85 protein-coding genes and 1 pseudogene (1 of these 86 cut by a window edge) are annotated in these 115,343 nt (G+C 62.5%); 43 read left to right on the plus strand and 43 right to left on the minus strand.

Going from position 1 to position 115,343, the window contains the following annotated elements:
• On the minus strand, positions 1–958 hold the 5' portion of the coding sequence (gene dcm / locus FIV42_RS15495) for a DNA (cytosine-5-)-methyltransferase (protein ID WP_141198573.1). The gene continues 236 nt to the left of window position 1, outside the view; 958 of the gene's 1,194 nt are visible here — the first part of the coding sequence; the start codon lies at positions 956–958; its stop codon lies beyond the left edge, outside the window.
• 100 nt (positions 959–1,058) lie between these two features.
• On the opposite strand from dcm, the gene FIV42_RS15500 reads away from it, so the two are divergent.
• Positions 1,059–1,742 carry an HhH-GPD family protein gene (locus FIV42_RS15500; protein WP_141198574.1) on the plus strand — a complete coding sequence of 228 codons (684 nt, stop codon included), beginning with the start codon at positions 1,059–1,061 and terminating at the stop codon, positions 1,740–1,742.
• Between the two features lie 215 nt (positions 1,743–1,957).
• On the opposite strand, the gene FIV42_RS30725 is transcribed toward FIV42_RS15500, so the two are convergent.
• The 8 genes from FIV42_RS30725 to FIV42_RS15540 form a co-directional block, all read right to left on the minus strand.
• On the minus strand, positions 1,958–2,575 hold the full coding sequence (locus FIV42_RS30725) for an SEC-C metal-binding domain-containing protein (RefSeq protein ID WP_222615243.1): 618 nt from the start codon (positions 2,573–2,575) through the stop codon (positions 1,958–1,960).
• Positions 2,576–3,470: 895 nt separating this feature from the next.
• The gene (locus tag FIV42_RS15510) at positions 3,471–4,343 is read right to left on the minus strand and encodes a hypothetical protein (protein ID WP_141198575.1); all 873 of its coding nucleotides are present in this window, start codon (positions 4,341–4,343) and stop codon (positions 3,471–3,473) included.
• Positions 4,344–4,650: 307 nt separating this feature from the next.
• Complete coding sequence (locus FIV42_RS15515) at positions 4,651–8,562, minus strand: DEAD/DEAH box helicase family protein (protein WP_141198576.1); 3,912 nt, start codon at positions 8,560–8,562, stop codon at positions 4,651–4,653.
• Between the two features lie 17 nt (positions 8,563–8,579).
• A complete protein-coding gene (locus FIV42_RS15520) occupies positions 8,580–9,473 on the minus strand; it encodes a hypothetical protein (protein ID WP_146983775.1) in 894 nt (297 codons plus the stop codon).
• Positions 9,473–11,050 (minus strand): AAA family ATPase, encoded by a 1,578-nt coding sequence (locus FIV42_RS15525; RefSeq protein WP_168210681.1) that lies wholly within the window; start codon positions 11,048–11,050, stop codon positions 9,473–9,475. Before FIV42_RS15525 ends, FIV42_RS15520 begins: the two co-directional genes overlap by 1 nt.
• Positions 11,051–11,151: 101 nt before the next feature.
• The gene (locus tag FIV42_RS15530) at positions 11,152–11,652 is read right to left on the minus strand and encodes a hypothetical protein (protein ID WP_141198579.1); all 501 of its coding nucleotides are present in this window, start codon (positions 11,650–11,652) and stop codon (positions 11,152–11,154) included.
• Positions 11,649–12,584: a hypothetical protein gene (locus tag FIV42_RS15535; protein ID WP_141198580.1), complete on the minus strand. Its 936-nt coding sequence runs from the start codon at positions 12,582–12,584 to the stop codon at positions 11,649–11,651. The genes FIV42_RS15530 and FIV42_RS15535 overlap by 4 nt, the downstream gene beginning before the upstream one ends.
• A 99-nt stretch (positions 12,585–12,683) precedes the next feature.
• A complete protein-coding gene (locus FIV42_RS15540; RefSeq protein ID WP_141198581.1) occupies positions 12,684–13,751 on the minus strand; it encodes a helix-turn-helix transcriptional regulator in 1,068 nt (355 codons plus the stop codon).
• Between the two features lie 422 nt (positions 13,752–14,173).
• Between FIV42_RS15540 and FIV42_RS15545 the strand changes: the two genes are divergently transcribed.
• The 13 genes from FIV42_RS15545 to FIV42_RS15605 all read left to right on the plus strand — a co-directional run bounded on the left by FIV42_RS15545 (position 14,174) and on the right by FIV42_RS15605 (position 34,607).
• Entirely contained in the window at positions 14,174–15,625 is a 1,452-nt protein-coding gene (locus FIV42_RS15545; RefSeq protein ID WP_141198582.1) for a M20/M25/M40 family metallo-hydrolase, read from the plus strand.
• Positions 15,622–17,022, plus strand: a complete 1,401-nt coding sequence (locus tag FIV42_RS15550; RefSeq protein ID WP_141198583.1) for a hypothetical protein — start codon at positions 15,622–15,624, stop codon at positions 17,020–17,022. Before FIV42_RS15545 ends, FIV42_RS15550 begins: the two co-directional genes overlap by 4 nt.
• Positions 17,019–17,981 (plus strand): hypothetical protein, encoded by a 963-nt coding sequence (locus FIV42_RS15555; RefSeq protein WP_141198584.1) that lies wholly within the window; start codon positions 17,019–17,021, stop codon positions 17,979–17,981. Before FIV42_RS15550 ends, FIV42_RS15555 begins: the two co-directional genes overlap by 4 nt.
• A gap of 62 nt (positions 17,982–18,043) precedes the next feature.
• Positions 18,044–19,105 carry a hypothetical protein gene (locus tag FIV42_RS15560; RefSeq protein WP_141198585.1) on the plus strand — a complete coding sequence of 354 codons (1,062 nt, stop codon included), beginning with the start codon at positions 18,044–18,046 and terminating at the stop codon, positions 19,103–19,105.
• Positions 19,096–19,872, plus strand: a complete 777-nt coding sequence (locus tag FIV42_RS15565) for a glycosyltransferase family 2 protein (protein ID WP_141198586.1) — start codon at positions 19,096–19,098, stop codon at positions 19,870–19,872. The genes FIV42_RS15560 and FIV42_RS15565 overlap by 10 nt, the downstream gene beginning before the upstream one ends.
• The gene (locus tag FIV42_RS15570; protein ID WP_141198587.1) at positions 19,851–21,128 is read left to right on the plus strand and encodes a TIGR00725 family protein; all 1,278 of its coding nucleotides are present in this window, start codon (positions 19,851–19,853) and stop codon (positions 21,126–21,128) included. The genes FIV42_RS15565 and FIV42_RS15570 overlap by 22 nt, the downstream gene beginning before the upstream one ends.
• Positions 21,128–22,015 (plus strand): polysaccharide deacetylase family protein, encoded by an 888-nt coding sequence (locus FIV42_RS15575; protein ID WP_141198588.1) that lies wholly within the window; start codon positions 21,128–21,130, stop codon positions 22,013–22,015. Before FIV42_RS15570 ends, FIV42_RS15575 begins: the two co-directional genes overlap by 1 nt.
• 31 nt (positions 22,016–22,046) lie before the next feature.
• Positions 22,047–23,030, plus strand: a complete 984-nt coding sequence (locus tag FIV42_RS15580; RefSeq protein ID WP_141198589.1) for an SDR family oxidoreductase — start codon at positions 22,047–22,049, stop codon at positions 23,028–23,030.
• A 133-nt stretch (positions 23,031–23,163) separates the two neighbouring features.
• Positions 23,164–29,094, plus strand: a complete 5,931-nt coding sequence (locus FIV42_RS15585) for a DUF3320 domain-containing protein (protein WP_141198590.1) — start codon at positions 23,164–23,166, stop codon at positions 29,092–29,094.
• 99 nt (positions 29,095–29,193) lie between these two features.
• Positions 29,194–30,438, plus strand: a complete 1,245-nt coding sequence (locus tag FIV42_RS15590; protein WP_141198591.1) for a hypothetical protein — start codon at positions 29,194–29,196, stop codon at positions 30,436–30,438.
• Positions 30,435–30,980: a condensin complex protein MksE gene (locus tag FIV42_RS15595; protein ID WP_141198592.1), complete on the plus strand. Its 546-nt coding sequence runs from the start codon at positions 30,435–30,437 to the stop codon at positions 30,978–30,980. The genes FIV42_RS15590 and FIV42_RS15595 overlap by 4 nt, the downstream gene beginning before the upstream one ends.
• A complete protein-coding gene (locus FIV42_RS15600) occupies positions 30,977–33,745 on the plus strand; it encodes a coiled-coil domain-containing protein (protein ID WP_141198593.1) in 2,769 nt (922 codons plus the stop codon). The genes FIV42_RS15595 and FIV42_RS15600 overlap by 4 nt, the downstream gene beginning before the upstream one ends.
• Positions 33,735–34,607 (plus strand): hypothetical protein, encoded by an 873-nt coding sequence (locus tag FIV42_RS15605; RefSeq protein WP_141198594.1) that lies wholly within the window; start codon positions 33,735–33,737, stop codon positions 34,605–34,607. The genes FIV42_RS15600 and FIV42_RS15605 overlap by 11 nt, the downstream gene beginning before the upstream one ends.
• A 479-nt stretch (positions 34,608–35,086) precedes the next feature.
• On the opposite strand, the gene FIV42_RS15610 is transcribed toward FIV42_RS15605, so the two are convergent.
• The 6 genes from FIV42_RS15610 to FIV42_RS15630 form a co-directional block, all read right to left on the minus strand.
• A complete protein-coding gene (locus tag FIV42_RS15610) occupies positions 35,087–43,090 on the minus strand; it encodes a Tc toxin subunit A-related protein (protein WP_141198595.1) in 8,004 nt (2,667 codons plus the stop codon).
• A 302-nt stretch (positions 43,091–43,392) separates the two neighbouring features.
• A complete protein-coding gene (locus FIV42_RS15615; RefSeq protein ID WP_141198596.1) occupies positions 43,393–43,713 on the minus strand; it encodes a hypothetical protein in 321 nt (106 codons plus the stop codon).
• Positions 43,710–51,761 (minus strand): SpvB/TcaC N-terminal domain-containing protein, encoded by an 8,052-nt coding sequence (locus FIV42_RS15620; protein ID WP_141198597.1) that lies wholly within the window; start codon positions 51,759–51,761, stop codon positions 43,710–43,712. The genes FIV42_RS15615 and FIV42_RS15620 overlap by 4 nt, the downstream gene beginning before the upstream one ends.
• A 418-nt stretch (positions 51,762–52,179) precedes the next feature.
• Positions 52,180–52,674, minus strand: coding sequence for a hypothetical protein (locus tag FIV42_RS15625; protein ID WP_141198598.1), 495 nt, complete (start codon positions 52,672–52,674; stop codon positions 52,180–52,182).
• Positions 52,671–52,829: a hypothetical protein gene (locus FIV42_RS30160; protein ID WP_168210682.1), complete on the minus strand. Its 159-nt coding sequence runs from the start codon at positions 52,827–52,829 to the stop codon at positions 52,671–52,673. Before FIV42_RS30160 ends, FIV42_RS15625 begins: the two co-directional genes overlap by 4 nt.
• Before the next feature lie 27 nt (positions 52,830–52,856).
• Positions 52,857–53,099 (minus strand): excalibur calcium-binding domain-containing protein, encoded by a 243-nt coding sequence (locus tag FIV42_RS15630; protein ID WP_141198599.1) that lies wholly within the window; start codon positions 53,097–53,099, stop codon positions 52,857–52,859.
• Between the two features lie 120 nt (positions 53,100–53,219).
• Here FIV42_RS15630 and FIV42_RS15635 point away from each other — a divergent pair, with 120 nt between their 5' ends.
• Entirely contained in the window at positions 53,220–53,603 is a 384-nt protein-coding gene (locus tag FIV42_RS15635; RefSeq protein ID WP_168210683.1) for a UvrD-helicase domain-containing protein, read from the plus strand.
• On the opposite strand, the gene FIV42_RS15645 is transcribed toward FIV42_RS15635, so the two are convergent.
• A complete protein-coding gene (locus FIV42_RS15645; RefSeq protein ID WP_141198600.1) occupies positions 53,600–53,965 on the minus strand; it encodes a 5-methylcytosine restriction system specificity protein McrC in 366 nt (121 codons plus the stop codon). The genes FIV42_RS15635 and FIV42_RS15645 overlap by 4 nt on opposite strands.
• 176 nt (positions 53,966–54,141) lie before the next feature.
• On the opposite strand from FIV42_RS15645, the gene FIV42_RS15650 reads away from it, so the two are divergent.
• From FIV42_RS15650 to FIV42_RS15660, 3 genes are all read left to right on the plus strand, one after another.
• Positions 54,142–54,396, plus strand: a complete 255-nt coding sequence (locus FIV42_RS15650) for a hypothetical protein (protein WP_141198601.1) — start codon at positions 54,142–54,144, stop codon at positions 54,394–54,396.
• 104 nt (positions 54,397–54,500) lie between these two features.
• Positions 54,501–54,854, plus strand: coding sequence for a hypothetical protein (locus tag FIV42_RS15655; protein WP_141198602.1), 354 nt, complete (start codon positions 54,501–54,503; stop codon positions 54,852–54,854).
• A gap of 222 nt (positions 54,855–55,076) precedes the next feature.
• Complete coding sequence (locus FIV42_RS15660; protein ID WP_141198603.1) at positions 55,077–55,439, plus strand: hypothetical protein; 363 nt, start codon at positions 55,077–55,079, stop codon at positions 55,437–55,439.
• Here FIV42_RS15660 and FIV42_RS15665 read toward each other — a convergent pair.
• Both FIV42_RS15665 and FIV42_RS15670 read right to left on the minus strand, forming a co-directional pair.
• Entirely contained in the window at positions 55,420–56,415 is a 996-nt protein-coding gene (locus FIV42_RS15665; RefSeq protein WP_141196617.1) for an IS3 family transposase, read from the minus strand. The genes FIV42_RS15660 and FIV42_RS15665 overlap by 20 nt on opposite strands.
• On the minus strand, positions 56,412–56,942 hold the full coding sequence (locus tag FIV42_RS15670) for a transposase (protein ID WP_141196618.1): 531 nt from the start codon (positions 56,940–56,942) through the stop codon (positions 56,412–56,414). The genes FIV42_RS15665 and FIV42_RS15670 overlap by 4 nt, the downstream gene beginning before the upstream one ends.
• A 422-nt stretch (positions 56,943–57,364) precedes the next feature.
• Between FIV42_RS15670 and FIV42_RS15675 the strand changes: the two genes are divergently transcribed.
• The 3 genes from FIV42_RS15675 to FIV42_RS15685 all read left to right on the plus strand — a co-directional run bounded on the left by FIV42_RS15675 (position 57,365) and on the right by FIV42_RS15685 (position 62,302).
• On the plus strand, positions 57,365–58,285 hold the full coding sequence (locus FIV42_RS15675) for a HamA C-terminal domain-containing protein (protein ID WP_141198604.1): 921 nt from the start codon (positions 57,365–57,367) through the stop codon (positions 58,283–58,285).
• A 298-nt stretch (positions 58,286–58,583) separates the two neighbouring features.
• A complete protein-coding gene (locus FIV42_RS15680) occupies positions 58,584–60,848 on the plus strand; it encodes a DEAD/DEAH box helicase (RefSeq protein ID WP_168210684.1) in 2,265 nt (754 codons plus the stop codon).
• Between the two features lie 107 nt (positions 60,849–60,955).
• Positions 60,956–62,302 (plus strand): serine/threonine-protein kinase, encoded by a 1,347-nt coding sequence (locus tag FIV42_RS15685; protein WP_168210685.1) that lies wholly within the window; start codon positions 60,956–60,958, stop codon positions 62,300–62,302.
• A 1,023-nt stretch (positions 62,303–63,325) separates the two neighbouring features.
• Here FIV42_RS15685 and FIV42_RS15690 read toward each other — a convergent pair.
• On the minus strand, positions 63,326–64,192 hold the full coding sequence (locus FIV42_RS15690; RefSeq protein WP_141198607.1) for a hypothetical protein: 867 nt from the start codon (positions 64,190–64,192) through the stop codon (positions 63,326–63,328).
• Positions 64,193–64,492: 300 nt separating this feature from the next.
• The gene (locus FIV42_RS15695; RefSeq protein ID WP_141198608.1) at positions 64,493–66,199 is read right to left on the minus strand and encodes a class I SAM-dependent methyltransferase; all 1,707 of its coding nucleotides are present in this window, start codon (positions 66,197–66,199) and stop codon (positions 64,493–64,495) included.
• Positions 66,200–66,353: 154 nt separating this feature from the next.
• Here FIV42_RS15695 and FIV42_RS15700 point away from each other — a divergent pair, with 154 nt between their 5' ends.
• The 3 genes from FIV42_RS15700 to FIV42_RS15710 all read left to right on the plus strand — a co-directional run bounded on the left by FIV42_RS15700 (position 66,354) and on the right by FIV42_RS15710 (position 67,940).
• Complete coding sequence (locus FIV42_RS15700) at positions 66,354–66,554, plus strand: hypothetical protein (protein ID WP_141198609.1); 201 nt, start codon at positions 66,354–66,356, stop codon at positions 66,552–66,554.
• 181 nt (positions 66,555–66,735) lie between these two features.
• Positions 66,736–67,695 (plus strand): hypothetical protein, encoded by a 960-nt coding sequence (locus tag FIV42_RS15705; protein WP_141198610.1) that lies wholly within the window; start codon positions 66,736–66,738, stop codon positions 67,693–67,695.
• A gap of 11 nt (positions 67,696–67,706) precedes the next feature.
• Positions 67,707–67,940 carry a PGN_0703 family putative restriction endonuclease gene (locus tag FIV42_RS15710; RefSeq protein ID WP_141198611.1) on the plus strand — a complete coding sequence of 78 codons (234 nt, stop codon included), beginning with the start codon at positions 67,707–67,709 and terminating at the stop codon, positions 67,938–67,940.
• 432 nt (positions 67,941–68,372) lie between these two features.
• Here FIV42_RS15710 and FIV42_RS15715 read toward each other — a convergent pair whose 3' ends face one another.
• The gene (locus FIV42_RS15715) at positions 68,373–68,735 is read right to left on the minus strand and encodes a VOC family protein (protein ID WP_141198612.1); all 363 of its coding nucleotides are present in this window, start codon (positions 68,733–68,735) and stop codon (positions 68,373–68,375) included.
• 451 nt (positions 68,736–69,186) lie between these two features.
• On the opposite strand from FIV42_RS15715, the gene FIV42_RS15720 reads away from it, so the two are divergent.
• Entirely contained in the window at positions 69,187–71,475 is a 2,289-nt protein-coding gene (locus FIV42_RS15720; protein ID WP_168210686.1) for a polymorphic toxin-type HINT domain-containing protein, read from the plus strand.
• 33 nt (positions 71,476–71,508) lie between these two features.
• Positions 71,509–71,943, plus strand: coding sequence for an SMI1/KNR4 family protein (locus FIV42_RS15725; RefSeq protein WP_141198614.1), 435 nt, complete (start codon positions 71,509–71,511; stop codon positions 71,941–71,943).
• Between the two features lie 124 nt (positions 71,944–72,067).
• On the opposite strand, the gene FIV42_RS15730 is transcribed toward FIV42_RS15725, so the two are convergent.
• Positions 72,068–73,528, minus strand: coding sequence for an RCC1 domain-containing protein (locus FIV42_RS15730; RefSeq protein ID WP_141198615.1), 1,461 nt, complete (start codon positions 73,526–73,528; stop codon positions 72,068–72,070).
• Positions 73,529–73,975: 447 nt separating this feature from the next.
• A complete protein-coding gene (locus FIV42_RS15735; protein ID WP_141198616.1) occupies positions 73,976–74,461 on the minus strand; it encodes a helix-turn-helix domain-containing protein in 486 nt (161 codons plus the stop codon).
• Positions 74,462–74,604: 143 nt separating this feature from the next.
• Between FIV42_RS15735 and FIV42_RS15740 the strand changes: the two genes are divergently transcribed.
• Positions 74,605–74,793 carry a hypothetical protein gene (locus FIV42_RS15740; protein WP_141198617.1) on the plus strand — a complete coding sequence of 63 codons (189 nt, stop codon included), beginning with the start codon at positions 74,605–74,607 and terminating at the stop codon, positions 74,791–74,793.
• A gap of 62 nt (positions 74,794–74,855) precedes the next feature.
• Here FIV42_RS15740 and FIV42_RS15745 read toward each other — a convergent pair whose 3' ends face one another.
• The 12 genes from FIV42_RS15745 to FIV42_RS31440 form a co-directional block, all read right to left on the minus strand.
• Positions 74,856–75,518, minus strand: coding sequence for a hypothetical protein (locus tag FIV42_RS15745; RefSeq protein WP_141198618.1), 663 nt, complete (start codon positions 75,516–75,518; stop codon positions 74,856–74,858).
• Positions 75,515–76,597, minus strand: coding sequence for a DUF4419 domain-containing protein (locus FIV42_RS15750; RefSeq protein WP_141198619.1), 1,083 nt, complete (start codon positions 76,595–76,597; stop codon positions 75,515–75,517). Before FIV42_RS15750 ends, FIV42_RS15745 begins: the two co-directional genes overlap by 4 nt.
• A gap of 81 nt (positions 76,598–76,678) precedes the next feature.
• On the minus strand, positions 76,679–77,197 hold the full coding sequence (locus FIV42_RS15760) for a UPF0158 family protein (RefSeq protein ID WP_141198620.1): 519 nt from the start codon (positions 77,195–77,197) through the stop codon (positions 76,679–76,681).
• Between the two features lie 64 nt (positions 77,198–77,261).
• Positions 77,262–77,420 carry a hypothetical protein gene (locus tag FIV42_RS30165; protein WP_168210687.1) on the minus strand — a complete coding sequence of 53 codons (159 nt, stop codon included), beginning with the start codon at positions 77,418–77,420 and terminating at the stop codon, positions 77,262–77,264.
• A gap of 25 nt (positions 77,421–77,445) precedes the next feature.
• Positions 77,446–78,600, minus strand: coding sequence for a hypothetical protein (locus FIV42_RS15765; protein ID WP_141198621.1), 1,155 nt, complete (start codon positions 78,598–78,600; stop codon positions 77,446–77,448).
• A gap of 56 nt (positions 78,601–78,656) precedes the next feature.
• Positions 78,657–78,899 (minus strand): excalibur calcium-binding domain-containing protein, encoded by a 243-nt coding sequence (locus FIV42_RS15770; RefSeq protein WP_141198622.1) that lies wholly within the window; start codon positions 78,897–78,899, stop codon positions 78,657–78,659.
• 547 nt (positions 78,900–79,446) lie between these two features.
• Entirely contained in the window at positions 79,447–79,809 is a 363-nt protein-coding gene (locus tag FIV42_RS15775; protein WP_141198623.1) for a VOC family protein, read from the minus strand.
• Positions 79,810–79,990: 181 nt separating this feature from the next.
• Entirely contained in the window at positions 79,991–80,539 is a 549-nt protein-coding gene (locus FIV42_RS15780; protein ID WP_141198624.1) for a hypothetical protein, read from the minus strand.
• A gap of 211 nt (positions 80,540–80,750) precedes the next feature.
• Positions 80,751–81,470, minus strand: a complete 720-nt coding sequence (locus FIV42_RS15785) for a 5-formyltetrahydrofolate cyclo-ligase (RefSeq protein WP_141198625.1) — start codon at positions 81,468–81,470, stop codon at positions 80,751–80,753.
• Positions 81,471–81,556: 86 nt separating this feature from the next.
• Positions 81,557–82,447 (minus strand): endonuclease/exonuclease/phosphatase family protein, encoded by an 891-nt coding sequence (locus tag FIV42_RS15790; RefSeq protein WP_168210688.1) that lies wholly within the window; start codon positions 82,445–82,447, stop codon positions 81,557–81,559.
• 111 nt (positions 82,448–82,558) lie between these two features.
• Positions 82,559–82,783 (minus strand): hypothetical protein, encoded by a 225-nt coding sequence (locus FIV42_RS15795; protein WP_141198627.1) that lies wholly within the window; start codon positions 82,781–82,783, stop codon positions 82,559–82,561.
• 42 nt (positions 82,784–82,825) lie between these two features.
• Positions 82,826–83,089 carry an SEC-C metal-binding domain-containing protein gene (locus FIV42_RS31440; RefSeq protein WP_390618434.1) on the minus strand — a complete coding sequence of 88 codons (264 nt, stop codon included), beginning with the start codon at positions 83,087–83,089 and terminating at the stop codon, positions 82,826–82,828.
• On the opposite strand from FIV42_RS31440, the gene FIV42_RS15805 reads away from it, so the two are divergent.
• The 4 genes from FIV42_RS15805 to FIV42_RS15820 all read left to right on the plus strand — a co-directional run bounded on the left by FIV42_RS15805 (position 83,088) and on the right by FIV42_RS15820 (position 88,060).
• Positions 83,088–83,852 (plus strand): hypothetical protein, encoded by a 765-nt coding sequence (locus FIV42_RS15805; RefSeq protein ID WP_187027603.1) that lies wholly within the window; start codon positions 83,088–83,090, stop codon positions 83,850–83,852. The two genes, FIV42_RS31440 and FIV42_RS15805, sit on opposite strands and share 2 nt — an antisense overlap.
• A gap of 471 nt (positions 83,853–84,323) precedes the next feature.
• Positions 84,324–84,899 carry a class I SAM-dependent methyltransferase gene (locus tag FIV42_RS30170; protein WP_168210689.1) on the plus strand — a complete coding sequence of 192 codons (576 nt, stop codon included), beginning with the start codon at positions 84,324–84,326 and terminating at the stop codon, positions 84,897–84,899.
• On the plus strand, positions 84,869–85,390 hold the full coding sequence (locus FIV42_RS15815; RefSeq protein ID WP_141198631.1) for an AIM24 family protein: 522 nt from the start codon (positions 84,869–84,871) through the stop codon (positions 85,388–85,390). Before FIV42_RS30170 ends, FIV42_RS15815 begins: the two co-directional genes overlap by 31 nt.
• Before the next feature lie 51 nt (positions 85,391–85,441).
• Complete coding sequence (locus tag FIV42_RS15820) at positions 85,442–88,060, plus strand: plasmid pRiA4b ORF-3 family protein (protein ID WP_141198632.1); 2,619 nt, start codon at positions 85,442–85,444, stop codon at positions 88,058–88,060.
• Between the two features lie 896 nt (positions 88,061–88,956).
• Here the strand turns inward: FIV42_RS15820 and FIV42_RS15825 are convergent.
• Positions 88,957–90,018, minus strand: coding sequence for a hypothetical protein (locus FIV42_RS15825; RefSeq protein ID WP_141198633.1), 1,062 nt, complete (start codon positions 90,016–90,018; stop codon positions 88,957–88,959).
• A gap of 131 nt (positions 90,019–90,149) precedes the next feature.
• Between FIV42_RS15825 and FIV42_RS15830 the strand changes: the two genes are divergently transcribed.
• A complete protein-coding gene (locus tag FIV42_RS15830; protein WP_168210690.1) occupies positions 90,150–90,989 on the plus strand; it encodes a LysR family transcriptional regulator in 840 nt (279 codons plus the stop codon).
• 174 nt (positions 90,990–91,163) lie between these two features.
• Positions 91,164–93,221: a YecA family protein gene (locus FIV42_RS30730; RefSeq protein ID WP_222615244.1), complete on the plus strand. Its 2,058-nt coding sequence runs from the start codon at positions 91,164–91,166 to the stop codon at positions 93,219–93,221.
• Between the two features lie 134 nt (positions 93,222–93,355).
• Here FIV42_RS30730 and FIV42_RS15840 read toward each other — a convergent pair whose 3' ends face one another.
• On the minus strand, positions 93,356–93,568 hold the full coding sequence (locus FIV42_RS15840; RefSeq protein WP_141198635.1) for a cold-shock protein: 213 nt from the start codon (positions 93,566–93,568) through the stop codon (positions 93,356–93,358).
• Positions 93,569–94,029: 461 nt separating this feature from the next.
• Here FIV42_RS15840 and FIV42_RS15845 point away from each other — a divergent pair, with 461 nt between their 5' ends.
• The 10 genes from FIV42_RS15845 (at position 94,030) to FIV42_RS15890 (ending at position 110,869) form a co-directional block, all read left to right on the plus strand.
• A complete protein-coding gene (locus FIV42_RS15845) occupies positions 94,030–97,533 on the plus strand; it encodes a serine/threonine-protein kinase (RefSeq protein ID WP_141198636.1) in 3,504 nt (1,167 codons plus the stop codon).
• A gap of 138 nt (positions 97,534–97,671) precedes the next feature.
• Positions 97,672–100,716 (plus strand): DNA polymerase, encoded by a 3,045-nt coding sequence (locus tag FIV42_RS15850; protein ID WP_168210691.1) that lies wholly within the window; start codon positions 97,672–97,674, stop codon positions 100,714–100,716.
• A gap of 68 nt (positions 100,717–100,784) precedes the next feature.
• On the plus strand, positions 100,785–101,069 hold the full coding sequence (locus FIV42_RS15855; RefSeq protein WP_222615245.1) for a hypothetical protein: 285 nt from the start codon (positions 100,785–100,787) through the stop codon (positions 101,067–101,069).
• A gap of 35 nt (positions 101,070–101,104) precedes the next feature.
• A complete protein-coding gene (locus FIV42_RS15860) occupies positions 101,105–101,587 on the plus strand; it encodes a TetR/AcrR family transcriptional regulator (RefSeq protein WP_141198638.1) in 483 nt (160 codons plus the stop codon).
• Between the two features lie 234 nt (positions 101,588–101,821).
• Complete coding sequence (locus tag FIV42_RS15865; RefSeq protein WP_141198639.1) at positions 101,822–102,094, plus strand: BrnT family toxin; 273 nt, start codon at positions 101,822–101,824, stop codon at positions 102,092–102,094.
• On the plus strand, positions 102,078–102,416 hold the full coding sequence (locus tag FIV42_RS15870) for a BrnA antitoxin family protein (protein WP_222615246.1): 339 nt from the start codon (positions 102,078–102,080) through the stop codon (positions 102,414–102,416). Before FIV42_RS15865 ends, FIV42_RS15870 begins: the two co-directional genes overlap by 17 nt.
• 180 nt (positions 102,417–102,596) lie before the next feature.
• Positions 102,597–103,391 carry a DUF3800 domain-containing protein gene (locus tag FIV42_RS15875; protein WP_141198641.1) on the plus strand — a complete coding sequence of 265 codons (795 nt, stop codon included), beginning with the start codon at positions 102,597–102,599 and terminating at the stop codon, positions 103,389–103,391.
• A gap of 80 nt (positions 103,392–103,471) precedes the next feature.
• Entirely contained in the window at positions 103,472–104,197 is a 726-nt protein-coding gene (locus FIV42_RS30175) for a hypothetical protein (protein ID WP_168210692.1), read from the plus strand.
• A 3,906-nt stretch (positions 104,198–108,103) separates the two neighbouring features.
• Entirely contained in the window at positions 108,104–108,595 is a 492-nt protein-coding gene (locus tag FIV42_RS15885; protein ID WP_141198642.1) for a hypothetical protein, read from the plus strand.
• A 765-nt stretch (positions 108,596–109,360) separates the two neighbouring features.
• Positions 109,361–110,869, plus strand: a complete 1,509-nt coding sequence (locus FIV42_RS15890; protein ID WP_168210693.1) for a S41 family peptidase — start codon at positions 109,361–109,363, stop codon at positions 110,867–110,869.
• 33 nt (positions 110,870–110,902) lie between these two features.
• Here FIV42_RS15890 and FIV42_RS30915 read toward each other — a convergent pair.
• From FIV42_RS30915 to FIV42_RS15920, 6 genes and pseudogenes are all read right to left on the minus strand, one after another.
• Positions 110,903–111,049, minus strand: a pseudogene (locus tag FIV42_RS30915) (IS5/IS1182 family transposase); the annotation flags it as partial.
• 82 nt (positions 111,050–111,131) lie between these two features.
• Positions 111,132–112,664, minus strand: coding sequence for an IS66 family transposase (gene tnpC, locus FIV42_RS15900; RefSeq protein ID WP_168210434.1), 1,533 nt, complete (start codon positions 112,662–112,664; stop codon positions 111,132–111,134).
• A 40-nt stretch (positions 112,665–112,704) separates the two neighbouring features.
• Positions 112,705–113,070, minus strand: coding sequence for an IS66 family insertion sequence element accessory protein TnpB (tnpB, locus tag FIV42_RS15905; RefSeq protein ID WP_141196693.1), 366 nt, complete (start codon positions 113,068–113,070; stop codon positions 112,705–112,707).
• Positions 113,064–113,396 carry an IS66 family insertion sequence element accessory protein TnpA gene (tnpA, locus tag FIV42_RS15910; RefSeq protein ID WP_141196692.1) on the minus strand — a complete coding sequence of 111 codons (333 nt, stop codon included), beginning with the start codon at positions 113,394–113,396 and terminating at the stop codon, positions 113,064–113,066. Before tnpA ends, tnpB begins: the two co-directional genes overlap by 7 nt.
• 49 nt (positions 113,397–113,445) lie before the next feature.
• Positions 113,446–113,658 carry a hypothetical protein gene (locus FIV42_RS30180; protein WP_168210694.1) on the minus strand — a complete coding sequence of 71 codons (213 nt, stop codon included), beginning with the start codon at positions 113,656–113,658 and terminating at the stop codon, positions 113,446–113,448.
• Entirely contained in the window at positions 113,652–114,050 is a 399-nt protein-coding gene (locus FIV42_RS15920; RefSeq protein WP_141198644.1) for a transposase, read from the minus strand. The genes FIV42_RS30180 and FIV42_RS15920 overlap by 7 nt, the downstream gene beginning before the upstream one ends.
• Positions 114,051–115,343: the final 1,293 nt, after the last annotated feature.

Here is a 115,343-nt window from a genome sequence, read left to right on the forward strand (position 1 = left end):
GGAACTCCTTCGGAAAGCCCTGCAGGCGCGAGCACTCGAGCGGTGTCAGTCGTCGAGGTCGTACCTCCTCTCCCTGGTAGACGAGCGCTTCTGATCCGTCCTTGTAGTAGCGTGCACTGATGGTGCGCGTGTATGCCTCGTCGCCTTTGACCATTCCGTAGCCGAACCCGTTGCCTTTGGCGCGGTGTTTTCTGCGGTACTCCTGCAGATACTCCCACAGGCCCGGCGTCAACGTGTACTTGTCGGGCACGTCGGCGTGGTCCTCGAGTACATGTTTGACCAGCGGCCAGTCTTGGTCGGCGGAAACTTCGTACTCCTGTCGATAGGACTCGGCCCGGCGCTCGATCCCTTCTTCAACCGTTTGCCAGAACGAAGACCAGTCGAGGCGGCGCTCCCCGAGTCCGAAGGTCTCGCGATGAAACCCGACGATGAACACACGCTCTCGGTGCTGGGGAAGGACGTCGGCGGCATCGATGATCTTGTCGGTGAATGCGTAGCCCGCCTGGTGCAGCGAGTACGCGATTACCTTCCACGTATCGCCGCCGTCGTGCGAGCGGAGGTTTTTGACGTTCTCCAGAAGAAACGCCGAGGGCGTCTTCTCCATCAAGATCTTCTTGATATTGAAAAAGAGCGTCCCCTTCGTCGGATCGTCGAACCCGTGCGAGCGGCCGAGGGCGTTCTTTTTGGAGACACCGGCCAGCGAGAACGGCTGACACGGGAATCCACCGGCGAGCACGTCATGGTCGGGAACTTCGGCCGGCTCGATCGCCGTGATATCCTCGTTGAACAGATGATCGTCACCGTCGTTGAAATAGGCTTGGTAGGTCTTCCGTGCCCACTTGTCGATCTCGGAGGTCATCACGCAGTGGCCGCCCGCTTTCTCGAGTGCGATGCGGATTCCACCGATGCCCGCAAAGAGATCGATGAAGTCGAAGGAATGACTTTCGTTGTTGCCCATTATGGTGACTGGTGTCTGTAGCGCTGGTTGTTAGTCTCTGCCGGCGGGTTTCGCTGGCCGTACAGTTGTACTGGTTTCCTCCCCTTCCCCTCAAGCATCGATGTCGTATCCCGACGCACAAGAAACTCCCGAGGAAAAGTGGGCTTACCTCCGCAAGGGCATCATCGAGTGGTGGAGCCCCGAGGACCACGATTTCCCCTGGCGAAAACCAGACGACGAGTGGAAGCTCCTCGTCACCGAAATCCTCTTGCAGCGCACACGCGCGAGCGCCGTCGCCCAACTCTACGACGACTTCTTCGAACGCTTTCCCACCCCCGAATCCTTGGCCGAAGCATCGACGGAAGAGGTCGGTGATGCAATCTACTCGCTCGGCCTGGCCTGGCGAGCGAAATACATCAGCCAGCTCGGCGACCAACTTGCAGAGCTGACGGGTGAAGTTCCTGATACGAGGGACGGACTAAAGGAGTTGCCGGGCGTCGGTCCCTATGTATCGGGCGCGTTCCAGGTGCTTCACCGCAATCAGCCCGATTCGTTTGTCGACTCAAATGTCGTGCGTCTGCTCGGTCGCTATTTCGGCTTCGAATGGGACGGGGAGACGCGGCGCCGCAAGTGGTTCCTTCAGTTCGTGGATCGGCTGTTCGAGCATGAGTACGAGCCGAGCCGGTTTGGCTATGCGTTGCTCGATTTCACCCGAGAGGTGTGCGCGCCTTCGCCGAATTGTGAGGTGTGTCCGGTGAGGGAGAGGTGCCATTTTGCAGCTGAACACAAGCAAGCTCGTATTTGATATGCCCGGCGGCGCGTTTCTTCTGCCAACGCCTCAACGTGTTCCACGGGATGGCGAGCTTTTGGCTGTTCTGGTCTTGGGGGTGGCCGAGCTTCTCGAGTTCGTCGACCAACTCGAGGGCGACTATACTCCGCCGTGGAAAGCCTCTTCCTCGTCGCTCTTGTGGACGGAGGTAGAGTGGCTCCTCTCAATGCAAACGAACAAAGAGACATCTATTAAGACTGGTCCGACTTCAGATGACATCGCTTATACTTCCGGCCACTCCCACACCAACACGGGTCGTTGCGTCCGAGCTTCTCACTCGCCCCTTTTCGATACGGCTCGCCGGATAGCCCGATCTCCTCGCGAAGCCGCGCATTCTCGTGCCGGAGATCTTCAATCTCGCGCCGGAGCTCCTCGGCGGTCTTGCCCGCGTCGACATCCTCGTCGAACTCCAGTTCGTCGATCGCACGCTCCAGCTCGCGGATCGAGTCGTCGGCGAGCGGGTCGTTTGCGCCGGAGCGCACGCGGTCGAGAGTGCGCCGCACAGCCGGGAGTGTGTCGGGGTCGCCGTAAGTCGATAGGAACATCGTGGCGAGCATCGGGTGTGGGTCGAGGAGGTCGACGAGGTGGGAGCGGAGACGCTCGTCGTGGACGCCCAGGTCGGAGGCGGCGTCGAGCAGCGCGTGGCGTGTCGACTCATCCTCTAGCTGCTCGAGCGCTTCGAGAATCGGTTCGAGCGCGGCGGGCCCTTTGGCCCGCAGCGTGAAGATGAGTTCGCTGCGTCGCCCGTCAGTCAGGTCGCGTCCACCGTCGACGAGTGCGTCGATGAGTTGATCGATGGTGTGGTTCATGTATCTCCTGAACGTTCGCAGCCTCGGCGAGCTATCACTTTTCACTAAAACGGAGCCCCTCAACCCTGCCCTCGACGCAGCTGAGCGTACCGTCGAGGGATTCGTTCAAATGGGCGATGAAGGCCGGGGGTGATCGCGTCGCGGTCGGCCTGTCGAATCGCTTCGCGCAGATTCGGATCGAGTACCTCACCGCTTTGGCGCAACTCTTCGAGAAGTTCGTCGGCTGTCTGTGTCACGGGGTCTCCTGGTTGGGCGTCTCTCTCTCGTTTGTTTTAGGCACGTCGTGGGCATCCTGCAACACACTGGTGGCGTTGGGCGAGCTTGTGGTCGTTCGGGCCGCGAGTCGGGCCGCCTTCGATCGACCGCGCTCACCGTCGGCGCAACCCCTTCGACTCCGCGAACGACCGCGGTCGTGTCGCCCGGAACCCACCCTTTGGCCGGATCGAGCGCGGTCGTTGCGATTTTTAATGCACCCTCAGCACGAACGACCGCGGTCGTTCTTTCCAAGGGTCCCCCCTCGAGACATAACGACCGCGGTCGTTTGCACTCGAGGGTGGACCCTCAGCGCGAACGACCGCGGTCGTTATGTGCGAGGGACACTCCTCGACGGGGACGAGCGCGGTCGTTGGCGGCGAAGGTGGACCTTTGAGGGGGAACGAGCGCGGTCGTGGGCGGCGAAAGTGGACCGTCGAGGGGGAGCGAGCGTGGTCGATTGGGCTGGAGGGGGGCCGGCGGTGTGGGCGACCGCGGTCGTTGGCGGAGCGGGTGAGGTTGCTCGGCCGACGACCGCGGTCGATCTGGGGGGAGGGAGACCGGTGGGAGGAACGAGCGCGGTCGTAATGCGTGAAGGTGCAGGGGAGATTGCGACGACCGCGCTCGTTTGGGTTGAAAAGGATCAGGCCTCGACGGGGTCGTCCTCGGTCGACGGGTCGACCGGGTCGGCGTCTGTGTCGGTGTCGATGTCCGTGTCGGTGTCGGTGTCGACGACCGGCGGCTCGACCGGCTGGCCGCTGTCGGGGTCGAGGACCTCGCCGGTGTTCGGGTCGACGTTGGGGATGGTGCCGTTTCGCTTCATGTGCGCGGCGATGCGCTCTTGCTGGTCGACGACCTGGGCGAGCAGCGCCGAGCGGACCTCGGGCTGGGGGCGGTAGTCGGCCAGGATGGTGACCAGCACGTGGTCGAAGTCCTCGCGGGCGATGTGCTCGGCGGCGCGGACCTCGTCGAAGGTGACCTCGTCGCGCTGGCGCACGTCGAGGTCCTCGGCGAACTGCTCGACCAGGTCGCGCAGCTGGTCGATGAGCACGACCATGCCGCACTCGACGATGTGGTCGGCGAACTCGTCGTCGATGCGCTGGAGCATCACCTCGAGGGCGGCGAGCTGGTCCTCGTAGCTCAGGCCGCTCAGGGGGCGCACGCCGTTGGGGAAGAAGACGCTTTTGAGCTCGCGGGCCATCTGCTGGCGCCTGGGGCGCCGGCCGTTGCGGCTCAGCGCGCCCAGGTGTTTGTCGGTCGCGGTGAGCGTCTTGTCGATGGTGTTGTCGGTCTCGCTGGCGCCGCCGCGGCCCTTGGTGACCTGGCGCTCCTGCACGTTCCAGTTGAAGCGCATGCCGTTGGCCTTTTGGGCCGAGGCCAACGCCGTGTCGATACGCGCCTGCAGCGTCGGGTTGGGCTGCGGCAGGTTGGGCATCTGTCGGATGATATCCTTCAGGCAGAACACCATGCTGCCGATGGACATCTGGTACATTTCAGAAAAGGGCGCAATCTGCATCGTCGTCTCCTGGTGAAGGCCCCCAGGCTTGGAGCACCATAGGGGCACAGAGCAGTTGTACGTGGCACCAATGGATGAGATTGGCTGTCTCGTACAAACTCGCGCCCGCCCATTGGGCTAGACACGCACACACACCGAGAAGCAATCGGTCGCTGCTGCCGGGGGCCGCCACTGTGTCCCCCAGCGTCGTTTTAGATGTTGTGCGTCGCAGAATAGCAGAAGGGGGGAGGGGTGGGAAGAGGCGACAACTATCCTGACACCTGGGGTTCATGCGTCGACTGGCCGTCGCTGCTTCACAACCGGCGCGTCAGTCGCGTTGTGTTTGCTGCCAGATACGGTCGAGCAGTGCGCTGGAAAACGCCTCGTCGACCTCGTACTCCGCGACCATCCAATCACTCAGCAGGGCAATGAACTCGCTGCGGTCGGCGGCATCTTCGGCGAGCCTCCTCGCCTCCTCTTCGAGCGCGGCTGCGTAGGCCGGCTCGCGGGTGACGCCGTGGCGTTCGAGCTGTGCGGGCAACGCGGCGACAAACGCGTCCATATGCCGCGACGTCGCCTCGTGTCGGGGTGTGACACCCACGCACAACGCCACCACAACCGTCTCCTCCGACGCCTCAAGAGCCGGTACCCGCGGGTTATCCGACCGCAATTCGAACCCCTCTTCCGTCTCGACCACCCGCTTCAGGTAGTACGCCGGCGCTTCGTCCGACTCCCCGGCATGACGCACCAACGCCACGCGCCCTTCGACGGCCTCGAGCGGCTCGCCGCGCGCCCAGCGCATCAGCACCCAGTCGCCATTGCGAATTCTCTCGTCCGCTACATCGCCGCCGTCCATCGAATCGCCGTGTGCCTGCACGGCGAAGTCGGCCGACGGAGCGTCGGCGTCGGCGAGTCGCAATTGCGTCCACGTCGGCGTCTCGTCTTGCGGCAGGCGGTGTGCGCCGGCGGCGGCCTGCAGGTTCGGGAAGGCGATGACGTGGCCGGGGCGCGGGAACGGGATGACGTGCGCGCCCAGGGGCTCGATGCGCCAGCCGTCTTTGGTGGGGCGAAACTCGACCCGGAACTCCGTGCCTGGCTCGCCGGCCGCCGGGCCGAACCAGGTGCGCAGCAGGTCGGGCAGGCGGTTTTTGTTCGCGCCGACTGGGTGGGCGACGTTGACCGCGATTTTGACGAAGCGAAAGCGCCACTTCTGGCCGTCGGGCAGCGCGACGGTGGTCTCGCCGCGGGGGATGTCGGGGTGCTTCTTGCGCGACGGGAGCTTGAGGATCGGGTCGCGCTTGTTGCTGATGAGCTTGGCGCGAAAGGCGCCGGTCTCTTGGGCGGCCTCGTCGTAGCGCTCGCGGTATTTCGTCAGGCGGTACTCGACCAGTTCGCGGGTCATGGTCAGGAAGGCCTCGCGAGCGGCCGGCGCTGATGGGACGGGTACGTGGGAGGTGAAATAACGAGGCTCATTGCCGGACCGCGACGATGCCCCTCCTTGATCCTCCCCACTCGTTCCTCGCGGGGAGGTTATGGTCGGCTTATTGGTGGTCCTGGTGAACCAGGGGTTGTCGATCGTTCGGCGGTAGTCGCCCGACCAGACGCTCAACGGCATGGCGTCCCAGAAGTTTCGCCACTGCTCGGAGTCGGGATCGCGCGGGTCGTCGAGCTGGGTGAGCGAGGCGATGTCCTGGAAGAGCTCCGGCGAGCGCGCGAGGATGCGGTGGCAGCGGTCGGAGACGGCGTCGATGGGAAGGCCGGTGTCGAGCGCGTCGGCGTCGAGCAGCGCCTGGACGACGACCATCTTGTAGCTCTTGTTGAGCGTGGTCGTCTCGAGTTCGTGGAACCACGCTTCGCCGACACGCCAGGCCTCGAGCTCGGCGTCGGTCAGGTCGCCCTCGTCGGCGAGGAAGCCGAACCAGCCGCCGTGCTTTTTGAGTGTGCGCAGGTTGAACCCGAGTGTGTGCAGCTCGCTTGCGGTGGGGCGCTTGCCGCGCGCCTGGTGGAGCTCGCGATACTCGCGCACCAGCGAGCTTCGGCTCGACGTCGGAAGCAGATCTTTGAGCAGGTCGATCGCCTCGAGCTCGATGTTGATCTGGCAGCCCTTCGGAAGCTCGGGCTGCTCGCCTTTCTCCAAAAATTTTCGAAGTGAGAGGGGCTTCGGGCCGAGCGACAGGAGCGTGCGCACGCGGTCCAAAAACACGCGGTGGTTGCCGACGAAGTCGAGCACCGTCAGGTAGTCCTTGCCGTCGGCGGTGCGCAGCCCGCGGCCGAGCTGCTGCATGAAGACGACCGGCGACTCGGTCGGCCGCAGCATCACCACCCGATCGACACGCGGGATGTCGACGCCCTCGTTGAGGATGTCGACCGCGCACACCGCATCCAACTCGCCGTCTTTGAGGGCGCGAAGCGACGCGTCGCGGTCGGCGGAGTCGGGGCCCGAGAAGATCGCCGCCACCTGCATGTCACGCTCGGCGAGCCATTCGCTGACGAACCGCGCGTGGTCGATGCTCGAGCAGAAGATGATGGTGCTCTCGCCCGGATGCTCGGCGAGCGCCTCCCAGACCCTGGCCATGCGCTCGTGGGTGGCGACGGCCTTGGTGAGCGCCTCGGTCTGGAACTTGCCGTTTCGCCAGGGAATGGGCGCGTAGTCGGTGACGTCGGCGAGTCCGAAGTAGTGAAACGGGCTCAAGAATTCGAGTTCGATGCCTTCGCCGATACTCGCTCGATGGGCGACGAAGTCGTCGAATAGCGGCCGGATATCGGCCTCGTCGGCGCGGTCGGGCGTCGCCGTCAGCCCCAGGAGGAACGCCGGGTCGAGGTGCTCCAAGATACGCCGGTAACTGGGAGCGGCGGCGTGGTGGACCTCGTCGACGATGATGTAGTCGAAGGCGTCGGGTTTGAGGGCGGCGAGGTTGTCGCCGTAGGTGAGCTTCTGGACGGAGGCGAAGACGACGTCGCCGTGGGCCTGCGAGCGCGACCCGACATACCACCCGAAGGTCGCCTCGGGCAGAATCCTGCGAAAGGTGTCCGCGGCCTGCTGCAAGATCTCGGCGCGGTGGGCGACGAAGAGCACACGCGGCGAGGTGTGGAAGTAGTCGGCGAACGCCCGTACGTCGAACGCGGCGAGCCACGTTTTGCCGAGGCCCGTGGCGTGGACGACGAGGGCGCGCTCGCGACCGTTCTTGCGGGCCTTTTCGAGCGCCTCGAGCGCCTCGGCCTGCACGTCGTGCGGCGTCGGCACCTCGGCCGGCGCCTCCTCGTCCTCCTCGCCGGTTGGCAGCGGCTTTGGCTTTGCCCGGGCGCGAAGCTCGTAGCCCGACACCCAGTCGAGGGTGAGCGGCGTGGCCTCGTCCCACTGCGCGTCGAACGCGCGAACGACCTCCCCATAGCCCTGCGGGTCACTCTGACGGCGAACCCGCAGGTTCCACTCGCTGCCGACGGTGAGCGCGGTGTGCGAGATGTTGCTGCTCCCGACAAACGCCACGCCGAAGCTCGGCGACTCGAAGCGCCACGACTTCGGGTGGAACGATTTCGGCCACCCGTCACGCTTACCCACCTCGACGACCCGCACCTCGAGCGAGCCTTCGCGTGCGGCTTGCTCCCGCACGGCGGCCGCGCCATCCATCCAGTCGAGCAGCCGCTTGAGGGCCTCGACCTGCGTGATGTTGAAGTAGTCGCCAGTAAGCAGCCGCACGTCGACGCCGCGGTCGAGCGCCGAGCGCAGCGGGCTTTGCAAGAGCTGGAGTCCACTGTCCTGGACGAACGCCGCGACGATGGCGATGCGCTGTGCCCGAGCGAAGAGCGGACGCAGGTGGTCGACGAAGTGGTCGTCCGCGCCGCCCGTCGCCAGTGAGGGCGAGGATTCGGCGAGGTAGTTCCCCTTCCACGGAATCACATGACGCACCCCACCGCGCGGGTCGGGCATATCGCCCTTGTAGCGCGGGATGACGTGCACATGCAGGTGCATCACCGTCTGCCCAGCCGCCTCGCCGGCGTTGATGCCGATATTGTAGCCGTCGGGCTCGAAGCGCGCGTCGAGGACAGCTTTGACCTCGTCGACGAGCTGCATGATGGCCTGCTGCTCTTCGACGGTGGCGTCGAACCAGGTCGGAACGACGCGGTGTGGGACGATGAGTGTGTGGCCGTCGGTGACCGGGTAGCCGTCGAAGAAGGCGAAGGCGAGGTCGTTGCTGGCGAGCCAGGCGGATTGGGGGATTTGGGTGAAGGGTGAGGACATTTGGAGTACTGATTGAATTAGGAACGCTCTACGGCTGCAACCCTGCACTCATCAGCGAGATCGTACACACGGGCATCGTCGAAGCGGCCCTGCAATTCAGCCCAGGTTTCGCGTTCCAAGAGGCTGAAGGTCGTGGTCGAATCTCTCCCCTGTCCGTGGTCGAGGCCGTGTCCTATCTTGACGCCGCCGATGTCGGTCAGGATGAAGCGGTCGTGGAAGTCTTGCCCATCAGTGCGGGCCTGCCATCGAACCACTCGCACTCCGTGTGGAGAGCGGAGTCGTTCGCGGCATTGGCGCTCGAAATACGCGGCGCTCTGTCCGGGCTTCGTCGACGAGTGAATCTCGCAGCGGACATTCTTGCCCCGTAGCTTGCCGCATGCCTGCAAGAACGCGTTGAGATTGTCGGTGAATCTTCGCTTGTTGGGATTGAAATACGGGTCGACGAAACGCACACGTTGACTGTAGCCGAGCAGCACGCGCACGGCATCGACCATCGCTTCTGTGGTCCGCGGGACATTCAGGCTTCGCGTGGTGCGCCACTGCTCCGTGCCGTCGTGGAGGTCGTCGAGACGCAGCACTCCCGGCTTTGGTTCTGCCGATGTCGAGACGATGGCGTGAACCGAGCCATCGGCGTGGACCGACAGGGCGTTTTGCAACCATGGCTCGTTGCTATCGAAGGGAGTGTCGCGGCGTCTTACGAAGGCTTTGCGTCCGAGTTGACGCCTGAGCAGGTCGACCATCTGGCGCTTTCGCCAGCTTCCGCCGCAGGCTTCGTAGACTTTAGCTTTCCAGTTCGAGGGCAGCTCGAAAATGAGGCGACCGTGTTGCATACCGAAGTGACCGACGAAGAGGCCGAACATCTGTTCGAGCTCGGCGAAGACGTCGGGGTCGATGGCGTACTCGCGAAACATCAAAACAACTCCTCGGCGCGCTCGGCGAAGAAACCGGCGGGCCATCCTGCACGGAAGTCACCGTCTTCGTCGATGACGAGCCGTGATACTTCGGCGGTGCCGTCGCGCTGCTCGACGTAGTAGACCGCCACATCTTGTGAGCTGAGCGTGAGTTCCGGGCGTGGCAATTTCTGCTCGTATGTCTCACGGATGCGACGCATCAAGCGCAGCAAGAGATGTTCACTGTGGGTCTCCACCATGAATCGACGCGAAGTCTTGCCCCGTTGCACCACGAAGAGATCTCCCAGTGACGCTTGCACCGCCGGATGGACGTGCAACTCGGGCTGTTCGATGGCAACCAACGGCGAGTCGAAGGGATAGCTGACGTGGGCGGCGACTACGAGGGGGACGAGCTGTGAAACACCCGTGCCGTGGTCGCGGGCTTGGACGCCGATGCCGCGATTCCGATCTTCGATCTCGAAGTGCGAGACAGCAGGTGTGTTGGAGACGGCTTCCAAGAAGTTGTGTACGCCGATCTTATTCGGAGTCTGTTCGAGCGCACTAAGGGCTTCCAAGGGCACTTCGCGAGCCGTGTTCACGCGTAGTGAAAGGCCAAGTCCGAGGCGCTCCGGCGAGGCGAGCCACTCGTTGACGCGCTCGATGAGGGGGACCTTGTCATCGACACGCTGGTACACCGACGCGTGGTGCAGCGCATCCCAAGCGGCAGCGCCGGTGAACCAACGATATTGATCGTACATGTCGACGTCGCCCGCCGTTCTCTCTTCTCGCGGGGGACGCTCCCGAAGTGGTCCTACGTGGAGGAATTCGTAGAGTGACTCTCGGACGAGATGGAAAGGCGTAAGAAGTAGCGCCTTGACCGGTGGGCTCACTTCCACAGATGTATCGAGTGCGGAGTCGGCCGTGAAGGAGCGGCCGGGCGCCCAGCCTAACTCCACCCACCCGTCCTCCGCGGACGCGTCGCCAACTCCCGAGGACTCTACCCATTGGTTTACATGCTGTCGGATGGCAGCCGGTACCTGATCGGCATCCATCAACTCGAGCAGGCGCTGGGGATGGAGTTCGATAACCTGCCTGTCGAAACCTCGTGTGGAATTGCCGGCATAGGTACTGCGAACGAATTGCGCAGCCGGCACGCCCGCAGTTGTACGCATATGAGGTGTTTGCAGGTGATGGAAGGTGCGTTGGCCCACCTCGATGTCGACGGCCGCCGTCCCGAAGCTGTCCCAAAAGTCCCAGAAACTCGGCTCGCCGATATCCAAGTCGAATGTTGCTGCAGCTTCTTGAATTACTTGGTCGAAGCTGAGGTCCTCGAAGGGGCCAGAATAACAAGCCTCTACGCCGATTCGGATATCACGCTCGGTCGTTTGCCCATGCACACAGTCGACAAACTCGCCGAGCTCTTCACCAAATGTCTCGAAGCGCTCGACGCCGAGTTGCTGACCGGCAAAGTGCAGCGCCTTGATTACTGCGCTCTTGCCGACGCCGTTTGCTCCGAAAAGCAAGGTGATCGGGGCGATGTCGATGCGAATCGGCTCGCGGATAGCTCGAAAATTCTCGAGCGTAATGGCAGTGATCATCGAGTGACTCTCTTGGATGCGAAAAGCGCGCTTCCACCCCCGGAGTGGGTTTGTCAGCATATTTGTGGCGCCAGTGTAGCAGCGGCGGAAAAGTGATCAACCTATGTCTGTCGCGGCGGAGGTCCTTCTGGAAGAGCAATCGCGTTTCGAATGGTCGCATGGATTTCTTCAGGCCAGTACGCATCGAGCAAGCTCTTGGCCAGGTCGTAGCGCATCCACGGGTGCTGGATGAGCGCCTGCCACAACCGCTCTTCGCAGACGCCGACGACCTTCCCGTCGGCGTTGGGCTCGAGACGCCAGAATCCGTGCTCCTGGAACCGCCAGAATGGGTAGTTTGGGGCGGACTCACCGCCGATGGGCTTCGAGAACCGCTCGAGTACTGTTTGGAGTTGCGTCGCGTGCTCCTCAAAGCGCATGGAGCCGGGCTTGTATCGGCATGCCCGCGCAACAAGGAGCAAGACGAAGACCGCTTGAGCGGGGTCGTGAATCGGCTCGCCGATGTCGTCGCGTCCTGCGAGTTGCTCGGTCAGAGCTGCCCATCGCATGATCGGGTGCTTCTCGAAGAAAGACGAAGGGATGTTTCGGCGGTCATTGACGTTCATGATTCGAGCTCCATGTGGCGGTTGAGTATCTTCAGAAACCTGTCACCCCGGATCCAGTTCGACCGTTTCTTCTTTCCCTTGCCGTCGGTCGCCGAATCGAGCTTGTAAGAGCGCTCCAACAGGTACGCCTCGCTCGAAGATTTGAGCTTCGACACGCCCCCAGAGAAGCCCACCAAGAGCGCCTCCCCGTGCTCTTTGCAGAGGCGCATCGTCTCTGCGAACCCACAACGTTGGCTGTAGTTGATTCCTCCGCCCGTGCTGCCGACGCGAGATGCCCGATATCGCGCGTTGGCCGCAGCCAAGCGCTTCGAGATGTAGTGGTTTTCGCCGACCAGTCCCGCTGCAAACGTGTGGATGTCCTCCCACGAGATGATCAGGTCGCAGTCGTAATCGGCGAGCTCCAAATTCGTCTCGGGGCTCAAATAGGCGTGGCAGGTTTGCTCGATGTGCGGAGCGAGGTAGCGAACCATCAATTCGATCTCTTCCTTCTGCGAGCAAAGCTGCTGGTTAATCCTTGCGGGACTCTGATCGGAGACGAAGAACTTCCCTTCGATCACCAGGAGCGTATTGCCGGCCAAGATGACGACATCTGGCACGCTCTGGCCGTCGGTAACGTCGACCGTATCGTCACAATCGTTGACGTCGGCGATCAGTGTGGCGAGCTCATTCGGGTAGTAGCAGCTGAGCTCCCGCTTGATGTTGAACTCCGTAAGTACTTCGAGATGACCGGTGGTATCGATGCTCGCCGGGCGCACCAGTTTTCCGTCGTCGACACGCGCCACCTGTAGCTCCTTCTGCTCGATGAGCCACTGGAAGAACTCGTCGACCCCGCGCAGGTTGTCGTGAAACAGCAGGCCGGTCAGCAGCGCGGAGGTGAAGTAGCGTTCGGTGCGACACAAGTCGTCGAGACGTGTTTGGGGAGGGCGATGCATAGTGTGCTCATTTGTGAAGTGACAGTTCATTTTCAATCAGTAGTGCAGCGTATATTTTCGTTCCGCCAGCCAGAGCAACATAGCGGGTCCTGCGACAGACTATGTCGCAGCGCTGTCATCGGCTTCGTCGTCGTATCGGGCCAGCGCCTTCTCGAGCCGCTCACGCACTTTCATTCGGAGCGCCGGCGGCTCCAGCACTTCGACGTGCTCGCCCATGCCAAGAATCCAGTCGACAAGCTCCCAATACCCGCACACCTCGAGCGACATGATGATGCTTCCGTCAGGCTGGTGCTCGAAGTTTTGGCTCGAGTGCCAGCGCCGCTCGAGGACGTAGGGCGCGTACACCTCGTCGATGTGAAGCCGGATGTGCTCGAGCTCTCCGACGGTAGCAATCCCGAAGGCGTCGGCGAGGAAGTCGTCTGGGGCGAAGTCTTTGGGGTAGTCGAAGCTGGCGTCGGTGCGTCGGCATTCGGCGTGCTCGATGCGGTCGAGTGCGAGCAAGATGCGCCGGTCATCACCGTGCCAATCGCCACCTGCGACGTCGCAGATGAAGTAGACTCCGCCGCGGTGGAGCACCAAGCTCAGCGGCTGGATGCAGAGCTCGCGAGGGTCCTTGCCGCCTGCGGCGCGTCGGTGTGAGAGATATGAAACGTCGGCGGGCTTTTCGTAGAGGAGGCCGTCGGTCAGCTCGACCAAAACTTCCTGCAAGTCGGGGCGGGTTCGGTAGTCCTTATCGCCAAGCCGCACCGCATGGATTTTCTGCTCGATGCCGTACAGGCGATGACGCTGCCCAGGGTTGAGCGCACTGCGCAATTGGTCGAGCAGCGGTTCGAGCTCCGGGGCAAAGCGGCGGCCGGCGAGGAAGTCGGTGGTCTTTGCGCCCACGGCAACGGCGAGTACCTGCCACGATGACAGTTCCCACCTGCGCTTCTTGCCGACGAGTCGGTAGGCGACTTCGGGTGTTTCGACACGCTCGAGTTGTAGGACTTCGCGCAGTACGCTGATGTCCCGCTCGAGCGTGCGACGGCTCACGCCGAACTTCTCGGCGGTGTGTTTGGCGCGAAGGTGCGCGCCGTCGTTGAGCATGTCGTAGAGGATGAGGAGGCGGTGGGCCTGCGAGTAGGCTTTGGCCGGGCGGCCGGGCTTGGTGGTGTCGGTCGTTGTCACTGAGACCCCCGAGTGCTTGCGTCAGGTGAACGTCAGGATAGCCTACTAAGACGATTTGAAACAGCCTGGGCCCACACTATTGGCTCCCGGCCCACCACTTTTGCAGCGATGAGGTCGAGTCGATGGCGCGCGTTAATGCAGTGGATAGGTGCAGCGCTCTACTGCGAAATCACTTGCTGGACAGGACACATCACTCGCAGTTAGTATCAAGCCGAACTGAGCATTTTCTTGGGCATGGTGGGAGCGGAACATGCGACCAGCGGCGCTTGAGGCGTTTATTAGAGCGAATGCGGGTCGGTAGATATCAACCCCACTTTGTCCTAGTTACATCACGCCGCTCAACTTCCAGTAAATGAGTAGGGGGGACCGATCAAAAAGCGTCACGAGCCGCGTCTCCTGCAGTAAGTCGATACGGAGTATGTATGACGACATCGCCATACCTGGCATCTGTTCACGATCGCATAGGCGGCATTCCTGAAGTCATGGGGCCTTGGCAACTCGAGCTCCTGCTCGCCCATGGTCTCGACCAGAATTCGACCGTTGTCGACATCGGGTGTGGCACGCTGAGAGGCGGGCTCCATGTCATTCGACACTTGGAACCCGGCCGGTACGTCGGCGTTGACCCATTAGCAGAGCTCGTCGAGGAAGGACGCAAGCTCGTGCGGGAGGCTGGGCTGGCTGATAAGAACCCCGTGCTAGGCTGCCTATCGGACCTCTCGAACGTAACGTCTCGGTCGGCGGACTTTGTGCTCACTCAAAGCGTGTTGAACCATCTCGGCGCCGAGCAGGTCGAGGCTACGGTAGCACGCGTCGCCTCGGTACTCGCAGATGATGGCAAGTGGTTGTCGACGGGGCGGATCTCCGAGGCGGTCGAGCGCGTCGATGAAGGGCAACCGCACCCGAGGCGACCGAACGAACGGCTGGACAGCGTGATGGGGAGGGCGTGGTTCGAGAGGCTCCTGAGTGAGCATGGTCTCGTGATAGAGACCTTGACCGGACACCCTCATCCTCGCGGACTCGATGTGTTCTGCGTACAACGTCTAGATTCCACCATTTCTGCACGTATTGAGAGTACCCTCAGCCAACTTCTCGAGTGGGACACGTCGCCTGACGGAGCCGACTGCCAGGTGATGGCCGAGTGGCTGGAGAGCGCCGCCGGTGAACTTGGTTTTGACACGCACCGCTTTGGTGACGCGCAAGCCCCACTGCTGATCTTCCGACGTTCGGCGACCGGCGGTGGTCGGGGTCGCGTGGTGATGTACAACCACTACGATGTCGATCATATCGAAGATGGTTGGAACACTCCCCCACTCAACCTTACGCAAATCGACGAGCGCTGGTACGGCCTTGGCGTCGCCGACAACAAGGGAGTGTTAGCAGCACGTTTGGAGGCCCTGCGCGACCTCGATCGAGCTCCAGAGATATGGTGGCTGGTACAGGGCGAAGAGGAATCAGGTTCTCAGACGCTCAGACGGTATCTTGAAGAGCATGGTCTGCCGGACGCCGATTGGTTCCTCGATGAGAACGGTAAGACCGATGCGGAGGGGTCCCAGAGGTTGCTCACCTATCGCCAACTCGCCGACGGCAAGCGAGAGCCATTGACGCCAGAAGACCTGGAACTCGTACGTCGCGCCACGCGAGTGGCCGGTGAACATCGACACGTGGAGGTCCGGCCGCTCAATAAGGCGCTGGTACCCGGAGGGTGCGCCTTTCAAGCAGCGCTGCCTGCCGGCAGTCGATACGTGGGACTTGGCTCCAATGATGGTGAGACACGAATTCACGCACCGAATGAGTCGATTCCCATCGACGGAGCGGTCAAACACTGGATTCAGGTCCGGGCCCTCTTGGATAACATCGCAGCCAACGGTCAATGAAAGTCGTATCCGAAGAGCGTAGAGACGTCATCATTGGCGTGGTCGTCACCGATCGGGATGCTTGCCTAGGCCGATTATTGGCTTCTCTAAGGCCTGTTGATAGCGACCCGAGCGTCCATGTCGTCGTGCTGGATAATGGGACACAGCCGTCCAAGATCCCGCAGTTGCTCGAGCTTGCCGACAAACGTGCGAGAGGTCGGCGTCGCTGTGTGCGCAACAGTTCTTCTCGGGCGCCGCTACATAAAACACGCGTCCGACTCTCCCGTTGTATCGCAAACCTGACGAGACAATGGGCGATCGACGAGCCGATCGTGTGGATGGTCGATGATGACCTGGCATTCGAGCGGTTCCGGCTCGTCGACGGGCAGCTCGACTGCCAGAATATCGCCTCTCGACGCATCGAACAGATTCGCGATTTGGCCACACGCGACAAGTGTGACCTGCTGGTCTCCGGGTTTACTGGGGACGCTCCAGTTCGACCCAACTCGGTCATCTCCTGCCAACTCAGTGATTTGACCGCGGAACTGAAACGGCTTGCCGGCGCAGAACCGACCGAGCTTTACCAAGTGGCTCACGTCGACCCCACGCGATATCGAGGCGACTATTACTACTCACATAGTCAGGGCAGTTCAGCGCAGTGGAGGGAGCCGTACCCGTGGCTAACACGCTCCGGGGTGGGGCCAACCGTGGCAGAGCAGTTGGCCAAGATGTTGGACGACGCGCGAGGCATCGAATTCGGTCGTGGAGTGTTTCGTCCCCTGCTCGAGGAGCGTGACTCGAACGATGTGGAAATTGTCGACTCGATGGCTCCCAATCGGGGCGGCAACGCCGTTTTCTTTGGGGTGGAGCCGCTATTGGCTCATCGCTATCCGGCCTTTCCGGTCGGCGACGGACACTCCCGGCGCAGCGATATGATTGGGGCCACCATGCTCGCGCGCGAGCAAGGTTATCGTGTGGCAGAGGCCAACCTTTCACTACGTCACGACCGACGTGACCAGAGTGCAATCTCAGCGCATCCGCGAGAATGGAAGCGGGAGTTCGCAGGTGTGATGCTCGCCCGTATGGTCATGCATGGCATCCCGCCCGGTCTTTCTCCACACCAGTACTTGAGGCGTATTGCTGAAAGACGCGCCGAACGAATTCACAATGATGCAAAACATGTTACGGCTGAGGTCCAGGGGGCATTGGCGACGCTGGATCAACCGGCGGCTTGTTGGTGGAGAGACAGCAACTGTCGCCCATTGGCACACGCCCTAAGGGCTTCGCTCGTCCGAATCCGCCAGACATTCGAGCAAGCTCATCGCAGCCACGTATTCGAGGCGCTGGTCGCGGGCGATTTGCTTCGAGGTGTGCTCAGCGCCTATACGAGCCTTCATGCGTCACGGAGCGTCTTGTGAAGCAGTGGCTGGTGACCATGGGAGACTTCGATTCCTCAGATGGCATCCTCGTGAGGGTCGGCTGGACGGGAAAGCGGCTTCAGATTGTGTGGGGTCGTCGGTATGCGCTGCCGGCCGAACGACGATTGCACGGTAAGGGCTTTACCGGAGCTGACCTGCTCGCCGACGGCACATTGCTCGTCTGTGGGTTCAACGCCATCTATCGTCTCGAACCCCGTGAGAACAGCTTAGAGCCATGGCTTGTGCGTGATGACTTCAACGATCTTCATGATGTCGCGATCGCGGAGCGAGGACGTGAGCGGCGCGTGGTCGTTGCCAATACTGGGCACGATCAAATCGATGTCTTTGACGCCGGCGGCAAGCTGCTGACCCGCTGGCCGCTCGACCCTCTGACGCCGCAACTTCGACGAGCCGACAAGGACCCCTATTTCGACGAGTTTGCAGACCCTTCTAGGCCGCTCCACTTGCGCAAGCTACGTGATAACGTTCATCCGAACGCGGTGCTTGCACTGCCTGAGCAAATCTGGGTTTCGAGATTCACAGATCGCGCACTTGGTCCCGCCAATGGAGGCTCGGTCGCGATTCGCGTGCCTGGATGCCCGCACGACCTGGTGCCCTGGCGGGACAGGCTTTGGTTCACCACGACCGACGGGAGGGTCTGGTCGTTTCGACCATTCGAATCTGAGACCTCTCCGAGGTGTGAATTCGATTCGTTTTCATGTTCTGGACGCTCAGGGTGGGTTCGGGGGCTTGCGCTAACGGAAGAGCTTCTCGTACTCGGCTTCACGCGCATCTCCAGGATGCCCCGTGAGCGCTGGGCAGACCGACCGTTTGGTGACACGGCGACCGGCATACTCGTGGTCGACCGAGCCGACAATGCTGTGCTCGATTGGCTCTCGCTCGCCGAGCTCGGCCAGCATCCGAAAGTCTTTGGGATTTACCCGTGGAGGAACGCTTGAAGCCGCCCCGCTTACGATTGCTCTGCGACAGCAATCCGATGTGCTACGGGTCCAGTGCAGCCATGCTCGCTGTTCTCGAACACGTCGACGCTATCAGCACAGCGTTGGTTCGCGATGTCACCGCGGAATTGCTCGACCGCGACCGGGCCGTTGACCACGTAGTCCATGTCGACAACAAGTCGCCGGTTGCGGTCCGGGATGCAATTGATCCGGCACACTTCGACGCTGCTCTGGTCGTGAGCAACCAGAGCAACGTGGAGTTATACGCGGAACTCGGTTTGCCGATATTTTTTGTCGACGTGCTCTACTGGTGTGGGGCTCGCAAAGACCAGCCTGTGTGGAACCTCGCCGAGCGCACATTCGTCCAGCGTTTTCCGGGCGTGGCAGAGCGACTACAATCTCACGAGTATCGCGAAGAACCAATACAGGTGGGGCCGCTGATCCGCACAGCCGCGGTGCACCGAGGTGAACAGCGTGGCACGCTCATCCAAATCGGTGGTGCGCGTAGCCGTTGGGTTCGCCCCGGGGAAAACTCCGCCTTTCCGCGCATGGTCATCGACTGGATCTCTCACCATGACATCGACTGGCCGAAGCCGTGGACGCTGGCTGGCGGACGCGAAGCCGGCGAAGTCGCCCGGCAGCATCCATTGGCTGACCAGGTGGATATCGTTTCCTACCCCTACGACGAGTTCCTGAGCAGGCTAAACCAATCAGAGCTATACGTAACAACACCGGGGCAAGGCGCCATCTTTGAAGGGCTTCGCGCCGATGTCGACATGCTCGTGTTGCCGCCTCAGAATGCGACGCAGGTCCTACAGTTGCGAACCTATGAGCGAGAAGGACTTGTTGCACCAGGCCTCAATCTGCCAGCACTCGACCCGGCTTTTGACACGTCGCTGCTCGATTGCACGGAAGACCAACTCACGTCCGAGGTCCTGCGGTCGCTGCGTAGGATCGATTCTCAGGAGGTAGCGGATATTGTCGGCCGGCACCTTCAACGCCAGCACAAAGAACTCGATAAGGTACGCTTAGCCCGCCGAGAATTTACCGAGTTCCTCGGTCCTCGCGGCGGGCCTGTCGTTGCGGAGGCACTTTCCAGGTGGTGGGGCGAGCAATGGATGTAACCGCAGTCATTCCCACACGCGGGGACCGGCCGGTGATGCTCATCGAAGCGATTGAGTCGGTGGAACGGCAAATCGTCGAGGCTAGGAAGATCCTGGTTGTTGTCGACGCGAGTGACGAATCACGACAGCGCGTTTGCGAACTCATCGGAGAACGGCCGAACCTGGAGGTCGTAGCGACTGGAGGGGCCAAAGGCGTGTCAGTCGCGCGCAATACGGGTGCAGAACTGACCCAGAGCGAGTACATCGCGTTTCTGGACGATGATGACCTCTGGCGACCCGGTCACTTGGCCGCCTTTTTGGATGATGACTTTGATGTCGGCTTGTCTGCGTTTTGGAAGCAACGCCGAGACGTGTGCGTGCACGAGAAGACGCCGCCTGCGGTCTTGCACCCCCGACGCTTTTTCGCGACGAACGGCGGTTGCCGGGGCAGCAACCTGTTAGTGCGAAACGAATTTTTCCGATCTATCGGAGGATTTGACCCTCAGCTTCGCGCTTTCAATGACGTTGACTTCGCCATTCGTGCCTCGCTGGTCCCCGGCGTCAGATACCGACGAAATCGTAGTCGAGACGTGGTTTTTCGTTCCCATGTCGGCCGCCGTCTGTCCGGGGCCGGCTCTTCGGCGTATCGCGAAGGCGCGTTTTGTTTCTATGAGCGATATGCCGCGATGATGAGCTCGGTCGAGCGCGAGCGATTTAGAGTGTGGATTGCCAAGGTGGGACAGATTTCTTTAGCCGAGACGAAACGATGGGAACCATTGCATTCGTAGGAGGAATGGTCGGCGATACGCTCGACGGAGCCACGCACCAAGGATTGCGAGCGCTAAAGCGGGCAGAGCGCGTTATCTTTCCGGGAGACTGGATCGGCGAGGAACTCCGCGGGTACTTCGGCGAACGGCTCCGATATGGGCGTGAGTTGACTGCCGACCAAGTATTGGATGCCTTTGACGGCATTGAGGAAGGCGCTGTGCTCTACGCCGGTGAGCCACGGGTTTTTACTGGCCGCCCCGGCCAGTTCCCGTCTGCCGCAACGCTTGCAGCTCAGCTCGAGGCCGGCGGACACCGCGTGCAATGGTGCACCGGATGTTCACTAGCACAGCTCGCCATCGATGCCGCAGGCGTGTCGCTGGAGGTCGAGCGGGAGGACGCGCTCATCGTCACGCCGCCGCTCTATGGTGACGGACGTGGGCGTCACGAGCTCGCGCAGCACGCCTCAACTCGTGCGACATTGGTCATGCTGTGGGCGGAAGACGCCGGTGCGGAAGCTTGGAAGATACTTAGCGGTAGTCGATCCCGGAAGACGCGCGTTTCGATCGTATCCCGTCTCGGGATGACGGATGAGCATGTTCACCAAGGTGAGCTAGGTGAGCTCGAGGATCATTTTTCAGACCTCGCGATGCCTTCGTCCATTGTGGTGCAGCCATGCCCCGAGATGCGAAGGCAAAGAGCTCCGAGCGAGCTATCAGAGACGCGTCCGAACGGCCATCGAAGTTCCCGACGCGTTGCCGTCGCAGTGGTCGGTAGCGCTCGCGCGACCGCAACAGATTTGGCAAACGCGGAGACGCTCGGCCGCGAGCTCGTCGACCGAGGTTGCACCATCGTTACAGGCGGTCTTGGTGGAATCATGGAGGCTGCTTGTCGTGGGGCACGCTCCTCGTCGAGCTACGTTTACGGTGCGACCGTTGGTGTGCTGCCGACCTATGAGCCACATGACGCCAATGAGCACTGTGATATCGTCGTCGCCAGTGGCATGAACCACGCGCGGAACGTGATGGTAGCTGCCTCGGCAGATGTAGTCGCGGCTGTTGGAGGACGAGCTGGTACACTCAGCGAAATTGCCTTTGCTTGGACACTCGGGCGCCCCGTAGTCGCCGTGGCTGCGGAAGGATGGGCGAAGGAGCTGGCCGGGCGCGCCTTGGACGACAGGCGCGATGATGTAATCCACGGGCCCCTTTCGCCAGTTGAAGCAGCAGACTGCTGTGCGAGGCTTGGCAGAAATCGCAAGCCGGAGCGCAGAGAATTCTGATGGTTGAGTTGAGGATCGAGTGTTTTCACCGAGTGCTGCCGTCGGAGGCTCGAACGAGCCAATGGCCGTACTTCGCCCGCGGCTCGGCAATGACGGTAGAGGAGTTCGATGACCGACTTGCCTACCTGGCGCGTCACTACGAGATCGTCGACGAAGTTCAGGTTGCCAAGCTGCTAGACGGAGAGGCCGCTTCGAGCCGCGCGTGTTGGATCACGTTTGATGATGGGTACGCAGATGTCCTCGACCACGCAGCGCCTGTCGCCGCCAAGTATGGTTTTCGCCCCAGTATCTTCATGACCACACGGGCATTGAGCGGCGAGTGGTGGCCTCCCGTGGACCGCTGGTATTCGGTGCTGCGCCAGGCAGAACGGCAGCTATTTCGACTCTCACACGACAGAATTCACGAGTGCTGGGAGCTTCGCACTGAGTCAGGAAGAGAGCGAGCCGTCGTCGGTAAGCTCAAGTCGGCCTACTTGGACGCAACACCTGCTCGGCAGGCGGAGATGCTCGAGACGCTCGCCGACGAGTTCGACATAAGCGATGCATTGGCCCAGGTTCCTGCTTTCCTGAAAAGCAGTGATCTTGTCGAGCTGTCATCGATGGGATGGTACGTCGGGCCACACGGCCACCAACATCGATTGCTTCCGCTGTTAGCTCCAGAGCAACTCGAGGCGGAAGTCTTACATTCGGTCGAAACCCTCGAACTGCTTCCGTTGCGAAACCGGTCGAGTTGGTTCGCGTACAGCGATGGGCGGCACGACCCGCGTGTACGTCACCAAGTATCTAGGCTGCTTTCATCGCGTGGCTATCGAGGCGCGCTGACAATCGAAGGTCGCCCGGCAAGCGGTAAGAGCGACCTGTGGTCAACGCCTCGTTTCATTGCTTGATGTTCATTGTTATAGTTTAGGAGTTTTTGGGGTGCGTTATCTCGTCACCGGCATCGCAGGATTCATCGGAAGTCATATCGCTGAGGCCCTGGTCGAGCGAGGCCACGAGGTGCGCGGGCTCGATAACTTTGCCACCGGCTCGCGGCAAAACCTCGAACCCTTCATCGAGGAGATCGAGTTTGTCGAGGGAGACATTCGTGACCTCGATACCTGCCGGCAGGTTTGCCAGGGAGTCGATTACGTCATTCACCAAGCTGCGTTGGGCTCCGTTCCGCGCTCACTTCGTGATCCGCTGACATGTCACGAAGTGAACGCCACCGGAACACTTCACATGCTGATTTCAGCCCGTGATGCAGGAGTCGAAGCATTTGTCGCCGCGAGCAGCAGCTCTGTTTACGGCAACACCGACACGCTTCCCAAGCATGAGGGTATGAAGCGCCGGCCACTTAGCCCTTATGCCGCGAGCAAGGTCGCAGCCGAAAACCACCTAGAGATCTTTGCTAGTGCATACGGATTAGCGACGGTGGGTCTTCGCTACTTCAACATCTTCGGCCCACGACAATCTCCTGACGGACCCTACGCTGCTGTCATCCCCCGATTCATCCGGCAAATGCGGGCGGGTGACACGCCGACGATCTTTGGCGATGGAGAGCAAAGCCGCGACTTCACTTACGTAGCCAATGCTGTGCGGGCGAATCTCCTTGCGGTGGAGCGTGCTTCGCAAGTCGCAGGAACGGTCATCAATGTTGGTTGCGGCGAACGCATATCTCTCAATGTTCTCTACAGACGAATAGCGCGTCAGGTCGGTTTCGATAAGGGCGCGAGGCAGGGCGACCGGCGGCCTGGAGACGTGAAGCACAGTCTGGCGGACATTACTCGGGCGTGTGATTTGGTTGGCTACTCGGCTTCCATCGGCTTGGACGAAGGTCTTGCGCGTACAGTCGAGTGGTTCAATGGGGAGTGGCCAGACACTTCGCTCGCGCCGCCTCGTCGTCGGGAACATGTGACTACATGAGGGCGAGAGGCAGCGCCTTAGCATCTCACTTGTATCTTCTCAATCATTGCGAGTATCCTCACCCTCACAAAGCCGAAAGCCATCTTTCCAATTGCTCGTCTGAGCGCTCCCAAAGCACTGGTCAGGGGGGATTATGGACACGTCCCAATTTAACTGGAACGACGTCGAAGTCACCGTCGAATACGGTGGTGTCGTCAACTACGCCCTCCAACAAAACCGCATGCCCGTCGTTTCGGCGCTGAGCCTGGAGCACAAAGGCGGCGACGCGCTTCGCGACGTCCGAGTCGAGCTGGCCACGCGAGTCGACGGCAGCGAACCCTGGACCGCCCAACTCGCCAAGCTCGAGCCTGAGCATATCTGGAACAAGCGCCAGATTAACCTCGACTTTCCCTCCGACGAGCTCGCCGGGCTCGATGAAAGAAAGCGAACGGAGCTCGTGCTGAGGCTCGCGGCGAAGAATGTCGAGCCGGCCGAGTTCGAGCTTCCGATCGAGTGGCTCGCGTACAACGAATGGCATGGCGTGAGTGTGCTGCCGCAGATCTTGTCAGCCTTTGTGCTGCCGAACCATCCCGACGTTGTCCAAGTGGTCACGCGGATGCGCGACATCATGGAGCGTTGGACGGGCAACGGCTCGCTGCCGGGATACCAGACGGGCGACCCGGACCAGGTGCGCAAGATGGCGGCGAGCGCATATGGTGCGCTCCAAGAGCTCGGCTTCAGCTATGTTGACCCGCCGGCGAGCTTCGAGACGGCGGGGCAGAAGGTGCGTACGCCCGAGCAGATGCTCAACAGCCGGATGGGCACGTGCTTGGATGTCACCCTGCTCACGGCGGCGGCGCTCGAGCACATCGGCTTGCACCCCATTCTGGTGGTGATTCAGGGCCATGCGTTTGTCGGAGTGTGGCTCAGAGAAGAGACGTTTGCGGAGCCAATCGTCGACGACCCGACGCAGCTTCGAAAGCGCGCCAAGCTGTCCCACGCGCTATTCTTCGACCCGACGTTGGCCGTCTCCGGAGGCGGGCTTTCGTTCGAAAAGGCGGAGGCCAAGGCTCTGGCACATGTCGAGGATTTTCCAATCTTCGAGGTGGCGGTCGATGTGCGCGCCGCTCGTCTGACCGGCATTCGTCCGATGGCGTCTCGGGTCTTTGATGAGGATGGACGTGTGCGTCTGCTCGACCATTCGAATCGTGAGGACCGCGTCGAGGCCGCTGCGCCGTCGCTGCGTCCTGACGCTGCGGAGCTCGAGGGCCGCGCCCAGCAGCATTTGGCGCGCGTGGCTCAGCTCGATGAAGACGAGTTTGGCCGTCTGCAGCGTTGGCGTTCGAAGTTGCTGGATCTGTCGCTTAACAACCGCCTTCTCAACTTCAAGCACACTCTGTCGACTGCCATGCTGCTCCACCAAGACCTGGGGCGGCTCGAAGATGCGTTGGCCACAGGAAAGACGTTCAAGCTGCACCCGAAGCCTCAAATGATCGGCGCCTTGTCGCCGATGTCGGACGATGTGCAGCAGCTCTACGACGACCAGGACAAGCTTCGCGAACTTCTCGACAACGACCTCGATGCAAAACGGCTGCACTCGGCATATCCTCCGGCCGAGCATGCCAAACGACTCAAGAAGATCTATCGCGACGCGCGCCGCGAGATGCAGGAGTCGGGCGTCAACTTGCTGCACGTCGCTGTAGGCTTCTTGCGTTGGTTCGACCCGAACAGCCCACAGACGCCGCGGCTCGCCCCGCTGATCTTGCTTCCGGCCAAGCTCGAGCGAGTGTCGGCGACAGACAACTACAAGCTGTCGCTCACCGATGACGAAGCGCTCATCAACCACTCGCTTCTGGAGAAGCTCCGCCAGGAGTTCTCGCTCGAGGTCGAGGGGCTCTCTGTCTTGCCGGAAGACGCTTCCGGGCTCGACATCGACCTTATCTTCAAGCAGTTCCGAGAGGCGATCCTCGACGCCAAGGGCTGGGATATCCTCGAGTTTGCCTTCCTGGGGATTCTCTCCTTCGGCAAGTTCATGATGTGGCACGACTTGCGTGCCAATGAAGAGCGGCTGTTCGATAACCCGGTGGCGAAACGCGTTCTCAACCCGACGGAGAACGTCGTCGCCAGTGAGGAGGACTCCTCGACTCAGTCGACCGGAGACAAGGTCACCGATTTCTGCGTGATGGAGGCCGATTCGTCACAGCTCGAAGCCGTGCGAGCGGCTTCGAAACGCGAGTCCTTCGTGCTCCAGGGACCGCCGGGTACGGGAAAATCCCAGACCATCACCAATATCATTGCGCAATGCTTGGCAGATGGACGGAACATCCTCTTCGTCGCCGAGAAGAAGGCGGCGCTCGAGGTCGTCTACAAGCGCTTGAGCAACGTTGGGTTGGACGACTTCTGTCTGAGGCTTCACTCCGACAGCGCCAATAAACGGGCTGTGGCAAGCCAGCTCGGCAATGCGCTGAGGCAGGCAAAGAAACACACCCCAACCGAGTGGGACGCGCTGGTCAAAAAATTGGAGGCTAGCCGCAGGCCCATCAATGCATATGTGGAGACGCTCCATCGGCGCCGGAACATTGGGTTGAGTATCTTTGAAGCAGTCGCGCGTCTCACCGAGCTGGAGGACGTACAGCAGATTGAGGTCGAGCTCGAGACTTCTGCGGACGAGCTTGGTGCGGAGCAGTTCTCGGCGACAAAAGAAGCCGTGCAGAGCTTTGCCGATTTCGCACGAGAGGTCGCGCCGGTCTCAGAGCATCCGCTTGCGGCGATTCGAGCAGAAGTCCTCGACCCCGACCGCCAGCGAAGCCTCAAAGAACAGCTCGAAGAACTCGCCGGTGCGATTTCGGACGTGCGCAAGAAACTCGAGGAATTGCCCGACGCGGTGCCGGCGCCCGATGACCAGACGTTGTCGGCGCTCGAGGCGCACGCCGAAGCGATGGCTGCATTATCGAAGCGACCGACCGGTGGGCGTCTGCTCGCCGCGACGTCCGGCTGGGAGATGCTTGCCCCGAGGCTCCAAGAGTCTATCGAGACAGGACGAGAGCTCCAGCAGTCACGAGCAACGCTCGAGGAGCGATATACCGACGAGCTATTCGAGCTCGACCTCCGCGACGCGCGACGCAAATTTGGGCAGTGGGGCGACGCCTTTTTTCTCATCGCCTTCTTCATGCTGTGGAGCGTACGGCGACAGCTACGTGCGGCGACAAAGGATGGCAACCTCGCCGACAACAACCGCGTCACCGAGCACCTCGACGTCGCACTCGAAGTCGGCAAACTAGAGCAGAAGCTATCCGAGCAGTCTGTGCCGCCCGAACTCCAGGGCACCCTATGGCAGGGAGCGTCGACGGACTGGGCCATGCTCGACGAGGCGTCTCAGTGGAGAGAAGCATATCGGCAGCGTTTGTCCAGCCTCGCAGCACGCGAGTCGTGGTCGCAGTTGGCACAGGAAGAAGTCCTTCCCTGGCAAGGCGGGGGTGAGTTTGTCGATGCTTATCGAGCGGCGGTCGAGCGTCTATCGAAAGCCTACCAAGCCGTGGTCGAGGCGACCGAGTTCGATGAAGAGAGTATCTTGGCCGCGGAGACTTGGCTCGAAAACTTGGACGACATGGTAAGTGGCTGGCGTAGCTCGATGGGCGAGCTTCGCCCGTGGTCGCTGTACCTGCGAGCTCGTGCCAAAGTGAGCGACGTCGGCTTGCCGCCGATTGTCGATGGGCTGGAGCAGGGTGACGTCGAGGCCGAAGAGCTTCCGCTCATCTCTGAGAAGGCGGTGCTCTCCTGGTGGACCGAGCGCATGATCTCGGCTGACAAGCAGCTTGTCTCCTTCAGTGGGCTTAGCCACAGGCGAGCTATCGAGAAATTTCGCGAGCTCGACCGCAAGTCGTTCGAACTCGCACAAAAGGAGATTCGCGCTCGCCTCAGTGCACAGATCCCAGAGCCTCGTGCAACCTCGACGAGCTCGGAGATCGGCATCTTGCTGCGCGAGATTCAGAAGAAGTCTCGTCACATCCCCATCCGCGAACTGTTCGATCGCATCCCTAACCTTCTGCCTCGGGTTGCGCCGTGCATGCTGATGAGCCCGATGAGCGTGGCACAGTATTTGAGTGACGACCCGGTGGATTTCGACGTCGTCGTCTTTGACGAGGCTTCACAGATTCCGCCGTGGGATGCGCTGGGCGCAATTTCGCGTGCCGACCAGTGCATTGTCGTGGGCGATTCCAAACAGCTTCCACCGACGAGCTTCTTCAGCAAGACCTACGAAGACGAAGAGATCCAGGAGGTCGAAGATCTCGAGAGCATTCTCGACGAGTGCGTCGCCTCCGGTCTGCAGTCGCGCCGGCTGCGCTGGCACTACCGAAGCCGCGACGAATCGCTCATCGCGTTTTCGAATTTCCACTACTACGACAACGACCTGTTCACCTTCCCGAGCGCGATGGACGAACTCAGTTCGCTGGGTGTTTCCTATCGTCACATCGAGGAGGGCTACTACGACAAGGGACGCACGCGGACGAACGAGGCCGAGGCGCGCGCCATCGTCGCCGAGATTGTTCAGCGACTCAAGGACCCCGAGGACGCTCGACGCTCCATCGGCGTGGTCACCTTCAGCCAAGCGCAGCAAACGCTCATCGAGGACCTGCTCGACGAGGCGCGACGAGACAACCCCTCGATCGAGCCGTACTTTTCGGATGCGGTCGCCGAGCCGGTCTTCGTCAAGAACCTGGAGAATGTGCAGGGCGACGAGCGAGACATCATGATGTTCTCGATCTGCTATGCGCCCGATGAGAACGGCAAGCTCTCGATGAACTTCGGGCCGTTGAACCGAAAAGGCGGCGAGCGTCGACTCAACGTTGCCATCACCCGAGCACGCGAGCAATTGATTGTGTTCGCAAAGCTTCGTGCAGAGCAGATCGACCTGACGCGGACATCGGCACGCGCTGTCGAACACCTCAAGACGTTCCTCAAGTACGCCGAGATTGGCCCGCGAGCCATCGCCGAGGCGACGACACGCTCGTCTGATTCCGCGGCGCATTCGGCCATCCAACGACGTATCGAGGAGTTTCTCAAAGACGCCGGATACGACGTCCGCACGAACGTCGGCTGCTCCGGTTATCAGGTCGACGTGGCGGTACGTCATCCCGACTATCCGGATACGTTCCTGCTCGGCATCGAGCTCGACGGCGAAAGCTACCGCTTGGGAAGTACGGCGCGGGATCGCGAGCGCACGCGGCTCGCTGTTCTGAAGAGCCTGGGCTGGCGTATCCACCGCATCTGGACGGCCGACTGGTGGCACAACCGCGACCGCGAATTGGAGCGTCTCAAAGCCAGGCTCGAGGAGCTTCGGAAGGAAGAGCCTCCGGCGTTGACGACTGCGACCAATGAAGTCGTCGTCGCCGAGGCCGACGAAGAGGAGGACGACAAGGGATTCGAGGACGTCGACGACGAACAACGAGCCTGGGTCGATGAGCTCCTGGACGGCGGACAGATCAACTACCTCGAGTTGGAGCGGGCTGTTCCGTACCGTGCCGCCGAACTTCGTGAAGACGTGCGAACGCAGGACCAGTTCAACAACGACAACAACCTTCCGGGCATCGCCCATAGCGTGATGAAAATCGTCGACAAGGAGTCGCCGGTTCTCACCGCCAGCGTGTTGCGCCGCGTTGTAAAGCACTGGGGCTATTCGCGTCTTTCGGGGCGTATCGAGAAGCGCATTTTGGACTCGCTTGCGTCGCTACCCGCTGGAAAGCGACCTCGACAGAAGGGTGAATTTCTCTGGTCTGCCGCCGTGACGCCATCGTCGTACCGTATCTTCCGTCCGTCGAAAGACGGTGAGACGCCGAGAGAAGCTGATGAAATCGCGCCCGAAGAGGCAGCCAATGCAGCCTATGCCATTCTTGGCTACAACATGTCGTTGCCGCCCGATGACCTTTACCGAGAGACGGTGCGGGCGTTCGGATTCTCACAACTTGGCAGCAACCTTCGCGAGGTGGCCGAGGAGGCTGTGGAGCTGCTCGTAAAGCAGGGGCGGGCGACGGTGGATTCGGGAATGGTGAGTGTGGTGAAGAAGGAAGCGGCGATGGCCGAGTAGGAACGTATGTAAATTCCGGTGCACCGGAAATTTTCGTCCGCTCATTTCCGGTGGTAATGTTGACTTGGACCGGGTTCCTCGCGACTGGCAAGACCAAGAATGACTGTTTCTCCCGAAGACTTCTTCCGATTCGCCAGCAAGTATCCGAGGCTGCTGGTGGCGTTGTTCGAGCGCAGCCGCGCGATTGATGAGGTCGATCTGCGCGCGCTTATCGAGCGTCACGCGTCCCAGGCGGCACCGAGCCTGGAGACTATCTATACCCAGTTGTTCGACTACGGGTTTTTGCAGGAGGCACCGGGCGCCGATTTGATTTTCGAGCTCAGCGGGCCGGTGCGCAGCCTGCTTGCCTGGCTGCTCAAGCGCCAGCAGTTGGCTACCGCTGAGGTGGTCATGGGTTACGTGAAGCGTCTGGGGCAGCTGACCGCCGAGATCGATCAGGCCCTCGACAGCGGGCGCGCCCACGCGCTCTCCCAGCCAATAGAGGAAGCCGACCACACCCTCGACAGCATCCGGGACATGGCTGAGGCGAATTTCGAGGCCATAACCACCCAGGCCTCGAATCTTAGAAGCCAGCGCGACCAGATTCGGGCGCGCGAGCGCTTCGAGATCGTCAACCGCGTTTGGGAGCAGGTACTCGTGCCGCTGGGCCAGCTCATCGAGGTCGGCGGTGCCTTGGACGTGAGTCTCAACAAGCTGGCCGGCGTGTTGGCGCGTGCTCCGGAGCTAAGCGGCTTGCCTCGTCCGACCCGGCGCGCTCTGCAGCGCACCGGCGCCAGGCTCGTGCGCACCCGCCGCATCGCCGGGGACCGCCATCGCGAGGCGATCGCGGAGATTGCGCCGCTCTACAAGCGACTTCGCGCCGATAGCCGACTGCTCGACGGCGCCAGCGCATTACTTCGACGGCTGTGGGCACAAGGGGCGTCAGGGCTAGATGTTGACGAGCGTCTCGCCTTGGTCAGTTGGCGCCCTTACGGCCTTGTCAGTGATGACCGACTATTGGCGCGCTTCGTCAGCCTGCAGGGCTACGAGCCCGAAGAAGAAGTTGAGATCGCCGCAGCTCCGCCGCCGGTAGAGCACCGCTTCCTTCTACGTGAGGAGGTTGCCGATGCACTCGCCGCCTCCGGTACAATCGACGATGTGCTCGCCTTCATGAGCCGGCACTGGCCGGACCACGGGCTCGCCGAGCTCTTGCGTGCCTACGGATGGGTCTATCGGGGGGACTTCGGCTCCGTAGACGTTCCCGAGGATGCCGGCGAGCGCCAGTACCGGGTTGGAGATACCACGGTTACTGCCTGGCCGCTTCGCTACCAAGCTGAGCATCTACCCACAGGAGGGGCGGTATGAATGCGAGCGATGCTACCGATCTACCCCATCTGGCTGAGGTCTTCGACCTATTGCGTAAGGGGCGGCATGTTTGCGAGGAGGACCATCGAATCTACTTTGCACTTCGCCAGCGCTTCGAGGATTTTCGCCACCTCTTCGATGCTCTGGGCTTCGAGTTAGTGCGCCACGAGCGCAAGTTCTTCTACTTTCGGGGCACCGGCGAGCTAGGCACCGGTGCGAGCCAAATGGTTGTCTTCTTCTTGGTGCTCATCGAGGCGCTGGGAGATGACGGGCGTGACGTGCACGCCGCGATCTTTGACGAGGAACATCGCGTGGCCGACTTGCCTCATTTGCGCCAGGAGCGCCACCGACGCCTATGCGCCGAGGTAGGCATTCACGGGGAGGATGAGTTGGACACTCAACTGCAGCGCATGGAGCGCTACGGCTTCGCCGAAGTGAACGGTGATTCTTTTCGATTTCGCGCACCGGTCTGGCGATTTGTTGAGCTGTGTTATGAAGCCGCCGACGCCCTCGATGAGGCTAGTGATCAGGAGGGCGCATGACCGCGCAGCGCGGACCGCAACGCCTGATTCTCATTCGATCGGGAGTCTATGACTTTGCCGAGATCGAGCTGGACGAACCGTTACACCTGGTCGCCGCCAACAACACCGGTAAGACCACGCTCATCGCCGCGCTGCAGTTTTTGTATCTGGACAACTTCCAGCAGATGTACTTCGCCCACTCACGTGACGCGACCAAACGCTACTATTTTGCCCATCCCAATAGCTTCATCATGTTTGAGTGCATGACGCAGGTTGGCTTGCGCGTGGTGGGCGTGCGAGGGCTGGGACCCGGCCAGGGCTACGGCTTCCAGCGGTTTACCTACGAGGGGGCCTTCGAGCGCGAGGATTTTCTCGACGGTCGCGTCAGCCGAAGCTGGGAGGACGTGCGTACCAGGCTACTCGACCGCAGGCTTCAGAACCTAGAAGCCAAAGATCTGCACCGCGCGCTGGTAGGGAGTCACAGCGATGTCGTGCTGGGGCTGGTGCCGCTTCGAAGCGCGGCTACCTACGAAAGTTTCGGTTTTCTGTTTCGCAACCTTCTGCGCCTTTCCCACTTGCCGGCAAGCGAACTAATCAACCTGCTCATTAAGGTCAATCAGCACGAGCTGAGCCGTGTCGCCGTCGACCTGCGTCGTGATTTCGAGGATCAATACCGTACCGCCAAACAGCAGGCCGCCGAGGTTGAAGAGCTCGCGGCGGTCGAGCCCCATATCGAGACGGCGCTCTCTACTATCGAGAAGCGCGATAACGCCCAGGCTGCCTGTATAGTAACATGGCAACAGCTGCAGGTGGCCGCCCAGGCCGAACATAAACGGCTGACCGAGAATTTGCAGGCGGCAGTGGACGATGAGCAGCGACTCGCCGATGAGCTTTCTGACGTCGAGCAGAGGCGTACCGAGCTCGACTTCGCGATCGACGACCACAACCGACGCGCCGCGGTGACCCGTGCGGAGATAGCCCATCTAGACGAGTTGCGCGAGCGGTTCGCCCAGTTTGACGCCGATGTCCAAAGGCGGCGGCGCACAGATTTGCAGGCACAGTTCGAGGACCTTGTCGGTCGGCTGCATGGGCTTGCCGACGACGATTTGGCACGTGTCCAGCGCGAGCTCGACCGCGTGCGCAGTGGGCTGCAACGCAACCGCCAACTGCTCGCTAATTTGGCTGACGCTGCGGTGACTTATCTTCGCCAGCGCTCGCAGTTGAGCGATGAGGACCTCGAGCGTGTCTTCTCAATGATACACCCTGATTTACTGCGCGTGCGCATTGGCGCTGACGGCGCCGACGTGCGTGACGAGGCAGGACTCTTTGCGCGGCTTCGCACCATCGCTGCCAGCTTCGACAAGGATGGCTACTGCGACGATACTGTGCGGCTGCCGGCTTCGGTGCTGCCCGAACCGCCTGATCTGGCGGTGTTCTCGGAGCCCGAGCGCATCCAAGAAGAAGTCAGCCAACTTGAGCGGCGCGCGCACATTCTCGAGCAGAAACTCCAAGATATCCGACGCCGTGCCGAACTTGAAGAGCGCCGTGATCAGGCCGACCAGCAGATCAAACGACTCGACCGCGATTTGGCCAACTACGCCGACTGGCGTGAGGCCGAGGAGGGCCGAGCCGAGTTGGAAGAGGGACTGGTTGACATAGAACGGACGCTCGCTGAGCTCGTCGAGCAACGAGACGCAAACACTCAACTTCGCGACCGGTTCAAAGCCGATATCGCCGAGGCACAGCGGCGCCAGAAGAGACAACGTGAGCAAATACAGGAGTTGGGTCGCAAACTCGACGCACTTGAGCCGCCGCCCGACATGCTCGATTCGTCGTCGGCCTTAGACCCTTCTCAGTCCGAGCTCGCTGTGGGCGAACTGCCGCTTGACACACTTCTCGGGCGGTTTCACAAGATGACTTCCAAGTACGAGCGCTACTTCCAAGAAGCCCAGACACATCTTAAGGACATCGACCACAGGACGACGTCGCGCTATGCCGGCAAGGACGAAGCCTCTACGGTCGAGAACCTCATCGAGGCGCGCGAGGCTCTCGATGATCAGAGACAGGCGCTCTCGGAGCTGTGGCAGGGCATCGTGCGCGGGCTGCACCGAGAGCTTCAGGACCTTCGTAACAGCCTCGATAAGCTCAAGCAGCAGGTGAGCCGGCTGAACCGCTCGCTGGGAGCGCGTCAAATCTCCAACCTCGCCGGTTTGAGGTTGGTGGTCCGCGAAAACGAACGGTTGGTCGCCAAGATTGACACTGTACTCGAGTGGGAGCGCGCACCGCTCTTCGTCGGCGGGCGTGCTGCCCAAGAATCGCTGCAGTCCATCGCTAATCTGCTGGAGGACTACCCGCAGCTTCGCCTCGAACAGCTCTTCGAGTTGCGCTTCCAGATCGAGGATGCCTCCGGCGCCAAAAAGTCTTTCGAGGCGCTCGACCGCATCGAATCGCAGGGGACGACCACGACGATCAAGGTCATCATTCACTTGGAGTTGTTGCGCATGCTGCTCGAGGAGGACCGCGCGCGCATCCCGTTCTTCCTCGACGAGGTGTCCGTGCTCGACGACCAGAATCTGCGCGGCATCATCGAGCATGCACGGCAGATGAACTTCGTGCCCCTGGTTGCTAGCCCCGATGCGCGCGACTGTGTAGATACGCTGTACTTCTTGAGCGCTTCTGAGGGCCGCGTTGTGCTGGATTGCCGCTCGCGCATGCGCTTGGATCGCCAGGACGAAGACGAACACGATGCTCTGGCGCGCGACGGGGAGGTCGTCCATGAGCGTTGATGCACTGGCCGATCGACTCGCCAGACTGCTCGACGAGGGCTCGTGCCCCGCCTCGGCCTTGAGCCGGGCGATGCGTCGGCGTCTGCAGCCGCTGTTCAACCTAGGGGTGCTCGTCGAGCGGCGCGCGGGAGCGGGATTTCGTGTCCAGTTGACTAGCCCGGAGGCACTTCTTCGCTGGATTGCCCGGGAGTATCCCTACGGGCTCGATGGCACCGATAAGGAGCTGCCTTCGCGCGCGCGTGGAATGGCCAACTTCGCCGACTCCAAGCGCGGCAGGGGCGTCGACGCCAGTCTGTTACAGCTCCGCGGATTCGGTGATGCGGTGCTGCGTCATGCCGACGGTGACATGCCCGTCGCCGAACTGACCCGCCGGTTCGGCGTCGCCTCGCTCGTGCTCGAAGAGCCTTTCGAGTGGGCTTTTTCAGGCCGTCTGACGATCGTTGAGAACTTAGAGTTCTTTCTAAGTGTCGAGCACCTCATCACCGATGTTGAAGTTGCGCTGTGGAGCCGCGGCCGCACCAGCAGTCGCGTGCTCAATTGGCTGGCCTCCCCACCCATGGCCCAAGCTACGGTCATTCACGCTGGCGACTACGACCCGGTCGGCCTCGACGAGTACCTCAAGCTTGCGGATGCTCTGTCGCTCGTCGGGGAGAGCACCCGTGTCGAACTGTTCGTTCCCGACGACTTCGTCGAGCGGCTGCAGCGCTTTGGACGTGCCGAACTCCTGAGCGATTCGGCCGAGGTGTTAGAGCGTGTGCGCAGCCAAGCCGACGACGCCGTGCGCGGTGTGCTTGCCGAGATCGACCGAATTGGGAAGGGACTCGAACAGGAGGGATTGCTGATTTCGCTTGATGGCGCGTGAGGCAATGTGCTGAGCGCCGCGTGGTTGAGACGGAAATGACGCAGCGGTGCTGTCTTTCGACCAGTCCTAAGATGGCAAGTCCCACAGTCGATTGCTCGAGTCCATATTGCCAACTTCCTCCAAGTCCCACATCTCACCCACCAACTCCCACACAAAGTCCCACATCGCTGCGTGTCGGGTCCTGCTTCGCGTTATCGTAACGTGTCGCAAAATCGCGGCGCTGCGGGGCCCTTTGCGGGGTTTAGGCTTTTCGAAGAGAGTTCTGTGGAGATTCCCAAGCTAGTTGTCGCGAGTTCAAATCTCGTCGCCCGCTTTGCCGAGAACCCCCGCATTTGCAGGGGTTTCGGCGTTTCTTGGGTGTGCAAAAAGGGCGGGGGGGCCCAAGTTGGGCGAAAAGCCCCCAGGTTCTCACATACCGCTCGGGTTCACGTCGCCGGTTCAACTCTGTGGTTCCGGTGTGAATCCCCGTGGCTGTGGGCCTACAGCCCATAGTCGATCACCAACAGCACATCTTCGACCAAATCCGGATCTATGCGCGCAGCGTTACTGGTGCGGGCGAGTGCGCCGGGCGCAGCCAGCTCGAGCGTGTGGGTGTCTTTGAGGGGCATCGCGAGCGCCGTCTCGGCGGTCGGTAGCTCTCCAAGGGCGCTGTCGGCCACAAAGCCGCTGGCTTCGTTGCCGTCGAGGCGCAGGGCGAGGCTGGTCGGGTCGGCGTCGGGGGTGGGCACGACGACCAGGCGCACCTTGGTGGGCTGCAGGTCGCGGCCTTGTAGAAAGAGCGGGAAATGCTTCGACGAGATGTCGAAGTCGACGGCGGTGCCGGCGTCGGCGTGGGTCAGCCGGTGGAACGCGCTCGAGTACTCTTGGCGCATGCTGATCACGCGGGTCAGGCCGTTATCCGCCATGAAGTCGAGCAGCGCGCTTTCGGCTTGGGCGTTCTGGCCTTCGACCTCTTCGCGCAGCACGCCGTCGTCTTCGGCGGTGTAGCTGATGTTGAGGATGACGTCGTTGATCGTGTTGTAGTCGAAGGGCCGGAAGTTTCGCGGCAGCTCCAGGCGCCAGGTGCTCACCGCGCCGGCGCCCTCGAAAGGCATGTAGCGCTCGTCGCGGAAGTTGAGCTCGAAGACGCCGGCGTCGCCCTGGGCGGTGCTCGTGGCCACCGAGGTGGTCCGCGTGGCGGGCACGTCGACCAGCGCGTCGGCCTCGAGGCTTGCGTGGGTGCGCATCTGGCTGGAGACCAGCTCCAGGCGAGCGGAGACGTTGGTGTACGGCCCGGTGATGCAGGGGATCGACAGGCGCACCGCCTTGATGCGCCGCTTGTAGTGGCCCGGGTAGTACAGGTCGAAGAAGAACTCCGGGACGTGGAACTCGCAGCGTCCGTCCTGCTTGAGCCCGAGCAGCGCCTTGGGGTCGATCTGGGCCAGCGAGAAGCTCTGGTTGAGCTCGAGCGAGCGGTAGTCGGTCTCGATGAAGCGCTGCTCCATCTTGTCGAGCGCCAGCATCAACTCTTCGCCGGCGAGCAGGCCGGCGTGCGAGGCGTCCCAGGCGGCGCCGTCGACGAAAACAGTAGTGTCGTCGCGCTCGAAGTGGTACGCCGCCTCGGCCATGCGCACGAAGCTCAGCGCGGTGTTGTACGCCTCGCGGTACAGCGCCTGCAGCCGGCTCGACAGCCAGGTGTACAGCCCCAGATTGCTGAACTTCTCTTCGTAGAAGTCGATGACCTCGTCGAGTTGCTCTTGGGTGGTGCGGTGCAGCTCGAGGCCGGCCTGGGCGATTTGCTTTCGCAGCGTGGCCGACTCGACCTGGGCGCCGAGGGTGTCGAGCTCTTTTTGCGCCAGCTCCTTTTGGTGCTCCCAGCCCTGCTCGCGCCGTGTGTTCGAGGCGATGAGGCCTGCGCCGGCGCCAATGGCGTCGGTGACCCCGGCGGCCGCGCGCGTGACCTCGGCCCAGGTGGTGCCCGAGTCTGCGGCTTCCTTGCCGCCGTATTTCATCGCAAAGGGGGAGCCGAATTGGGGAACCAGGTAGGCGATGGCACCCACGGTCTCGAGCACGCCGGTGGTCCCCCGAAGCACCGCCGAGGTCATCTTGGCGCTGTGCTGGACGACCTCGCTGTCGAGCCGGCCCTCATCGATCAACGCTTCGTAGTGCTCCTTTCGGTAGGTCGCCGCGTCGATGCGCTTCTGCAGGGTGGCCAGGTTCTTGTCGGCGGCCTCGATCTCCTGCTCTTTGAGCGCCTCGGTCAGGTCGAGCACGTTTTTCTGGTGGGTGCGCCGGATGCGGGCGAGCTCCTCGGCGTCGCGTTTTTCGATGGCTTGCATCAAGGCAGCGCCGAAGCTCTGCACCCCGCCGACGTACTGGCGCGCCTTGGCGACCAGGTAGCGGAAGCGATACGCCGGAAGCTCGCCTGCGACGGCGTCGAGAGCGTCTTGCAGGCTCAAGCCCGCAGCGCGGGCGGCGACGAGCATCGCCGGGTCGATGGGCGGGGCGAAGAGCGCCGGCAGCTTCTTGACCCCGTCGATCGTCATGCAGTTTCGCAGCTTGTAGAGCCGGTCTTCGACCCGGTCCCAATAGCCCAAAAGCTTTTTGTTCTTGGGCACGCAGAAGACCGGGTTGACCTGGCGGGTCACCGACCAGCCGAACGAGGCCGTTTGGGACGACTTGTTCGTCTGGGTCTTGCCGCGGGGGCGGAACTGGATGTCGCGGGTCGGTGCCTTGGCCGTGTCGGCTTTGTGCGCGCTCTTTTTGCGAAGCGCGATTGTGTCGACGAAGTCGGCCTTCAAGGCTCGCTTGTCGTCGAACACGTCTTCGTCGACCGTGGCGTCGACGTACTTGGTGTACGCCTTTTCGGTCGCGCGGCGCGTGGCGGTGACGTCGACCATGGCAAAGCGCTGGTCAAACGTGCGCAGGCGTCGGCGGTATTTGTTGACCGTCCAGGTCTCGAGCTCGGCCAAAAAATCGCCCGTAAGATTGGGCGCGATCTCGTCGAAGGTGCGTCGGGAGGCGTCTTCGAGCTCGCCGCAATCGCCGAGCACCGGCGGCCGCTTGCCGAGCAACTCCTGGGCGGTCACGTACAGCAGGGTCGCCTCGTTGAGCGACTCCATGGTGAACCGCCCGAAATGCGAGTCGCCCCAGTCGAGCAGGTTGTCGACGTACTTCATCAAGATCGTCTTCTGATAGGCGCTCAGCCGCAGCCGGGCGATGGCGTGCGGGTTGAACGGGTCGCGCTCGTACAGGCCGATGGCGCCCTCGTCGGTCAACTGGGTGCGCAGCGAGTCGAGGCCGATCTCGCGGAACTCCCGGTAGCGCCATACTCGGTTGCGCTCGCGGCGCTCACGCTCCTGCTCGTCGAGGCCGGACAGCCCGCCGACCTTGTCGGACGCCGTCGGGTCGAAGATGTGGTGGTACCACGCCTGGGCCTCCTCGAATTGATTCTGGCTGTTGAGGTGGTTGGCGATGAGGAAGGGGATATGGAAGAAGACCTCGCGCAGGTACAAGCCCATGGGGCCGGTGTAGTCGAGCTCGCCGGCGTGGGTGGCGTCGACGACGTGGTCGCTCTCGATGCGAAACGGCAGCTCGTGCTCGCCCAGGTCGAGCTGGGTGTCGATGTCGAGCAGGGCGTCGACGCCGTCGTTGAAGAGCACGCGCGCCATGTCCTCGGCCACGCTCGTGCCGAGTCGGCGCAGGTGGTATTTGGCGTCGTCGCGCGCGCCCTCTTGCAGCAAGAAGAGTTCGCCGTCGCGGTCGATGATCACGTCGCTCGCCGAGCCCATCACCGGCGTCAGCTCCACCGAGCCGTTGATGCGCGCGATCTCGGGGCCGCTGAAGATACCGTCCAAGAGATCAGTGAGCCCATCGTCCCACTGCGGTCCGGCAGACTCGGCCGGATTCTTGGTGTACTGGTCGAGGCGCTCCTTTTCCACCACGAGCGTGGCCAGGGTATTCGGCTCGAAGAGGGGTAATTCGACCTCGCCCATATGCAACCTGCGCGACCCGCCGGCCCTCTCGGACCACACCAGCCGGCTCGACAAGTCGGCGCCGAATGCCAGCGCGATGAGTCCTGCGAGTGGATTGACGAAGGGGACGCCGAGGCCGCCATCGTCGAGAAAGGGCGGGCGCAGGTCGAGCTCGTAGGTGTCGATGCCCGAGATCATCTGGAAGTCGGCGCCGCGCAGCAGCAGATCGTCATTCGGAGTCCACGGGTAGACCCGCTCCCAGGCGAACCCATCGAGGGTGTAACCCTCGCGCGGCTCGCTGTGGTTCTCGTCGTCGTAGAACGGCGAGCGGAAGCTCGTGTCGCTGATGACCGGGTCGGAGATGACGCCGGGGCCATAGCCGCCGAAGGGCTTCTGGTTCAGCTTGACGCTCTGGGGCGAGGTCCACGTTCCGTCGAGTTTGCGCACGGTATATTCGAGCGACATCGTGTGGCGATAGCCGGTGAAGCGGGCGTCTCCGTCGGAGACGGTCGTCTGCGTTTTGGTGACGTATTTGACCCAGAAGACGTGCAGCCGGCCACGGTAGACCACCGGTGAGACCTTTCGGGTCGGAATTTGAACGTCGATCTTTCGCCACGGCGACCAGTGCACGGCGTGAGCATCGTCGGAGACCGACGCCTCGATATTCTCCACGCGCCGGTAGTAGTAGACCGGCGGGTCGGCCGAGGTGGCCCCGAATAGGTGCAGGACGTCGCCGTCTGCGGCCTTTTCGTGCCAGGCGCCGGCGATCTTGAGCTTGGAGACCTCTTCGAAACCCTTGAGGTAGCGCGCGTAGGCGTCACGCACCGTGTCGGCGTTGATCTCCTGGGCCAAAAGCTCCTCTTCGAGCTCCTCGAAGAGCGGCGATTTGTTGTCGCGAAGCTCGGGCTCGGCGTAGTTTTCGGGGTATAAGAAGACCTTTCGATTGGCCTCCCACACCCGATAGTTCTTGCGCCACGCCCACTCCTCGTCGGTGACGGTTTCGGGCGAGACCTCCACGGGTTGGGCTGCCCCGGCGGGGCTGCGCTCCAGGTTGAGCCGACAGCGCTGCACGTACAGTTGCAGGCTCGAGGTGGCGGCGACCAGCCGGGAGGTGCGCGCACAGCCGCCCAGCTCCACGTCGAGCAGGTAGTAGTGGTACAGGTCGTCGACCTCGTCGAATTGCGGGGCGCCCGTGTGCACCAGATAGTCGACCAGGGCGTCTCGCTTGCGGGCGAGCAGCTTGTCCTCGAGCGGTTGGACGGTGTCGTCCCAGTCCTTCTGGTCGTAGCGGGTGTGCATCGCGCCGGCCAAGGCGGCGGCCGCGCCGGACAAAACCTCGTAGTTGGTCGAGGCCATCGCTGCCAGCGCGTTTCCGGAGACGCCCAGCCGCTCGCACAATGCCAGGGCCGCCTCGAGGCGGCCGAGCGCGGCGATGGGGTCGGCGCCCAGCGCGACGTGATCGTGCAACGACTGAATCAGGTCGAGCTCGGTGTCGAAGCGCTCGGCCAAGAGCGATCGAGCGGCTTCGTCGAACCCGGTCGATTCGTCGTAGGCAGCGAGCGCGTCGAGAAGCGCTTCCCGGCGCTGCGCGTCGAGCGCGGCGAGGTGGTCGGCGAAGGTCTCGAATTGCATGAGCGTCTTGACATCCGGCGCGCCCCAGTCAGCGTCGGCGAATAGCTCGGGGTGGTTTTCCATGAACGCAACCGTCGCCTCGTCGAAGAGCGCGTCTGCCCACAAAACCTCGCGCGGGTCGTCTTCGGCGTCGGGGGCGATCAGGCTCGTGAGCGCGTCGAGCGTCCAGCCGCTCTCTTCCCACCAGCTCCAAAACGAGACCAAGTTCAGCAGGTCGTCGAGTCCGGCGACCCAGCCCTGTGAGAGGTTCGGGGCGAGGGCACAGAGCGCGAAGAGCTGCTCGGCCGACACGCCGAGGCAGCGGGTCAGCAGGGCGTGGCGATGCAACAAGCCGAGGTTGGTGGCGTCGAGCGCGAATCGGCGCGCAGCGACGTCGTCGGCGTTGGGGGTGACGCCCAGTGGTACGGCGAGCCCTCGCACCAGCACGCCCAGGCTCATCTCGTCGGTGCGAAGCCCGGCGGTCAGCCGACCGGTATTGGGGTCGGCATCGTCGTCGACATCGTCGTCGGAAGACGGTCGCAGCGACGGATGCAGATACGAAAGTCCGGCCTCGGGCCACTCACCGGCGGTACGAACGAAGAAGTTGGTGTTGAAGACCCGGTCGAAGAGTGGGGTGCCCTCCTCGTCGGCGGCACGTCGCGGCATCGACGAAAAGAGGGCCAGGGTCTGGTCGACGTCGAGATCGAGGGTGTTTCGAAGCTCGAGCATCGCGGCGAGCGCGTTGCAGGCATCGGTGGAGATATCGTCGGCGAGCCCCTCATCGTCGAGGCGCTCGAGGGCGAGGTCGACCTCCTCGATCGTCCAGCCGAGCGCGCGCCACAGCCGCGTGAACCGGTGCAGCCGGTCGAGCGAGCTCGGCTTCAAGCCGCGGATGCGCTCGATGTCGTTTTGGATGCTCTCGTTGCTCCGCTTCTCACCGCGAATGGTGATGGCGACGCTGCCGGCCTCCGAGACGTACCAAGAGTTCACCGCGCGGCCGAGTTCGTTGCGCGTCAGGCCGGTCGCCGCCACCAGGTCTTGGGCGTCGAACGCCGAGATGGTGTCGCCGTCGAGGTCGAAGTCGAGCCCGTACCAGCGTTCCAGCGCAGCCAAGTCGTCTTCAGGCGTGACCAAAACGTCATACGCATCGGGCGAGAGCCCCAGCGAGGCGCGAGCCATGGGGGCGCCAACTGCGTGGGCAGCGTCCGCCAAGGTTCGCTCGAAGTGCGCCAGGTAGATTTTCAGTTGTTCGACGGGCAGGTGGAAGGGCTGCTCGAAGCTGTCTCGGGGCTGGCCCGGGGTTCCGAGGAGCGCCTCGGCGTAGACCTCCTCGAAGACCGCCGGACGGTCGGCGAAGTCGCCGTCGAAGCCGCGGTCGCTCGCCACGGCGTTCTCCAAGATCTCGTTGATGATCTCGAGGTAGGGCACCAGCTCGTGGGTGTTCTCGCAGGTCAGCTCGAGCGTCCACAGGTCGGGGCGGCGCGACTTCAGCGCCAGCACGTGATCGGCGAGCGCGCCGGTGAAGTGCTCCTGGGAGATCTGCTCGTCGATGAACGTCATCAGGTCGACGAAGTAGGCCGCCGGTCCCAGAATCGAGTGGCAATCCTTGCAGTCGCAAAACGCCAGCGCGCCGAACAGATCGTCGAAGCCGGGGATTTCGGCCAGGTAGGAGTCGACCTCGGTGGAGATATTGCTCACCGCCGTGTCGTTAAACCCGCCGTGGAGCAGGTCGATGATGGTGCCGGTATAGCCGGTCACGGTGGTGGCGATCTTGCGCGACTTGTCCCAGTAGCGCTGCACGGCCTCGGCTTTCAGACCGGTATCTTGGGCGATGCGCTCGACCTTGGCGCCGGCCACCTGGACCGCGGAGACGTATCCGGCGTCGACGATCTTGTGGGTGTCGAGGACGTCGTCGGTCATCGCCCAGACGCGCTGGTAGCTCTTGGCGGTGTCGAGCCAGCGGGTGCGGGTGTCCGCGTCGACGCCGCCGAACTCGATGCTCTCGACGACCTCCGCAGACGCAAGGTCGAGGGTGAGGAGCTCGGTGTTGCGGTTGAGCTTCAAGAACTTGGCGAAGTCGCGGTCACTCTCGGCGCGCTCGAGTGTCGCGGCAAGGCCGGCGGTGGGGAAGAGGTTGAGCGTCTTGCGGTGCAGCCCCTCGGCCCACCCTTCGACGTCCATGCCCACCGGCGGCTCGAGCTCGCCCATACGAATGATCTTGGTGAAGCCGTCGGCGTCGAGCTCGACGAGCTTGGTGGCGTCGAGCTGCTCGGTGCGAAGCCGCTCTTTAGCGGCGGCGACCAGGTCGGGATTCTCGTCGAGCACCCGGTAGGCGTTCGCCGCGTCGGCGACCTGCTTGGCGGTGCGCTCGTCGAGCGCCTGTCCGGCCACCAGCCCCTCGAGCCGGGAGGCGTCGAGCTGGTTGAGGCGCACCTCGGCGTCGATGAGCGGCTCGACCGCTGCGTCGTCGAGCGCGAACGCGTCGGCGAATTTGAACAGTTTGGCCGCCTCGAGCTGGGGCCGAAACTCGGGGTGCATCGCGATGGGCGTATCCATGCCGACGAGTTCGTCGAGGGGCCGCTCGTCGTCGGTGGTGTCCAACACGGCGTCGAGGTCGACTTCGGCGGTCGTCTCAGCGCCGTCCCCATCGCCACGGCGCCTGCGAAGACGATCGGCGAGCCCGCGCATCACCGCGCCGAGCGGCCGGCCGCTGCGCAGGTCGTCGGGACGCACGCGCAGGTTGGCCGCCACGCGGCGCACCGGCGCACCGGCACCCTCGAAACGGCGCGCCAGAGTCTTGGTGGCCCGCTCGGTCAACTTTCGGTCGACGTGCTTGGCCAGGCGCGGGTCGCGCTCGGCCAGCTCGCGGGGGGTCAGGTGGGCGAGGGCATCGAGTTTCAGCAGGTCGTTGCGATTCACTTACACATCTCCAGTTTATAAATTTTTCAGACGCCGGGCCGGGGCGGAGCTACGAGCGAAAATCGGAGTTGTATCGGCCACAGTCGCATTCAGTTCTGCGCAGTTTTCCGTCGGGCCATCGCAGGACGCGAATCGGTGCGAGGCAAACTTCACAGCGCACCGGCGGAGCACCCTTCGCATCCGCCTCGATGGCAGCCATCACGCGTTCAATGCGTCGTTCGTTGTCTTGTTTCCTCATGACGTTGAAATGACCATGGTTCTTGGCCCCCACGGGTGGCTTCATCGGGAATAAGCAAGTCGTTTTAGAGGAGATCGAGGCCTGTCACGTCTCGAAGCGCGAGCAAGAAGGTCTGTTGAAGTCGTTCGAACTCTTGGTGGGTCTCCCACGTAGCATGGTGAGGTGAGATATCTCCTCCGGAGTCGATTTCATGGACGATCCACTCTGTTGAGCCCTCATTGAAATGTTCCTGTGGCCAATGCGTGATTTGGGCCAGTACCGAATCCGTCTCGATGACCAAGGATAGATCATCCAACTGTGCATCATTTATGACGTCATCATACTCGCTCACCTTGGCCAATAAGGCTTGGAGCGATGATTGAATGTGCTCGCGGCTCGGTTTCATTTGATGAGCTCTTCGATAAGATTTCGAAACTTCGGAAACTGCGGGACAGGCTCTCCTCGTCTTTTGGCCAGTCTGCCATGGATGCTGTTCGGGCCTGCAATCAAGCGCCAAGCGGAATCGCCAGCCGGTCGAAGTGTTTCGGCTGGGACATCATAAGTTGCGAAGACATCTCCCGTTGGGGCTGCCTTATAAGCATCAGGGTCAGCAGGGTACGCAACTCTGTGGACGCCGCCGCCACCTTCCTGAACTCGGCCTGTGGTTTTCATCTTTTCGAGTTCGTCTGGAGCCATCCATCTGCCCACTCTCGCCCAATCGCCATCCCCACCGCCAGCACCACCGGCACCGCCACCACCGCCGGCACCGCCACCACCGCCGGCACCGCCACCACCGCCGGCACCGCCACCACCGCCGGCACCGCCACCACCGCCGGCACCGCCACCAGCATTCCTTCTGCTGGCGTCCATCGTCACATCTGCCGCTTCGTCCCCATATCGACTCACCGCCCGGGTCGTATCGCCGAGCGCATCGGCGGCGTCGACCGCCTTGCGGCCGAATTTGCCGGCGGTGGCGCCCCAGCCGGCGAACGGGATCATCGCCGCGAAGCTCAACCCGGCTCCAACATAGTCACCGCGACCGAGCGAGATGAGTCCGTTGATGCCGTCGGCGATTTCGCCCAGACCGGGGACCAGGCCGACCACGTCGAGGCCAATCTGAAGCCCGTCGAGGGCGGGGTCGACCCAGGAGAGCCACTCGGGGAGCTCCTCGTCGCCCATGCCTCCTTTGAGCCCGCGTTTTCCGTGGGCGGGCCCGGAGCCATCGCCGTCGGGCGAGCCGCCGGGCGTCCCGGTTTGCCCGCCGCCTGCGCTGCCGTTGGGGTGGCCGCCCCCTTGGCCGCCCGGTCGTTGCCCGCTGCCGTCGTCGGCGCCGGGAGTGCCGCGTGGATCTACGTACGGGTTGCCGGCGCCTGCCCCCTCGCGGATCAGGTCGGGGTCGATGTCCGGCGAGTAGGGGATGCCTTGACTGCTCGTGGGTAAACCAGGGGGAACCGGCGGCAGATTCTGCGCGCCGTCGGGAGCGTTGCCGCTCGAGCTTCCTCCACCTGTAGTGCTGCCATCAGTGCTGCCTTCGGCCACCCCCTCGGTGGTGTCGCCGTTTCCGCTGACGCCGTCGTTGTCGCTCGCTGGGGCATTCGGGGCGCCGTTTTCGGCGCCCTTGTCGCTGCCTACGTTGCTGGAGTCGGCTGTGGCTTCGTCTTGGCCCGCGCCGCCTTCATCTTGGCCGTCACCGGTTGACTCGGATGAATTTGGGCCCGGATCGGCAGCGTCTGGGGCGTCCCCGTCGCCGGTCTCTCCTGCGGCATCGCCCTCGCCACCATCGCCCTCGCCACCATCGCCCTCTCCGGCATTGCCCTCGCCGGCATCGCCTTCGCCACCACCACCGCCGCCGGCCGAGTCGACCGCCTCGTCGAGGCGGCTGTCTCCGTTCATCTGGTCAGTGACCCGCGTCAGTGTGTAGAGGACGTCGCCGAGTTCCTCATCGCCCCCGACTCGGTCGATAATCTCCTGGCGGCGGCGACTGTCGTCGCGAGACTCCGTGATCAACCACGTGGTCTCGTTTATGCGCTCCATATCGGTGACGATGATCCCCAACTCGATGCCGCGCGAGCGGTTGAATTGGGCGATCGCCTCTTCTTCGCTGAGCCCGCCTTCGACGGCACCGACGATGTGGATGTCGTCACTCTGCAACCCATTCGGATCGACGAACCGAATCGGGTTATTGCGCACGAACCTGTATAGGTTGAGCCCGTCGACGGGCCCGGCCGGGTCGGGGCTGACCCAGTTGCCGATAAAGGGCGCGTAGTAGCGGTATTCGTAGTAGTACAGCCCGGTGGTGTCGTCGCGAAGCTTGCCGCTGTAGCGGTACTCCTTGAGCTTGACGTCGCGCGCCGAATCGCCGGCGATAAAACTGGTGCCGCCGTAGGCGAAATACTCCTCGTAGGAGATGACCTCGCCGTTGGCGTCGAGCTCCAGGCTCACCGAGCCCAGGTGGTTGTCGACCCGGTAGTGGATCTTTTTCTGGTCGAGGTCGTCGGTCTCGGCGCCCCGGTCGTCGACGTCCCACTGGTGCATCGTGGCGATGCGCGAGGAGCCGTCGCTCACATGACAGGTGCGCCGGCGAAGGCGTATCGCGCTGCCGCGGCGCACCTCGCGAATCTCGCAGTCGTCGAGATACACCACGTCGGTGACCTCGACTCCGCCTTGGACGACCCTCTCGGTCACTTTACGCGCCCGTCGGCCGTCGGCGCCGTAGACGTAATACTCGGCGTCGTCGGTCTGTTCGCCATCGCGCTCGATGACGACCGCGCGGGAGAGTCGATTCGCCCAGTCCCACTCGAGCCGGTCGAGGTGCGGCAGGCGCACCATGTTGCCGTTCTCGTCGAAGAACGACTCCGGGTCGGCGATCTCGACGCCGTCGACGTCGTGCTTGGCCACCGACCGGTTCGAGTCGGGGGCGGTCCACAAGTCGGTCGTCCAGCTACGCGAGGCAGCCTGGTGGCTGATCGACTCGAGGTTGCCGGCCAGATCGTAGGCGTAGGTGCGCGTGTAGCGCTCCATGGCCGCGCCGTTGTTCAGGCTCAGGTGCCGCGTGCCTTTGAGGCGCGCGCTTCCCGGAGCGCTGTGGCGATAATCGTGTTGTTGCAGCGCCCCGTGGACTCGCCCGGTCGCGCGCACCAGTTGGTAGTGCGCGTCGTAGGTGAACTCGCGCGCCGAGGTGACGCTGGCGCCCTGCACCAGGGCAGTCGCGCCGGCTGCGGGCTCTTGGCGGCGATCGACCCACCGGGTGATATTGCCCACCGGGTCGTAGGTGTAGGCGACGTCCATGTAGCGTCGCGTCGACGCCTCGCCGGGACGCTCGACGCGCAGTCGGCTCAGTCTGAACGATCGGTCGTCGAAGTCGTGGCGAAGCTCGACGCCGTTGCCGAGCCTTGCGAGCGTGCGCTGGCCGCGGGCGTTGTAGGCGGCGTCTTCGAGGAAGGTCTCGTCGCGCAGCACGCCGTCCTCGGTCGACACGGTGACACGGCGCACCTCGCCGAGTTGTCCATACTCGTAGCGGTGGGTCGTGCCGTCGGCGAGTTGCTTTTCGTAGGGGCGGCCGAGCGCGTCGTAGCCCGCCTGGGAGACGTGGCCTTCGGGGTGCAGGGCGACCGAGTCGACGTCGGTCCAATCGGCCGGCGCGTCGTAGTCGGCGCGCAGCCGGCGTCGCTTGGTCAGCGGCGAGCCTGTGTGGTCGTAGCGCTCGAAGGCGAGCGTGCCGGCGTCGTCGAAGACCTCGAAGACCCGCCCGCGCAAGTTGCGGGCGCGGAGTTCGGCGTCGGGCAGCGCGGCCTGCTCGCCGTAGACGTTTCGACGCACCACGCGCTTGCCGCTGGTCTCATGGATACTGGCCTCGCGCAGGCGGCCGAGTTCGTCGAAGTCTTGGTGGACGTGGGTGCCCCGTCCATCCCAGCGGTCGACGGTGCGCCCGGCGGCGTCCCTGAACAACCACTTGTCGCCGGCGTCGGCGCTCTTCTCGTACAAGAGTCGACCGAGCATGTCGTATCGGTACGACAGCGTGGTGACGCCGCGCGGGTCGACCACGTCGACGGGGAGGCCCCGCAGGTCGTGGGTCGTGTCGGTGACGCGATCTTCGCCGGCCTCCCCGCCCTCGCCGGTTTCGACGGTGCGCACCGTGCGCCCGGCGGCGTCGAAATGTGCGGAGGTGGGCGTGTCGGCGTGGGCGAGGGCGGCGTCGAGCGCCTTGCGGCGTGGGTCGTCGGCGTCGAGCGCGACGCGCTCGGCGGCCCAGTCGGAGCCGACGACGGCGTCGTTTCCGTCCCAACTGGTCACCGACCAGGCGGCGTACTCCACACGTGTGACCGTTCCGTCGGGCTTCTTTCGGCCTACCTCGCGGCCGCTGGCGTCATAGGAGAATTCGGTGGCGACGCCATGAGCTTCCAGGGCGGCGTCGGACTCGAAGTCGGGGCTCGTCGAGAAGAACGGCTCGTGCCGACGCAGTAAGAGCCCTTTGTCGTCGTAGACCGCGTGGCCGGAGGTGAGCCAGCGTCGCGCGGCCGGGCCGTGCTCGACCTGTCCGTCGACGACGAGCACCTCGCCGTGGGCGTCGCGGCGAATCGCCTCGCCCGGTCCGGCCTCGGTCTTGGTCTGCAGCACACGGCCGAAGCCGTCCAGGTAGGTGATCGTGGCGTCGAGGCGCGAGTCGCCTGCACCTGCGCCCTCGCCGTCGTTGATATGCTCCTCGCGCACGATGTTGAGCAGGCGCGGCGGGCCTTCGCCGCGCTCGAAGGCCCCGAGGTCGTAAAACGAGCAGCTCGTGGCGGAGCCCAAAAGGGCGGCGGGATCGCTGGCAAAGTCGGCGAAGGTCATTCCCGCCGGCGCTTCCCATTGCTCGAGCGGGGCGTCGCCGAAGGCGTGCTCGGCTCCGTCGGCGCCCATGCGCGTGCCGTGTCGTGAGCGCGCAACGATCATTCCCATCGGGTCGTAGCGCACCTCTTCGACGTTGTCGTTGGCGTCGGTGATGCGCCAGGCGGCCATCCGCTGGACGTCGAGCTCGGCGGCTATGCGGTTTCCGAGGCTGTCCTCGCTGGCGGTGACCACCAACCAATCGTCGTCGAACGAGACCTGCCGCTCCCCGCCGCCCGGCCGCTCTTCGCGGGCGAGGCGAAAGAAGCTGCTCGCGTCGCGGTAGTGATAGGTCGTCTGCGGCGTCCACCAGTAGCCGTCGCGCAGCTCGAGGCCGGCGTCGACGAGGCGCGCCTCGTCGACGCGCTCGCCGAAGATCTCGGCGACCAGCGTCTCGGGAAAGACCGCCCGGTCGACGTGATGGAGCAGTGTGAGCTCGCCGACATCACCCAAGGGGTTAGAGGTGTCGCGGGTATCGTCCCAAAAATGATTGCGCGTCCAGGCCAGCAGCCGGGCTTCGACATTCGCGTCGGTCGCCTCTGTGTCGAAGGGAAGAGGGGCGTCGTAGGGCAGCGGGTCGTCGAGCGCCACGTCGACCTGCGCGCGAAGGGCGTCGATATCGAGGCGAGCGCCGTCGAAGTCGAGGCCCGAAAGCTCGTAGCGCAGCCGCTCGACCTCGACGCCGAGCTCGTAGCGAGCCGGGTCGTCGAAGTTGACGTGGTTCGTGCAGGTGAGCTCGGCGTGCAGCCGCGCCTGTGCGTCGAGGCGTTCGGGGCCATCGCGGCGCGGGTAGGCCAGCGACAGCCGCCGGCTAACGTTGCCGTAAGCGTCGGCCTCGAGTTGCACCTGGTGGCTGACGCGCGGGTCGTCTGCCTGCGCCTCGTATTCGTGGACCAGTGTCTCGGTCTGGGCCGGCGCGAACACGGCTTCGTGCTCGCCGTCGCTCGGTTGGCGGCGCTCGATCTCGTAGGCGTACTCGACGACGCGCAGCGGCGCGTCGGCCGGTCCGTCGTCGCCGACCTCGTAGTACTCCTGGCGCCAGGTCGTACCTGCCACCGAGCGCAAGGCGTCTTCGTGCTCGGCGTTGGTCCACGCGCTGCCGGCGACGCAACGCGGCGGCTCCAGCCGCATCTGGGCGGGGTCGGCGTCGAAGAACTCGTCGGCGCGTGCATCAAAATCGTCGAAGGCACCCACGTGGTTCCACGTGCGCCACATCATCGGGGCGGTGGGCGCGTCGGCGGCGTCCGGGGCGAGGTCGAGGGCATCGACCTGGCCGAAGCCGCGGAACCGACGCTCCTCGGCGTCCCATCGGCCGTCGCGGTACCGGTAGATGGTCTGTCGGCGGGTTTCACCGATGTGGTCGATCGTCTCGAGTTCGCCGACCACCGCGCCGTGGCGCGGCAGCTTGGTACGCCAGCCGCGGCCGTCCTGTTTGTCGCGCAGGTAGTCGAGCGTCGAGCGCCGATAGACCAGTCGGGTCTGGCGACCGCAGGAGTTGTCGACCGACCTGAGCGTGCGCGCCGGGGTCTCGCCGCTCAGGCGCAGGTAGGAGATGGCCTGACCTTCGGCGGTCGGCAGCGGCGACGACCAGACCAGGCAGCGGCTGCCGTCGCCCAGAAAGTCGACGAGCTGCACCGCCGCGTGGCGGTCGATATAGGGCAGCCCGCCGACGGTGTGCCCGGCGTCGAAGCCGTTGCCGGCCAGGTTCTTCCACCAGCGAAGCTCGCCGCGGCCCAGGTACAACAAGTCGGCGGCGCCGCTTCGGTCGAGGTCGACGAAGTGCAGGCGGCTCGGCTCGAAGGCGTCGTCGGAGTCGAAACGCGGCGAGGCGCCCATGAGCACCGCCTCGCCGAACTGGCCGCGGCCCCGGTTGGGCCAGTACTGCACCCGGCCGTTGTCCACGCGCACCATGTCGGGCAGCCCGTCGCCGCTCATATCGGCGAAGAAGAAGCGCCGGCCGTCTCGGCGAAGCGTGGGCAGGCCCCCGTCGCCGGCGTCGGGCTTGGCGATCTCGACAGGATCGTCGAACTCCTCGCCGTCGCGCGAGGCATACCAGATAAAGCGGTCGTGCCGATCGATGATCAGGTCGGGATAACCGTCACCATTCAGATCGGCCCACTGCGGACGGGCGTTGGCGTAGTCGGCGCGCACCGACGAGGCGAAGGTCTTGTAGGGCTGCCAGCGATCCCGGTGGCGGTCGCGGGTATAGCGGCCGGCCTCGCGGCCGGCGAAGCTCACCAGATCCGGGTCGCCGTCGCCGTCGAAGTCCTGCAACTCGAGCGCCGCCGACAGGCGAGCGGGGAGCTCGTCGAGCTCGCGAAGCGGCCCGAAGCGCCCGCCGCCCAGGTTCTCCTTGTAGTACCAGGCGCCGCCGCGGCGCATCAGAAGCCCGGGGAGCCCCTCGCCGAACAGATCGAAGAAGCGATATCCGTGGCCGTCGACCCCGGCAGGCACGTTGACCGAGGTCTCTTCCGGCGCCGGCGCGAACGCCTCGTCGACGGCGGCCCGGGCGTAATCGAGGGCGAGCGCAGGCGTCTCGGCCTCTTCGAACGTGCCGTCGTCGGCGCGTCGATAGCCGCGGTGGAGCACGCGCTCGAGCATCGCGCCCGCCGGGTCGTCGTCGTGCTCGAGCACCGTCGAGCCGACCAGGCACGGCGAGTCACCCAGTGCGCCGAAGCGGTGGAACATCATCACGCGCCGGCAGCGCCGATAGATGCGCACCTCGAAGCCGGCGCGGTGGTTCGAGAAGGCGTCGGGGCGAACCGGCCAGGGCGTCGATTCTTCGTAAGCCTGCTCGGGGGCCGGGGCGTGTTCGCCGTAGTCGAGGACGACTTCGAAGCGCCACTCGACATCCGACGGAACCGGCTCGTCGAAGGCCACGGGTCGGGTGTTGCCGTATCGAACCCGCTTCAGGTAACGCTGGGCGAAGCCGCCGTCGCCTTCGAATCGATGGGCTTCATGGGGCGCGTCTTTGTCGACCCCGGCGGCGTCCTCGGGCTTGTAGTCGTAGAGGATCGCGCTGCCCTTGGGGTGGTACTGCCCTTCGAGCAGCCAGCGGAAGGTGCGCGAGGCGTCGCGGGGATCGGCGATGCGCGAGGAGCCGTCGTCGCGTCGGCCGTACACCGACACGACGCCGTCGCGGCCGCGCACGACCCAGTGCGCCCGGTCGTCGGCGATGCGCACCCAGCGCTCGATGCGCTCGTAGGTGCGCTCGACGCGGGGGCGATAGTATTCGACGCGCCAACCGTCATTTTCGACCACGCGCGGCTGCCACCGGCCCTCGCGCTTCTCGAGATAGGGCACCAGCGAGCGCTCGCCGAACGAAAACCGCTGTTCGCCTTCGTGGTATGACGGCAATCCCTTGCGCGTATCCAGCCCGATCGAGCCCAGCCCGCCGAGCGACCAGCCGAAGCCAAACGGCGAGTTGCGCTGGCCGCCATGGTGCAGCGACAACCGGGGCCCGAAGCCCTCGCGGCCGCGCGTCAGCCGCACCGGAACGCTCAGCCGCGCCGATCCGTCGAGGCTGTTCACCTCGACGCGATGGTCGACCAACAGGTCGGTCAGCTCACTGCCTTCGAATCCTTGCATGCCACACAATGCTCGAATCGGCGCCGGTGTCGCCCGGCCATCGAACTCGTGATGGTCGCAGGTCTACCCCAACTCTGAATGATTGAACGCATGGTGCCGTATCTTCGGAGGCGCTGCAAGACAAAATGTCAGACAAGTGACGCGATTGGCGGGTCGCGGCGGCTCCGGCCTCACCGAAGCGTGTCCCCGGCTCGCGAGCAGGCCATCTAGGGCAGTAACGCCCGCGATTAGCGGCGAGGGCAGACGACGACCTCGCAAAGGCGATTAGAGTGCGGCGAGTTGGGGCGTTCGGGTGGCCGGGAGTGTGCGTATCGACCGCCTCGCCAGGCGACGATTCTCCAGAGAGGCGGCACTCTAATCGCCTTTCCGCGCCCGCCTTTCAGGGAGCCCCTCGTAGCGGGCAGCATGTTGCTGGAAGTCAGTCGTCTCGCGAGTCCCGAGCGTTTGCGAAGGCACCAATCGAGGGCAGCCGCGATAGTGAGGCCTCGGGGATATTCCAGACGAATTGGTCCACGTGACGCTCCCCGTCGCAAAGGTAGTAGCCGTGCCAGGTAAGCCGAGCACCGCAGAATCGCGGGTAGAGCTGCGCCAGTGGGACTCGAAGCAGAGGCTCGAGGAAGCCCCACAACGGTGAGTCGGTGATAGGTCGCGGGCCGCCGGTCATCGAATTAACAATCATGAGGAAATCGCTCAACGCGTCGGTGCGGGCAATGAGCTCGACAGACTCGCTGAATGGCGCGATGAGTGTCATCGCGTCCTCCCACGAGCGGACCACATATTTCCCGTCGGGTCGCATGATCTCCAGCTCGAGGGAAACGCTGCTCGACCCGTCGTAGTCTTCCCGTGCGATCTCCGAGTGTAAGGCCAGCGACAAGTTCTCGCCGGTTACCGTCACAGAGGATGACAGGCTCATAGGCTCTCCTGGGCGCGTCGGGTGCTTGTAATCCCCTGCTGCGCTTCTAAGCCGACTGCGCCAGCGTCGAAATGATGGGCGACCTCACGAACGGAGCCAGTCTCGAACGGCTTGCCGAGCAGGGGCTCGTCATCATCGACTCGAAAAATGCGCATCGGTTCTCTCCCGACAGTGCAGCTGGGTTAGTCACACAACGCCTCGCACGGCACCCCATCCTTGTCACGGTCGAGCTTATGTACGTCACTCTCACAGGCCTCGAAAACCCGCATCACCTGGGTGCACGAGCTGAAGTCCCCGCAGTTGTAGGCGTCATAGGAGCAGACGACCTCGTCGTCGGATTTGTCGTCCTGCGCACTGGCAGCAGGGGCCAGGGTGAGGGAGCAGAGCGAGAGGATGCTGCAGGTTACGAGAAAGCTAATGCGCATGGCGAAACCCAGTGTCGGTGGCGGATGTGCTCAGCGTAGCCGCGCGGCCGGCGGCGATGCAAGAGCGGTGGGGCGACGAGCATCAGCATCCCTTGCGGCCTCTCCCCTCCGTGTCGAGAGTTGTTCGGAGGTGAAACGGCCTCCCCGTTTAGATCACCGACTCTCACCGAGCGCTGCTACCTCGATTACTCGCGCATCCAGCACGACGCGGTGAAGGCGCTCGACGACCCCGACGACCCCATCAGGCTGCACGCCCAAAAGCTTCTGGCCGACCGCATCCGGTACGTCATTGTCGACGAGTACCAGGCCGTCAACCCGCTGCATGAGGCCCTGATTCGCCGCCTCTACGGACTCGGGACGAACATCTGCGAGGTTGTCGACGAAGCGAGGCTGCGAGAGCTGTGGAAGACTGCGCGCGTCGTCAGTCGCACAACGATTCGCAGGGAATCTCGTCGTTATCACCGTCCAACCGGTGCACGTCGGTCCCGCAGGCGTCGAAGCTAGGGAAACCGAAGCGCCCGCTCGAGTACCTTGTCGCCAGCTACAACATCCATCGGCACGGCCGCGAGTACCACATCCAGGCGCCTCTGCCCCACCGGCACCTCCGCCCGATGCGCCACCCGCTCGCGCTCGTCGAGCGAGGCCCACGTCTCGCGCCTGCAGGGGTATATCAAACACGTCGTCACGTGCTTGGCCTCCGACAGATTCGCATAGGCGAGCACCTGCAAGATGTCGTTTCGATGGGCGTCGCGCACGTAGTCGCGCACCGAGTGCCACCCGTACAGGTCGAGCTCCTCCCAGTGCGATTTGTACTTCGCGTCGAGGATGATCGTGCGCTCGCCCTGCTCGATGACGACGTCGGGCACGAGGCTTCTTTGCGAGCCGACGTACGACGGCTCCTAATCAATCGTCATACGAGCGCAGTGCGTTTGACGCGCCTTCACGTATCGGCCACTCTCCGGCTGTAGCAATCACAGCAAGCAATCACAACAACTGGGGGGAGCCGCGCGCTCCCGTCGAACCTTTTCGAAAGGAGTCCATCGTGAGTCAGCAACAAGCAGGTTCCGCACAGCGTCAACAAGCCGGGCGAGCGCAGCATCATGAGCGAAAGCGCCTCCAGGAAGTCGTCGTCGCCGACGTCGACATCTCGTTTGGCAACATGGTCATGCTCCTCATCAAGCTCGCGTTCGCCTCGATCCCTGCGGCGATCATCATCTGGGTCGTAATGCTCGTCTTCGGCCTCATCGCGGCGAGCGTGCTCGGCGTCGGCGGCGCGATGTTGGGCGCGGCCGGCTAACTCCGAAGAAGGCGGCCTGATGGGGCCGCCTCGGCACGGCCTCGCCGAGTGTTCACACGCATCACGACCTAATCACTCTCCTGCCACCTAGATGAGAGCCATTTATGACTGAAGACACCTCGATGAGAATTGTCCATCACAGCTGCGCGATTGATTTTCAAGGAGAGCCGGCCGCTGGTCTCAGCAAGCCATACACGACAGTTTTGAGCGGGACGATTTTGGTCTGTGGGCTGCTCGTAGTCGCGGGGCTCTTTGTCGGTGACGTCGAGCCCTTGGCTTTCCTGGCACCGACGGTGTCGTTCACGTTTGTCGCGGCCGTGCTCGCCTTCGAGACGCGCGAAGGATTCCTCGAGCAGACTGCGCAGGGCTCCGACCTCCTGCTTTCAAAGAAGGTCTTGCTCTCCGTACTCGCGGCGCTCGTGTTCCTCGCGGCGAGTGTCTCGTTGGCGGTTTCGTAGCCAACGCATATCTCGAGGCTCCCTGGCAGACGCCTCGCCCGGACTGACGCCGGCTCGGCGCTAGCGCAAGGTGTCGCAGTCGAGCCTCTTCGGCGTCAGTCCGTCCAAACGCCATGGATTTGTCGACATTCGTCAACACCCTTTGCATAATCTCACGTCGGTGCTACACTCCCTTCAACTTCAAACTGAATAAAACTTCGTGTCGTGAGGGGAGCAAGCAGTATGCGCAGTCAGGCAGTCACGCAGCGAATGGCCTCGCAGGCTGAACTCGCGAATTCCCACTTCGACGCCGTGCAGATCCACTGCGTCTACATTCCGGACGAGTCGCTCCTCATGTGGGATGATAAGTCCACCGAGAGCGTCGACACCTTCCCGAACGCGCACCTCCAGCAGTTCAATCGCTCTATCCGCGCCTCCGTCGAACAGTGCGTGACTCACTTCACAGCCCTCTTTGCCGACGTCGATCCTGAGGTCCAGGAGAACCGCTTGCGACTCAAGTGCGAGTCACAGCAGGGGGCTGACCTGTGCGCGGTATGTGTCAAGATAGTTGTCGCGTCTGAATTATCTACGTCTCTTGTAAATTGAGCGGCGCAAGCCGCACCTCTTCGGGGCGCGTCCATCCTCGCGGCCTTCGACTCCAGCGTGCGGGATTCTTTTGGCGCGCCTGTTCATAGAGCTTTTGGCGTCTTTGTAGCAGCTCGACGTCTTCGCCCGCGTGGCGCTGCTCGGGGGTCACCCAGCCGATCCCGCTGTGATAGTGCTCGGTGTTGTACCAGCGGACAAACGCCTCGACCCACTCAGACCATTCATGCACGCCGTCGAGCGGCTTTTTGGGGTAGCCAGGCCGGTATTTGAGCGTGCGAAAGCTCGATTCGCAGTGAGGGTTGTCGTTGGAGACGCCCGGGCGGCTAAACGAAGCGGCCACCTCCAGGCGCTCCAGCGTCGCCAGAAGCGTCGAGCCCTTCATCGCAGCCCCGTTGTCGGCGTGGATGCAAAGTCCGCTCGCCTCGACCTGTTCGGCGAGGATCGTCTTTTCAATGAGGCGGCTCGACAGCTCCATCGATTCTTGGTCTTCGACGCTAAAGCCGACGATCTTGCGGCTGAACAAGTCCATGATCCAGTAAAGGTAGACAAACCGGCCGCGTACCTGGGTGGGCAAGTATGTGATATCCCACACCCAGACCTGGCCGGGGCTGGCGGCCACTAATTCGGGCTTCGGCCTGGGCTTCGGCGGCCGGCTTGGCTGGCGGTGGGTCATCATCTTCTCTTCGCGCAACACGCGGTAAAATGTCGACTCGCTGGCGACATACTCGCCCCGGTCGGCCAGGCTGCATACGATCTGCCGGGGGCTCACATCACAGAATTCACGACCTGTGGCGATGGCGACCACCTGTGCTCGCTCCTCGTCGGTGAGCGCGTGCGCACACCGACTGTGGGGTCCCTGGCGAGCGTCCTCGGCCTGCGGGTCTTTTCGCCACCGCTGTATGGTGCGCTCGCTGATGCCCAGGGTCCGACAGGCCTGGGCCTGACGCGCGCCGTGGGAGACCGCCTCTGCGATCATGTCGAGGATGACTTGTCGCTCTTGCCGATCATGGGAGCGTCCTCGTCCCCCCACAACCGGCGCGCCTTTTTTGAGAGCACCAACAAGGCGGCCGTCTCGGCCAGCGCGGCCTCCTTTCGGCGAAGCTCGCTTTCGAGTTCGCGCTTGTCCCGTTGGGCCTGGCGCAGCTTCTGGGTGGCCTCCTTCTTGGCCCTGGTGCGTCCATCAAGCCCCTCGTACATCTGCGCTCTCCAGCGTCGAAGGTCGCTTGTATGCACTCCTTCCTCGCGCAGGAAAGCGCCAAACTCCTTGCCCTCGAGCGCCTCGGCGGCCATCACAAGACGCAGCTTTTCGGCCGAAGAGCGTCTCTCGGGTGCCGACTCTGGCTTTGCCTCAGCACGCAAGGCACCATCGAGCGCCGCCTTTCTCCACCGCCAAAGCGTCGTCTTGCCCACGCCGCTCAGCTCGGCCAGGCTCTCCGGGCTGATCTTTTCGTCGAGCATCCGTCGAACAAGACGCTCTTTTAGCTCTTTAGGATATGGACTCATCTCGGATCTCCTTGTTGCCCCTTCGTTCCATGAAACTAACAATCGAAGAGGCGACAACTATCCTGACACCTGGGGTGCGTGGTGACCCCCGAGAACCTGAAGTGGGTGGCGGAGAATTGGCAGGGGGTGACGAAAAAGGAGGAGTTCAACCTGGCTGTGTTTGATCAGCAGGAGTTGCTCGGAAGGAAGCGGTTGGAGCAGGTGATGAGGGGTTGATGTGAGGATTTCGCGTCTTCCCGTAGGAGTAAAGTCACTAAGAGGTGGCTAACCTGAGTGCCAACTAATGGCGTGCGCGCCTGCTCATCTTCGGCTGATAAACTTGTTCTGAGCTAGCCGCGGGAACCGGTTTTTAAAAGTTGAATTAAAGTTTGGTTGTGATTTTCGTGGGTACTTCTAATCAGTGTAGCAGGACGGTGGTACGAGTGAGCCTGTCGGAACAAATCGATGTGGATTTCGAGCAGCTTAGAGTTCAGTTTGATGCTTTTATGGATACGCTGTACGTCGTGCGGGACCATTTTAATATACCTCCAGAAAAGGACCACGTCGCGACGTGCATCTCCTATGCTGACCTTCAGGAAATGCGCGAGGAGTTTGTTGTAGAGTTGGTTAACTGCATCGAGGACTTTGTGTATTCGAAGGCTAAGCAAACGGAAATGCTGGCACTCTTTGAAAAAAAACGAAGTGAGCGAGCTGCATCGAGGCACCTGTTCCGGCACTGCGTGAAGAAATTCCGCGTCAGCAGCGTAAAGGGGCAGTTTTCAGAATTATTACTGAGCAACTTAATACAGTACTTCTTTAAAGCGGTTCCGCTTCTGAGAAAAATGAAAATCACCACGAACCCGGAGCTTGAGCGCAACGGAGCAGACGCCATCCATATTGGCCGACGTGGTGACAAGTTTATTCTGTATATTGGTGAGGCGAAAACGTACGACCGAAAGTCGGGAGGCTTACGAGACGCGCTTACTGATGCTGTTGGCGACTTGATTCAACATCATTACAAGAATCACAGGCGAGAGCTCGACTTGTATGTTTACGATGAGTTTCTTCCGCCAGAATTGGAAGCGGTTGCACAAGGCTATCAGAGCGGCGAGGCTACGAATATCGAGGTGCACCTCGTCTGCATAGTGACCTACGATGAGAAAAACTCTTGGAATGGCGCAACTCGGCAAGAGATTCTTGACTCGGTGATTGATTCGATTTGGAGCCAAACTCAGCGGGCGAAGTCTTGGAAAGTGTTTGAGTCCATTCCGACTAATCTTATCCCGCGGATTAACTATATCCTGTTTCCCGTTCAAGAGATGGACGATCTGTTGAACATGTTTAAGCAGGAGTTGGGGGTATAGGATGCTTTCAAGCCAAGAGCGCATGTTGTTGACTTCAGTTTGTGAGTACGACTTGGCCTACGTGGGTTCACATGTTTGTAGTATACCTCAAGACCTTCATCCTTTACCTGACGCCTTAGCTACCAGGGCCTTGAATCTGGCTGAGCGTCTCTCCCGTCGGGCAGTAACCGACGAGCTACGAAGAGCTTGCCTTCTTATTTGTGGCCTCATCTGGGAACATCGCCAGAGCCATTGGACCGCTGTCCCATCCTTTCTCGTACAGGTCCTCAGCCGCCTCGGCCTCTCCCCGAGTAGCCAGATGGTGGACGACGGCTATGACCCAGTCGAAGGGACTTTTTCATCTCTAGGCAGTCTCTTTGCTGAAGTCGACGTAGGACGGCGATTGTTGCAGCATGAAGTGCGTGTGGCTGGACGGCAAAATATTACCCTTTCGTCCTTCCAACGTCGATTGTGGAAGGCTATTGATGATTATGATCGTGTAGGGGTGTCTGCGCCGACGTCAGCAGGTAAGTCATTTGTACTCGCTCACAAGATTGTTGATCTAGCTTGTTCAAATGGCGGCGATATCGTGTACATCGTCCCTACCCTTAGTCTGATAAGTCAAGTTACGAGAGATATTAAGGATGTCATTCGTCGTAATGATGTGAAAGGGTTGAATGTATACCAGACGGTATCAGATCGTTTGCGTGCGCGTGGGGATAGGAGCGTTTTCGTACTCACCCAAGAGCGTGCACAGTCGGCTCTTCTCCGAGAAGAAGCATTCAAAAATCTGTTTCTTTTGGTTGTTGATGAGGTGCAGAACGTTGAGCGAATCGCAAATCAAGGTGATGAGCGTGCGCGAGTCTTGCTGGATGTGGTTCGGGATGTTGACAGCAAGTTTTCACCGCAAAAGGCAGTTGTGTGCGGTCCCCTGTTGAAAAACATCGGTGAGCTTTCCAAAAGCCTATTGGGCGAAGGAGCCAGGACAGTGAGCGAAAATCTACCGCCGGTGGTGAACCTGACATATTCGTTTACTTCGAGGCGCGGCGGAAAGGTGTTCTTGCGCCAACACTGTCCAATTCACAATGCTCCCTTGGAGGTTGAACTTCCGGAAGGTGCGGTTCCGAAGAGTATTTTCGGTAAGCAATATTATAAAGAACCGCTTTTTGATCTTTTGACGCAGGTAATAGAAGGGATAGGAAAGGATGCTGGCAACCTCGTGTTTTCTCCGACAACGAATCAAGCTAGACGGACTGCATGCGCTCTGGAGGCACGCAATCATGATACTGTGAGTAATGAACCTCTGTTGACTGATCTGAGAGCATACATTGCAGAGACTGTGCATCCGAATTACAGTTTAGCTAAAACGGTCGAGAGCCGAATCGGCTACCATCACGGGAAGATGCCGAGGCACGTTCGTATGGCAGTGGAAGACGCTTTTTCGGCGGGAGCGTTAACAACGGTGGCGTGCACTACAACACTATTGCAAGGGGTGAACCTGCCAGCAAAAAATTTGATTGTGAGAAACCCGCACTTGTTTCTTCAACGACGTAGCGATCGAGACAATGTGTCTCTAAGTTCTTACGAGTTTTCAAACTTGCGTGGCAGGACAGGGCGCTTGATGAAAGACTTTGTGGGGCGCGCGATTGTCCTAGATGAGACCCTCTTTCAAGAACAGGGCTTAGAGCTATCCAAGGATGCTAAGAAGGATGTGAACAGTAGCTACGAGGAACGCTTTCAAGCGCAACGCAAGAGTGTGTTAGATGTTTTGCTGGACGGCGAACCCATATCACGTGACGTCGACGGTGCTGACTTGGCGATATACATTCGCCAGGCCGTACTTCGTGATGGCGAAGAGGGGAGAGAGCGTCTTGCTACAGTCGGGATCCGACTGAGCGACTTAGAATATACGGCTGTAAGGAAGTCGCTCGCTCAACTTGGTGTTGCTCGGGACGTGTGCAAACAGTTTAGGTATTGGGATCCATTTGTGCTTGACATGTTATACCGAGCTAATGCTCAAGGACGGCTAGAGGAACTTCCGAAGTCGCCACTAAGCGACGACTTTTTTCAGTCCTTGTTGAGGCTCATCCAACAACTGGAGCACGAGGCTCCCTCACGGTTTAACCGTCACCTTGGCAGCGCCTCAGGTAAGTTCTTGAGGGCCCTCGCAGTCACTGCACGCGACTGGGCTTCGGAGAAGCCGTGGGCAGAACTGATTGACTGGGCAGATAAAGGTTTGGAGCTGAATGAAGATTCGATTGAGCAGAAGGTTCAAATGGTTTTGAAATATGTGTCTCATGAACTGCCTAAGTTATTGGGGCCAATATCGTATATGCAGGACCCCGATAATCCCTTGCTGAGTTGCTTGGAATTCGGGGCGTTTCGTCCGGTGACACGCCGGTTAATTGAATACGGCCTCCCCAGAGAGACGGCCGTACGCATTTCGATGAACATATCGAGTGAGGCGCTCTTGGATGTTGACCAAGACGTGAGTGACGAAAGAGGGCTTCGGATGGCCACAAAGCAAGTCGCTAGCGCGCTTTTCCAATGGGAGCAGTTACAGATAAGTTCACTTCTCGATTGATGGGGTTGAACGTTTTCGAGGCAAGCAGCATCGAGTGCCTGCACCCTTTGCCGAGCCTGCGTCAGGGGTCATGATGGCTACTAAGGATGCAAACGGAGGAGGTTCTTATGGCGGGCAGACGTGACGCGTATCGCTTGGAATCAAAACCGCTTAGCACGGGGGGGCAAGCGGAGATTTTTCGTGCGGAGGTTAAGAAAACAGGGGAGCAAGTTGCTCTCAAGCGATTTTTTCGTGGAGCATCAAGAGAGCGGAGCCGTCGGGAAATCGATGTACTCCAGAACTTCGACCATCCAAATATTATAAAGGTGCTCGACTTCGATTCTGATGATTACAACTGGTACGTGATGCCCTTGGCTGATGGTTCGCTGGCAAAAATCGGCCCGAATCTCGATCCTCGATATGAACTCGTGGATCTTACTCAAGATTTACTTGACGGCTTAGAGGCCGCCCATTCAGTGGGGGTGGTTCATCGCGATCTCAATCCGCGGAATATCCTAAGGTTTACAGAAGATGCGGGTCCGCGGTGGGTTGTTGCGGACTGGGGGCTGGTACGACGCCCGCTGGGCCAAACAACGGTGCAGGAAACTAAACCGAACGGTACGTTCGGAACCGAGGGCTTCAGTGCGCCTGAATCATATAAGGACGCTCATAATCTAGATCAACGGGCGGATATCTACGCACTGGGTCGTGTGATTGCGTGGGCGCTGACAGCTGAGTGGCCCGTCCCTAATATAGCCGTCGAAGTGACCGGCCCTTGGCAAGAGTTTGTATCGCAAACCACGGCCCTGGCTCGTGAGGAGCGACCAGCTACCGTTGAAGAGGTTCGCGGCCTTCTTCGGCTAGTACAGCAAAAGCTGGATGAGCCACGCGAGAGTAGCTCAACGCAGTGGGAGCAGGTGGAGTGGGACGATGCCTGGATTCCGAGTGCGGAGGTCCATTTGCGCCCTGACGCGTGGGAGGTTCTGGAGGAGGTCGCGGGCTCGATTTGTAAGCGTTTCGAGTGCGAGAAGTCTACGCTGTTCCCGTATGCGCGACTTGCTCCAGGCGGAGCGGTACATCTCTTGCTTCAACGGGCGGAAACGCAGACGTACGAGGGCGTTGAGTTCACAGCTGGTGAGTGGTTTCGAGTCGCTGAGGGAGCGCTAAGCCCACTTGGACCGCAGGTTCTTTTCGAGTTAGGTAATCTTCTCGGCGAGGAGAGAGTCGATTGTATCTTCCGCCAGCGCGTCAAAGAGATCCCAGCGAAAGCTGGTGTACTAGATGGGTGGTCAATCATTGTCGGTGCCTTCTCAAAGTCAAATGAGGGGGCTGTGAGGACGCTGTTTCGATGTTTGACGTTGAGCGAAGCTAAACAGGTCAATCACTGGTGCAGTCAGAATGGCATCCGTCTCCCCATCGACGACATTCGAAACTTCTCAATGAATGAAGAGGCGGTCGAGCTCGACATCGACTGACGCTTAGGTGCAGAAAACCACCGCCGTTGAGTCACAGCAACGCGCGGCGCGTGCTAGGGTGGGGGGGCATTTGTGCGGACAGTTTACGAATGAACTACGCGGATCCTCGCTGACCTGGCAGCATCTAGAGCGCATTGCGTTTCAAGAAGAACGTTATACACCCTGCCCACGACGCAATCTGCTGGTCCCCGCGCATCCGCCAAATCTGCCGGCCCATCGCCCCATTCAACTCACCCGTCGACCCCATCGACCGACACCTCCGCCCCCCGGCAACGTCGCTGAAATCATCCAATTATGCCCGCTCCCACCGCTATTACATGCGCGGCTGTGCCTCCTCGGAAGCACACGCCTCACCGAGCTGTGCAGATGCCAGAGATGCACTGCTCGGGGGCGACGCAGCGGGGAACACGAGCAGCACGAGGAGTAGCGATAGGGCCTTGCGAAGCGTTGTCGTCATGATCTGGACAACGCAGAATCGCTCAGCGCACGAGCTCTATCGTCACCACTTCAACTCGACCTTCTCCCCGAACGACCGGACTCACCGTCGGCGCAACTCCTTCGACTCCACGAACGACCACGGTCGTGTCGCTCGAGACCCACCCTTTGGCCGGATCGAGCGCGGTCGTTGCGATTTTTAATGCACCCTCAGCACGAACGACCGCGGTCGTTCTTTCCATGGGTCCCCCCTCGAGACATAACGACCGCGGTCGTTCGCACTCGAGGGTGGGCCCTCAGCGCGAACGACCGCGGTCGTTATGTGCGAGGGATACTCCTCGACGGGGACGAGCGCGGTCGTGGGCGGCGAAGGTGGACCGTCGAGGGCGTACGAGCGCGGTCGTGGGCGGCGAAGGTGGACCGTCGAGGGAGGACGAGCGTGGTCGATTGGGCTGGAGGTGGACCGGCGGTGTGGGCGACCGCGGTCGTCGGCGGAGCGGGTGAGGTTGCTCGGCCGACGAGCGCGGTCGTAATGCGTGAAGGTGCAGGGGAGATTGCGACGACCGCGCTCGTTTGGGTTGAAAGGGATCAGGCCTCGACGGGGTCGTCCTCGGTCGGCGGGTCGACCGGGTCGGCGTCTGTGTCGGTGTCGATATCCGTGTCGGTGTCGGCGACCGGCGGCTCGACCGGCTGGCCGCTGTCGGGGTCGAGGACCTCGCCGGTGTTCGGGTCGACGTTGGGGATGGTGCCGTTTCGCTTCATGTGCGCGGCGATGCGCTCTTGCTGGTCGACGACCTGGGCGAGCAGCGCCGAGCGGACCTCGGGCTGGGGGCGGTAGTCGGCCAGGATGGTCACCAGCACGTGGTCGAAGTCCTCGCGCGCGATGTGCTCGGCGGCGCGGACCTCGTCGAAGGTGACCTCGTCGCGCTGGCGCACGTCGAGGTCCTCGGCGAACTGCTCGACCAGGTCGCGCAGCTGGTCGATGAGCACGACCATGCCGCACTCGACGATGTGGTCGGCGAACTCGTCGTCGATGCGCTGGAGCATCACCTCGAGGGCGGCGAGCTGGTCCTCGTAGCTCAGGCCGCTCAGGGGGCGCACGCCGTTGGGAAAGAAGACGCTTTTGAGCTCGCGGGCCATCTGCTGGCGCCTGGGGCGCCGGCCGTTTCGGCTCAGCGCGCCCAGGTGTTTGTCGGTCGCGGTGAGCGTCTTGTCGATGGTGTTGTCGGTCTCGCTGGCGCCGCCGCGGCCCTTGGTGACCTGGCGCTCCTGCACGTTCCAGTTGAAGCGCATGCCGTTGGCCTTTTGGGCCGAGGCCAACGCCGTGTCGATACGCGCCTGCAGCGTCGGGTTGGGCTGCGGCAGGTTGGGCATCTGTCGGATGATATCCTTCAGGCAGAACACCATGCTGCCGATGGACATCTGGTACATTTCAGAAAAGGGCGCAATCTGCATCGTCGTCTCCTGGTGAAGGCCCCCAGGCTTGGAGCACCATAGGGGCACAGAGCAGTTGTACGTGGCACCAATGGATGAGATTGGCTGTCTCGTACAAACTCGCGCCCGCCCATTGGGCTAGACACGCACACACACCGAGAAGCAATCGGTCGCTGCTGCCGGGGGCCGCCACTGTGTCCCCCAGCGTCGTTTTAGATGTTGTGCGTCGCAGAATAGCAGAAGGGGGGAGGGGAGGGAAGAGGGGATGGGGCGTCGAGACGACCTCGCCCCGAGCATTCGTGCGGCGCATGCACCAAGCACCTACCCAGCCCACGACGCAATCTGCTGGTCGCGGCGCATCCGGCGAATCTGCCGGTCCATCGCCCCGTAGATGACCTCCAGGTCGACGCCATCCGCCGACAAATTCGTCCCGGGCAGTGACGCGTCCGCCTCGCACACGAACGTGTCGCGAAGCTGCGGCGCGCCGTCCAGATACGCCCGCTCCCACCACCCTACAATCCGCGGCCGCGCCACCTCGAGCAGGTCGGGCGCCGGCAGCTTGTCGCCCTTCTTCTGGTTCGCCGTGACCGTCGCCGGCAGCAGGTTCCACAGCGAGTTGTTGAACCAGCGGCTGTAGGGGATGCAGTGGTCGATCTCGCACTGGTCGCGGCGCTTGATGGGGCGGCCGGTCCACACGCCGTCGATGGGTCCGCTGCGGGTCAGCTCGGTGACGATGCCCGCGACTTGCTTGGTATCGCGCGGGTCCTCGCCGGCCCAGGCGAGCGCGGCGGCGTAGTCGTCGACGGTGTGGGGGGCGTTGCCGTCGATGCCGCGCATCATGCGGGTCCATTCGTCGAGCACCGTGGGCTCGATCCACACCCAGAAGCGCGCCATCGCGTGGAAGATGTGGGCGGGGACGATGACCTCGCCGAAGCTCTCGAGGTAGGCGGGGGTGAGCTCGACGGCGCGGGCCGTGCTCGACAGGCGCTCGTTGGCGTACCGAAAGATGGGGACGTCGCTCTCGAGGTAGGTGATGTGGCGCAAGGGGCCGCTCGAGCCGAGCGACTTGCGGATCTTTTTGAGCGTCGTGTGCAGCAGTTGGGCGCGGTCGCCGGTGAACTTCGCGCCGAAGCGCAGGTCGTAGAGCGAGAGCTGTTGGGCCAGGTCTTCGACCTCGCCGCGGAAGGCGGCCTGGGTGCCCTGGTGGCGGTGCTGGGCCATGCCGCGGGTGATGGGCTCCCAGTAGTTCTTGAGCCAGAACAGACACACCAGCCCCATCGGCACGCGTACGGTGCCGTCGTCGCGGATCTCGACCAGGCCGCGGGCGCCGGCGGCGATGCGAAGCAGGGTGCGCAAAAGCCCGAGCTTGTAGGTGGCGGTCTTGGCGTCGTTGACGATGATGTTTCGAAGGATCGGCAGCGCCTCGGTGCCGTCGTCGGTCGACTGGAACACCAGCGTCGACCAGTTGACGTCCTCGCGGCCGAGCACGTCGTCGGACGCATGGGTCATGACGACCTCGAGCCCGTGGTCTTGGGCGCGGCCGGCGAGCTCGTCGGGGTCGACGCGGTACAGCGTGCGCCGGCCCGAGAAGCCGACGCTTCGGGTGGTGATGACGATCTTGCCGCCCGGGTTGAGCAGCCCGGCGAGCTTTCGCATGGCGCGGTCGCGCTCCTCGGGGCGAAGGTGCATCCACACGGCGCTCAGCAAGATGAGGTCGTAGTGGTCGCCGAGCTCGTAGACCTTTTGCAGGGCGGGCAGCGAGTCGGCGACCCAGTGGATGCTCTTGTCGGGGTGAAGCGTCTGGGCGCGCTCGCGAAGCCGGTCCGCGGGCTCGACGGCGACGACGTCGTGGCCGCGAGCAGCAAGCGCGGCCGCATCGCGCCCGGAGCCTGCCCCCACGTCGAGCACCTGGGCTCGGTGCTTGGGTAGATGCTCGACAATCTTATCGTGGACCGTCTCGAAGCTGACGCTCTCGTAGCGCTCGGCGAGCTCTTCGGCCAGGGCGTTGTAGTAGTGTACGTCGTCCATTGGGTGGGCCCCCGGTGTTCGTTGACTTGCCGTCCAACTCTAGCCTAGGGAGCCTCGGGCGCAAAGGGGAACGCTTGTGTGGGCGAGTGCGCCCACTTTCGGTACGGTAGCCGGAAGAGCAGTTCTCTTCTCAAGCAGTTTTGGAGGTGAATCGATGGGGGCTAGGCAACTCGACTCGAAGCTACTGGCAGCGTTCACGTCCGATTTCTTCGGCTACGGCAACCTCGCCGCCGACTCCACCGTCGACATCGTCGAGTTCGGCCGTCGCGCCGGCATCGACGAAGACCTTCCAATGTGTTGCTTCCGACGGCGTGGGGTGTGCCGTCGGCGTATTTTGGGGAGTGTGGGCGGATGATCGCTGGCCCCTTTTCATCAAGCACAAGCCAGTGGTAGAGTCACTGCAACTTACCTCGCGATAAATTCTTTAGATGGCGGGGGGATCGAGTTTCCAGTGAATGTGACGGCGCGCGTGCGCGGCCGACGCATGGCCGGCCCCGTCCTTTGTTGGCGCGTTACGGGAATCGAAGGTGTTGCAGATGTACGAAGAGAATAATCTCGAATCGGGCTACTGGTTGCGCTCGGTGGTAGATCTGGTTGGCGACTTCATCAAGACCTATACCTTTTGGGCGGCGGTGGTGTGTGGCGTCACCTTCGTTACAGTCGTGGGCCGAGTCGGCAGTTCAGAGCCGACGGATCAGATGGCGACGGTTTTGAGCTTCTCCTTTTTGGGCGCGATCGGCTTCTTCTCGTTCGCGTCGTTCTCGATTTATCGCCGTAAGAACGCCATGATTCACAATCTGTTGGCGGACGCCATTGCCCCGTTGGCCGTCCTCGTCGATCCGCTCGAAGGCTCCACGTACCAGTTCGAACTCCTCACCGGTGACTCTTATGAGAAGCTTGTCGAGCGCGCCGAAGACATGGTCGTGCTGCGTCGCAAGCTGCGATTGACCCAAGAGAAAGATGTGGGTCGGTCGGCCGAGGAGCTCGAGGCTCAGCAAGACTTGATCGAGCTTTACGAGAAGAAGCTCGATCGCGGCATGGCCGAGTTGCAGCGATTGAGCGACACGTATCATGTCCCCGACGTTCGCCTCGACCTGCGCGTGCGCCTCAAAAATCCGGACGAGTACCGCGTCGCGAACGTTCAGAATGTCGTCGTGGGCTTTGGCGCCAAGCCGGCTTTTTGGGTGCTCGAGCAGCAAGGGCTCTTCGACGCCAACGGAAACCAACTCCAGTTCCCGCTGAGCCTCGAGCCCGGGGCGGCGATTCTGGGGACTTACCGATGCAAGCTTCGCAAGGCCGGCAAGATCACTCCGGACAAGATGGCGAGGTATCTCGAAGAGCGCAAAGACACCTCGGTGCCAGTCCAGGTCGCGGTCCTGAGCGACGACACCTTCGGCGGCGTGTCCAAGTCTACCCTCGAGCACCACATCTCGCTCGGCCCGCTCAAAGACACGTTCACCGAGCACTGGCGAGCGTCGAAGTTCTACAATACTTGAGGGTGTAGCCCATGACCTTCGATGCACTCCTCGAGCGCTACCACGCCCTCGAAAACGTCGATGCCCGTAGCTTCCAGCCGCGCATCTTCAACAACCTGCTGTCGAGCCAGCCACTTTGCTTCAACCTGTTCGGGGAGCTGCAGCAGAACCTCGAGCTCGCTACCGAGGTGTTTCGCACGCTTGCGGAAGGGCGCATGAACGACGCAGCCCGGGCTTCAATGCCACTCGAACGAACAGGTCGATAGAAGGCGACCACAACTTTATTTGCGGAGGCTATGCCAATGGCGCCACAACGATGCAAGAAATGTGATGGCATCATCGCGGGGAAGACCAACGCGTGTGCGAAGTGCGGATACCATCAAGGGACCGCGCTCGTAAGCTTCGTACGCGGGCTGATCGTGGTGGTGGTCGTGGTGGCCTTGGTCGGATTTCTGGCGGGCGCGTTGTTCGGACGGTGAAACGCTACGGCCACTGGGGCTGCCACGTCGTCGATGCCCTGAAGGTGCTGCACTCTATTTCTCGACGGTAAGAGAGAGCAGGCCCTGCAGAACAGTCACGCCAGCTACTAGGGGCGAGGTTGGACAACGACCTCGCAAAACGGCGATTGGAGTGCAGGGACTCAGGGCGTTTGGGTGGCTGGGAGCGCGCTCGGAGCTTGGGGCTAAGGCTACGTTGGTTCATGTTTGTGGCCAACGCGGGTCGTCGAAGCGTTGAATCTCGATGAGGTAGCCGTCCGGATCGCGAACGAAGGCCTGGTAGATCTGGAAGCGCTCGTTGGCTTTGGGTCCCGATTCGATTTCCACGCCGGCCTCTTCGAGCTGCGCGCAGAAGGCGTCGACGTCGTCGCGCACCAGCGTCACGATGATGCCGTTGGGCGCCGGTCCGTCCTTGTGGTCGCAAAATCCCAGAAAGGCATCTTCGCCGACGCGATAGATGTGGCACGCGCCCTGGTCGAGCACCATCTCGAGGCCCAGATGATTGCCGTAAAAATCGTCGGTGCGTGTCAGGTCGTCGACCTGAAGAAACGTGATCTGCTGCATATGTCCTCCGCGATTCTTGTAAGTTGTACGGTCTCAGAGTGGGAGGTTAAGCGGCGCAAATCCATCGGTAAAGATGCGCTAACACGAGCTTTGAGTAGGGGGAGGTCAATAAAATGACTTTCGACCGCCTCACCAAGACGACGTCAGCTTGCGTCCGTGCCATATCCGTGGGGTGAATAGCCGAAATGCCCATTGAATGCGGCTCGTCGGGGAATGTAGTTCTCTTACGCTGCGTACCGACTTCCACTGGTATGGCGGTATGTTCGCTGGACGCACCCAAGATTGGACACTCTCGACATCTCGAGACCCTCTCGAGCAGGTGCTAGATGTGGACGGGCTGGGGCGCCCGGTCGGCTGGCAATATTCAGTCGTAGACGTGAGTTCCCACGGCACTGCCTGGGGTGATGCATATTGTGGTGGCACGTGGTCCGCGTCCCATTGTTCAGCACCGATGCTCGATATTGAGGTCGTTCGCGATCCTCTCGGACGTATCGGCAGCTTGAAGTGGCGTTTCGGCCATCCGATGTTCCAACTGGACGGAACTATTCGTCCAGATAGTGAACACGCACAGCCGTGGCGCGGTTACAAGTACAACAAGAAGGGGTACCTGAGCGGCGTGTGGGAGCAGAATGGTCTGAGCGAGGTTGTCGACACGTCGGGTGTCTTGGATCACCAAGCTTTCAGTAGCGTGATCGATCAAGCTGCTGCGGCGCATAACAGCGCTGCAAGTTCGGGAGCCGAAGCCGAACTTTGGAACTATAATCGTGAGACGAGGGTCGGCGGTCTCTTGTCCATCACGAGCGCTTCGACGAGTCAACCTCGCTGGGCCGTAGGAAACGCGAGGCTCAGCGGCCACCGCCTCGACACAGTTGAGATCGACCAGGGTACTTATCAGACCGAACATGATGGGTTTGGACGGGTTACTAAAGGAGTGGAGAAGGAGTTCCACTTTGACGAGCGTGGTCGATTAATCGGGGTGTCTGACTCGAACAATAGTCTGCTCGAAGCCTATGCCTATGACGCTTCTGGGCGGTTGGCTCAGATTATCACGCCAGGCGGCAATGAGACGGACGTTGCATATTTTGACAATCAGATAGCAGCGCTCATCGATGAGTCTGGCAACGACGCTACCGAATTCGGTTGGGGCGTGCACCTCGATCAACTCATTGAGTTGCGTAGAGTGGATCTGGGAACGTCGTCGGAAACGGACCACTTGGTGCCCTTGGCTGACCACCGCAATTCTGTCGTCGGCGTTTGGGATGCCAACGCCGAAAAGATGCGCCAGATCTATCAGTACGACGCTGACGGCCGGCTTACCACCCGGAACGAAAACGAGTTCGCAACCTGCACCGAGGTCGGGACGACGTCGACTTGTTCTAACGAGGGCATGCCGATGCTCTTCGCTAGCCAACTGCGCTCGGAGGTCACCGGTCTATCTTATATGCGCAACCGCTGGTATTCGGCAAAGTTGGGGCAGTTTATCTCACCCGACCCTGCGGGGTATGTAGACGCATACAACCTCTACGCCTACGCAGGATTTGACCCAATTAACTATTGGGATCCGTGGGGCCTCGCCAAGCAGGGACACGCCGATGGCGCGCCGACGAACCCCTTTCGCGACCTCGGGCTTGGAACTGGAATTGGTGATCGTATCCGCGAACGCCCGAACCTCGACTTTGGAAGCGGCGAAGGACCAATGCTCACCGAAGCGCAACGTCGAGGACTACAGGCGACAATAGCTGTCGCCGAATTCGTTGCCACTGAGTCCGTCGGCGTGCTCATTGGTGGGCCGCTCGACAATCTCGCCATAGGCGCCGGGAAGCTCCTGCTGAAGGTCCCCGGCGTGAAAGCTGGCCTGCGCGGTGCAGGAAACGTCGCGCGCCGCGGCGGAAGGAAGCTGCTCGATGCAGGAGGTAAGCTCGGAAACAAAGGCAAACAGAAGCTCGCAGAGCTCGTCAATCGGCGGAGAGGAGGCTCGCCTTGCAGCTTTGTCGAAGGCACGGTCGTCGAGATGTGCGACGGCACGCTGATGTCAATCGATGACATCGAGGTTGGCGACGAGGTCCTCGCCAGAGACGCCGAGACCGGGGAATTTGCCTGCAAAGCGGTCGAAAAGACCTACGTTGACCATGAGCGGCCAATCATCGAGCTCGAGTTTGAGGGGCCTGACGGCGCCTACGAGCTCTTCGAGGTGACCGACAACCACCCATTCTGGGTGCGCAATCGAGGATGGACGCGTGTAGACGAACTGGCGCCAGGCGACGAAGTCTTCACCTCCGCCGGCGGCTGGTTGAAGGTGAGCGGTGCGACCTGGACGACGCGCACCTCCACCGTCTACAACTTTGCGGTCGAGGAATTTCGATCGTATTTTGTGGGTGGGGTCGGCGCGTGGGTTCATAATTGTGACTGGAATGACGAGATATTTAGACTCGGACCAGGAGATCCTCCGTCCCGCATTGAGGGGCCTTGGACAAAAAATGATTTAAAACAAGGAGCGCTAGGAGTTTCACCCAGAGGCCTTGGAAAGCCAGATCTTCATCATGCTGATCAAATGCCCGGCTCAGCCATTCACGAGGTGCGTCCTGGCAATCATCGAAACAACCCGGCGCTACACCGGAATAAGTTTAATCAAGGTGTTACTGCGGAAATGAGGAAGGAAGATCGACAGCTTCATTGGTGGTATCGGGCGCGAGAGATGGGTCTCGACCAAGTACTTCCAGACTGGGTATATAAAGAGTGAAAGCGGGTTTCATGAACGGCAGAGGGTTTATAAATGACGCACGAGGACTTTGAACAACTTGTTGAAGAGCTGAAGGCTGCCGATCCCGTTGCCTTCGGCCTTGAGTCAGATCCGAAGGCCACCGTTGAGCAAGTCGAAAAGGCAGAGCAAGATTTAGGAGTCACATTTCCGCGCGCTTACCGCTTCTTTCTTCGCAACTATGGTGGCGGGCAGTTCGCCTATTCACGCATTTGCTCAGTAGAACCGAATTCTCCCTGGAATATTGTTGAGCTAAATCAAAGTACAACTCTGCTTCCGGAGAACTTTGTTGCCTTCACGGAAAATGGAACAGGTGACTTTTACGGCTTCCAATGCTCTTCAGCCGGTAGCTGTTCTGAGGAAGTGTATTTCTACGATCACGAAGCAGCGCAGCAGCAAGCAACCGACAAAAAGTTTCTAGAGTTTCTAGCTTGGTACGCACTGTCTTGAGCTAACGCTTAAGAAGGTGCTCGTGACACGGTTTGCATATAAGGGGGTTTCAGCATGTCCGCGCCCAAGCTTCTTCTTCCAGCCTCTTCCGGCTTCTGGCGAGATTGCCGGTCCGTAAATTAATTTACTCGCAAATCCCGAAACCGTCACCCTGCTGCACACACTCCGCTTCTGCATCGCAGCCTGGGAAATCCTCAGAACTCGGCCTGCAATACTTCGCACAAGCTGTACCTCTCGGGCTCGAGGAGCATCCAAAGCCTGCAGCACAGGTCCCTTCACTCGAGCAGGGCTCACCTTGCATGCCACTTCCCTCGGCCGAGCACGTTGTCACCAAGCCAACTTGCGGGTTCTGTCCCACGAAACATGCTTCACCACTGCGGCAGCCGGTTTGACAAAGAAACGAGCACTGATACCTATCGAAGTCGCTGGCTGGGAGCCGGGCGCACTCGTCACCGGGATTGACCTGAGCGGGGTCGCTCTGCGCATATCCGTTCCACCCCCAACAGACGACCGTGCCGTCGGTGCGAACGCCGCAGGTGTGCAAGGCGCCACTTTCGAGATCCTTGAATGTTCCATCTAGGGGCACGGCCTGATTGGCATCTGCCTGTTGGTTCTCGAGCGTCTCTAGATCACTGCCCATTCCCCAGCATGTGACAGTCGCGTCGTCTCGAATTGCGCATGTGTGGCCGAGGCCGGCGGCCAAGCGCGTGAAGCTTCCGGTAGCAGGGGGAACCGCCTGGTCGAAGTCCTCGGCGCCCTCATCCGCGGATGCGTCGGAGCCAAGACCCCAGCATTCGATGCTGCCATCCTGGTGCAGACCACAAGTGTGGTTCGCGCCTGCGCTTACGTGGATGAAGTCGGTGCCGGCGGGAGCGATCCCTTGGTCGAAGTCTTCTTCTCCCTCGTTCGACGATGCATTTGAGCCGAGGCCACCGCAAAGGATTCGCCCTGCCTCAGTGAGGCCACAGGCGTGCGACCACCCCGCCGTCAGCTGTACCAGATCTCCGGTGAGCGCCTCTTCGACTGCAGAAGAGAGTTCCGGCTCGCCCCAGCATTCGATGCCGTCCGCCGCAAGGCCGCAGGCGAAGAGCGCTCCTGCGGTAAGCTGTGTGAAAGGGGTATCCGGTGGAATAGCTTGATCTTGATCGAAGCCGTAGGTGTTCTCCTCAACTGCATCTGGGTCACTGCCGATGCCCCAGCAGGTCGTTTGCCCTTCGGCCGATAGCGCACAACTATAGTGCGCCCCGGAGACGACCTGCTCGAAGATACCTTCAGGCGGAATGGCTTGATCGAAGTCGAACCCGTATTCGTCTTCCGTCACGCCAGAATCGATGCCGAGCCCCCAGCAGTCGATCTCCTGTTGCTCGTTCAGCCAACAGGTGTGCATGTAGCCTGCCGCGAGTCTCGAGGGAGCCATGGCCTCAGTTGAGCCTGCATCGCCCGACGTTCCGTCTTCAAAGGCATCTCCAGCATCCGAAAAGGTGACGGCGTCCCCATCTTCTCTAGCGGTCTCGCTGCCGCACGCGAGTAGCGAAAGGGTAAGGAGTGCAAAGGCAGCAAGTGAAAAGGCGTTAGCTGGTCTCATGGAGAAATCCCCCCGGTTACAGTCGAGTCGTGGCAGTCATCGAGCCGATGCTATGTCGTTCAAGACAAGACCGCAACCGACGACATTCGCGGTGTTCAGCGGCACAAGAAGGGAGTTGATTCACTACTCTTGTGGGTGACTACTTGCTAGCCCGCGCATGACTAGAAGAGAAATCAACCATGTGCTGCTAGGTCCCAAGTAATCCCCAAACTCCCAAGTAAACTCCCAAGTCGCGGGCGGACGGAGCCAGACTCCGGGTGACGCTCCATCACGGTGAGAATGCCCTCAGAGGCCGATTTCGACCTTCAGAGGGTGCCTGGGACTGAATTCCCAACACCCAAATCGCCGGTTCAAACCCACATAGCCCCCTTCCCGCATCGCAACTCCTCTCACCAACACAACAAGCCGACACCCCCGCATGTGCGGGGGCACCGTTCACCACCTCCCCTACTCCAGAAATACCTGCACCAGGTGAATCTTGAGCTTCGTCCAGTCGCACTCCTCCTCGTCGAGGGCGTCGCGTATCGTGCTGACTGCGTCGCCGGGCTTCCAGCCGGCGGCCTTTTGGCGGAGCTCTTCGAGAAACACCACTTCGAGGTGGGGCGTCAGGTCGAAGCGCTCGCCGCGGGCGGCCAGGCTCATCATGTGCTCGCAGATGGTGCTCTCGGCGAGGTTGCGCATCTGGGCGATGTCGCTCGGGTGGTGGCCGTTTCGAAGGGCGTGGAGTGTCTGGGTGAGGGTGTAGGAGTCGGGCCGGAAGCGCTCGGCGGGAGGGCGGTTGCTTCGGGTCTGGCGGGCCTCGGCAAGGTCGCCTTTGGCCTGCTCGGTGAGTTCGCGCTTGGCGAGCATTACCGCGGTGCCCAGGGGCGTTAGCCCGAGGGTGTCGTGGGCGCCGCGGCGCGCGAGGCCGTGGTCGAGCAGGGCTTCGAGCATGGCGACGAGCTGGGCGCGTGTGAGCGTGTCGTCCCGGCCGTGTCGACCAGATCGTCGAGGTCGACCGGCCCAGCCCCCAGGTCTGCTGGCAGCTTATCCGCAAGCTCGCCGAGCGCGTCGGGGTGGAGGTGCCCGATGCGGAGTTGCCTCGTCTTACTCAGATCTTACGGGAGCAGTCGAACGCGCACCTGCTCGAGGCGCTGCGGCGCGCCAAAGTGCGCGGGTGGCAAGCCGAGCCGGTGCAGGGAGACGCGACGTTCGCGCAAGAGGTGTCCAAGCCCGCCAAAGTGCCGCGGTTTCCGGAGGGGAGCGATGACGAGATTCCGTTTTGATAAGGCGGGTCTGCTCTCGGCGCAGGGGCTCAGTCACACGGCCTTTGTGCTTGCCAGAAACGTCACTGCTCGTCGCGCTCACAATAGGTCTCGTGAACGTCACAGACGCCCGAATACGTCATCGCTGCGATACCAGGCAGCGAGTCTTCGGCGCAGTGCCGAGGGAAACCGTCGCCTCCGCACCGCCTTGCTCGCTCACAATTGGCGGCGAGCTTGCCGCACATCACCTCGTCGTTCCATGTGTCGTTTTCCAACAGCAGATCGCAACCTTGTTCGCGGCCGAGCACACAAGCGCGTTGGAGCCGCTCGAAGCACGCCTCGTCGCGGTCGGGCCGACAATTGGTTTTGTGCTCCCAGACGGCCGCGTAGCACGCATTGGGCGCGTCGGTCGTGTCGCAGACTCGCGCGTGGTGCCACTCCAAACTATAGGCGCCGAGCCACACGACCAGGAACCACAGAACGACGCCGCTGAAGAATCCGACGGTGTAGTCAATGGCTCCGCGATAGGCTCTGTAGGCGAGGAAGCCGATGACCCCGACGATCACCTGAACGAGCAAGACGGTCACGTACGTTGGCGAAGTCAGGTGCGCGAAGCCGACGCCGTCCATGGCCGCACCGAATTCGAGCGTGGCCAGGGCGGCGAGGGCCGCTGCCGCGAGCCACAACGCAAGGTAGCCCGCCCGCGCGACGCGCCATGCAGTTGAGACTTCTTCTGACTCGTTCAATCGTTTGCTCCGACATGGGGCGAGCCAATTTCCTGACCGACCGCCCAGCCGATCTTCGGCCGCACTCCCAGCGTCTCCGGATCCTGCGACGTGCCGACAAAGCCGCTCACGAATTTCATCGGGTACCTATCGGCATAGTAGCGCCACAATACGTCGGCCATCGACAATCCGGCCGGAAAGTCGCCGACGTTGGGTCCGCCACCGATCTGTCGCACCCGGTTCTTGCTCTTGCCGATATAGTAGTTGCGCTGCCACCCGTCGTCGCCGTCGAGGTACGGAAACAAGACGTTGATCCAACCGGTCACGTACGGGCCGCCCGACGCGCCGCTGTCTTTGTAGAACGATCGCCAGAACTCGACGTCGGCGCACCCCTCGGCCGATTTCGCCACCCGGTCGAGCACCGGCCGGAGTTCACCGGTCCACCAGGTCAGGTCGAACTCAGCCAGCGCGCCGGCGCGCTCTTTGAGGTCCCACCAGTCGTCGGGCGTGCCCAGGAGCGTGATCTGCGGAAACCCGCAGACGGTGTGCAGCTCGTAGTCGAAGAGCGGAGACATCGCGTCCATCAGGGTGATCTCGGAGGCGGCTTGCTCGACCGGGCCGGTCGTCGAGAAGTCGGCCACGAGCAGGTCCCACAAGTGCACCCCGATATGGTCGGCGACCTGTTCGGTGAATTCGGCGAAGCAGCCCTCCCAGTCGTTCTCCTCGGAGCCTTTGACGAACTCGTCGCGTCGAACCTCGATGAGCTCTTTTCCCTCGAAGTCGACGAACCGCTCGCGCAGCTCGGCGACGTTCTCCTTGAAGTGGGTCGCAAAGCCCTGCGCGATGCACAGCCAGAAATCATCGGGGCTCAAGGTGAGCGGCAGGTGGTTATCGAACGCTAGATGCACTGTCTCGATAAAGGCGTGCGTCGTGCGCAGGTCCCAGCCCATGTCGTCGCGCGGCTGCACATAGACCTCGCCGCCGCAGTCAGCCTCGAAGCACAGGCCGTCGATCCGCCGGCCGAGCGCTTCGCGCACCGTGGAGGTCTCGAACGGCTCGTCGAGCAGGGGCTTTACGTCGTCGACTGTAAATGTACGCATGGGTTCTCTCCCGAGGGGGCGCGCGCTCAATCACACAACGACTCACACGGCACCCCATCCTTGTCGCGATCGCGAACACGGTCATTGACACAGTTCATCGCTTTTCGTTACTCGAGCCGGCTCGACGACCAACTCGAAACCGTTGCCGGCAAGCCAGTGACGAATGCGCTCATCGGTGCGTTGTTGCTTGAAGTCAAACCAGCGCTGGCGCTCGGCGGGCGCGCGGGTCAGCACGTCTTTGAACCGGCGAAAGGCGCCGCGGCCGCGGATGGCCTCTGCGAGGGCCTCGCGAAGTTCGTCGTCGTCGACTGTGGCGATGAAGGCGTCCATGTCCTGCCATCCTTCCTCGGATCCGGCGCTCGGCACGGCCAAGTACCGCCCGGTGGTGTCATTCCATGCTTCGACGCGTTGGGCGTGTGCTTCTTTGACCCAGTCGGGGTCGTTGTCCCGAGGCTCGTCGTCGGCGGCTGGAATGTCGGGGCCGAACATCAGGACTTTGCCGGTGTCGGTGTCGAGGTACCATTCGACTTCGAAGCTTGCATTTTCGCGGGCCATTTCGAGGTCGGCGATGGTGTTTTGGCTGAGATGTAGTTTCTTCATGGGCAATGGAGACGACGCAGATTCGAGCAGGTTGGCTATCTCTGTGGCCAATTACACAATATGCCTAGGAGGCACGCAACTTCGCGCACACTTCGCTGGGAACTCCCACCAAAAGCGTCTCGTCGCCATCGTTTCGGCGGATCCCCACGTGAACCAGGCCGTGGCGGCGAAGCTGGGCGAGGGGCGAGTCGGCAAAGATGTTGGCGGACGCGGATGCATTCATTGGCATTGCCTTTGGTGAATTCGTGTCACAGATCCTTCTTCTCAAGCCGTTCCATCAATCTACGGCGCCGCCCATAGCGTTCCTTGAAGTCGGCGAGCCGACGCTCGAAGGCGGCAGAGTTATCTTTGCGCTCTGCCAGGTCGTGTAGGTCGAGCAGAATCTCGACGGCCGCGTCGTAGTCTCGCGGCTTATAAGACTCGACGAGTTGCTCGACCTCGGCCCACAGCCCCTCGTCTTGACCTTCGATCTGGTCGAGATAGGCGTCGCGATTTCGCTGTTGTTCTTGACGTTTGCGCTCTTCTTCACGGCGTTTCTTCTCTTGCTCTCGGGCGCGACGCTCCTGGTAGAGTTGTTCGGCGCGCTCGTACAACGCCCCAGCGGTGCGAGGGCTTCCGGTCTCAGCAACGCGGCCGGCCAAGAGCCGGTCGTGCTCGGTGGCGAATTCACGGCGCAAGTAGGCACCGAGTGTGTGGTCCTCCCCGCGCACGACTTTCATCAGCCAGTCGATTTTTTGCGCTTCGGTTTTGTTGCCGAGCCAGCTGCGCAGCTCGTCGTTCGAGGGTTCGGGGGCCGGCTCGGGGCTTGCTTCGGCGGCGGCTAGCAAGTGGTCTTCATCCAAGCAGATAAATTGAGCCAAAGCCGACAACGGCCCGGTGAGCCTGTCGAGGCCCGCCGGGAGCGGCGGCTCCGGCTCGTCTGGCTCGAGCCAGCCGTACACGGCGGCGAATAACCAGCCCAGGTACAACGCCCGAAGGTCACCGCGGGCGAGTTCGTCGCGCAGCGGGGTGATAGACGACAGTAGGCGCTGATCTTCCCACCAGTCCTCGTAGCCGAGATCTTCGAGATAGGGCGCAAACTTCACGACATGATGGGTTTCGGTCGACCAGATGCTGAGGCACTCGTCCGTCTGGTATTCAGCGGCCATATGGAGATCGAGTGCGCCCAGCGGCACACGCAACATGACCTCGCGCAGGCCGTAGTTGGTGATATGCAGGTACGCGTCGAAATAATCCTCGACGAGTCGCTCGGGGCGTGCCTTCAAGTCTCCCCAGTTGTACTCATTGATAAAGCTCGTTTGGGTGATCTCGGCGCGTGTTGAGATGCCACGAAGCTCGCGCATCTGCTCGTCGCTCAACGGCCGGTCGATCGTGCGAAATTCGTAGTATCTATATTCACTCATTTGCACCTCATCGGCAGGCGGAAGGCCGCACTTCGAGGGTTAGCCTCAGCGCGAGCTCAATCACACAACGACTCACACGGCACCCCATCCTTGTCGCGATCGAGCTTATGCACGTCGCCCTCGCATGCCCGAAATACCTGCATCACCTGCGCGCACGAACTGAAATCCCCGCAGTTGTACGCGTCGTACGAGCAGACGACCTCGTCGTCGGACGTGTCATCTTGGGCGCTGGCGGTCGTCGCCAGGGTGAGGGACGAGACGGCGAGGAGGGCGGCAAGTGCAGAGACGAGGTGGCGCATCGTGGGACTCCGTGGCTCGAAAAGGGCTTGTCGCTACCTTCTCACCCTGTACCCTGGCGCGGCAACCCATTTCTGCCGACATCTGCTTAGGGCCTGTATGAAAATTAATTTGGTCGCGAATGACGGCTGAGTTTTGGTCCATTTTTGCCCGCAAAGCCTCGACTTAGCGCTGCTAAGCCTACGTTTTACGAACAAAAATGGCCTCAAAATCAGCTCGCCCTCGCTCGGGCATTTATTTTCGTACAGGCTCTCGAGGCCACAAGGGGGCTCAATGGCGCCCAAGCTCGTACCCCCGGGCTCTACGAGTAGCTCATCACCGACACGGTGCAGGGAGACGCGACGTTCGCGCAAGAGGTGTCCAAGCCCGCCAAAGTGCAGCGGTTTCCGGAGGGGAGCTATGATGAGGTTCCGTTTTGACGAGGCTGGTCCGCTCTCGGCGCAGGTGGTGATCGTGGTGGCCTTGGTCGGATTTCTGGCGGGCGCGTTGTTCGGACGATGAGGGGGCTGGGAGAGCGCGCTCGGAGCTTGAGGCAAAGGCGACGTCGGTTCATGTTTGTGGCCAGCGCGGGTCGTCGAAGCGTTGGATCTCGATGAGGTAGCCGTCCGGATCGCGGACGAAGGCCTGGTAGATCTGGAAGCGCTCGTTGGCTTTGGGTCCCGATTCGATTTCCACGCCGGCCTCTTCGAGCTGCGCGCAGAAGGCGTCGACGTCGTCGCGCACCAGCGTCACGATGATGCCGTCGGGTGCCGGTCCGTCCTTGTGGTCGCAAAATCCCAGAAAGGCATCTTCGCCGACGCGATAAATGTGGCACGCGCCCTGGTCGAGCACTATCTCGAGGCCCAGATGATTGCCGTAGAACTCGTCGGTGCGTGTCAGGTCGTCGACCTGAAGAAACGTGATCTGCTGCATATGTCCTCCGCGCTGCTTGTAAGTTGTCCGGTCTCAGAGTGGGAGGTTAAGCGGCTCAAATCGCCGCTAGATTATGAGCTAGGAGCGACTATCCTCGCAGCGTTTCACGAGGCTGGGCGAGTGATGGGAAGCAGTTGAGTGATGCGAGCAACGCGTCGCGGCCTGGTTCACCCGGAGAGGCTCATGGCTCACACGAGCCGTAGCAATAGCCGAAGCCGTATTCGTCTTTGGCTCCTCTGACGGCGCGACAATAAGGCGTGGGGCCATCAGGGTCGCACCCGCGACCGGTCGACAGCTCGCAAATCTGGCGGCATGTGCCTTCGCGACTCCATTTGTCCAGCTCGGCGCAGGCAAGCGGGGTGCTTGCCGAAATGCAGCCATAGATGGCCTTGCCGGTCCCTGGCTCGGCCACCGAGTAGCAAATCTCGCCTTCTGGGCAGTCTTGATCGAGCGGGTTGCATTCGCCGTGCGGCTCGGCCGGGTCTGTTTCGCAAGGGAAGCCATACCTGGCTCGTTTGTTAACTTCATGGAACTCGCCATTGCCCTGGCTGGACATGTCGCTCACGCATCCGCCGAGCAGGATGGCAACGAGCAGGGCCGCTCTTACCACGTCGAGCACCTGAACGTGGTGCTTGGGAAAGTGCTTCAAGATCTTCTCGTAGACCTTCTCGAAGTTCACGCTTTCGTAGCGCTCGGTGAGCTTGTCGGCAACGGCGTTGTAGTGGTCCATTGGGTGATGCCCCCGATGGTCGTGGAGTCGTGGGCCAAACCTAGCGTAGTGCTTCACAGGTGCAAAGGAGGAAGCGCTGTGCCTCGATAACTGTGTACATCCAGTCCGGCCGATCTGGTCGGGATGAGGGCAGTTGCAAAACACCCACCGCCTTCCGGCTCGTCGGGGAACGTCGTCCTCTTACGTCGGTGGGTAGTGCTCGAACGGGCGTTCACGGCTCGGCCATCGCCTTCAGGCGACGTAGGACCGGCATCTTGGCCAGGTCTTCGTCGTCGAGTTGCTCCCAATCGATGCCGCCGGCAGGCTGCGGGGGCTCGTCGGGTGTGATGATGCGCTCGGGGGTTGCAATGGCGTGGAGGCCGATGTCGTGGGCGTCGATGGGAAAGCCGCCGACGATCTGGGTTTCGTGGACGGTGGTCACCACCGGCACGCGCTCGTGGCCGAGTTCCTCGAGGATGCCGAACTCGAGGTCGCTATACCCCTCGCCCTTGCCGGCGCGCCGTCCGTCTTCGGTGACGGCCACACACCCGGTCACGATAAGGTCGAGCTGGGGCATCTGGTCGAGGTCGACCTCTTCTTTCCACCGGTCCCATTTGCTCAAGGCGGACGCCTCGCGGAACTTGTCGGCGGGAATCTTGTGGGGATCGAAGCGCAGGAATCCACCCTTCAGGCGCGGGGTGGGCACAAAGACGGTGATGCCGCGCTCGAGGGCCATGCGACGAAGTGGCTTCTGGGGCGAGTCGGGGTTGCACTTGATGCGCTCGACGCCGGCGAAGATGGGGTGATCGAGGAGGCGCTCGGCGGCCTGCTCGGCGCCGGCGAAGTTGGGAATGCGCCCGGTGACGGGAAAGGGAAACCGCGCCTGGCCTTCTTCGCGGAGCCGCTCCCACACCCATTCGCGTGCTGCCTGTTTGTCATCGAATTTCGTCATGGTTTACCTCTTTGGATTGGGCGGCGTGGGTGTCGATGAGTCTTCTGGATGGCTCGACCGCCTCGCTACACCACCGTGCAAAGACCTCAAAACTCTGCGGTGACCGGACAGTGATCAGAGACCCGCTTCACGTAGACCGGGCAGGCTCCCTCCGCCTCACAACCGACGGTCTCGCACGCCCCAGCAGCGTCGACTGAGTGGGCGGGGCTGGTGGCGAGGATGTGGTCGAGAGGGGTGGTGGGACAGTCGGAGGGGCGACTCCAGTACGAGGTGCACAGCAGCTCCTCGGAGGTCCAGTCAAGCTGGGCGGCGTCGGCCAACGCCGCGACCTCGCGGCGGTCCGACTCGCCGGTGGTGTTGAAGTCGCCCAGCACGACGACCTCGTCGCCCGAGGCGACCGCGTCTTTGAGGATCGGGCGCAGGCGTCGAAGCTGGTCGCGCCGAATCTCGCCGCCGTCGCCGCCGGCCTTCAGGTGGACGACGAAGATGCGCAGCGTTCGCTTCGCCAAGGTGGTCTCGGTGCGCAGTCGGACCTCGAAGGTTGCTCGCGCGCCGCGCGTCACCGCCGTCTCGCCGTGGGTGTGTGTCTCGAGGAGCTCGAAGACGTCGTCGTCGAAGATGAGCCCGACTCGATGGCGCACGTCTTGGTCGGCGAAGAGCACCGTCCATTGCGGTCCCAGGTGCACATGGACGGCTTTCTCGAAGTGGTGTGGGCGCGTGATTTCTTGCACGCCGAGCGCGTCGAGCTCGAGCGAGTCGATGAGCTCGAGGGCGTTGGCGGGCTGGCGCTCGGACTTCGGGTAGTTTTGGATGTTGAAGGTCCCCACCTTCAACGACGCCGGCGTCTGGCACATGACGAACACAGCGCTGCCAACGAGCCCGAGGAGCACGACGACCCAGAACCAGCGCCGGGTCAGGCAGACGCCGAGCAGCCGCCAAAGGAGCGCCGGCAGGTTTTGGGAAGGATGCGTGTGCATAAAACGTCCGATTCGGTCTGCGGTCTGTTGCTCCCTCGATAAGTCAACGTTTACCATCCTGCGGGTTATGTTGCAGCACCTGTGGGCTTCGTCGAGGAACCTGGTTCCCTGTCACTGGAATGCGACACGATCGAGCAAAGCAACTGAGGAGCGAGGCGGGGACCGCCCGGACAGACCATGAATCAACCGCGCAAAGAGACTATCGCAGCCAAGCTGCTCGACCACCTTCTCGACCGGGAGTTCGTCGCCCTGGACACCGACGAGCGCAGTGATGCGCAGGCTCGTGCGGCGCTCGTCGACAAGCTCGCCGCCAGGCTCGACGACATCTCTCGGCATCCCGTTTCCCCTGTTCGAGGGGCCGGTCGAGGACGTGCCCGACTACCGCAGCCGGGTCTTTTGCTGCATCTCGCTCATATGGCAACGCTTGTACTTCCTCCCACTCCCGCACCAACCCGGGTCGTTGCGCCCGAGCCGGCGCTTGTTCCCTTGTCGCCCTCGACAGTTTGTGGGAAACTCGACCCATATTTTCCACATTGCGAAGTCACCCCCGACGGCGGCGACCTGCCTTAGGCGCCGGCGCAGTATCTTGTTCGGGTAAGCAAGGCTCGAACACGTACACATACCTATTTTGGGAGGAGACATGAGCAGAAACCCGAGCAGACTGGAACAGACACTCACCTGGGTCGCGATCGCCGGATTCGTCTTGGCAGCCCTTGGCTGCTGCCTCCCCTCGGGTGACGACGAACCTCGTGTCGTCGAGCCGTACACGGGGGAGAAGAAAGAGCGCCGCAAGAGCGGTTTCATCAATGGCAGCATGGACCTCGGCATCTGGGGCGATCATGCCTACAGCAACGTCGAAGCGCTGGGGCGCCGCTTTTCGCCGCCCAATGCCTTCATCAAGTGCCACGGAGAAGGGTTTACTCGGGTTCCCGTGTCCGATGATAGGAAAGCGTCGCTTCCCTTTCCCGTCGAAGTCCACCGCTGCTCGAATGCCCGGCTTGGCGTGCCCTCCAAAATCGGCGGCGCGCTGGGTGGAGGTCGCAGCCCCAATGATATGTTCGCCGTCGTCGACGAGGGATTCGTCATCGCCTACTACTTCGTCGCCGAAAAAGAGACGGAGCTCGACGCTCAAAACGCCGCTCAGAGTATGTTGAACTTCCGCCGGCGCAGCGCCGATTGCGAAGTCTACGACGAATCCATCGACATGCACCGCTGCTTCGAAATCTACTCGCAGGTGCGTAGCAAGGGAAAGAAGGTCTACCTGATCCACGGCATGGATCCCATCTCCGCCGATATCGCCTACGAGCTCGCCTTTGGCGACGTACAGAATTCGAGGCAACTAACGGAGGCTGAGAAGGCCCGGATTATGAAGTGCCGCCCGCTGACCTTGGACTGCAAGCTGTAGAAACCAGTGATGTCGGTGGGTGGTCGATGGAGATTCGGCAGGACAAATGACGGGCTCGTCAGACGACATGAAGGGCCATTGTAAGGGCATCGTATGGGAAGTGCATTCCCCGACGGGTACGCCACAACTAGGGAACCACGTTCCCCGACAAAGCCCAGCAAGTGCAGAGACGAGGCGGCGCATCGAGCGATACCGACAAGCAGGTCTTCGCGTCGAGCTAATCGCTCAGGAGAAAAGGGCCCGAGCCGTTCGCCCCCGACGCCCACTGTTTTGTCATCGTCGGCGAGTTTCACCACACATGCTCCACTTCGCCCTGTGGGGCGACAGCAAAAAGAAGCGCGAGCGTTGACGCGGCAGGCACCGACAGTGGGCCCGCGCTGGCCCATTGGGGGGCGTGTTGCCCGAGCATATCCAGCTCACCCGCGAAGACGGCGATACCGACGCGGCGCGCCTCGCGCTCGACAGCACCGGGTGTCCGCACGTCGCCTACTTCCAGAAGGCCGACGATCACGACACTTCGCCGTCAAGTACGCGCGCTGGGACGGCAGGCAGTGGGTCGTCGACGTGATCGCCACGGCGTCGGCGTTCGATTGGTTGGTCGACCTGTCGCTCGACGAGGAGGACCGCCCCAGCGTGGTGTATGTCGACGACGAGCGGCGCAACCTGAACTTCGCCGAGCGTACCGCCGACGGCGAGTGGCACGAAGAGCGTGTCGACGCGTTCGGCGAGTCGCTCCCGCTGGAGGACGGAATCGCCGGTACGGCTGCCAGCACGTTCGTGTTGTGCTCGGTGCGCGACCTCGCCGCGGTGCTCGCCGAGCTGCACCGCGTGGTGCGCCCCGGCGGCCGGCTGTTGGTCATGGACCATGTGCGCCACGAGAAGTCGTGGCTCGCCGGCTGCCAGAGAGCGGTCACGCCGGTCTGGAAGCGGCAGGGGCTGGAACAAACACCGTCACTGCGTTATGGTCGCGCCATATCACGACTTGTTGGGGTTCCTCATTTTCGAGGTGAAAAGCTATGGCTCGCCAATCTATCGATGAGTTTTTGAGGGCGAACGCTCAGCAGCAGGGGTCGACCGACCGGTTTGTGTTGGAGACGTCCGAGATTCTGGAGGTCAACGTCGACGGGCACGTGTGGGCGAAGGTCGGCACGATGGTCGACTACAACGGCGAGGTGCGCTTCGAGCGCCAGAGCAGCTTCGACGGCGGGATGAAGAAGTTCCTCAAAAAGCAGGTCACCGGTGAGGGGGCGGTGCTCATGAAGATGGAGGGCCGAGGCAGGGTCTACTTGGCCGACCGCAAAAAGAAGATCGCGGTGTTCGACTTGGCCGGCCAGTCGATGAGTGTCAACGGCAACGACCTGTTGGCCATGGAGAGCGGGATCGACTGGGACATCGAGATGACCGGCGGGGCGGGGATCACCTCCGGGGGCTTGTTCAACATGAAGCTGTCCGGCCAGGGGATGGTCGCCATCACCACCAAGGGCAAGCCGCTGACCCTTCGTCCGCCCTTCAATGCTACTAATTGCCTAAGCGGATAGGGTGATGATCGGCGATTCGCTGTCTACCCCGAACCCACCACCAGGAGCCCCATGTCTGACGCAACCTGCCGCATTTGTGGAAAGAGCTACTCCGAGCGCGGGATGACCCGCCACCTGCAGAGTTGTCTCGCAAAGCACGCGGACGCCAAAAAGTCCGGCGTGCACCTGAAGGTCACCGACCCGTACAACTCGGACTACTGGTTGCAACTGGTAGCTGCGCGTGATGCCACCTTGGAGGGCCTCGACAACCTGTTGCGCAACGTCTGGCTGGAGTGCTGCGGACACTTGAGCGAGTTCGAAATCGACGGGGTGCGCTACGACCCATGCGGCGGCGGCGACAGCCTGGGGTTTGGCCCGCCGGTACGCTCGGCGGACGTGCCGATCGTGCGGGTGCTCGACGACGGCGCCGAGTTTGCGTACGCCTACGATTTCGGCTCCACGACCCATCTGGAGGGCCGTTCGTACGGCGCTGCGCCGTGGCCGGCCGACCTCGCCGTCGAATCGCCGGAGTCCGTGCGCCGGATCATAGTGTTGGCGCGAAATGAGGCGCCGGTCTTCGAATGTACGGTCTGCGGAAAACCCGCCGCGTGGGTTTGTACGGAGTGTCAATGGGAGGCCGAGGGCTTTTTGTGCCAAGAGCATGCCCGCACGCACGAGTGCGGCACCTCGTGGCTGCTTCCGGTGGTCAACTCACCGCGCATGGGCGTGTGTGATTATTCGGGGCCGAGCGATGCGATGGCGTCAGAAGGTTGGGAGCGTGAGGACGAGCCGACGCGCTCGGGGCGCGAGGTGGTCGACGAGCTGTTCGAAGAGCCGCCGGTCGACGAGGCCGAGTTGGCCTATCGCATCGGCCAGGCGGACGCCGACGAACTCCTCGCCGCCCTGGTCGACCGCGCCGAGCGCGGCGACATCGGACGTGGCGAGCGCGCCTGGGTCATGGCGATCTTCGGCGATCTGGGCCTCGGCGACCAGCTCGAGCGGCTGCAGAAGGTTGTCGCCGACCCCGACGCCGACGAGGCGCTTCGCCGGTTTGCGTTCGCGGCGCTTTCGGGAGACGAGCGCGTCGACATGGATGAGCTGGTCGGCCTGGTCGGCGAGGGCGAAGTGGCCGGCATGCTTGCCGACAGCATGGCGACCCTTTTGGGCTACGCCGAGGAGGCGCCCGAGCTGTTCATGCAAGTCGCCGACATGCTGCTTGCCAGTGGGGCGGAGCAACGCGACGCGCTGTTTGGCGTGGTCGAAGAGCAACGACACGAGCTCGGGCTCGACGCCGGCCTCGTCTACCGCGCGGTGCTCGCCGAGCCGGCCTACGAGCCGTTGTGGCCGATATTGGGCGCGGCGGTGGTCGAAGACGCCGTGGTCGCCGACGCCGAACTCCTCGAAGACGCGGCCGCGTGGGCCGAGAGTGACGAGGTCGAGCGCACCCTGCGCCGCCAGGCGCTCGAGCTGCGCACCAGCGCACTCGACGGCGGCCGTCATATCGAGGGCGTGGGGCTGTTCGGCTCCTGCGACGGCAGCGGCGCCTTCCCCATCTTCTTGGCTCGCAAACGCTCCGACGGGTCGCTGACGGTGATCAACTTGTTGTTTCGCACCACCGGCGAGTTGCGCGATGGTTTTGCCGCGGACTTCGAGGGGCGCGACGAGCTTGCGGGCATCCAAGAGGCGATGCGCGCCCAGGCCGCCTCCGAACTCCTCGAGGTGCCCGTCGAGGTGGCCGCGGCCCTGTGCCACGAGCGGCTGGAGCGTGCCGAGGCGCAGGGGACGCTCCCCGACGAGTTCTCCGAGTTGGCCTGGCGAGTGCGGCGCTTGCCTGCCGATGACGCCGCGGTTCGGCGGCCGCCCGAGGCGCGCGAGCAGGTCTCCTTGGAACGTACCCGCCAGCTTCTGAGCCGGCCGCAGTGCCAGTATTGGTTTGTGGACATCACCGAGCTCATCGAGGCCGACGTGGAGGCGCCTCCGAACGTGGTCGGCTCGCCCGACGAAGCGTGGTTCGACGCCGCGCTCGCCAGACTCGCCGAGGCCGACGACACCGTCGAGCGGGTGGCGAGCTTGGCCGAGCACACCGCCCAGTGGCATGCGCTGGCCGAAGACGACACGCTGGCCGCCGAGTTTGCGAGTCTGGCCGAGCACACGCGCCGCGACCCCGCCCACAGCCCCCTGATGCGCGGCATGCTCGAAAAAGGGCTGCAGGGTGCGCAGGGCTTCGAAGAGGGCACTGATATCGAGGCCGGTCGCCTCGAGGCCGCCGAGGACGCCGAACTTCGCCGGGCGATGCGCCATCGCTTCTTCAGCGGCCTCGAGGTGCCGGTGGGCTTCGACGTCGTCCACCTGGCGACGAGTTGCGCGAGCTTCGTGCTCCTCGAGTCGTTGTTTCCGGCCATCGCCGACAGTCGGCAGCCGCGACCCGAGCAACTCTACGAACTCGCCTACGAACTCGGTGAAGTCATCGCGGCCTACCTGACCAATCAGCAGGTATTCGACGAAGACGAACTCCCCATGCTCATCGCCCAACAACTCGCCGCCCACGGCCTGGTCGCCGCCGACCTGGCTCGCGTGTTGCCGCCGTTTCTCGACCAGATGCAGGTCTACTTCGATTTCGTCGCCCCCGAGGCGTTCTTTGCGGCGATGCAGCGGCCGGAGACGCGCATGGCCGAGGCGTTCTACAGGTGAGCGGGCGGGAGGCGTGCGGGTGAGCGCAACTTAGTGATTCACTCTACGAACGACCGCGGTCGTGTCGCTCGGGACCCAACCATCGGCCGGATCGAGCGCGGTCGTCGCGATTTTTAATGCACCCTCAGTGCGAGCGACCGCGGTCGTTTCTTCCAGGGGGGCACCCTCAGTGCGAACGACCGCGGTCGTGTCGTCTCGAGGGTGGACCCTCGCGCTCGACGACCACGGTCGTTACGTGCGAGGGACAACCGTGGACGGGGACGAGCGCGGTCGTTGGCGGCGAAGGTGGACCGTCGAGGGAGCACGAGCGCGGTCGTGGGCGGCGAAGGTGGACCGTCGAGGAGAAACGAGCGTGGTCGATTGGGCTGGGGGTGGACCGGCGGCGTGGGCGACCGCGGTCGTCGGCGGCGCGGGTGAGGTTGCTCGGCCGACGACCGCGGTCGATCTGGGTGGAGGGAGACAGGTGGGAAGAACGAGCGCGGTCGTAATGCGCGAAGGTGCAGGGGAGATTGCGACGACCGCGCTCGTTTGGGTTGAAGATGATCTGGCCTGCTATTGACGTAGAACTATCATTGAAGGGCGGACGAGTAGAGGCGTTTGCGCGAGGCGCACGAGTTGCAGGCGAGCTACGTGGCTGTTGCCCAACCGCATCGTACCGCGCAAACGTTTCGAATCGTCCGCCCTTCAATGATAACTGCTTAAATAGCGGGCGCTGATTGCCTGCAAGGTCTTCGGCTCGAGGCTAAATCTACAGGGCGAGGAGCGAAGATGTCTGAAGCGAAAGAGGGGATCGTCGTCGGCGAGGACGGCGCGCGCCGCACCGCCAGAAGATCGAGGCGGCCATCAACAACGCACGCTGCCCGCTGCAGGTCATCGAGGAGTTCGGAAGCCTGCACCTATTGCCGGAAGCCTGCATCGGCACGGGCAAACTTTCGCCAGACGGCGAGGGCGCCTAGAAGCCCGGTGATGAGCCAGAGCGCCAACAGATGTAGCAGGCCGTTCAGATGAGCGTCGGCGGCCGGCTCAATGAGCGGCGCGAGAGTCGATGTCGAGCGCTCGTGCGGTGACTGGTTGTCGAGCCGAAGCTCCCGGGGCGCCCTCATGCCGAGCCGCTGGGCCAGTTTCGTGCCGAGCCTGTCGATATGCTCCGCGGTCTCCTCGACGATGTCCTCTTCGACGACTTCGATGACCAGACGGTCGCCTTCGTATCCGGCCGCGGGCACGACCTCGAAGGTCTGCGGCTCCTCGGGCATAAAGAGCGTGAACGCATCGTCGTCGGTGAGGCGGTCGTGGAGCTTTGCGGCGTTCGGCGGGTCGATGGCGATGGGGTAGGCGCCGTAGCCGATCAACGGCTCGCCGGTCGCCGAGTAGCGGGTCCAGGGGATTTCGACGCGGTCGCCGGTCTCGAAGGTCAGCCGCTGGACCGCATCATCCTCATCCTCGTCATCCTCGTCATCCTCCCAGTCCTCTTCATCCATCAGGTGGGTCTCCGCGGCGAGCTTTGCCATCGCGATATGAGTATCGGACGAGTCCGAGGCGCCATTGAAGACCGACGCGTCGTCTCCGTACATGCGGATGGTGCGCGCCCGGTCAACCCGCATGGCCAGGGTGTCGACGTGGACCTCCCCGTCCTCGTCGACGGCGCGAACCTCGAATCGTGCGCGGCCCGGGGCGAGGCCGTGGACGACCACGAGGTTCGCCACGTGACCGTCGACCACGGCGGTGTCGGGGGCCAGCGACGTCGCGGCGATGACGTCGAGCGGGGCCTCGTCGCCGACCTCGTACAGAAAGAGCTCGACTCGCCCTCCCTCGATGATCGGCTTGTTGAAGTTCGTGTGGTCCTCGAGCGAGTAGTATTCGAACACGATCTGTCCGTGTTCGCCGGTGTGGCGATTGAGATCGCAGCCGGTCGCGACGAGAGCTGCAGCGAATAGAACGAGCATCAGATAGAATCTCATGGTGACCTCCAGGTCATGGGTTCATCCAATCTACAGCTCCCATTGTGCCCGCTGAGCTATTTGGCAGAACTAGAATGTTGTTAGTGTCTATAAGTAGTGGTTATAGTGGCTGTATGAATTACGATGCGCTCATGGCCTTTGCGGTTTTCGCCCGGCACCGGAATTTCACGCGCGCCGCCGAAGAACTCTTCATCTCTCAACCCGCGCTCCACCAGAAGGTGAGCAAGCTGTCCGAGGAGCTCGACGTGCCGCTATACGTGCGCAATGGTCGAGAGCTGACGCTGACCGAGGAGGGTCGCATCGTCGCGGCGCATGCGCGCGAGGTCGGCTCTTTGACCGAGGACGTCATCGCCCGGCTCGACGCATCGAAGCGACGGGGCACCGTCGCGCTGGCCTCCGGCGCCGGGGCGTTCTTGCATCTGATCGAGCCGGTGATTCCCAGAGCGCGCAAGGGCCCCTTTCCCCTGCGCTTGTTGACGATGCGCGGCCACGAGGCCGCCGAGGCCGTTCGCCAGGCGCGCGCCCACGTAGCGGTGGGGGTCTTCGAGGGGAACCGGCACGGCTTGGAGTGTCACCCCTGGCTCGACGTCGATCAGATGCTAGTCGTCCCCGCCGATCACAGGCTCGCCGGCCATAGCGAAGTCGTCGCCGCCGACCTCGAAGGCGAGTCGTTGATCGTGCCGCCCGAGGGCCATCCCAACCGCGTCAAGACCGAGCGCGTTCTGTCCGGTGTCACCTGGCACAACGCGGTGGAAGCGCTGGGCTACGAGTTGGCCATCGCGTTTGTCGGCCACCGGCTCGGCGTCACGATCATGAACGACTTCGTCAACTTGCCCGACGGGTTCGTGGGTATCCCCATGCTTGGATTTCCAACCGTGACGTTCGAGGTCGCCGTGCGCGAAGGCACGCCCCACGAAGGCGCGCGCTGGCTGTGCGACCTGTTGCTCGGCGCAAACCAGCTCGACGATTGATGGAGTCGAAGAGGGCCTTCCACGAGCCATCCCTCCACACCCGCCTCGCCTGCACCCTCCCAATGTGCTAGCCTACGGGCTCATCCGAATTTCTGTACATCCTGGCCCTGTTGGGGGGCCGATGAGGCGTAGCTCGGAATCGTCAACGTGACTTTGGGCACTGTGAGGTGCGAGATGCACGCTGTTGGTGAGGATGTGAGCGGGTTTGTCCGGCAGGCTTGCTTTGGGCAGGTCGACGTGCGGCGTCTGGCTGGAATGATGCGCGGCTTCGAGGCGGCCGACGCCGAGGAGCTCGTCTGGACGCTCATCGAGGAGCGGCACTGCGAGCAGGCTGCGGCGGTGGTCGTCGCCGCGCACGTGGCCGGCTGTGCGGTGAGCGTGGCGGTGCTCGAGCCCCTTCTGGCCTATCCCTTTGGCGTGCTCGGCAAGTATATGGCCCTGGTGCGGGCGGTCGAGGGCGACCTGATCGACGCCCTCATGGAGTTGTGGAAGAGCGGGCGCATCGATAACCAGATCGAGTTGGCGCTCGCCTATTATATCGGCCGGCGCTGCGAGGAGCCGCCGCCCGAGGCCGTGTCGCAGTTGCGGCTGATGTGCCGCATGACCTTCAACGAGGCGACCATGAGCGCTCTGGGCGAGGTGGTGCGCCTGTACGACGACCCGGAGCTGAACAAGCTCGGCGAGCGTCACGTCGAGCTCGCCAAAGCCCATCCGCAGAAGCACCTGTTCGAGCGCATGGTCACCCGCCCGCCCCTCGAGCTTTTGCCCGAGCGCGCCGCGCGTCAGGTGGTCATCGGGCGTACCGTGCAGCGAAGCGGCGACGAGGTGGGGCGCAACGACCCGTGTCCGTGTGACAGTGGACGCAAATACAAGAAGTGTTGCCTGCGGAATGGAAATCGCGGTGGGCGCAAGCGTCCTGCGGTGGCGCGCAAGCTGACCGACGAGCAATTTCGGGCGCTTCCGGCTCACGAGATCATCGCGCTCGACCTCGACGAGCTGAACGAGGCGCGGGTGCTCATGGCGTTCGAGCAACTGGTCAGGTTCGGCTGGTTCGACCACGCGGCGCGTGTGCTGGCCCATATGGAAGAGCGCGACGTCGAGGAGATCGTGGAGCATCGAGGTCGGATGGTCGAGCGCGCTCTCTTTGCCGGCGAGCTCGACGTGGTGCGCCATCAGACTCAGTTCATGGACGAGGAGGCCGTCGCGCAGGTCGAGTTCGACCTGCTCCTCGGCGAGGAGGGCGTAACCGTGGCCGAACTCGCCGAGACGGCGCTACGGGTGCTTCGCCAAGAGGGCACCGACGAGTTGCCCGACCAGGCCGATCTGGCCGTCGCGCTGCTTCGCCGCCACCCTCCGTTGGGCATCCTCGTGGCCCGCGGGGCGATGTCTGGCGAGGACGCCAAGGACGCGGACATGCTCGCCCAGATGGTCGAAGAGGCGCGTGACAAGCTGCGGCTCCCCGCCGGCGACCGCGCCTCACAGATTCGCGACTTCTGGGCCGAAGAGCGCATGGAGTCCGAGCTTCGCGACCTGCTGCAGCGCATCGAGACCGCGCGACAGCGCAAGGAGGCTGCCGAGGCCGAGGAGTTGCGCCGCAAATACGCCGAGGCGCGCCGCGAGCGCGAGGACTTCAAGGCGCAGTTAGCCAAGCTGCAACGACAACTCGAGCGCGCCGAGAAGCCAGCGGACAAGGTTCCCGCACACGCCGCCGGTCCAGACGCTCCCGAAGATCCGGAGCATCAGGTGGCCCGCCTGCGCCAGAAGATCGAGCGGCTCAAGGGGATCATCGACGAGAAGAACGAGCGGCAAAGCGCGCTTCGCGAGCAGGTCTCCCAGTTGCACGAGCGCATCGAGGCGAGCGAAGCCGACGGCCCTCACGACAGCGTCGACACCGCGGAGGCCGCCTTCGACGCGCTCGACGCCGCCGAGCCCGACGCCTCGTGCGCCGTCTGCATGCTGCCGCGCTTCGACGCCGCCTTCGAGAGCGCGATGGGGCGGCTGCCTTCGTCGGTGGTGCGCCGCGCCGTCGAGAGCGCCACCGAGTTGGCCACGGCCGACACGGCTCACTGGACCGACGTCAAACGCCTGAGGACGGCCGACGTCTACACCCGCCGCGTCGGCCGACACTGGCGTATGTTCTTTCGGCTCGATCCCGAGCAGGCGAGCCTGGTGGTGCTCGAGGTCGTCTCCCGCCAGGACTTCGAGCGGGCGTTGTTGCGGTATCGTGGCTGACGAGCAAGACGAGCGTCGCAACCCTTCCAACCCACCAAGAACGCAAAAAGCCCCGGCCCCCGCTGCGGACAGCGGGGCCGGGGCTTTCAACGCTTGGCTACACGCGAGCGTGAGCTAAGCGATGGTCACGCTCCTCAGAGCTGGACCACGTTTGCAGCTTTGGCGCCTTTCGGGCCCATCTCGACGTCGAATTCGACGGCGGCGTCTTCGGCGATGGTTTTGAACCCGGTTTGTGCGAGCGCGTTGAAGTGCAAGAAGACGTCATCGCCTCCATCGTTGCGCTCGATGAAGCCGTAACCTTTGTCTTCGTTGAACCACTTCACTTTGCCTTCGACTCTGTTCGACATGCTTTTTCCTTGTAGTGTGGTGCTCTCTTACAGTGAATCCCCGTGCGGTCCGCTGCGCAAAACAAGACTATCAATGCGCGCAGAGACCACTCGTGAGGGTCTTTCTCGAACGCTCGAACCGTCGAGCGCTCGTCTTTTGGATGGACCAGCTAGACCTGATTAAACTTGTTCAGGCAAATCTACGAAGGAAGGAAGATGCTAGGTTCCAACAGTGCGGATGTGCGTGAAAAAACCAAATACCAGAGAAAAGGCGGGTTTTCCTAAAGATGTTGCGAGCGGGGGTTGCCCTCTCGCCGAGGCCAGCCCTAACAGCCATCGACCCGTATAGCAAGGCCGATTGCAGATTGTTCGAGCGAGGGCACAGCCGACAGGTCGCGAGGGCACTGCCGACAGGTCGCGGTTGACGCCGCGCCGGGCCCGGCGCATCATCTTTCGGAGCCGTGCCCTCACAAGTCGTAGCCATGCCCCAAGTCGCTCATTATGACATCGTCGACCTCCTGGGTGAGGGAGGAATGGCGGTGGTCTATCGCGCCGTCGACGCACGTGATGGTGTGGAGGTGGCGCTCAAGATTCTCAATGCCAAGCTGGGCGGGGACGCGGCCCACCGTGATATGCTGCGTGAGGAGGTGCGCGCCGCCGCGCGGCTGCGTCATTCCAATGTGGTGCGTGTGCTCGATCTGGGGCGCGTGCCCCACCATTTGGAACTGACGGGTGGGCATGTGGTCGGTGCCGGCCAAGACTATATGGTCATGGAGCTCGTCGACGGGCCGAGCCTGGAGGAGCGTAAAGCGCTTCGCTGGCTCGAAATCAAGTCGCTCTTGCTGCAGGTGCTCGGCGCACTGGCGAACGCCCACGCTCACGGGGTCATCCACCGCGACCTGAAACCGGCCAATATTCTACTCGCCGACGATGGGCGCACGCTCACCCCCAAGGTGACCGATTTTGGCATCGCCCGCATCGACATCGAGCAGATCGACACCGGCCGCGGCGAGGCATTCGCGGGCACGCCCGATTACGTGGCGCCCGAGCAGATTGTAGGTACGCCGCGCGACCAGGGGCCGTGGACTGACCTGTACGCGGTCGGTTGTCTGGCCTGGGAGTTGGTCACCGGCGAGCCGCCGTTTCGCTCCGAACACTGGCTCCAGACGCTGCGCAAGCATACCCACCAGCCGCTGCCCGCCCTGCCGGCCGACGTTCAGGTTCCCGCCGGGTTCGAAGGCTGGCTTCGGCGCCTGCTCGCCAAGGATACCCGCGAGCGATTCCGCCGCGCCGCCGACGCGGCCTACGCGCTGGTTCGGCTCTCCCCGATGCCCGACAACCCCTTTCCCCGTCCCTTCGAGATCGCGCTGCCTGAAGGTCATTCGACGATCAAGCTCGACCTGACGGCCCAGAATTCGCCGGTGACCTCGCCCGACGAGCCGTCGGCGATCGACGATACGATGGAGTTTTGCGCGGCTTCACCGCTCGCGCCCATCGTCGCGCCGCCCTTCCCGGCGAGCTTCGACCTCGACGAGCCGGTCGCCTCCGACGACGAATTGAACGCCGGCCTCGGCCTCTTCCACATGCGTCCCACTCCACTTGTGGGGCGTCAGAGCATCCAGAATAAGTTGTGGGCGACCTTGGCTCAGGTAAGTCGTACCGAGCAGTCGGCGTGCGTGGTTCTGCGCGGGCCATCGGGTACCGGCAAGTCGAGGCTGGCGCGTTGGTTGGTCGCCCGCGCCGAAGAGCTCGGCGTGGCCGACGGATGGAAAGCAATCCACGGCCAGCAGGAGGCGCCGCGGCTCGGGCTCGGCGGCATGGTTGCCAGGCAGTTTCGCTGCTTTGGTCAGACGCGTGACGAGGCCGCGCAGCGCCTCGATGACTGGCTCGAGGTGTCGGAACACCGCGAGCGCAATCAGCCCGATGTACAGGCGCTGCTCGACCTGATGGCGGTCGACCGGCAGTCGGACACCCGGAACTCGGCGCCGAGCAGTCCCGCGCAGCAGCGCTCGGCGCTGAGGCGGCTGGTCGCCACCGCCTGCGCCGAGCGCACCTGCATCCTGTGGCTCGACGACCTGCAGTGGGGGCTCGAAGGCATCTCGTTCGCCCTCGAGCTACTCGAGCGCGATGACGTGCCTGTTTTGGTGGTCGCTACGGTCCAAGAAGAAGCCCTGGCCGACTCGGCGCGGGCTCGAGAGGCGCTCGCCCAACTCGAGGCGCACGGCCGAACGCGCCGCCTCGACGTCGATCCGCTGACCCGCCGGGCGCAGCTCGAAATGCTCGAGCGGATGGCTCAGCTGAGCCCCCAGGACGCCCGCGCCCTCGCCGAGCGTACCGGCGGCAACCCGATGTTCGCCGTCCAACTCGTCGGCGATTGCGTCGATCGCGGCATCCTGCGCCCGACCCGTCAGGGCTTTGTGCTCGTCGAGGGAGCGCGACCGGAACTCGCCGGCGATGTGTACGAGGCGTTGCGCAGGCGCGTCGCTCGGGCGCTCGACACCTTGGCGGCCGATTCGCGCCGAGCAGGGTGGTTGGCGCTCGAATTGGCCGCCGCGCTCGGCCTCGAGGTCGACGTGGGCGAGTGGTCGCGTGTTTGTGAGTTGGCGCGGGTGAGCGTACCCGAAGGCCTGATGGATGCGCTCGCCTCGGCCCGCCTGATCGACCAGAGCCGGGGGGCGTTCTCCTTCATCCACGCCATGTTGCGAGAGACCCTGCTGCGGCGAGCTCGCTCGCAGGGCCGCTACCGCGCCGCGCATCGATTCTGTGCGCGCGCTTTTGTCGACGACGGCCCCGGTACGCGTTGGTCGATGCGTCGACGTCGAGCGCATCACCTGATCGAGGCCGAGCAGTACGAGGAGGCCCTCGAGACCCTGCTCGCGCTGGCCAAGAATCAGCTCGATTTGGCCGATGGCGGCAGGGCGCGCGAATCTCTCGAACTCTTCGTGCGTACGGCTGCACATATTGAACTCGACCGCAAATCGCCGCTGGTGGCCGACGCTGTCATCTCGATGGCCCACAGCCTCGTCAACACTTCCGAATACCTCGTCGCCCGCTCCTTTGCTCGGGTCGGCGCGCATCTCGCGCGGGAACTCGCGGACCCGGCCTTGGAGGCTCGCGCCATCGCCGTTCAGGCGCAGTGGGAGCTCTTCTCGGGTAACCTCGACGAGGGCTTGGTTAACATCGAGCGAGCGATCGAGGTCCAAACTGAGGCCGGCGCCGACGTCCTTCGGTATCATCCGTTCGCCATGGCCGGCTACATGCTGGTCTTCGCCGGCCGCCTCGACGAGGCGATCGACTGCGCCCGCAAAGCAGTCTCCTTGGCACGCGCCTCCGGTCAGCGCTGGCAACTGGGCCGCGCGCTCGAGTACGGCGCCTGGACGCTGCTCGAGGCGGGGCACCTGGACCAAGGGCGAGCGTGGGGTGAGCAGGTCCTGCAAATCGCCGAAGAGATCGGCCAGCCATTCTTGGCCAGCGGCGCTCGCGCGCTGCTCGCCGAATGCGCCCGCCGCGCCGGTCGCCATGATGAACTGGTTCGATGGGTCGAACAGGTGCGCGCCGAGGCGCACGAGTCGCACGGGGTGGCCCTCGCCGTGCTCGACATGCGCGTGGGTCTGTCCCGCCTCGAGCAACAGACCGGTGAGCCGGCCAAGCGCCTGCTCGAAGGAGTCATCGACGTGCTCCCCGAAGGCCTCGTCGAGCTGGCCTATGCGCGCGCCGGCCTCATCGTCGACGCGTTGCGCCGCGATCCCGACGCCGACGTCGCCGCCCACCTGAGCGCCATGGAGCCGGTGCGCCAGACGGGCAAGGTCGTGCTCGAGTTGGCCCGCCTGCTCGAGTGGGCGGCAGGCGAGGCGAGCGCGCGCGACCGCAGCGATGTCGCACGCACGCTGCTCGTCGACGCACGCGAGCAGCGACGCGGCCTGGGCGACCTCGACGCCGTTCGGCGCATCGACGAGCAGCTTGGCCTTCTCGACTCTGGATCGTGACACTCGGCCGAGCGCGCGTTAAGCTGGCCGCCCATGGGCCTCGACGCTTATCTCGCACAGCTAGAACCCCGCACAACCGGCTCGCCAGCAGCCCCTCCAAGCTCACTCATTGGGTTAGTTGGGCGCGGCTGGCGCGGCGTGCTCAAGCCGTGCGTCTTCTCGAAGAGCATCAAGATCGGCATTCCGGGGGAGGACCTTCGCAGCCTCGTCGAGAGCTGGCCGGGCCAAGAGACCGTCGGTCGAAGCCACCAGGTCCACTCGCTCGACGTCTCGGCAGGGCCCTTTTGGCGCAGCGGGTTCTCGACCTCGATGGCCTGGGCGAACGTCGACTTCGACGCCCCGTGCCGCGACTGCGCCGCCCAGCACACCGCGTCGACCTGCTCGCACAAAGACCCGCTCGAGGCGGCCGTCGAACTCGCCTACGCCGACGCCTTCGCCTTCCACGAGCTGCTCGAAAAGTCGGGGCTGCAGGCCAGCGGCTTCGTCGACGGGCGCTTCGTCGTCGGCGACTACACGCTGGTGCTCAGCGGTCGGCGTGGCGTGGGCGTGTTGTTCTCTCGGCTCTTGCCTCCCAATGCCTACGCGGGCTTGCGCCAGCGGATCGACGAGCTGGACGCCGACTTCCCAACACTCGACAAGGGCGCACTACGCACCAAGCCGGGGCCGGTTCGCCTGCCGCTCAGCCAGCATCCAGGCGAGCCTGACGGACCCAATGCAGGCCTGCGCTTGCCGCTCGACCCGGCGCTCATCGGCCCGACGCTCACCGCCGACGAGGCGCGCCTGCTCCAAAAGTGCAGCCTCGTGTGGGCGAAGGCTGCCCGCGAGGGCGGCGTCGAGCGTGTCGGCCACCTCGGCGACATCTTCGCGGGCGTGATGCTGCCCCGGACCGACCGCTCCGAGCCCTGGAAGGCGCTCGTCGGCCGGCTCGAGGGGCGGGCGCCCGCGCCGTCGACTTCCTCGTCGCGCTCCGACGGCGTACCCGACGGGCTCGAGCAGGCGTGCCGCGACCTCGGGCTCTTTCGCGGCTCGGGCAGTCGCAGTGTTTGGGTCTGGTGTCCCCTGTGCGGCGAGCGCACCGCTTGGATGACGCCCGACCGGGTGTTGCGATGCTTTCGCCAGAAATGTCCGGCCAGCAAGACCGACGGCGGGCTCCCATTCGAGGCGTGGCATCGCCAGAGCAACCTGCCGCCCGAGCGCATCCTGCGCGTCTTCCAACAGGCGGCCGATCACGCCGAGGGGCCCGAGCACACCGTCGTCGCGCTGCGCGGGTTGCTGGGCCGCGACCTGCCGTTTCGCGCCGAGCACGTCCGGCCGCGCAATCGAGCCCGCATGGCTGCCGAGGAGGAGAGCGCACCCGTCGCCTTCTTCGACCCGTGGCTCGCCGCCTATTACGGCGAGCACCTCTCCGAGACCCTCGCCGACCTCGAACTCCGCGCCGACGCCGAAGGTATCTTGAACACCATCGGCTCGGGCCATGTCCCGCTGGACGAGCTCCCCAAGAGCGCCCACGAAGGCGACGCAGACGCGTCCGTCCCGGCGTTCGACTACTGGCCCCACACTCGCTCGTCGGACCTTGCTAAAGAGCTCGCCGACCACGACACGCTGCACCTCGAGTTCGACGCCAACCCCGAGTTTGTGTGGCTCTCGTTCCCCGACGGCGCTCGCCTCGTCATCGAGTCCACGGTCCTGGGCGAAGCGCCTGTACGGAAGACCCTGGGCGCGCTCGACACCCTCGTCGTCTCGACGACCGACGACCTTCGCCACCTGCTCGACCGCGTCCCCTACGCGCAACTCAGAAGGCTGCCCATACGCACCCTCGAGCTGGCCGTACGCCTGCTGAACAACCGCCGCCAGAGCCTGCCCGTCCCCTTTAGCCGCTGGCGCCTCGCCCGCAAGCTGAGCCCCGAGCCCCTCACCCCGCTCGGCCTCGCCGACCTGCTGTACGAGGCGGTCGACGACCACGACCTGACCGAAACCTGCAGGCTCGAGAACGCCATCGCGGTCGACGTCGCCGCCATGGAGCGCGCAGCGCCCTGCATCGACCAAGACGCCGTCGACCTGCGGCGCGAACAGCTCGAAGCCAACTGCACACGCGTCGAGCAGGCGCTGCAGCAATTCGTCGGCCCTTGCGCCAACCTGCACCGCGCCGGCGAGATTCGCGCGCGGTTTGCAGAAGAGGGCGTCTTGCTCGACAACGTCCAGGACACCACGCTCGCCCGCGCCGCCGACGCCGCCGACTGCCCCGCCGCGCGCTGGCTCACCGCCTACCGACGCTGGCGCCAGATGGTCACGCGCGCCAACGAGTTGCGCCTGCTCGACGTGCCGCTGACCTCGGCCGAATCCGGACAAGCGGCAGGGCAACAAGCAGGGCAACAAGCAGGACGACCGCACCCGACCGTCGACCAACTCGGCACGAGCACGGCGCGCTTCTCGTGGTCGAAGCCCCCGCTCGGGAGCATCTCCAAAGGCGCCCGCAAGTACTTGCACGCCGCCGACGGCCGAGTACTAGTCAGCGTCGACATCTCCCAGGCCCAGCTACGTATCGCCGCCGACCTGAGCGGCGACCCGGGCCTGCTCGCCGTCTTCGAGAGCCGACGAGACGTCCACCGCGCCATCGCCACCCAGCTGTTCGGCGAGCCGCCCGACGACCAGCAACGCTCCCAGGCAAAGGCGGTCAGCTTCGGCGTCTTGCTCGGCATGGGCGCGCGCAAACTCGTCGACTACGCCGCCGGCTTCGGCGCCGAGGTCACAGCCGACGAGGCCGCCGCGCTCATCGAGCGCTTCTTCGCACAGTTTCCTAAGGTTCGCCGCTACCGCCATGACCTCTTCCACGCCATGCAAAAGCGCGGCTCGGTCGTCACCCCGAGCGGCCGACGCTGCCAATTCGACCCTCAAGGCGACGACCTCCACCCGGGCACGACGCTGGCCTACGTGCTGCAGATGACCGAGGCCGACATCATCAAGTCGGCGCTCTTGCAGGCGTGCAACACCCTCGACCTCGACCGCGCCCGCCCGTCGATCGTCTTGCACGACGAACTCATCGTCGAGGCCGACGCGGGCTACGCCGACGAGGCCGGGGCGGTGCTCGAGAGAGCGTTGGCCGACAGCCTGAACGCGCATTTGAAGAGGTGTGCGCCGGGGCCGTTGGAGGCGGAGGTGGCGAAGAGGTGGGGCGAGGGGTAGACTCTTGGGAGGCAGCGTTTCCAGCGCTGGTGATAGTGTGGCGCTCTTTCAAACACGACTTCAATCGCATGAAACACGACAACGACGACATCTGGTCCGCCCCGTCGGCCACGCTCGACGAGACTTCCCGCGAAAAGCCGTTGAGCTATCGCGTCTTCATGGTCGTCGTGGCCGTCCTGTTGAGTATCCTCTTTTCGGGCTTGGGCCAGTTCTTCAACCGCCAGTGGCTCAAGGGAGCGATCTTCATCGTGCTGGGCTTTCTGCTGTGGTTCGTCCTGCTCGGCTGGATCGTCCACCTGGTCGCCCTTGTCGACGCCGGCTTCGTGGCGTGGCGGCGCACCGGAGCCGACTGAGCACCCTCATTCTCCCTTCGGAAAGCGAAACTGCGTTGGGCCTGTCCGAATGCACGATCTTTCGCCACTTCACCGACAAAGACGATATCGTGCTCGAGGCGGTCAAGCGCCTCGAGGCGATGCTCGTGCAGACCACGGCGCCCGTCGAGGAGGCGGACGACCCCCTCGAGCAACTCGGCGGGTTCATCCAGCGCCGCGTCGCGCTCATCCGCGAGCGCCCCGAGATCTTCAAGGTGCTCTTCTCGGATGACCTCGCCAAGGCAGGTCCCGAGGAGGCGGCCACGCGTGTGCGCCAACTCAAGCACGACTCGATGACCACGGTGCTCTCCCTGTTGTGCCAGGCCAAGGAGCAGGGCGTGCTAGCCGAGGGCGCTGATCCCGACGAGTTGGTCTACGTCGTGCACGGCACCGCCCTCGCCATCGTCTTCTCGGGCGGCGACCTCGAGCAGGTCACCTCGGCCTCGGTGGACCCCGAGCAGATCTGGGAGGCGCTCGAAGCGCTCATGCGCAAGAGTTAAATCCCTCGACCGGGCGCTCGCCAAACAGAGCGACCCCCGCCAGCGCCCCCTCCGGGCACGATTTCGAAAAAAACACGCAACGATTCGCCCCCTTCAGCCGAAAACCGTAAGGAGGGGGCGCGATTGTTTGCGTCGTTTGTGTAAATTGACCATCAGGAATCGTGTAACTACAATCGTAATGGCTCACGATGTCCTGCGCGCTATTTGCGATTGTTTGCATAGGCAGGAAACGACATGGACATCGGATACGTGTGGGACGAGCACAAGTACGAGCAAGTACGAGACAAACACAGCGTGGACTTTGGCGAGGTGGTCGATGTTTTCGAGGGGAAGCTGACCCTCTACGAAGAGGACCCGCAGGGAAATCCGGAACGCTTGATGGCTGTGGGCCAGACCAGGAGCGGTCGAGTGCTGCAGGTGATTTTCACCGACGAAGACGCTCCTTTGGTACGTCTCGTCACCGCCTTTGATGCTAGCAAGGAGTGGGAATATGAGTTCAGGAAATGAGTCGAACCCGCCCGAAGAGTATCGCGAGGTTCCCGAGGATCGCGAGACGCTCGGTCGAGGACCCGACGCGCTGCGCAAGCGGCTCCAGCAGGCTGCGAAACGCAAGCAGCAACTCACTATCCGGCTCGATGCCGACATCGTCGAGCGTTTCAAGCAGTTGGCAGGGCCGGACGGAAGCTATCAAACCCTCATCAACCGCGCGCTACATGAGTGGCTAGAGGCCCAGAGCGTCGGTGGTCTTCTGCGCACCGAACTTGAGGAACTCCGTGCGCTGGTGCAGGCGCTAAAGCCCGAGGGAGATAGCCCCGTTCCTCCAGCGTGACGTCTGCCGACGTCTTGGCACCAAACAGAGCAGACCCCCGCCAGCGCCCCTTCTCGCGGCGATTTGGCAAAAAGAACGCAACGATTCGGCCATCTCTGCCGAAAACCGTAAGGAGGGGGTGTTGTCCCCCTCGTCGGTCGACGGACACAACGCATACGCCGAAGGACGGAGGGACGACATATGCCTCGCAAGATGGCCATCTTTTGCGACGAGACGGGCACGCACAATTGCGCCTACTTCGGGTGGGGCTCGATCTGGTGCCCCTTGGACCGGGTCGACGCCCTCGAGCGGGCGGTCGACCGCATCTGCCGGGCCGAGGGGTGTCGCCGCGAGCTCAAGTGGAGCATGAGCCACGCGCTCGCCGCGCGCCAACGGGCGCTGCGCTGGTTCTTCGAGACGCCCTGGGTCTGCTTCCAGTCGCTGTGGGTCAAGAAGAGCAAGATGCGCATCTTCCGGGGCCGCTCGTCCGCAGCGCTGGCCTACCGCAAGCTGTTGTGCACGATGCTCACCACCTGCATGGAGCGCTTCGACGCGCTGCCGGGCGGCCCGCGCGACTTCGAGGTGGTCGTCGACCAGGTCGGCGAGACCACGCGCACGCTGACCCGCCGCGAGTTTCGCATCCTGACCGCCGCGGCCAAAAAGCGCGGCGAGACCCGCCGCAACCCGGTGGCCGACTTCCGCCGCGTCGACAGCCGCTCGACGCGCGGCATCCAACTCGCCGACCTCCTCGCCGGGGCCATCCGCGCCGGCTGGGAGGGCCGGCCCGGCGGCGCCAAACGCAAGGTCTACCGCACCGTCGCCCGCCACCTGGGCTGGAAGGACCTGCGCGCGACGACCGCCCCCAACCTCAAGTTCAACATCTGGCTGCACTGGGACTCCATCGACGCCTCCCCGCACCTGAAGACGCGCCGACCCAAGCTGCGCGTCGGGCGCGGCGACCCGCAGCGCCTCTTCGACCGACTGGGTCGCGCCTGACGGCGCCACTTGAATTGGCGACACACGCAAGGTAGTTCAGACGAACGGTGTTCGAGACGGCAACTGGATCGAGGTACGAGATGCAAGAGTTTTCCAAAGAAGCAAATACCTTCTTCGACGCGCACCTGGCCGACGACCCGGTCACCCAGCGCATGCTCGCCAGGCTCGCGCTGGTCGCCAACGAGCTCGACGCCGCCGGCCTCGACGCGGCCGTGGGCGCCGCCAAATTCGTGCGCGCCCTCGACCTGACCGACGCCAAGCAGGCCGCCGACCTGCCCATCGCGCTCGACGAGACGCTCTGCGAGATCATCGACGGCTCGCAGTCGAGCCCCGCGAAGGAAGAGCACTGCACCAGCCCCACCACCCGCCAGGCCGCCGCCGTGGTCAACACGGTGGGCCGCGTCGCCCGCGACGGCAAGACCTACGCCTGGGCCGACGAGGAGCTTCGCGAATCCCCGCTCAAGACCTACGCCCAGGTCAGTCTGAGCGTCATCGACGACGCCCTCGCCCGCGTGCCCCTGGCCCTCGACGACGAGCTCCGCGTCCTGCCGCGCCTCGACCTCCAGCACGACCCCGACACCGGCGACGACCACCAGGTCGTCTCCGTCGCCACGCTCGCTTTGTTCTGGGCCGAAGACGGCCAGGTCTACTGCGGCATGAGCGACAACCACCGCCAACGCTGGACCGAGGTCGTCGAGTTCGCCCGCCGCCACGACTACCCGGTGCACCAGGGCTTCCGAGGCGAGCGCCTCAGCGACGCGCAGCTGGCCGAGATCTTCGAGGAGATCGAGGCCCGGTATGCCTGACCGGCGCCGGTCGACGAGAGAACTAAATAGACGTTCGTAATAATGACTCACTTAAATCGCGCCGCACTGAGCGACGAGGACAAGGCGCGAGGCCGACGCGATGCAGCGCATCGTGGAGAACGAGCAACGCAGTCATCGTCGTTCAGCGCAAGCGAGAAGTGAGTCATTATTGTGAACGGCTATTTAGCGTTGCCCCCGGTAAGGGAAGTACATTCCCCGACGAAGCGCATTCTATGCGGTCATGCGACGTTGTTGATGAGCGCAGCCGCAGGCGAAGCGACGCCGAAGCGTGGTTTGCTGAGGCATCTGTAGACGGGTCCGACCCGAGCCTCGCGAGGGGGGGGCCCAGGGCGCCGTGGGAGGCCTCGACACGTGGTCGATGTGGCCGGCGAGCCCATCGAGGACGCCGACGTCAACCCGGTCGTCGACGAGGACGTTGTCGACGACCCGGTGACAACCTAGCGTTCTCGATTTGCAAAACAGGCCGACGCGCCCCCACTCCTCCGCGTGGAGCGCGTCGACCTTTTTCGACCCCACTGGCTCCGCGCAGCCCGCGCGCCTGCCGCCGAAAGCGACCTCGTCCCCTTCCTCCAACCCTCCAGCGACCCTCAAGCCGCGCGTCGCAAGCCTCCGCTCAACCTGCTGACGACCTGCAAACTCCGACGGTCCAGCCTCCCTGCAACCCCTCGATGAGGGACAAAACCGGATCGCCCCATATTGCAGGTGCATGACCACGAGCGAGAAAATTGCTCGCCGACATATTCGCGGTGCATGATCGCGACCGACAAACCAACTCGTCGACAGGTTGCAGCAACGTGATCTCCAGTCGAACGACCCCCGACGCGCCCCTCCCGGCAACCCCATCACCACCACCGGCGAGCCCTCGGCGCCCCTTCCCCCCACGGCCCCTCGAGCCATCCACCGGCAGCCGATCCCGCTTGCCCCACCTCTCCTCGAGCTGCCCCAACCCCTCGCCGAGGCTTACACGAGCCCCTCGCCGACACATGTTGCGACTCGCGATCACGCACCTCGAACCCCGCACCGACAAATCTTTGGCCACCGCGAGACCTCCCCAACCTCGCCCCCACGCCCCCCCACGCCCCCGCCGAGCCCTGCTGCAATGGTCGCCCACGGGGGCGAGGCCCTGGGCGAGGGTTCGAGAGCAGGAGCGGGGCAGGAGCGCGGCCAGCTTGGCCGCTTTCGGCCAACGAGCGCGGGCCTCGCCCGCCGAGGCGGCCGGACGCTACGACGAGCAGGGTGGTGTTCAGCCGCATATAATGGGCTTCGTCGGGGAACGTGGTTCCCGTTTGTTGGGCAACAAGCTCTCGTCAGGACTGTAGGCAACGGCAGGAACTACGTAGCGAGCTTCTCCGAAGTATTCAGCAACTTGTAGTTGCGCTTCAGCCATCTGAGCCTGATCGCGCGAGCGTACGATCCGAACCGGATGCCCGCAGGAGATGCTCGCGACAAATCCTAGGTTTTGCCTGACGTACCAACTCGCGGGTGGCTTTACCTTCACTGTACCCCCCGCGACCAGATTACTCCCATTCCCACAATTACGGCTAAAAGCCCCACAACGAAAGCCGCCAAGATAATGATGAGGTCCGGAGGGGCGCTATCACCCAAGCTCTCACCAACCGAAACACCTAACCATAAGACGATGGAGAAATGAGCTAGACCTTGGACCGCTCCCGCGGCAATGGCTAATCGCCGTAGAGCCTTGTATGTGATCGCCATAAGCGATGGAGGTGCACCGATATCAGCCAGTGCTGCGGCTTCGCACTCGACACGCACCAGACTGGAACCATCGAAAACAGGGATGAGGTCCCTTTCAATCAAAGCCCGAAACTCTCCGTGACGACGGCCCAATGCATGTCGCAATAATCGTTCCCACCACCGAGCAAGCTCGACGGTCCATTGCAAAAAGAACGAACAACTGGGGTCATGCCAACGTGCTCACTCGCCGATAAATGCGACCACCAAACCCAACAGCAAGTACCAGGCCTAACATCACAATCAGGCACGCAGGAACCCTCCCCTTTTCTGTAAACGCATAGATCAACTTATCACGCGTCACCCATCGTTTGACGCGAACGTCTGAAAACGCCCACCGTACGTTCTGCTCTTGAGGAAAAATACTGCAACCAACAACATCCCCTTGGATTAAGATATGGTCGTAATCGCGAGTGGCCCAAAGTGGGTAGAAGGAAGTCTGAAACATTGGCGGAGACAAATCGCGAGGCCACTCAATCGAAACAAAGCCAGTTCCATAGTCCGTACCCCCTTCGCAATACGGGTTTTCTAGAAGTTCCGCCTTGCCTTCGATTACTCTCCAACGGGGTACACCCGTCGAAACAACGGGCGATACAATCAGATGACCTCCCCGAGCAGCTTCCCTCTCGAAATCTTGAGTTATCAAAGGGAGTAGCGGTTCGATTGTGTAGACGATCGAACAAGTTAAAAAAAACACAGCAAGAAAAAAAACTCTTCCGGGCCAACTTCCCATCTAACTCCGAACAATGGCTAACTAGTTGCCGTCCGGAAACCCCCAAGACGGCGGAGAGTGTAGCAAAAACAAAAAACGGAGGTCGCTCTTTCGGCCGGATCTGGCATCAGGCAGTATGGGTGTACTTTACAGCAGTCATACAACCGACCTCCAATGCGAAAACTTGTAGACCAGCAGCCGGCTCTGATTCCAGTCAGCCAACGGTGCCGGGTGTGACCGGAGACTGACCGTCGGTAAAGGAGGATTTTCTTGAGCAAGACAAAATGGCAGCATCTCCATGTACCATTGACAGAAATAAGGAGCGGGTGTTCGAGCACGCTCTCAATGGAAATGCTGCTATGGAGGGATAATATCGAGACGCGATCGCAGAGGCCAGCGCCATTTGGGCCGAGGCAAGCAGCCAACGGTGCCAGCCAGTCGTACGGAGAAGCGTTGGTGCGGTTTTGCCGAGTGTTGCAGGCGAGGAAGAGCCGAGTGTGACGCGCCGGGGGCGGACGGTGGCCACCGTTTCGGCGCCTTGAGACCGGCGAGCAACTCGTCACCCAGACGACCTACGACATCCGCGGCAACGTCCTCACAGTGACGTATGGGAAGTACATTCCCCGACGAAGCGCATTCTATGCGGTCATGCGACGTTTTTTCGTGAGCGCAGCCGCAGGGAAAGCGACGCCGAGCGCGCCGGGAGCGAATCGACCAAGTAGTCTTGGGCTGTGGTTTGCTGAGGCCTCTGTAGCCGGGTCCGACCCGAGCCTCGCGAGGGGGGGGCCAGGGCGCCGTGGGAGGCCTCGACATGTGGTCGATGTGGCGACCTCCCGGCAACCCTCTTCGCCCGAGAAGGCCATCCTCCCTATGCCCACCCGTCGCAACGCCTGGCCAGGGTCTGTCGTCTAAGACGCGACCACGTGTCGAGCGTCGGCCCGTTGTCAGCCCACCCGCCTAAAAGAGGCCGCGCGCAGCCTCGGTATCGAGCGCCGCGAGCTGATCCTCCGATCACTTCGGGGCGTTTTGCGTTCGACGAGTCTCAGCATTTCGGACCACGGTCGCCGGTAATCGCGACATTGGCGCCTACGGCATGCCTGTGCGCTCCGAGTCACTGGTGATGGCCGACTCCACTACGACAGCATGGCTGGGCGCTATTACGCGTCGTCTGGCGGCAAGAAGTACGACTTTCAGGCAGGTACCGGCGCAAAAGGTCTGCCGGTGGAGATGAAAAAACCGGTCGGACACTCTACCTATGACGTATGGGAAGTACGTTCCCCGACGAAGCCCATTCCATGCGGGTGAACGTGGAAGAAGGGAGAGCAGTTCGTTGAGGTGTCAATTGGTGAAAATGGACAAATAGACGTTAAGTGGCTCACCCATGAGCTTTGGGAAGCCTACATGAAGCTGTGAGGTTCTAGATGGAATATTTTAATGAAGGTGACAGGCAGGTTTTGTTAGGACAGCGAACTTGGGACTTGGCGGGTCGAGCGGATATGGCTTTTCAGGCGAGGTTTGAGGAATGGTGCGAACAGGAGTTGAGCCTCGTTACAGGGCATCAAGTTTCAGCTGTACGCGTTGACTGTATCGAAGGCTTTAATTCATTTGTTCTAAAGGCTTGTATGGCGACTGACGATCGTGTTCGGTTCAGTTCGCCCAAGCCAACCTACTACGGGAACGCTTCGTTGATGCGGAATCGTGATGGAGCGATTGTCATGTCTGCGGACTTGTTTGTCTTCGTGGCGAGTCAGCGAGTGCGCACGTACGCGGAGACTTCCGAAGGTGGAGGGACCGTACTGGAGTTGGCATTCGATTCTGATTCCCACCACTGGAGCAGCTCGTGGGGCGTGGAATACTTTGAAGAAATGGCCTCAATCGAACGAGATGCACTGGCTTACTTTGCCGCGACGTAAGGGAAGTACGTTCCCCGACGAAGCCCGCGACGTAAGGGAAGTACGTTCCCCGACGAAGCCCATTTCACGCGGGTGAGCGCGGCTTGCGGTAGTTCACCACATTGCACGTCATCTAAGACATCGAGCGCCCCGAGCTGATCCTCCGATCACTTCGGGGCGTTTTGCGTTCGACGAGTCTCAGCATTTCGGACCACGGTCGCCGGTCGTCGCGACATTGGCGCCTACGGCATGCCTGTGCGCTCCGACACCCTGACCTTGCGACCGAAGGCGGCCGACCAGGCGTACTGACTCCGAAGCCGAATCGCGGCCCCACTGGTGGGTGGGGCGTACGGGAAGCACGTTCCCCATGCCCTTCTGCTGCGCTTTCGGAGCCAGACCATCTTGGTCTGCTTGGCGCATGCGAAGCGTGTGCCTTGCCGGTTCGTCACCTCAACCCCCCGCCGCCTCTCGGCGGCTGCCCCCCTTCGGCCTGAGAAAGCGGCCGTGGGGGGCGGATTGTCGACTCGGCAACCATATGTGTTTGTCGAGGGCGAAGCGCTGCCTCAACAACCGGCTACCGCACGGTGTCGGATACCGTATTGCAGGGCCTCGTGATCGTCTGGCAGGCTCGCGCGCAGCCTTGTTTGGCTGTGACATTCGTGGATATGATCCATTGGCTGGCCCGAGAAGAAGAAAACCGGTGCAACCGCCTCCTTCACACCTGCAAAGGGAGCATTTATGAAACCGATGCGCGCATTTGTCTCAGTCTTGCTGGGAGTCGCGGGAGTGATCGGCGTCGGATGCACCAGCACCAAGCCGGCTTCGAAGCCACCCGCTGAGCCTGCAGCAGAACGCGCGGTGGAGGAGAGCTCGCAGCAGTTGGCCGTCGTCGCCCCCGAGGCGACGCTTACTGCCGAGCAACTCGATCGTGATGTCCAGGTGGTGTTGCGCACGATGCGCGAGGCGTATGGGCCGCGCGCTGTTTTCGTGACACCGGCCGCATGGACGAGCTTCGAGAGGGAGCTGCGTAAGACTGGAGAGCAAGAGCACACCCCCCGGACTCTGTGCGATGCGTTGGGTAGCGTGCTGACGAAGCTGGTTCGCCCCGAGTTATTCGCGTCGTTGGGAAAGGCGCAGCGGTGTCGCGCTCGCCGGGCCACCTCGGGAGGATTACCCTACGAGGGGTCTTCCAGCGGAGACAACGTCGCCGCGGGTGCCCCGCAACTCTTTGCAGTCCAGCAGCCAAACTCCGATGTCGGCGTCATCGGTGTCCGGTACTTCAAAGAGCCCGGTGCGAAGGATTGGAAGGGCGTCGATGCCGCGCTCGAGCGCGTGTTGGAATCGCCGGGCGTCATTGTCGACCTTCGCGGCAGTCGTGGCAGCGACCCGCGCGCGATCTGGCCACTGGTGGAACAACTCACGGGCCATGATCGACTGCAGCCACTTCGCCAAGTGGTGCGCGCCGATGCCGACATTGTCGACGCGTTGCGAGAGGCTTATCGAGCGCAGCACAGCGAGCGAACCGAACGATCCGCGAAGGTGTGGGAGGGGCTGACTGCCGGCAACCAGAAGTCGACTCGAAGCGCGGCCTCCTCAGGACCTGTCGCACGCGTCCGGGTGCTGATCGACCGCGATTGTGAAGAAGCCTGCGAGTTGGTGGCGCGCACCCTCGAGACATACGCCGACGCGAAGGTCCTCGGGACCGTGAGCAGCCAAGGGCGCCTGGCGGTCGGTGAGCCTGGTCTGCTGACACTGCCGCACTCCAGAGTCGAGGTGACGATTCCGACGGCGGCGTACCTGCTCGATAAAAAGATCGCCGCCACGACCGGTGAACGCGGCGCTTGGTACCAGCGCAAGGGGCGTGGGCGCCAATACTCCGATTGGTTGCCACGGCAAGTCGAGGTGCTTCGCGATCGCTTCGCCCTCGATGAGACACTCGACCGATGGGACGATGCCGAGCCTAAAAAGTGCGCGTCCCATCGAGCAGTTCAAAGTCCAAAGGAACTCTCGACGGCGGCACGCGAGCGGCTGGGCAACTACTCCCCACTGTTGTGGAAGCGGCGAGCTCATATCTCGGCGAGCCTCCACCTCGACATGGAGCGTGCGCTGGCTTTCGTCAACGCCTGCCCCGGGCTCGAAGCGACTGCGGTCATGAGTCAGGACGACGGGCGCATCGCAGTGATTCTCGTCAAGGCGGACTCCTTCTCCGCGTTGTCCCGGCTGGTGCAAAGCGAAGCCGTCGAGCAAGTCAGCATCAAATTGCCGCGGCAGCCCGACAAGCCGAACCGCCGCTAATCCAGGATAACATGGTATCTGACATCATGTTTTGTTGGAGTTTCGTTCATCTCGAATTCGAATTTTTCGGTAGTCGTCGAACCATGACATCGTACGCTCGACAACCCAGCGATGCCGACCGAGTTTCTCGTTCGATTCGATTCCGCGCCGCGCAATGCGCGACTCCATGCCGTGCTGGCGGACCAAACGCATGCAATTGCGCGGTAACCGACTGGCAGACATCGTTGCATAGCTCAACCCTACCGCAAACCCGCCCCGCATCTCAATCCTGAGGCTCCCAGTTGTACGGCATCAGCTCCGAAATGGCTGACTGAGGATGGTCTTGGATGCGCATCAAGACGTCGGCCAGGTAGTCCTGGGGGTTGACGTCGTTGGCGATGCAGGTCGCCACGAGCGATTGCAGGATGGCCAAGTTCTCGCCGGCCTGATCATTTCCGACGAAGAGAAAGTTCTTTCGGCCCAGCGCGATGAGCCGCAGGTTTCGCTCGCTCAGGTTGTTGTCGAGGCTGACCTGCGCATTGTTCAGAAAGACGCTGAGCGCCTCGCGCTGCTTGAGCGTGTAGTTGATGGCGCGGCCCAGCGGGCTCTTGGGCGGATGCAGCGGCTTTTGGACATCGAGCCACTCAAAAATACCGCCGATTATCTTTGTGCTCTTCGTCTGGCGCAGCGTAAGCAGCAAATGTGGCTTACTTCCGATAACTGGCTCGTCTGCCGCAAGATACTCCACCCCATAGAGCTCCAAAATCTGAGACATCATGTGGTCGGCCTCCACAGGGGCCGTGGAGCGCGCTTCGAAGAATTTGCGGCGCACGTGTGCCCAGCAGCCGGCGCGCTCGCGGCCGCTCGGACAGGTCACCTTGTTATAGCCGGTGTAGCCGTCGACCTGCAGGGTGCCGGTGGTCCCGCCGAGCACCTGCACCGGGGTTTCGCCGCCGCGAGACGGGCTGTAAACGTAGCTTATCTTTTTGCCCGCGATAAACGTCCACATCCATCCGCGCCGGCATTTTCCCTTGGCCTGCACCCGAATCGGGGTCTCGTCGGCCGAGACGTCCGCGCTCTGGGCGACGTCGCCGACCAAGTAGGCCCACAGCGGCCGCAACAGCCAGGCGGTGCGGTGGTACAGGTCCAAAAGCGTGCTCTTGTTCATCGGGATACCGACGCGGCGAAGCCGCTTTGCCTGCCGCTCGATGGGCAGGCTGTCGGCACACTTGGACACCACCACGTTGGCGTGCAGCCCCGGCCCGTACATCCCGCCCTCGCAGACCCGCTGAGGCGTTTGGCCGTACAGAAACTCGCCGCACTCGCACACCGCGCGATGCTGGCGGTGCTCACGGCGCACGAAATGCGCCGGCACGTACTCGTATTCGTAGCTGACCGCATCGGCCAGCGGGCTTGCTTGGTGGGAGTGTCGGCCGCAGCCGTGGCAATTGGGCTCGACGATGGGATGCTCGACCACCTCTTTGCGCGCGGCCTTTCGCTTCTTCTCGGCGTTTTTCTCGCGCCGCTTTTGCGCCCTGTGCAGCCGCTCCTTTTTCTGCTCGGCAGTCTCCCGGCGCGCTTGCTTCTTTCGAAGCTGGGTCTTCAGCGACGGCAGTCGCTCCGACGAGCTTCCAAACATCGCCCGTTGAAACTGCTCGAGCTGATGGCTCTGGCGAGCGATCGTCTCGCGCAAGTCGTCGATGAGCGCGTAGAGCGTGGCAATGAGCGCGGCGAGCTGACGCAGAAGACCCCGAGCGCTCGCACCATCGAGCTTCTGGATGTCTTCTGGGGTCGGGATGTCGATCCGCTCGGCCATAGAGCAGGTTAGATCACAGAAGTGATCGGATGTCGATCCCTTAGCTCGCATTTCTGGTTTCCGGCGGCTGCCACAATTTCGGGCGTCGAAGTCGGCTAAAGTCGATGCCCTCCAAAAGAAGTGTGAGCTGGGCTGCGTCGAGTCGAAGGGTCGCGTCGGCCGCAGCGATTTTGGGTCGCTTGAAGGTGCCCTTCTCCAGACGCTTGTAGAAGACGACGAAGCCGCCGGTGTCCCAGGTCAGAATCTTGAGTCTGTCGCCTCGCTTGGAGATGAACACGAAAAGGTGGCCGGAAAAGACGTCTTCGCCGAACTGGCGAACCAAAGCGCTCAGACCGTCGATGCCCTTGCGCATGTCGACCGGCTCGCGGGCGAGATAGATGCGCACTCCTCTGGGTAAGGTCAGCATGAGCTCGCCTCCTTGAGTGCAGCGAGCTCAGCCAGCCATCCCGGGTCGGGCAGCGCGGTCAAATGCAAACGCAACTCTCCGAGCTCGAGCGTGACCTGCTGGGGCGATGGGTCGACCTGGCTGGTGTCGACTTCGATAAATCGAGGTGCGGATGGGCCGGCTGTGGATGCTTCTTCGCGGCGCAGCCGGTACAGCCAGCTTCGGAAGGTGTCGGTGCGTACACCGTACTTCTGGGCGAATTCCTTCTGGGTGATGTCGCTGGACTGCTCGTACTTCTGAACGAGGGACGACCAGAATGGGCGGCCGCGTCTCTTCGGGGATGCCATGCGTGACTCCTTTAGCGTGAGTGACGCACAGATTATGCTGGGGAGGGGCTCAGGTGCTCAAGAACGAGGTCTGCCGGTCGGTTACATTGCGCGTGTCGTAGGCCTTATCCGCGTGAAGCTTCTCGAAGCCCTTTGTCGGCTCATCATCGCCGTGCTGCACGCCTTGCCAGGCGTCGAGTACAGGGCCGAGCATCAAGGAATCATGGACGTTGGCGGCCGACAGCAACACGACGAGCACAATGCCAGTGGCGTCAGTCAGCACGTGGCGCTTGGTGCCGGGTTTTCCGCGGTCAACCGGGTTTGGGCCGGTGTCAGGCCCCCTTTTTTGGCGGGAATGCTGTCCGAGTCGATCAGCGCCCGCTCCCAGTCGATGGCGTCCGCATAATCGAGACTGCGGTGCAACAAGGCCTGCACCTGGTCCCAAACTTCGGCTTCGTGCCACTCGTGCAACCGCCGCCAGCAGGTCGACCCGCTGACGCCAAAGGCCTCCGTTGGCAGCATCTGCCACTGGATGCCCGATTTGAGCACAAACAAGATGCCGCGCATCGCGTCGTAATCCGACGCCCGCGGACGGCCTCCTCGGGGGTCGGGCTGATGTTGAGGAAGATACTGTTCGATTACTTCCCACAGCTCATCCGGCAAAAGTTTCGACATGGGCGCCTCCTTAGCATGAACGGATCCTATGATCCGATTGAGTCAGAAGAAAAACGCTTCATCTCGAATGAACATTCTCGCGCTACGCGGTTTTGAAACCAGCTCTTAGACTCTTGCGGTCACGCAGCTAGGTGCTGACAGAAGCGAGTTCTGTTGATAATTCAATGTTATAAGGATGAGCAGTGAGTCACCCCAAAAAAGTGGTAGGCTACCGTCTCTGCTTTGGTTTGGTTATCACTATGTTAGCTTGCTTGTCGTTCTTGCGGTGGACGAACAAGCATCAAATTCCCTTATTAGAGATTCCACTAAACGACTCGCACAGCGAGGCTGAGCGTAGCGAGGGCGTGTATATAGGGTCTTCGACGACTAAATCGCTTTACTTCGTGATTCGAGGAGTTGAACTCATAGATGAGCCTAAACGCCTAGACCGGCGAAGGAATCGTTATGGTTTGCCCGAAGTTGTTGTGTTTTTTGGGGGAAGTCGATTTCAGTTTGCCTTAAGGTTTGATTCGGACAGCACTCCGCCGAATCCGTCTGATCACTTTGTTGTGAGTTGTTCGCCAAGATCTAGCGAAATAGAATGCGGACCCGTGGTCCTTCGGCATGGGCCGTTCACATTCTTAGACTCTATTGCTATGCGGGCGTCAGTCAACGATGTTGGGCCCGTGTACAAGGGAGGGACTCTCGATGTCATTTTGGGTCCAACACCGGATCAACAAGAGGGATATTTGGCAGCGAAGGCCATATTATTGCCGCTCCTGCTTGTAATCGGGGCGATCGGATCTGGCCTGCTAATCTCGGTGAGGGTCGAGGGAAGCAATTGACTCCAATGGTCTCGCCCACAATCTATAGCGAGCTCGTGGAAGTAGGAGCCCAAGTATGGGGAGGGGAGCGCTGCTAGCGAAGACGTGACCGAAGATGCGGCCGGGTGACCTCTTGACTGGGTAAGAAGTGAGACGGTAGTTCGAGCGGGCGTGAGTACGGAAAGTAAGCCTTCCGAGGACGATCTTCCCAGTGACGTATGGGAAGTACATTCCCCGACGAAGCGCATTCTATGCGGTCATGCGACGTTGTTGATGAGCGCAGCCGCAGGCGAAGCGACGCCGAAGCGTGGTTTGCTGAGGCATCTGTAGACGGGTCCGACCCGAGCCTCGCGAGGGGAGGGCCCGGGGCGCCGTGGGAGGCCTCGACACGTGGTCGATGTGGCGACCTCCCGGCAACCCTCTTCGCCCGAGAAGGCCATCCTCCATATGCCTACACGTCGCAACGCCTGGCCAGGGTCTGTCGTCGAAG

The organism is Persicimonas caeni, assembly GCF_006517175.1.
Lineage (GTDB): Bacteria > Myxococcota_A > Bradymonadia > Bradymonadales > Bradymonadaceae > Persicimonas > Persicimonas caeni.

What these genes read in the sequence shown, in the direction of transcription:
- FIV42_RS15500 (WP_141198574.1), top strand. Translation starts at nt 1,059, where the DNA reads ATGTCGTATCCCGACGCACAAGAAACTCCCGAGGAAAAGTGGGCTTAC.
- FIV42_RS30725 (WP_222615243.1), bottom strand. Translation starts at nt 2,575, where the DNA reads ATGAACCACACCATCGATCAACTCATCGACGCACTCGTCGACGGTGGA.
- FIV42_RS15510 (WP_141198575.1), bottom strand. Translation starts at nt 4,343, where the DNA reads ATGCAGATTGCGCCCTTTTCTGAAATGTACCAGATGTCCATCGGCAGC.
- FIV42_RS15515 (WP_141198576.1), bottom strand. Translation starts at nt 8,562, where the DNA reads ATGTCCTCACCCTTCACCCAAATCCCCCAATCCGCCTGGCTCGCCAGC.
- FIV42_RS15520 (WP_146983775.1), bottom strand. Translation starts at nt 9,473, where the DNA reads ATGTTTCGCGAGTACGCCATCGACCCCGACGTCTTCGCCGAGCTCGAA.
- FIV42_RS15525 (WP_168210681.1), bottom strand. Translation starts at nt 11,050, where the DNA reads ATGATCACTGCCATTACGCTCGAGAATTTTCGAGCTATCCGCGAGCCG.
- FIV42_RS15530 (WP_141198579.1), bottom strand. Translation starts at nt 11,652, where the DNA reads ATGAACGTCAATGACCGCCGAAACATCCCTTCGTCTTTCTTCGAGAAG.
- FIV42_RS15535 (WP_141198580.1), bottom strand. Translation starts at nt 12,584, where the DNA reads ATGCATCGCCCTCCCCAAACACGTCTCGACGACTTGTGTCGCACCGAA.
- FIV42_RS15545 (WP_141198582.1), top strand. Translation starts at nt 14,174, where the DNA reads ATGACGACATCGCCATACCTGGCATCTGTTCACGATCGCATAGGCGGC.
- FIV42_RS15550 (WP_141198583.1), top strand. Translation starts at nt 15,622, where the DNA reads ATGAAAGTCGTATCCGAAGAGCGTAGAGACGTCATCATTGGCGTGGTC.
- FIV42_RS15560 (WP_141198585.1), top strand. Translation starts at nt 18,044, where the DNA reads ATGCTCGCTGTTCTCGAACACGTCGACGCTATCAGCACAGCGTTGGTT.
- FIV42_RS15565 (WP_141198586.1), top strand. Translation starts at nt 19,096, where the DNA reads ATGGATGTAACCGCAGTCATTCCCACACGCGGGGACCGGCCGGTGATG.
- FIV42_RS15570 (WP_141198587.1), top strand. Translation starts at nt 19,851, where the DNA reads ATGGGAACCATTGCATTCGTAGGAGGAATGGTCGGCGATACGCTCGAC.
- FIV42_RS15575 (WP_141198588.1), top strand. Translation starts at nt 21,128, where the DNA reads ATGGTTGAGTTGAGGATCGAGTGTTTTCACCGAGTGCTGCCGTCGGAG.
- FIV42_RS15585 (WP_141198590.1), top strand. Translation starts at nt 23,164, where the DNA reads ATGGACACGTCCCAATTTAACTGGAACGACGTCGAAGTCACCGTCGAA.
- FIV42_RS15590 (WP_141198591.1), top strand. Translation starts at nt 29,194, where the DNA reads ATGACTGTTTCTCCCGAAGACTTCTTCCGATTCGCCAGCAAGTATCCG.
- FIV42_RS15595 (WP_141198592.1), top strand. Translation starts at nt 30,435, where the DNA reads ATGAATGCGAGCGATGCTACCGATCTACCCCATCTGGCTGAGGTCTTC.
- FIV42_RS15600 (WP_141198593.1), top strand. Translation starts at nt 30,977, where the DNA reads ATGACCGCGCAGCGCGGACCGCAACGCCTGATTCTCATTCGATCGGGA.
- FIV42_RS15605 (WP_141198594.1), top strand. Translation starts at nt 33,735, where the DNA reads ATGAGCGTTGATGCACTGGCCGATCGACTCGCCAGACTGCTCGACGAG.
- FIV42_RS15615 (WP_141198596.1), bottom strand. Translation starts at nt 43,713, where the DNA reads ATGAAACCGAGCCGCGAGCACATTCAATCATCGCTCCAAGCCTTATTG.
- FIV42_RS15620 (WP_141198597.1), bottom strand. Translation starts at nt 51,761, where the DNA reads ATGCAAGGATTCGAAGGCAGTGAGCTGACCGACCTGTTGGTCGACCAT.
- FIV42_RS15625 (WP_141198598.1), bottom strand. Translation starts at nt 52,674, where the DNA reads ATGAGCCTGTCATCCTCTGTGACGGTAACCGGCGAGAACTTGTCGCTG.
- FIV42_RS30160 (WP_168210682.1), bottom strand. Translation starts at nt 52,829, where the DNA reads ATGCGCATTTTTCGAGTCGATGATGACGAGCCCCTGCTCGGCAAGCCG.
- FIV42_RS15630 (WP_141198599.1), bottom strand. Translation starts at nt 53,099, where the DNA reads ATGCGCATTAGCTTTCTCGTAACCTGCAGCATCCTCTCGCTCTGCTCC.
- FIV42_RS15655 (WP_141198602.1), top strand. Translation starts at nt 54,501, where the DNA reads ATGACTGAAGACACCTCGATGAGAATTGTCCATCACAGCTGCGCGATT.
- FIV42_RS15660 (WP_141198603.1), top strand. Translation starts at nt 55,077, where the DNA reads ATGCGCAGTCAGGCAGTCACGCAGCGAATGGCCTCGCAGGCTGAACTC.
- FIV42_RS15665 (WP_141196617.1), bottom strand. Translation starts at nt 56,415, where the DNA reads ATGATCGCAGAGGCGGTCTCCCACGGCGCGCGTCAGGCCCAGGCCTGT.
- FIV42_RS15670 (WP_141196618.1), bottom strand. Translation starts at nt 56,942, where the DNA reads ATGAGTCCATATCCTAAAGAGCTAAAAGAGCGTCTTGTTCGACGGATG.
- FIV42_RS15680 (WP_168210684.1), top strand. Translation starts at nt 58,584, where the DNA reads ATGGTGGACGACGGCTATGACCCAGTCGAAGGGACTTTTTCATCTCTA.
- FIV42_RS15685 (WP_168210685.1), top strand. Translation starts at nt 60,956, where the DNA reads ATGGCGGGCAGACGTGACGCGTATCGCTTGGAATCAAAACCGCTTAGC.
- FIV42_RS15690 (WP_141198607.1), bottom strand. Translation starts at nt 64,192, where the DNA reads ATGCAGATTGCGCCCTTTTCTGAAATGTACCAGATGTCCATCGGCAGC.
- FIV42_RS15695 (WP_141198608.1), bottom strand. Translation starts at nt 66,199, where the DNA reads ATGGACGACGTACACTACTACAACGCCCTGGCCGAAGAGCTCGCCGAG.
- FIV42_RS15700 (WP_141198609.1), top strand. Translation starts at nt 66,354, where the DNA reads ATGGGGGCTAGGCAACTCGACTCGAAGCTACTGGCAGCGTTCACGTCC.
- FIV42_RS15705 (WP_141198610.1), top strand. Translation starts at nt 66,736, where the DNA reads ATGTACGAAGAGAATAATCTCGAATCGGGCTACTGGTTGCGCTCGGTG.
- FIV42_RS15710 (WP_141198611.1), top strand. Translation starts at nt 67,707, where the DNA reads ATGACCTTCGATGCACTCCTCGAGCGCTACCACGCCCTCGAAAACGTC.
- FIV42_RS15715 (WP_141198612.1), bottom strand. Translation starts at nt 68,735, where the DNA reads ATGCAGCAGATCACGTTTCTTCAGGTCGACGACCTGACACGCACCGAC.
- FIV42_RS15720 (WP_168210686.1), top strand. Translation starts at nt 69,187, where the DNA reads ATGCTCGATATTGAGGTCGTTCGCGATCCTCTCGGACGTATCGGCAGC.
- FIV42_RS15725 (WP_141198614.1), top strand. Translation starts at nt 71,509, where the DNA reads ATGACGCACGAGGACTTTGAACAACTTGTTGAAGAGCTGAAGGCTGCC.
- FIV42_RS15730 (WP_141198615.1), bottom strand. Translation starts at nt 73,528, where the DNA reads ATGAGACCAGCTAACGCCTTTTCACTTGCTGCCTTTGCACTCCTTACC.
- FIV42_RS15735 (WP_141198616.1), bottom strand. Translation starts at nt 74,461, where the DNA reads ATGCTCGAAGCCCTGCTCGACCACGGCCTCGCGCGCCGCGGCGCCCAC.
- FIV42_RS15750 (WP_141198619.1), bottom strand. Translation starts at nt 76,597, where the DNA reads ATGCGTACATTTACAGTCGACGACGTAAAGCCCCTGCTCGACGAGCCG.
- FIV42_RS15760 (WP_141198620.1), bottom strand. Translation starts at nt 77,197, where the DNA reads ATGAAGAAACTACATCTCAGCCAAAACACCATCGCCGACCTCGAAATG.
- FIV42_RS30165 (WP_168210687.1), bottom strand. Translation starts at nt 77,420, where the DNA reads ATGAATGCATCCGCGTCCGCCAACATCTTTGCCGACTCGCCCCTCGCC.
- FIV42_RS15765 (WP_141198621.1), bottom strand. Translation starts at nt 78,600, where the DNA reads ATGAGTGAATATAGATACTACGAATTTCGCACGATCGACCGGCCGTTG.
- FIV42_RS15770 (WP_141198622.1), bottom strand. Translation starts at nt 78,899, where the DNA reads ATGCGCCACCTCGTCTCTGCACTTGCCGCCCTCCTCGCCGTCTCGTCC.
- FIV42_RS15775 (WP_141198623.1), bottom strand. Translation starts at nt 79,809, where the DNA reads ATGCAGCAGATCACGTTTCTTCAGGTCGACGACCTGACACGCACCGAC.
- FIV42_RS15780 (WP_141198624.1), bottom strand. Translation starts at nt 80,539, where the DNA reads ATGGACCACTACAACGCCGTTGCCGACAAGCTCACCGAGCGCTACGAA.
- FIV42_RS15785 (WP_141198625.1), bottom strand. Translation starts at nt 81,470, where the DNA reads ATGACGAAATTCGATGACAAACAGGCAGCACGCGAATGGGTGTGGGAG.
- FIV42_RS15790 (WP_168210688.1), bottom strand. Translation starts at nt 82,447, where the DNA reads ATGCACACGCATCCTTCCCAAAACCTGCCGGCGCTCCTTTGGCGGCTG.
- FIV42_RS15795 (WP_141198627.1), bottom strand. Translation starts at nt 82,783, where the DNA reads ATGCCGAGAGATGTCGTCGAGCCTGGCGGCGAGCTTGTCGACGAGCGC.
- FIV42_RS15805 (WP_187027603.1), top strand. Translation starts at nt 83,088, where the DNA reads ATGAGCAGAAACCCGAGCAGACTGGAACAGACACTCACCTGGGTCGCG.
- FIV42_RS31440 (WP_390618434.1), bottom strand. Translation starts at nt 83,089, where the DNA reads ATGTCTCCTCCCAAAATAGGTATGTGTACGTGTTCGAGCCTTGCTTAC.
- FIV42_RS15815 (WP_141198631.1), top strand. Translation starts at nt 84,869, where the DNA reads ATGGCTCGCCAATCTATCGATGAGTTTTTGAGGGCGAACGCTCAGCAG.
- FIV42_RS15820 (WP_141198632.1), top strand. Translation starts at nt 85,442, where the DNA reads ATGTCTGACGCAACCTGCCGCATTTGTGGAAAGAGCTACTCCGAGCGC.
- FIV42_RS15825 (WP_141198633.1), bottom strand. Translation starts at nt 90,018, where the DNA reads ATGAGATTCTATCTGATGCTCGTTCTATTCGCTGCAGCTCTCGTCGCG.
- FIV42_RS15830 (WP_168210690.1), top strand. Translation starts at nt 90,150, where the DNA reads ATGGCCTTTGCGGTTTTCGCCCGGCACCGGAATTTCACGCGCGCCGCC.
- FIV42_RS30730 (WP_222615244.1), top strand. Translation starts at nt 91,164, where the DNA reads ATGCACGCTGTTGGTGAGGATGTGAGCGGGTTTGTCCGGCAGGCTTGC.
- FIV42_RS15840 (WP_141198635.1), bottom strand. Translation starts at nt 93,568, where the DNA reads ATGTCGAACAGAGTCGAAGGCAAAGTGAAGTGGTTCAACGAAGACAAA.
- FIV42_RS15845 (WP_141198636.1), top strand. Translation starts at nt 94,030, where the DNA reads ATGCCCCAAGTCGCTCATTATGACATCGTCGACCTCCTGGGTGAGGGA.
- FIV42_RS15855 (WP_222615245.1), top strand. Translation starts at nt 100,785, where the DNA reads ATGAAACACGACAACGACGACATCTGGTCCGCCCCGTCGGCCACGCTC.
- FIV42_RS15865 (WP_141198639.1), top strand. Translation starts at nt 101,822, where the DNA reads ATGGACATCGGATACGTGTGGGACGAGCACAAGTACGAGCAAGTACGA.
- FIV42_RS15870 (WP_222615246.1), top strand. Translation starts at nt 102,078, where the DNA reads ATGAGTTCAGGAAATGAGTCGAACCCGCCCGAAGAGTATCGCGAGGTT.
- FIV42_RS15875 (WP_141198641.1), top strand. Translation starts at nt 102,597, where the DNA reads ATGCCTCGCAAGATGGCCATCTTTTGCGACGAGACGGGCACGCACAAT.
- FIV42_RS30175 (WP_168210692.1), top strand. Translation starts at nt 103,472, where the DNA reads ATGCAAGAGTTTTCCAAAGAAGCAAATACCTTCTTCGACGCGCACCTG.
- FIV42_RS15885 (WP_141198642.1), top strand. Translation starts at nt 108,104, where the DNA reads ATGGAATATTTTAATGAAGGTGACAGGCAGGTTTTGTTAGGACAGCGA.
- tnpC (WP_168210434.1), bottom strand. Translation starts at nt 112,664, where the DNA reads ATGGCCGAGCGGATCGACATCCCGACCCCAGAAGACATCCAGAAGCTC.
- tnpB (WP_141196693.1), bottom strand. Translation starts at nt 113,070, where the DNA reads ATGCTGACCTTACCCAGAGGAGTGCGCATCTATCTCGCCCGCGAGCCG.
- tnpA (WP_141196692.1), bottom strand. Translation starts at nt 113,396, where the DNA reads ATGGCATCCCCGAAGAGACGCGGCCGCCCATTCTGGTCGTCCCTCGTT.
- FIV42_RS15920 (WP_141198644.1), bottom strand. Translation starts at nt 114,050, where the DNA reads ATGTCGAAACTTTTGCCGGATGAGCTGTGGGAAGTAATCGAACAGTAT.